Source organism: Streptomyces sp. NPDC002793 (genome assembly GCF_040295485.1).
Taxonomy (GTDB): domain Bacteria; phylum Actinomycetota; class Actinomycetes; order Streptomycetales; family Streptomycetaceae; genus Streptomyces.
This window is the reverse complement of the sequence record NZ_JBEOVL010000025.1, coordinates 1-109,838: the sequence shown is the minus strand read 5'-3', so window position 1 is coordinate 109,838 and position 109,838 is coordinate 1. Positions and strand designations below refer to the sequence as shown.

88 protein-coding genes and 8 pseudogenes are annotated in these 109,838 nt (G+C 69.7%); 56 read left to right on the top strand and 40 right to left on the bottom strand.

Features of this window, described 5'->3' with window-relative positions:
- The first annotated feature begins 324 nt into the window (after positions 1 to 324).
- Genes ABT001_RS23700 through mnhG form a run of 6 tightly spaced genes read left to right on the top strand, consistent with a single transcriptional unit; the run spans position 325 to position 6,817 of the window.
- A complete protein-coding gene (locus tag ABT001_RS23700) occupies positions 325 to 3,228 on the top strand; it encodes a Na+/H+ antiporter subunit A (RefSeq protein ID WP_351280835.1) in 2,904 nt (967 codons plus the stop codon).
- A complete protein-coding gene (locus tag ABT001_RS23695; protein ID WP_351280833.1) occupies positions 3,225 to 3,818 on the top strand; it encodes a Na(+)/H(+) antiporter subunit C in 594 nt (197 codons plus the stop codon). The genes ABT001_RS23700 and ABT001_RS23695 overlap by 4 nt, the downstream gene beginning before the upstream one ends.
- Positions 3,815 to 5,470 carry a Na+/H+ antiporter subunit D gene (locus tag ABT001_RS23690; RefSeq protein WP_351280832.1) on the top strand — a complete coding sequence of 552 codons (1,656 nt, stop codon included), beginning with the start codon at positions 3,815 to 3,817 and terminating at the stop codon, positions 5,468 to 5,470. The genes ABT001_RS23695 and ABT001_RS23690 overlap by 4 nt, the downstream gene beginning before the upstream one ends.
- The gene (locus ABT001_RS23685) at positions 5,467 to 6,099 is read left to right on the top strand and encodes a Na+/H+ antiporter subunit E (protein WP_351280829.1); all 633 of its coding nucleotides are present in this window, start codon (positions 5,467 to 5,469) and stop codon (positions 6,097 to 6,099) included. The genes ABT001_RS23690 and ABT001_RS23685 overlap by 4 nt, the downstream gene beginning before the upstream one ends.
- Entirely contained in the window at positions 6,096 to 6,419 is a 324-nt protein-coding gene (locus ABT001_RS23680) for an MrpF/PhaF family protein (RefSeq protein WP_351280827.1), read from the top strand. Before ABT001_RS23685 ends, ABT001_RS23680 begins: the two co-directional genes overlap by 4 nt.
- Complete coding sequence (gene mnhG / locus ABT001_RS23675; protein ID WP_351280824.1) at positions 6,416 to 6,817, top strand: monovalent cation/H(+) antiporter subunit G; 402 nt, start codon at positions 6,416 to 6,418, stop codon at positions 6,815 to 6,817. Before ABT001_RS23680 ends, mnhG begins: the two co-directional genes overlap by 4 nt.
- Positions 6,818 to 6,864: 47 nt before the next feature.
- Here the strand turns inward: mnhG and ABT001_RS23670 are convergent, their stop codons facing one another.
- Positions 6,865 to 7,707, bottom strand: coding sequence for an NAD(P)H-binding protein (locus ABT001_RS23670; RefSeq protein ID WP_351280822.1), 843 nt, complete (start codon positions 7,705 to 7,707; stop codon positions 6,865 to 6,867).
- Positions 7,707 to 8,114: a nuclear transport factor 2 family protein gene (locus ABT001_RS23665; RefSeq protein ID WP_351280856.1), complete on the bottom strand. Its 408-nt coding sequence runs from the start codon at positions 8,112 to 8,114 to the stop codon at positions 7,707 to 7,709. The genes ABT001_RS23670 and ABT001_RS23665 overlap by 1 nt, the downstream gene beginning before the upstream one ends.
- A gap of 162 nt (positions 8,115 to 8,276) precedes the next feature.
- On the opposite strand from ABT001_RS23665, the gene ABT001_RS23660 reads away from it, so the two are divergent.
- Positions 8,277 to 9,104 (top strand): helix-turn-helix transcriptional regulator, encoded by an 828-nt coding sequence (locus tag ABT001_RS23660; RefSeq protein ID WP_351280819.1) that lies wholly within the window; start codon positions 8,277 to 8,279, stop codon positions 9,102 to 9,104.
- Between the two features lie 103 nt (positions 9,105 to 9,207).
- The gene (locus ABT001_RS23655; protein ID WP_351280817.1) at positions 9,208 to 9,939 is read left to right on the top strand and encodes a CDP-alcohol phosphatidyltransferase family protein; all 732 of its coding nucleotides are present in this window, start codon (positions 9,208 to 9,210) and stop codon (positions 9,937 to 9,939) included.
- Here the strand turns inward: ABT001_RS23655 and ABT001_RS23650 are convergent.
- The gene (locus tag ABT001_RS23650) at positions 9,908 to 10,357 is read right to left on the bottom strand and encodes an FAD synthase family protein (protein ID WP_351280815.1); all 450 of its coding nucleotides are present in this window, start codon (positions 10,355 to 10,357) and stop codon (positions 9,908 to 9,910) included. The two genes, ABT001_RS23655 and ABT001_RS23650, sit on opposite strands and share 32 nt — an antisense overlap.
- Positions 10,358 to 10,474: 117 nt before the next feature.
- On the opposite strand from ABT001_RS23650, the gene ABT001_RS23645 reads away from it, so the two are divergent.
- From ABT001_RS23645 to ABT001_RS23635, 3 genes are read left to right on the top strand one after another with little or no spacing between them, the layout of a single operon-like run.
- Positions 10,475 to 11,767, top strand: a complete 1,293-nt coding sequence (locus ABT001_RS23645) for a glycosyltransferase (protein ID WP_351280812.1) — start codon at positions 10,475 to 10,477, stop codon at positions 11,765 to 11,767.
- On the top strand, positions 11,764 to 13,452 hold the full coding sequence (locus ABT001_RS23640; RefSeq protein WP_351280810.1) for a lipopolysaccharide biosynthesis protein: 1,689 nt from the start codon (positions 11,764 to 11,766) through the stop codon (positions 13,450 to 13,452). Before ABT001_RS23645 ends, ABT001_RS23640 begins: the two co-directional genes overlap by 4 nt.
- Positions 13,449 to 14,690, top strand: a complete 1,242-nt coding sequence (locus ABT001_RS23635; protein ID WP_351280807.1) for an MATE family efflux transporter — start codon at positions 13,449 to 13,451, stop codon at positions 14,688 to 14,690. Before ABT001_RS23640 ends, ABT001_RS23635 begins: the two co-directional genes overlap by 4 nt.
- On the opposite strand, the gene ABT001_RS23630 is transcribed toward ABT001_RS23635, so the two are convergent.
- The gene (locus ABT001_RS23630; protein ID WP_502967514.1) at positions 14,659 to 16,179 is read right to left on the bottom strand and encodes a hypothetical protein; all 1,521 of its coding nucleotides are present in this window, start codon (positions 16,177 to 16,179) and stop codon (positions 14,659 to 14,661) included. The genes ABT001_RS23635 and ABT001_RS23630 overlap by 32 nt on opposite strands.
- Positions 16,180 to 16,289: 110 nt before the next feature.
- On the opposite strand from ABT001_RS23630, the gene ABT001_RS23625 reads away from it, so the two are divergent.
- Positions 16,290 to 17,447, top strand: coding sequence for a glycosyltransferase (locus ABT001_RS23625; RefSeq protein WP_351280805.1), 1,158 nt, complete (start codon positions 16,290 to 16,292; stop codon positions 17,445 to 17,447).
- Positions 17,448 to 17,451: 4 nt separating this feature from the next.
- Here the strand turns inward: ABT001_RS23625 and ABT001_RS23620 are convergent, their stop codons facing one another.
- Genes ABT001_RS23620 through gmd form a run of 5 tightly spaced genes read right to left on the bottom strand, consistent with a single transcriptional unit; the run spans position 17,452 to position 22,487 of the window.
- On the bottom strand, positions 17,452 to 18,279 hold the full coding sequence (locus ABT001_RS23620) for a glycosyltransferase family 2 protein (protein ID WP_351280802.1): 828 nt from the start codon (positions 18,277 to 18,279) through the stop codon (positions 17,452 to 17,454).
- A complete protein-coding gene (locus tag ABT001_RS23615; RefSeq protein ID WP_351280799.1) occupies positions 18,276 to 18,977 on the bottom strand; it encodes a hypothetical protein in 702 nt (233 codons plus the stop codon). Before ABT001_RS23615 ends, ABT001_RS23620 begins: the two co-directional genes overlap by 4 nt.
- Positions 18,974 to 21,229, bottom strand: coding sequence for a LamG-like jellyroll fold domain-containing protein (locus tag ABT001_RS23610; protein ID WP_351280797.1), 2,256 nt, complete (start codon positions 21,227 to 21,229; stop codon positions 18,974 to 18,976). The genes ABT001_RS23615 and ABT001_RS23610 overlap by 4 nt, the downstream gene beginning before the upstream one ends.
- Entirely contained in the window at positions 21,226 to 21,477 is a 252-nt protein-coding gene (locus ABT001_RS23605; protein ID WP_351280794.1) for a hypothetical protein, read from the bottom strand. Before ABT001_RS23605 ends, ABT001_RS23610 begins: the two co-directional genes overlap by 4 nt.
- Positions 21,474 to 22,487, bottom strand: a complete 1,014-nt coding sequence (gmd, locus tag ABT001_RS23600; protein ID WP_351280792.1) for a GDP-mannose 4,6-dehydratase — start codon at positions 22,485 to 22,487, stop codon at positions 21,474 to 21,476. Before gmd ends, ABT001_RS23605 begins: the two co-directional genes overlap by 4 nt.
- Before the next feature lie 117 nt (positions 22,488 to 22,604).
- Between gmd and ABT001_RS23595 the strand changes: the two genes are divergently transcribed.
- Complete coding sequence (locus tag ABT001_RS23595; protein ID WP_351280790.1) at positions 22,605 to 23,588, top strand: GDP-L-fucose synthase family protein; 984 nt, start codon at positions 22,605 to 22,607, stop codon at positions 23,586 to 23,588.
- A 96-nt stretch (positions 23,589 to 23,684) separates the two neighbouring features.
- Here ABT001_RS23595 and ABT001_RS23590 read toward each other — a convergent pair whose 3' ends face one another.
- Complete coding sequence (locus tag ABT001_RS23590; protein WP_351280787.1) at positions 23,685 to 25,238, bottom strand: sugar transferase; 1,554 nt, start codon at positions 25,236 to 25,238, stop codon at positions 23,685 to 23,687.
- Between the two features lie 202 nt (positions 25,239 to 25,440).
- Here ABT001_RS23590 and ABT001_RS23585 point away from each other — a divergent pair, with 202 nt between their 5' ends.
- A complete protein-coding gene (locus ABT001_RS23585) occupies positions 25,441 to 25,818 on the top strand; it encodes an ankyrin repeat domain-containing protein (protein WP_351280784.1) in 378 nt (125 codons plus the stop codon).
- Between the two features lie 81 nt (positions 25,819 to 25,899).
- On the opposite strand, the gene ABT001_RS23580 is transcribed toward ABT001_RS23585, so the two are convergent.
- Together ABT001_RS23580 and ABT001_RS23575 are read right to left on the bottom strand one after the other, a co-directional pair.
- Entirely contained in the window at positions 25,900 to 27,372 is a 1,473-nt protein-coding gene (locus ABT001_RS23580; protein WP_351280851.1) for a catalase, read from the bottom strand.
- A complete protein-coding gene (locus tag ABT001_RS23575) occupies positions 27,365 to 27,859 on the bottom strand; it encodes a Fur family transcriptional regulator (protein ID WP_351280782.1) in 495 nt (164 codons plus the stop codon). The genes ABT001_RS23580 and ABT001_RS23575 overlap by 8 nt, the downstream gene beginning before the upstream one ends.
- Positions 27,860 to 27,993: 134 nt before the next feature.
- Here ABT001_RS23575 and ABT001_RS23570 point away from each other — a divergent pair, with 134 nt between their 5' ends.
- From ABT001_RS23570 to ABT001_RS23535, 8 genes are all read left to right on the top strand, one after another.
- Positions 27,994 to 29,481 (top strand): AlkA N-terminal domain-containing protein, encoded by a 1,488-nt coding sequence (locus ABT001_RS23570; protein WP_351280779.1) that lies wholly within the window; start codon positions 27,994 to 27,996, stop codon positions 29,479 to 29,481.
- Between the two features lie 80 nt (positions 29,482 to 29,561).
- Positions 29,562 to 30,071 (top strand): methylated-DNA--[protein]-cysteine S-methyltransferase, encoded by a 510-nt coding sequence (locus tag ABT001_RS23565; protein WP_351280777.1) that lies wholly within the window; start codon positions 29,562 to 29,564, stop codon positions 30,069 to 30,071.
- Positions 30,072 to 30,078: 7 nt separating this feature from the next.
- Positions 30,079 to 30,735, top strand: coding sequence for an alpha-ketoglutarate-dependent dioxygenase AlkB family protein (locus tag ABT001_RS23560; protein ID WP_351280774.1), 657 nt, complete (start codon positions 30,079 to 30,081; stop codon positions 30,733 to 30,735).
- Between the two features lie 101 nt (positions 30,736 to 30,836).
- Entirely contained in the window at positions 30,837 to 31,340 is a 504-nt protein-coding gene (locus ABT001_RS23555) for a hypothetical protein (protein WP_351280772.1), read from the top strand.
- Positions 31,340 to 32,734 (top strand): hypothetical protein, encoded by a 1,395-nt coding sequence (locus ABT001_RS23550; RefSeq protein WP_351280769.1) that lies wholly within the window; start codon positions 31,340 to 31,342, stop codon positions 32,732 to 32,734. The genes ABT001_RS23555 and ABT001_RS23550 overlap by 1 nt, the downstream gene beginning before the upstream one ends.
- Positions 32,735 to 32,799: 65 nt before the next feature.
- Positions 32,800 to 34,161 carry a vWA domain-containing protein gene (locus tag ABT001_RS23545; protein ID WP_351280849.1) on the top strand — a complete coding sequence of 454 codons (1,362 nt, stop codon included), beginning with the start codon at positions 32,800 to 32,802 and terminating at the stop codon, positions 34,159 to 34,161.
- A 56-nt stretch (positions 34,162 to 34,217) separates the two neighbouring features.
- On the top strand, positions 34,218 to 35,330 hold the full coding sequence (locus tag ABT001_RS23540; RefSeq protein WP_351280766.1) for an ATP-binding protein: 1,113 nt from the start codon (positions 34,218 to 34,220) through the stop codon (positions 35,328 to 35,330).
- Positions 35,327 to 38,131, top strand: coding sequence for a DUF5682 family protein (locus ABT001_RS23535; protein ID WP_351280764.1), 2,805 nt, complete (start codon positions 35,327 to 35,329; stop codon positions 38,129 to 38,131). Before ABT001_RS23540 ends, ABT001_RS23535 begins: the two co-directional genes overlap by 4 nt.
- A gap of 8 nt (positions 38,132 to 38,139) precedes the next feature.
- Here ABT001_RS23535 and ABT001_RS23530 read toward each other — a convergent pair whose 3' ends face one another.
- The gene (locus ABT001_RS23530) at positions 38,140 to 38,724 is read right to left on the bottom strand and encodes an imine reductase family protein (protein ID WP_351280761.1); all 585 of its coding nucleotides are present in this window, start codon (positions 38,722 to 38,724) and stop codon (positions 38,140 to 38,142) included.
- A 3-nt stretch (positions 38,725 to 38,727) separates the two neighbouring features.
- On the opposite strand from ABT001_RS23530, the pseudogene ABT001_RS23525 reads away from it, so the two are divergent.
- From ABT001_RS23525 to ABT001_RS23515, 3 pseudogenes are all read left to right on the top strand, one after another.
- Positions 38,728 to 39,203: pseudogene (locus tag ABT001_RS23525) on the top strand (IS5 family transposase); the annotation flags it as partial.
- A 2,068-nt stretch (positions 39,204 to 41,271) separates the two neighbouring features.
- A pseudogene (locus ABT001_RS23520) lies at positions 41,272 to 42,070 on the top strand (IS5 family transposase).
- A 323-nt stretch (positions 42,071 to 42,393) separates the two neighbouring features.
- Positions 42,394 to 42,576: pseudogene (locus tag ABT001_RS23515) on the top strand (winged helix-turn-helix transcriptional regulator); the annotation flags it as partial.
- A 355-nt stretch (positions 42,577 to 42,931) separates the two neighbouring features.
- Here the strand turns inward: ABT001_RS23515 and ABT001_RS23510 are convergent.
- The gene (locus tag ABT001_RS23510; protein ID WP_351280759.1) at positions 42,932 to 43,288 is read right to left on the bottom strand and encodes a beta/gamma crystallin domain-containing protein; all 357 of its coding nucleotides are present in this window, start codon (positions 43,286 to 43,288) and stop codon (positions 42,932 to 42,934) included.
- Between ABT001_RS23510 and ABT001_RS23505 the strand changes: the two genes are divergently transcribed.
- The gene (locus ABT001_RS23505; RefSeq protein ID WP_351280859.1) at positions 43,212 to 43,442 is read left to right on the top strand and encodes a hypothetical protein; all 231 of its coding nucleotides are present in this window, start codon (positions 43,212 to 43,214) and stop codon (positions 43,440 to 43,442) included. The two genes, ABT001_RS23510 and ABT001_RS23505, sit on opposite strands and share 77 nt — an antisense overlap.
- A gap of 46 nt (positions 43,443 to 43,488) precedes the next feature.
- Here the strand turns inward: ABT001_RS23505 and ABT001_RS23500 are convergent, their stop codons facing one another.
- Positions 43,489 to 45,603 (bottom strand): acyltransferase family protein, encoded by a 2,115-nt coding sequence (locus tag ABT001_RS23500; protein WP_351280756.1) that lies wholly within the window; start codon positions 45,601 to 45,603, stop codon positions 43,489 to 43,491.
- Positions 45,604 to 45,920: 317 nt separating this feature from the next.
- Between ABT001_RS23500 and ABT001_RS23495 the strand changes: the two genes are divergently transcribed.
- Together ABT001_RS23495 and ABT001_RS23490 are read left to right on the top strand one after the other, a co-directional pair.
- Positions 45,921 to 48,110 (top strand): pectate lyase-like domain-containing protein, encoded by a 2,190-nt coding sequence (locus tag ABT001_RS23495; RefSeq protein ID WP_351280753.1) that lies wholly within the window; start codon positions 45,921 to 45,923, stop codon positions 48,108 to 48,110.
- Between the two features lie 224 nt (positions 48,111 to 48,334).
- A complete protein-coding gene (locus ABT001_RS23490; RefSeq protein WP_351280750.1) occupies positions 48,335 to 50,503 on the top strand; it encodes a discoidin domain-containing protein in 2,169 nt (722 codons plus the stop codon).
- Positions 50,504 to 50,587: 84 nt separating this feature from the next.
- Here ABT001_RS23490 and ABT001_RS23485 read toward each other — a convergent pair whose 3' ends face one another.
- A complete protein-coding gene (locus ABT001_RS23485) occupies positions 50,588 to 51,913 on the bottom strand; it encodes an ROK family protein (RefSeq protein WP_351280748.1) in 1,326 nt (441 codons plus the stop codon).
- 211 nt (positions 51,914 to 52,124) lie between these two features.
- Between ABT001_RS23485 and ABT001_RS23480 the strand changes: the two genes are divergently transcribed.
- The 10 genes and pseudogenes from ABT001_RS23480 (at position 52,125) to ABT001_RS23435 (ending at position 62,663) form a co-directional block, all read left to right on the top strand.
- Complete coding sequence (locus tag ABT001_RS23480; protein WP_351280746.1) at positions 52,125 to 53,441, top strand: ABC transporter substrate-binding protein; 1,317 nt, start codon at positions 52,125 to 52,127, stop codon at positions 53,439 to 53,441.
- Positions 53,442 to 53,455: 14 nt separating this feature from the next.
- On the top strand, positions 53,456 to 54,451 hold the full coding sequence (locus ABT001_RS23475) for a carbohydrate ABC transporter permease (RefSeq protein WP_351280743.1): 996 nt from the start codon (positions 53,456 to 53,458) through the stop codon (positions 54,449 to 54,451).
- Positions 54,452 to 54,479: 28 nt separating this feature from the next.
- Positions 54,480 to 55,319 (top strand): carbohydrate ABC transporter permease, encoded by an 840-nt coding sequence (locus ABT001_RS23470; protein ID WP_351280847.1) that lies wholly within the window; start codon positions 54,480 to 54,482, stop codon positions 55,317 to 55,319.
- Between the two features lie 55 nt (positions 55,320 to 55,374).
- Positions 55,375 to 56,730: a GH1 family beta-glucosidase gene (locus ABT001_RS23465; protein ID WP_351280741.1), complete on the top strand. Its 1,356-nt coding sequence runs from the start codon at positions 55,375 to 55,377 to the stop codon at positions 56,728 to 56,730.
- 53 nt (positions 56,731 to 56,783) lie between these two features.
- A pseudogene (locus ABT001_RS23460) lies at positions 56,784 to 57,272 on the top strand (MFS transporter); the annotation flags it as partial.
- 79 nt (positions 57,273 to 57,351) lie between these two features.
- Positions 57,352 to 57,909, top strand: coding sequence for a hypothetical protein (locus tag ABT001_RS36120; RefSeq protein WP_502967513.1), 558 nt, complete (start codon positions 57,352 to 57,354; stop codon positions 57,907 to 57,909).
- A 494-nt stretch (positions 57,910 to 58,403) separates the two neighbouring features.
- Positions 58,404 to 59,159 (top strand): (5-formylfuran-3-yl)methyl phosphate synthase, encoded by a 756-nt coding sequence (locus ABT001_RS23450; protein ID WP_351280738.1) that lies wholly within the window; start codon positions 58,404 to 58,406, stop codon positions 59,157 to 59,159.
- An 8-nt stretch (positions 59,160 to 59,167) separates the two neighbouring features.
- Positions 59,168 to 60,574 carry an aldehyde dehydrogenase family protein gene (locus tag ABT001_RS23445; protein WP_351280736.1) on the top strand — a complete coding sequence of 469 codons (1,407 nt, stop codon included), beginning with the start codon at positions 59,168 to 59,170 and terminating at the stop codon, positions 60,572 to 60,574.
- Complete coding sequence (locus tag ABT001_RS23440; protein ID WP_351280733.1) at positions 60,574 to 61,680, top strand: NAD(P)-dependent alcohol dehydrogenase; 1,107 nt, start codon at positions 60,574 to 60,576, stop codon at positions 61,678 to 61,680. Before ABT001_RS23445 ends, ABT001_RS23440 begins: the two co-directional genes overlap by 1 nt.
- 77 nt (positions 61,681 to 61,757) lie before the next feature.
- Entirely contained in the window at positions 61,758 to 62,663 is a 906-nt protein-coding gene (locus ABT001_RS23435; protein WP_351280844.1) for a class I SAM-dependent methyltransferase, read from the top strand.
- A gap of 136 nt (positions 62,664 to 62,799) precedes the next feature.
- Here the strand turns inward: ABT001_RS23435 and ABT001_RS23430 are convergent, their stop codons facing one another.
- On the bottom strand, positions 62,800 to 63,333 hold the full coding sequence (locus ABT001_RS23430) for an EF-hand domain-containing protein (RefSeq protein ID WP_351280841.1): 534 nt from the start codon (positions 63,331 to 63,333) through the stop codon (positions 62,800 to 62,802).
- Positions 63,334 to 63,564: 231 nt separating this feature from the next.
- A complete protein-coding gene (locus tag ABT001_RS23425; RefSeq protein ID WP_351280730.1) occupies positions 63,565 to 64,593 on the bottom strand; it encodes a LacI family DNA-binding transcriptional regulator in 1,029 nt (342 codons plus the stop codon).
- Between the two features lie 504 nt (positions 64,594 to 65,097).
- Between ABT001_RS23425 and ABT001_RS23420 the strand changes: the two genes are divergently transcribed.
- The 4 genes from ABT001_RS23420 to ABT001_RS23405 all read left to right on the top strand — a co-directional run bounded on the left by ABT001_RS23420 (position 65,098) and on the right by ABT001_RS23405 (position 70,713).
- Positions 65,098 to 66,414, top strand: a complete 1,317-nt coding sequence (locus ABT001_RS23420; RefSeq protein ID WP_351280727.1) for an extracellular solute-binding protein — start codon at positions 65,098 to 65,100, stop codon at positions 66,412 to 66,414.
- The gene (locus ABT001_RS23415; protein WP_351280725.1) at positions 66,411 to 67,313 is read left to right on the top strand and encodes a carbohydrate ABC transporter permease; all 903 of its coding nucleotides are present in this window, start codon (positions 66,411 to 66,413) and stop codon (positions 67,311 to 67,313) included. The genes ABT001_RS23420 and ABT001_RS23415 overlap by 4 nt, the downstream gene beginning before the upstream one ends.
- Before the next feature lies 1 nt (position 67,314).
- Complete coding sequence (locus tag ABT001_RS23410; protein ID WP_351280724.1) at positions 67,315 to 68,199, top strand: carbohydrate ABC transporter permease; 885 nt, start codon at positions 67,315 to 67,317, stop codon at positions 68,197 to 68,199.
- Between the two features lie 132 nt (positions 68,200 to 68,331).
- On the top strand, positions 68,332 to 70,713 hold the full coding sequence (locus tag ABT001_RS23405) for a beta-xylosidase/alpha-l-arabinosidase (protein ID WP_351280722.1): 2,382 nt from the start codon (positions 68,332 to 68,334) through the stop codon (positions 70,711 to 70,713).
- A 109-nt stretch (positions 70,714 to 70,822) separates the two neighbouring features.
- Here the strand turns inward: ABT001_RS23405 and ABT001_RS23400 are convergent, their stop codons facing one another.
- Positions 70,823 to 71,980 carry a fumarylacetoacetate hydrolase family protein gene (locus ABT001_RS23400; RefSeq protein WP_351280719.1) on the bottom strand — a complete coding sequence of 386 codons (1,158 nt, stop codon included), beginning with the start codon at positions 71,978 to 71,980 and terminating at the stop codon, positions 70,823 to 70,825.
- Positions 71,981 to 72,057: 77 nt separating this feature from the next.
- Positions 72,058 to 73,791, bottom strand: a complete 1,734-nt coding sequence (locus ABT001_RS23395; RefSeq protein WP_351280717.1) for an IlvD/Edd family dehydratase — start codon at positions 73,789 to 73,791, stop codon at positions 72,058 to 72,060.
- Positions 73,792 to 73,897: 106 nt separating this feature from the next.
- Here ABT001_RS23395 and ABT001_RS23390 point away from each other — a divergent pair, with 106 nt between their 5' ends.
- Positions 73,898 to 74,752 carry a FadR/GntR family transcriptional regulator gene (locus ABT001_RS23390; RefSeq protein WP_351280715.1) on the top strand — a complete coding sequence of 285 codons (855 nt, stop codon included), beginning with the start codon at positions 73,898 to 73,900 and terminating at the stop codon, positions 74,750 to 74,752.
- An 87-nt stretch (positions 74,753 to 74,839) separates the two neighbouring features.
- On the opposite strand, the gene ABT001_RS23385 is transcribed toward ABT001_RS23390, so the two are convergent.
- The gene (locus ABT001_RS23385) at positions 74,840 to 75,097 is read right to left on the bottom strand and encodes a hypothetical protein (protein ID WP_351280713.1); all 258 of its coding nucleotides are present in this window, start codon (positions 75,095 to 75,097) and stop codon (positions 74,840 to 74,842) included.
- 493 nt (positions 75,098 to 75,590) lie between these two features.
- The gene (locus ABT001_RS23380) at positions 75,591 to 76,229 is read right to left on the bottom strand and encodes a TetR/AcrR family transcriptional regulator C-terminal domain-containing protein (protein WP_351280711.1); all 639 of its coding nucleotides are present in this window, start codon (positions 76,227 to 76,229) and stop codon (positions 75,591 to 75,593) included.
- Between the two features lie 63 nt (positions 76,230 to 76,292).
- On the opposite strand from ABT001_RS23380, the gene ABT001_RS23375 reads away from it, so the two are divergent.
- The 5 genes from ABT001_RS23375 (at position 76,293) to ABT001_RS23355 (ending at position 81,308) form a co-directional block, all read left to right on the top strand.
- Positions 76,293 to 77,255 (top strand): zinc-binding dehydrogenase, encoded by a 963-nt coding sequence (locus tag ABT001_RS23375; protein ID WP_351280708.1) that lies wholly within the window; start codon positions 76,293 to 76,295, stop codon positions 77,253 to 77,255.
- A 39-nt stretch (positions 77,256 to 77,294) separates the two neighbouring features.
- A complete protein-coding gene (locus ABT001_RS23370; protein ID WP_351280706.1) occupies positions 77,295 to 78,506 on the top strand; it encodes an FAD-dependent monooxygenase in 1,212 nt (403 codons plus the stop codon).
- A gap of 5 nt (positions 78,507 to 78,511) precedes the next feature.
- Positions 78,512 to 79,873, top strand: a complete 1,362-nt coding sequence (locus ABT001_RS23365) for an FAD-dependent monooxygenase (RefSeq protein ID WP_351280704.1) — start codon at positions 78,512 to 78,514, stop codon at positions 79,871 to 79,873.
- A gap of 441 nt (positions 79,874 to 80,314) precedes the next feature.
- Positions 80,315 to 80,680 (top strand): beta/gamma crystallin domain-containing protein, encoded by a 366-nt coding sequence (locus tag ABT001_RS23360; protein ID WP_351280702.1) that lies wholly within the window; start codon positions 80,315 to 80,317, stop codon positions 80,678 to 80,680.
- Positions 80,681 to 80,945: 265 nt separating this feature from the next.
- Positions 80,946 to 81,308 carry a hypothetical protein gene (locus ABT001_RS23355; protein WP_351280699.1) on the top strand — a complete coding sequence of 121 codons (363 nt, stop codon included), beginning with the start codon at positions 80,946 to 80,948 and terminating at the stop codon, positions 81,306 to 81,308.
- 70 nt (positions 81,309 to 81,378) lie between these two features.
- On the opposite strand, the pseudogene ABT001_RS23350 reads toward ABT001_RS23355, so the two are convergent.
- Both ABT001_RS23350 and ABT001_RS23345 read right to left on the bottom strand, forming a co-directional pair.
- Positions 81,379 to 81,468, bottom strand: a pseudogene (locus ABT001_RS23350) (IS5/IS1182 family transposase); the annotation flags it as partial.
- A gap of 685 nt (positions 81,469 to 82,153) precedes the next feature.
- Positions 82,154 to 82,828: a lytic polysaccharide monooxygenase auxiliary activity family 9 protein gene (locus ABT001_RS23345; RefSeq protein WP_502967512.1), complete on the bottom strand. Its 675-nt coding sequence runs from the start codon at positions 82,826 to 82,828 to the stop codon at positions 82,154 to 82,156.
- 334 nt (positions 82,829 to 83,162) lie between these two features.
- Between ABT001_RS23345 and ABT001_RS23340 the strand changes: the two genes are divergently transcribed.
- The 4 genes from ABT001_RS23340 to ABT001_RS23325 all read left to right on the top strand — a co-directional run bounded on the left by ABT001_RS23340 (position 83,163) and on the right by ABT001_RS23325 (position 85,446).
- On the top strand, positions 83,163 to 83,930 hold the full coding sequence (locus ABT001_RS23340) for a calcium-binding protein (RefSeq protein WP_351280694.1): 768 nt from the start codon (positions 83,163 to 83,165) through the stop codon (positions 83,928 to 83,930).
- 298 nt (positions 83,931 to 84,228) lie between these two features.
- Positions 84,229 to 84,408, top strand: coding sequence for a hypothetical protein (locus ABT001_RS23335; protein ID WP_351280692.1), 180 nt, complete (start codon positions 84,229 to 84,231; stop codon positions 84,406 to 84,408).
- A gap of 236 nt (positions 84,409 to 84,644) precedes the next feature.
- The gene (locus ABT001_RS23330) at positions 84,645 to 84,899 is read left to right on the top strand and encodes a hypothetical protein (protein WP_351280689.1); all 255 of its coding nucleotides are present in this window, start codon (positions 84,645 to 84,647) and stop codon (positions 84,897 to 84,899) included.
- A gap of 373 nt (positions 84,900 to 85,272) precedes the next feature.
- A complete protein-coding gene (locus ABT001_RS23325; protein WP_351280687.1) occupies positions 85,273 to 85,446 on the top strand; it encodes a hypothetical protein in 174 nt (57 codons plus the stop codon).
- Positions 85,447 to 85,590: 144 nt separating this feature from the next.
- Here the strand turns inward: ABT001_RS23325 and ABT001_RS23320 are convergent.
- A pseudogene (locus tag ABT001_RS23320) lies at positions 85,591 to 85,770 on the bottom strand (hypothetical protein); the annotation flags it as partial.
- 580 nt (positions 85,771 to 86,350) lie between these two features.
- On the opposite strand from ABT001_RS23320, the pseudogene ABT001_RS23315 reads away from it, so the two are divergent.
- Positions 86,351 to 86,749: pseudogene (locus ABT001_RS23315) on the top strand (DNA methyltransferase); the annotation flags it as partial.
- Between the two features lie 50 nt (positions 86,750 to 86,799).
- Here ABT001_RS23315 and ABT001_RS36115 read toward each other — a convergent pair.
- The 11 genes and pseudogenes from ABT001_RS36115 to ABT001_RS23265 form a co-directional block, all read right to left on the bottom strand.
- A complete protein-coding gene (locus ABT001_RS36115; protein ID WP_502967511.1) occupies positions 86,800 to 87,168 on the bottom strand; it encodes a hypothetical protein in 369 nt (122 codons plus the stop codon).
- An 8-nt stretch (positions 87,169 to 87,176) separates the two neighbouring features.
- On the bottom strand, positions 87,177 to 87,482 hold the full coding sequence (locus tag ABT001_RS36110; protein ID WP_502967510.1) for a hypothetical protein: 306 nt from the start codon (positions 87,480 to 87,482) through the stop codon (positions 87,177 to 87,179).
- Between the two features lie 217 nt (positions 87,483 to 87,699).
- Positions 87,700 to 88,278, bottom strand: coding sequence for a dienelactone hydrolase family protein (locus ABT001_RS23305; RefSeq protein WP_351280683.1), 579 nt, complete (start codon positions 88,276 to 88,278; stop codon positions 87,700 to 87,702).
- A 90-nt stretch (positions 88,279 to 88,368) separates the two neighbouring features.
- Positions 88,369 to 88,740, bottom strand: coding sequence for a hypothetical protein (locus tag ABT001_RS23300; RefSeq protein WP_351280680.1), 372 nt, complete (start codon positions 88,738 to 88,740; stop codon positions 88,369 to 88,371).
- A 41-nt stretch (positions 88,741 to 88,781) separates the two neighbouring features.
- Positions 88,782 to 89,093: an integrase core domain-containing protein gene (locus ABT001_RS23295; RefSeq protein WP_351280677.1), complete on the bottom strand. Its 312-nt coding sequence runs from the start codon at positions 89,091 to 89,093 to the stop codon at positions 88,782 to 88,784.
- Positions 89,077 to 90,481 (bottom strand): annotated as a pseudogene (locus ABT001_RS23290) (IS30 family transposase). The gene ABT001_RS23295 and the pseudogene ABT001_RS23290 overlap by 17 nt, the downstream one beginning before the upstream one ends.
- Before the next feature lie 91 nt (positions 90,482 to 90,572).
- Entirely contained in the window at positions 90,573 to 90,977 is a 405-nt protein-coding gene (locus ABT001_RS23285; RefSeq protein ID WP_056791702.1) for a hypothetical protein, read from the bottom strand.
- A gap of 128 nt (positions 90,978 to 91,105) precedes the next feature.
- Positions 91,106 to 96,271, bottom strand: coding sequence for a DUF6531 domain-containing protein (locus tag ABT001_RS23280; RefSeq protein WP_351280675.1), 5,166 nt, complete (start codon positions 96,269 to 96,271; stop codon positions 91,106 to 91,108).
- A gap of 1,235 nt (positions 96,272 to 97,506) precedes the next feature.
- On the bottom strand, positions 97,507 to 99,036 hold the full coding sequence (locus ABT001_RS23275) for a helix-turn-helix domain-containing protein (RefSeq protein ID WP_351280673.1): 1,530 nt from the start codon (positions 99,034 to 99,036) through the stop codon (positions 97,507 to 97,509).
- A gap of 151 nt (positions 99,037 to 99,187) precedes the next feature.
- Positions 99,188 to 99,403 carry a DUF4236 domain-containing protein gene (locus ABT001_RS23270; RefSeq protein ID WP_351280838.1) on the bottom strand — a complete coding sequence of 72 codons (216 nt, stop codon included), beginning with the start codon at positions 99,401 to 99,403 and terminating at the stop codon, positions 99,188 to 99,190.
- Positions 99,400 to 100,137 (bottom strand): GNAT family N-acetyltransferase, encoded by a 738-nt coding sequence (locus ABT001_RS23265; protein ID WP_351280670.1) that lies wholly within the window; start codon positions 100,135 to 100,137, stop codon positions 99,400 to 99,402. The genes ABT001_RS23270 and ABT001_RS23265 overlap by 4 nt, the downstream gene beginning before the upstream one ends.
- A 302-nt stretch (positions 100,138 to 100,439) precedes the next feature.
- Between ABT001_RS23265 and acnA the strand changes: the two genes are divergently transcribed.
- From acnA to ABT001_RS23250, 3 genes are all read left to right on the top strand, one after another.
- Positions 100,440 to 103,154 carry an aconitate hydratase AcnA gene (gene acnA, locus ABT001_RS23260; protein ID WP_351280667.1) on the top strand — a complete coding sequence of 905 codons (2,715 nt, stop codon included), beginning with the start codon at positions 100,440 to 100,442 and terminating at the stop codon, positions 103,152 to 103,154.
- A 110-nt stretch (positions 103,155 to 103,264) separates the two neighbouring features.
- Entirely contained in the window at positions 103,265 to 103,681 is a 417-nt protein-coding gene (locus ABT001_RS23255; protein WP_351280664.1) for a DUF6336 family protein, read from the top strand.
- Between the two features lie 72 nt (positions 103,682 to 103,753).
- A complete protein-coding gene (locus ABT001_RS23250; RefSeq protein WP_351280662.1) occupies positions 103,754 to 104,983 on the top strand; it encodes an ROK family protein in 1,230 nt (409 codons plus the stop codon).
- Positions 104,984 to 105,115: 132 nt separating this feature from the next.
- Here the strand turns inward: ABT001_RS23250 and ABT001_RS23245 are convergent, their stop codons facing one another.
- The 4 genes from ABT001_RS23245 to ABT001_RS23230 are packed head-to-tail and all read right to left on the bottom strand — an operon-like array spanning position 105,116 to position 109,609.
- Positions 105,116 to 106,495, bottom strand: a complete 1,380-nt coding sequence (locus tag ABT001_RS23245; RefSeq protein ID WP_351280659.1) for a GH1 family beta-glucosidase — start codon at positions 106,493 to 106,495, stop codon at positions 105,116 to 105,118.
- Between the two features lie 8 nt (positions 106,496 to 106,503).
- Positions 106,504 to 107,358: a carbohydrate ABC transporter permease gene (locus tag ABT001_RS23240; RefSeq protein WP_351280656.1), complete on the bottom strand. Its 855-nt coding sequence runs from the start codon at positions 107,356 to 107,358 to the stop codon at positions 106,504 to 106,506.
- 5 nt (positions 107,359 to 107,363) lie between these two features.
- Entirely contained in the window at positions 107,364 to 108,335 is a 972-nt protein-coding gene (locus tag ABT001_RS23235; RefSeq protein ID WP_351280653.1) for a carbohydrate ABC transporter permease, read from the bottom strand.
- A gap of 11 nt (positions 108,336 to 108,346) precedes the next feature.
- A complete protein-coding gene (locus ABT001_RS23230; protein WP_351280651.1) occupies positions 108,347 to 109,609 on the bottom strand; it encodes an ABC transporter substrate-binding protein in 1,263 nt (420 codons plus the stop codon).
- Between the last annotated feature and the right edge of the window lie 229 nt (positions 109,610 to 109,838).

Below are 109,838 nucleotides of genomic sequence, written 5' to 3'. Positions count from 1 at the left end.
CACAGCCGCAATCTCATCCGGAGTCACACCCTGTCAACGCAACACCGACCGAAAGGACACGCTCACCCATGTCCGACCTGACCAAGCCCTACTAGGAGCCCCGGCGGCGTGTTCGGGGCGGCCGTGCGGGACGTGCTCCACGTCATGCCGTGTGACCGCCGACGCAGCGGGCAGGCGCCGTTCCGTGACCACAGCGGGACGAGCGACGACGACCACCGACCCCGACCGGAACCAGCGGGCCCGCCCTCTCGCGGCGCGCCGGACGGGTGAACCGAGTCAGGGGATATATCTGTATTCGGTGCCCTTCGTTCCGGAACTCCCGTCGTGATCGCACTCATCCTCAGCCACTTCGTCCTGGCGGCGTGCGCGACCCCGCTGGTGCGGCGGCTCGGCAGGTACGCCTTCGTCGTGCTCGCCCTGCCACCGGCCGCCACCACGGTGTGGGCGGTCACCGAGTGGGGCGGCGCGGAGGCCGGCCGGGCGGTCACCTGGTCGTGGGAGTGGATCGGTACGTACGACGTGTCGGTCGCCCTGCGCCTGGACGCGCTCGCCGAACTGATGGTGCTGCTCGCGGCCGGCGTGGGCGCGCTCGTCCTGCTGTACTGCGCGTCCTACTTCACCGACGACTCGCCCCGGCTGGCCTCCTTCGCGGGGAACCTGCTGGCCTTCGCCGGTGCGATGCTCGCCCTCGTCCTCGCGGACGACCTGATCTCCCTCTACGTGTTCTGGGAACTGACCACCGTCTTCTCGTACCTGCTGATCGGTCACGGCAGCGAGGTCAAGAAGAACCGCCGCTCGGCCCTCCAGGCCCTCACGGTCACCACGCTGGGCGGCCTCGCCATGCTGGTCGGCTTCCTGATCCTCGGTGAGGCGGCGGGTACCTACCGGATCTCCGCGATCGTGGCCGACCCGCCGGAGCCGACCCTCGCCGTGTCCGTCGCCGTCGTCCTCGTGCTGTGCGGGGCGCTGTCCAAGTCGGCGATCTGGCCGTTCAGCCTGTGGCTGCCGAACGCCATGGCCGCACCCACCCCCGTCAGCGCCTACCTGCACGCCGCGGCCATGGTCAAGGCCGGTGTCTACCTGGTGGCGCGGCTCGCCCCCGCCTTCGCGGACGTACCCGTCTGGCGGCCGGTCGTCCTGGTCCTGGGGGGAGCGACCATGCTCCTCGGAGCCTGGCGGGCCCTGCGCCTGCACGACCTGAAGCTCGTCCTCGCCTACGGCACCGTCAGCCAGCTCGGCTTCCTCACCGTGCTCGCCGGGGCGGGGAACCGGGACGCCGCGCTCGCCGCCGCCGCCCTGATCCTGGGACACGCCCTGTTCAAGGCCGCGCTGTTCCTCGTCACGGGCGTCGTGGACCACGCGACCGGCACCAGGGACCTGCGGCAGCTCTCCGGGCTCGGCCGCACCATGCCGTACGTCTGCGCGGTCGCGGTGCTCGCCGCCGCGTCCATGGCCGCACTGCCGCCGTTCCTCGGGTTCGCGGCGAAGGAGGCCGCCTTCGAGGCCCTGCTGCACGGTGACACCGCGGACCGGTGGGTGCTGGCCGTCACCGTCGTCGGTTCCGTGCTGACCGTGGCGTACACCCTCCGCTTCGTGTGGGGGGCGTTCGCCCGCAAGCCCGGTGTCGCGGACACCCCCGCCCACCGCGTCGCCCCCGGCCTCCTGGCCCCGCCCGCCGTGCTCGCCGTCGCCGGACTCGTGCTCGGCCCCGGCGTCGGCTGGACGGACCGTCTGTTCGCCGCGTACGCCGACGCGTTCCCCACCCCCGCCCACCCCTACCACCTCGCGCTCTGGCACGGCTTCGGCACGGCCCTGCTGCTGTCCGCCCTGACCTGGGCGGGCGGCGCCGTGCTCTTCTCGGGGCGTACGGCGGTCACCCGGATCTCCCGGCGCGTCGCCTGGCCGACCGCGGACAGCGTCTTCGGACACCTCCTGCTCGGCCTGGAACGGGTCGCCCTCCAGGTCACCGGCTTCGTCCAGCGCGGCTCCCTCTCCGGCTACCTGGCCATCACCCTGATGGTGATGCTGGCCGGACAACTCGCGGTCCTGGTCACGGACCGGCCCTGGGAGGGCGCGGTGGCCCCCCGGGTGTGGGACGTCCCGCTCCAGGGGGCGGTGGCCCTGCTGACCTGCGCTGCCGCACTCTCCTGCCTGACCGTCAGCCGCCGGATGAAGGCCGTCGTCCTGGCGGGGCTGACCGGCTACGGGACCGCGCTGCTCTTCGTCGTGCAGGGAGCGCCCGACCTGGCCCTCACCCAGTTCTGCGTCGAGACGGTGTCGATGATCGTGTTCGTGCTGGTCCTGCGCCGGATGCCGGTGCGTTTCGAGGAGTCGATCGGCACCTGGCGACGGGCGTTCCGGATCCCGGTGGCCCTGGGCGCAGCGGCCACGGTCGGGGTGGCCGTCTGGGCGGCCGGCGCCGCGCGCGTCGCCGAGCCGGCGGGCGCCGCGATGATCGAGGAGGTGGCCCACCACGGCCTCAAGGACGTGGTGGCCACCATCCTGGTCGATCTCCGGGCCTGGGACACGATGGGCGAGTCAGCCGTCCTCGCGGCGGCGGCGATCGGGGTGACCAGCCTCATCTATCTGCACCGCCGAGGCGAGACACCCATGAACCGGCAGGAACTGCGGGGCGAGACCGCCTGGACACTCTCGACCGGGCGGCTGACCGGTCTGCCGCAGGGCGACGACAACGCACCCGAGCGCAGATGGCTCGCCGCCGGAGCCACCCTGGCGCCCGAACACCGGTCGGTCGTCTTCGAGGTGATCGCCCGGCTGCTCTTCCACCCCATCCTGGTGCTCTCCCTGTACCTGCTGTTCTGCGCGGAGAACATGCCGGGCGGCGGCTTCGTCGCCGGACTCGTGGCGGGGCTCGCCCTCATCACCCGCTACCTGGCGGGCGGCCGGTTCGAGCTCGCGGAGGCCGCGCCGCTGCAGCCCGGACTCTTCACCGGCTTCGGACTGTTCGTGTCCACCGCGGTCGCCCTGGGCGGCCTCGCGGAGGGGACGGTGCTGCACGCCTGGACCCACCACGGACACCTGCCGGTGTTCGGCGACTACCACCTGAGCACCTCGGTCCTCTTCGACTTCGGTGTCTACCTGCTGGTACTCGGCGTCGTCCTGGACATCGTGCGAGCCTTGGGCGCCAAGGTCGACCGCCAGATCGAACGGGCGGCGGGCGCACTGACACCCGCGCCCGGCACCGGGCCGGGGGGGACCGACCGATGATCATGAGCGTTTCGCTCCTCGCCACGGCCGTCGTCCTCTGCGCGGTCGGCGGCATGCTCATGCTGACCCGACCGCTCACCCGCATCCTGCTCGGCGCGGTGATCGCGGGCAACGGCATCAACCTGCTGGTCCTCTCTGCCACCGGCGCGGCGGGCGCGGCGCCCCTGCTCTACGGCGTCCCGCACCGCCGGATCACCGACCCGCTGCCCCAGGCCATCGCACTCACCGCCATCGTCATCACCCTCGCCACCACGGCCTTCCTGCTCGCCATGGCCTACCGCAGCTATCAGCTGACCGGGACGGACGAGGTCCACGACGACCTGGAGGACCGCCGCGTCTTCCTGCGCGCCGAGGTGATGGGGCAGCGTGCCGAACTCCGCGAGGAGTACCGGGCGGAGCCCGGCCGCAGCCGACAGGAGCGCGCTCGCTACCGCGAGGAACACCGCCGGCTGCGCGCCCGGCTGCGTGCCGACCGCGCCCTGCAGGCCCGGGGGAGGGACGCCGGCGGTGACCTCTGGCACGACGTGCTGGGAGCCGATCCGGAGGACTACGTGAACGACGGGCACGACGACCGAGGAGCCACCCGATGAACGCGCTCGTCCCGCTGCCGGTGCTGCTGCCGCTCTGCGCCACCGGGCTGAGCCTCGCCTTCGGTACCCGGCTCGCGCGCTTCCAGCGCTTCATCAGCGTCGCCGTGCTCAGCGCGGTCCTCTGCCTCTCGCTGGCCCTGATGATCGCCACCGACCGGCAGGGGCCGCTCTCCGTCCACCTCGGCGACTTCGCCCCGCCGCTCGGCATCACGCTGGTCGCCGACCGGCTGTCCGGGCTGATGCTGACCGTCTCCTCGGCGGTCACCCTCGCCGTCCTCGTCTACTCGCTCGGCCAGGGCATGGCGGACCGGGACAAGGAGACGCCCGTCGCCGTCTTCCACCCCGCCTACCTCATCCTGGTCGCCGGGGTCTCCCTCACCTTCGTCGCGGGCGACCTCGTCAACCTCTACGTCGGCTTCGAGATGATGCTGGTCGCCAGCTTCGTCCTGCTCACGCTCGGCGGGACCGGCCCCCGCATCCGGGCCGGCTCCACCTACGTGATCATCTCGCTCTTCTCCTCGATGCTCTTCCTGACGGCGATCGCGATGGCGTACGCAGCCTCGGGCACGGTCAACCTCGCCCAGCTGGCGGTCCGGCTGCCCGACCTCCCCCTCGGCGTGCAGACCCTGGTCCAGGCCATGCTGCTCACCGTCTTCGCCATCAAGGCCGCCGTCTTCCCCCTGGCCGCCTGGCTCCCCGACTCCTACCCGACCGCGCCCGCGCCCGTCACCGCCGTCTTCGCGGGCCTGCTGACGAAGGTGGGCATCTACTGCATGCTGCGGGTCGAGACCCTGCTCTTCCCCGGTAACCGGCTCGGCGATCTGCTCATGGTCGTCGCCCTCGCCTCGATGATCGTGGGCATCCTCGGGGCTGTTGCCCAGACCGACCTGAAGCGGCTGTTCTCCTTCACCCTCATCAGCCACATCGGCTACATGGTCTTCGGAATCGGACTCGCCAGCCGCGAGGCGTACGGCGGTGCGGTCTTCTACGTCGCCCACCACATCACCGTCCAGACCACCCTCTTCCTCGTCGCGGGACTCATCGAGCGCCGGGGCGGCACCAACGAGCTCACCCGGCTCGGCGGGCTGGCCAGGGCGGCTCCGCTGCTCGCGGTCCTCTTCTTCGTCCCCGCGATGAACTTCGCGGGGATCCCCCCGCTCTCCGGCTTCATCGGGAAGCTCGGACTCATGCGGGCCGGTGTCGCCGACGGCGGTGTCCTGGCCTGGATCCTCGTCGCCGGCGCCACCGTGACGAGCCTGCTCACCCTGTACGTGATGGCCAAGATCTGGAACCTCGCGTTCTGGCGTACGGAGCCTCCCGGCCAGACCGCCTACGGCACCGTCCTGGAGACCGCCGACGACAGTGACGACGACGACGCCGACACCGGGCCCGACCGCGTCCCGGGCACCGGCGACGAAGGGATCGGACCGCCCCGGGCCCCGGCCGGCCAGGCCGTGGCCGCCACCTTGCAGGGGCGTGCCGTCACCACCACGATCCGCCCGCCCGCGGCGATGACGGCGGCGACCGCGGCCGCCGTCGTGCTCGGTCTCGCCTTCACCGTCCTGGCCGGTCCGCTGACGGCCTTCACCGACCGCTCGGCGGCCGAACTCATCGCGCGCCGCCCCTATGTGGAGGAGGTGCTCGGCCGGTGAGGCGCCTGATCACCCTGTCGTACCGCAACCCCGACCTGCCCCCCTTCAGCGTCGAGTTCGCCGGTCGCAGGCGCCGGGTGCTCGACCTTCCTCTGATCGCCTGGCTCACCGTGATCTGGGTGCTGCTGTGGTCCACCCTGACCTGGGCCAACGTCGTCACCGGCGCGGTCGTCGCGATCGTCGTCTGCCTGGCGTTCCCGCTGCCGCAGGTCGACCTGGGCCTGCGTTTGCACCCCTGGGGGATCCTCCGGCTCGCCACCTATCTGCTCTACGACATGTACACCTCGGGGGTACAGGTCACCCGGCAGATCTTCGCCGACCGGCCGCACCGGCCCGCCGTCATCGGCGTACCGCTGCGCTGCCGCAGCGATCTGATGCTCGCCGCGACCGCCGTGACCGTGTCCAACGTGCCGGGCGGCTCCGTCGTCGAGGTGCGCAGGGCCACGGCCACGCTCTTCCTGCACGTGCTGGACGCGGACCGGCCGGAGCAGCTGGAGGCGGCCCGGCGTTCCGTCTGGAAACTGGAGGACCTGACGGTACGGGCGTTCGGCACCCGGGACGAGATCCGCCGGGTGTCCGGGCCGCCCCCGCCGGTCCCCGGATCCGACATCGGAGAGGAGGGATCATGAGTGGTCCCGAGACGGTCGACCGGGTGCTCATGACCGCCGCTGTGGTTCTCGTCGTGGTCGCGGGCGCACTGCTGCTCGTCCGGATCAGCCGTGGGCCGTCCATGCTGGACCGGGCCCTCTCCCTCGATGTCCTCGCCGCGGTGATCATCGCCGGCCTCGGCGTCAAGTCCGCCTTCGCCCGGGACCCGTTCTACTTCCCGATCATGCTGGTGCTCGCGTTTCTCGGCTTCACCGGATCGGTGGGCATCGCCCGCTTCATCGCCGTACGCGACAAGCCGCTGTCGCGCCGGAAACCCGCCGCGAAGGAGTCACAGGAGTGAACGTCTGGCTGCAGATCACGGACACGGCCGGGGCGGTGCTCGTGTTCGTCGGCGCCGCGATCTGTCTCCTCGGGGTGGTCGGCATGCTGAAGCTGTCCGACGTCCTGTCGCGCAGCCACGCGGCGACCAAACCGCAGAGCCTCGGTCTGCTGCTGGTGCTGGCCGGGGTCGCACTGAGACTGCGCGGCGGCATGGACCTGGCGACGCTGGCCCTCATCGGCTTCTTCCAGCTGATGACCGGCCCGGTGGCCGCACACCTGGTGGCGCGGTCGGCGTACCGCACCGGGCAGATCGAGCGCGGCGAGCTGCTCTTCGACGACCTGGACGCGCAGCTCACCGAGCCGGGGCCGGAACCCGGTGCGGAACACGAACCGGGCACGGACCCCGGGCGGAGTTGAGAACGGTCAGCCGCTGAGCCGCCGGTCACCCAAGCCCCTGCCTGGCACTACCGCGTCCACTCGTACATGTGATCAGCGACGAACTCGGCAAAGGCGCGCGGCGGACGGCCGGTCAGTTCGAGCACCGCGGTGCTGACGTGGTCTTCGCGTCCCTCCTCGATGCCGCGCTCGACGGCGGCGAGGGCGGTGGCGAACCCGGTCGGCATCCCGGCGCCACGGTATGCGGCAGCCTGTTCCTCCTCCGTAACGCGCTCCACTCGAACCTGCCGGCCGGTCCGTGCGGTGATGATCTGCGCGGCCTGTGGGTAGCTCATCCCGTGCGGCCCGGTGATCAGGTAGTCGCTTCGCGCGTCCACCCCCAGGTCGGCCAGGAGCGCGGCGGCACCGGCCGCGACGTCCCGCACATCGACCCACCCCACCCTGCCGTCACCGGCTGCGCTGCGGATCTCACCGTGTCGGTGGATTCGCTCGGCCAGGGGGTGCGGGCGCAGGAAGTTCTGCATGAAGCCGGATGCGCGGAGCACGACACCTCCGGGCTGAGCCTGAACCTGAGCGGCCATCTCCACAGCGCTGGGTGCGTTGGGCAGCACGATGGCGGAGCCGAGCATCACGAGGCGCTGGACACCGGCCCGCTGCGCTTGACGCAGGAAGGGCTCGACCAGCGGCATCGGGTCCACGCTCTCCACCGGCGGGAGCAGGAAGACCCGGTCCATCCCGTCGAGCGCAGGTCCGTATGTGGCCGGGTCGCTCCAGTCGAAGCGGATCGCATCAGGATCGGCTGCGGCCGGGGTCCGGCCGGCCGGCCGGGTCGGCACACCGGCGTCGCGGAGCTCCTGCACCAGCGCCTTCCCGGTCTTGCCGGTGCCTCCGGTCACCAGCACTCCGGACATCAGGCGTCCTTCCTCTCCAGCGAGTCGATCAGCCCGGCGAGCTTCCCGGCAGCGGCGGCCGCCGACAGCGGGTTCCAGTAGTCCCGGAACCGGGCGATGAGCCCGTCGCGGGCCGTGAGAACCACGATGTAGTCCAGGCGGTAGGGCCGGCCGGTGGCCACGGTGCGGCCGGTGGCCGTCCACTCCACCACGACGGTGTCCGCCTGATCGGTGGGTCGCACGGAAAGCGCGGCCACCTCCCGCATGTCCATCAGCTCCGGATAGCGGGCGAGGTAGGCGCGTACCTCCTCACGTCCGCGGAGAATGCGTGGGGAGCTCCCGGCCGCGAAGGGGAATTCCGCAGTTCCGTCAGGTGCCCACAGGTCTGCCACGGCATTCATGTCCTTGACCAGCATCAGGTCGACCATGCGGCGAAAAATTTCCTCAGGGGTCCTGGACACCGTTTCTCCTCGTAGTCGACGGACCAGCCAGGCAACCGTGCACGGCGGATGTGTGGGCGCGGAACGGACAGTTGATCCCCGGACCGGCAGTGCGAGGCTCAGCTGTCCCTCCTGTGCCAGGATGAAAAGGTGAGCAGCCAGGAACTCGCAGACTTTCTCCGCCGCCGCCGCGAGGAACTGCGACCGGAGGACGTGCCGGCCGAAGTGACGCATCCACCAGGTCGGCGTGCCCGTCGGACACCCGGACTGCGCCGCGAGGAAGTAGCCGCCCTGGCGCAGGTGTCGGTGAGCTACTACGAGCGACTGGAGCGGGCACGGGCACCCCGGCCCTCACCGCAGGTGCTGGTCGCGCTGGCGGCGGCTCTCCGGCTCACCGGAGCAGAGCGTGACCATCTGGCCCGCCTGGCCGGACAGGTGCTGCCGGCGGAGAGCGACGGCACGTCGGAGCACGTACCCGAGGATGCTCAGCAACTGCTCGACAGACTTGACGGCATCCCCGCCTACATCGTCAACGACCGGCAGGACATCGTCGCTTGGAACGCAGCGGCCGTGAATCTGATCACGGATTTCTCCCGTCTCACACCTGGCGAGCGGAACCTGACGCGCATGTCGACGAGATTCCGTGACACCCTCTGCACCGGCGCGCCCGGATCGGAGGCCGATTTCTCCCGACAGGTGGCCGCTCAACTGCGCGCCGCCAGCGTTCGGCATCCCACAGATGACGTACTCGCAGAGCTGATCGACGAGTTCGCGACCCACGATCCGGAATTCTCGAGGAGCTGGTCCGATCACGCTGTGCGCCCCGTGCCCAGCGTGCGAAAAAATCTGCGCCATCCCACATGGGGCGAGCTGGAACTGGACCGCCACACCCTCGGCCTGCCCGGTTCGAGCTTTTCCTTGGCGGTGTACACGGCAGAAGTCGGCAGTCCCAGCGCCGCCGCGCTGAAGAGCCTCTGACCGCTGCGACTGTCGAAGCGCACCCGGCGACAGGAGAATCCCCATCCCTCCCGCCCCGCTTCTGCGATGATGCGGCGGGGAACCACCGGGCGCTGGGGGGCGTATGGCAGGCACGGGTACGGTGCTGCGCGAGTTGCGCGGCGCACAGAAGTCGTCCAAGGGCGTCTCGCTCTACTCGCGGTACGTGAACCGGCCGGCCGGACGGCTGCTCGCGGCGGGGGCGCATCGCGCCGGCCTGACGCCTAATCAGGTAACGCTGGTCAGCGCGGTGTTCACCTTCGTCTCGATCGCGGCCGTGGCGCTCGCGGAGCCGTCCTGGTGGCTCGGCGTGCTCGTCTGGGCCGGGCTGGCCGTGGGCTTCGCCTTCGACTCCGCCGACGGGCAGCTCGCGCGGCTGACAGGGCGGGGCGGGCCGGACGGCGAGTGGCTCGACCATGTCGTGGACTGCGCCAAGATGATCCTCGTCCACACCGCCGTCCTGATCTCGTTCCACCGCCACGGCGACCTGCCCGGTGAGGGATGGCTCCTGCTGCCGCTCGGCTTCCTGTTCGTCGCCGTGCTCACCTTCTGCGCGGGGCTGCTGCGGGAGCAGCTCGGCAAGGCTGCGGTCCTCACCGCACCGGCCGCCGCGGGCCCTGCCGCCCCCGTCTCCCGGATCCGGGCGGTGGCGCTGCTGCCTGCGGACTACGGGATCTTCTGCCTGGTCTTCCTGCTGCTCGGCGCACCCGGAGCCTTCCGAGCCGGGTACGCCGTGCTCGCAGCGGTGCACGCCCTGTTCCTCGTGGCGTTCCTGGGCAAGTGGTTCAGGGAGCTGAAAGCGCTCCGGGCCGGTTGACGAGCACGTCCAGTGCCCGGCGCAGCTGGGTGCTGGACGTGTGCACCGTGTACGGGAAGTAGACGACCTCCACCCCGACCTCGGCGAAGTCCCGCTCCAGGCGCTCGCCCTTCTCCGTGCCCCGCCAGTCGTCGCCCTTGAACAGGACGTCGAAGCGGACCTGCTGCCAGGTCTCGACCTTGTCCGGCACCGTCTCGACGAACGCCGCGTCCACGTAACGCACACTGCGCACGATCTCCAGCCGTTCGGGCAGCGGGATCACCGGTCTGTGGCCCTTGGCCAGGGCGGCCATCTCGTCGGAGACGACCCCGGCCACCAGGTAGTCGCACTGGCTGCGGGCGTGTCGCAGGATGTTCAGGTGGCCGACGTGGAACAGGTCGTACACCCCTGGCGCGTAGCCGACTCTGTGCTGCACCATCCGTTCTCTCCCCCCACGGTGGAACTGGTCCAACGACCTTACTGTGAAGAACACTTGTGCATCGCGTGAACGGATAAGCTCAAAGGAGAGGCTGTTCCGGGGGGAAGGCGATCATCCGTGTCCGCTGCTGAGCATCACAGACCGTTCGCACACCGCAGACTTCTGGTGGTCTCCACCAACTACGCCCCTGAGCTGACGGGCATCGGCCCGTACGCCACGCAGCTCGCCGAGCACTGGGCGGCGTCGGGGGCCAGGACCGAGGTCCTGACCGGTATGCCGCACTATCCCGCCTGGCGCGTGGACGAGCGGTACCGGGGGGCGTGGCGGAGGGAGGAGGACCGTGAGGGGGTGCGTGTGCACCGGCGACGGCACTACGTGCCACCCCGTCAGACCGCGCTGCGCCGCGCCGCCTTCGAGGCATCCGTGCTCGTCCACGGAATCCTGGCCCCGCCGGCCGGCCGTTTCGACGCGGTGGTCTCCCAGATGCCGAGCCTCGCGGGCGGTGTGATCGCGGCCCGGCTGGCACGCCGCCACCGAGTCCCGCACATACCCGTCGTCCAGGACCTGATGGGCGCGGCCGCCGCGCAGAGCGGTATCCGCGGGGGAGACGGAGCCGCGGCCGTCGCCGCGAAGGCCGAGCGCTACGCACTGCGCGGCGCGGCGCTCGTCGGTGTCATCCACGAGAGCTTCGTGGCGGGCGTCACCGCCCTCGGCGTGGATCCCGGACGCATCCGCGTGGTCCCCAACTGGACTCATGTGCGCAGCCCTTCGGGCGACCGTGCCGCCACCCGCGCCCGGCTCGGCTGGGCCGAGAACACGCCCGTGCTGCTGCACTCCGGGAACATGGGCCTCAAACAGGGTCTCGACGTCCTGGTCGGCCTGGCCCGGCTGGCCCCGGACATCCGGGTCGTCCTGATGGGTGACGGCAACCAGCGCGACGGGCTGCGCGAGCGGGCCGAGGGCCTGTCCAACCTCGACTTCCTCCCGCCGGCCTCGGCGGACGACTTCACCGATGTGCTCGCCGCCGCCGATGTGCTCGCGGTGACCCAACGCGCCTCGGTGCTCGACATGAGCGTCCCCTCCAAACTCACCTCGTACTTCGTCTCAGGGCGTCCCGTCGCCGCCTCCGTGGCCGGCGAGGGCGGCACGGCGGAGGAGGTGCGCCGTTCCGGCGCGGGGGTCCTGGTGCCCCCCGAGGACCCGGCCGCGCTCCTCACCGCCGTACGCCGTCTGGCCTCCGACCCGGCGACGGCGGACGCGCTGGGGAAGCACGGGCCGGAGTACGTCGCACGGCACCTGAGCCGGGAGGCGGGCCTCGCCCGCTTCGATGCCCTGCTCACCGAAGCGCTCCAGGACGTGCGAGGCGGGGACACGCGAGCACGGGACACCCGAGGGGGAGCACGCCGATGACGCATCAGACCCGTCCCCCGGACGACCAGGACGAACCGGCGCTGCTGCGCGACCAGTTCCGGCAGCTCCTGCGCTACCGCCTGCTGCTCGCCGGAGGCGTCGTCGCCGGCCTCCTCGGCGGCGCCGTCCTCGCCCTGAACGGCGACGACACCTACACGGCCACCGGCGAGGTCCAGGTGCGCTCCGCGACCGCCGACCCCTTCGCCACCGGCGCGTCCGCCGACAAGGGCATCAACATCGGCTCCGAACGGCAGACCGCGGTCAGCGACACCGTAGGCGAACTGGCCGCCGGAACGCTGCTGAAGCAGGGCGACGACGTCACCGCCAGGAAGCTGCTCGCCGGCCTCCAGGTCACCAACCCGCCGAACACCCTCACCCTCCGCTTCTCCTACACCGGGGCCGCCCCCGAGGAGGCCAGGTCCCGCGCCGAAGCCCTGGCCAACGCCTACCTCGCGCACCGTAAGGCGCGCACCGAGGAGAGCATCGACACCATGGCGAACGGCTACCGCGCCCAGCTCGACCCGCTGGAGGAGAAGCGCGATCTGCTGGAGGAGAGCACCGGGGTCGAGGCCGCCGACGACGTCAGCAGCGCCCGCGCCAACATCATCGTCTCCATCTCCGAGCTGAGCAGGAAGATCTCCGAGCTCCAGGCACTCGACACCACCCCCGGCTACCTCAACAAGAAGCCCGTCGCGCCCACCGAGCCCGCCGGCGCCGGTCTGCCCCTGCTCCTCGGACTCGGGGCGGTCGTCGGCCTCGCACTCGGACTGCTGCTCTCCTGGGTACGCCTCGTCTTCGACCCCGCCGTACGCTCCCCCCGCGAGCTCGTCCGTTCCCTCGGGGCCCCGCTGCTCGGCACGCTGCCCCGGGAACGCGCGGCCGCGGACAGCCTGCTCGCGATCGGGCGCAGCGGTTCGAGGCTCGCCGAGGAGTACCGTGCCGTCGCCTTCAGGCTCGCCTACGACCCGTCGTTCGCCGAGCGGCGCCGGCTCCTGGTCACCGCCCCGCGCGGGGACAACACCGCGGCGGCCGCGGCGGCGGCCAACCTGGCGGCCGCCTTCGCCGAGATGGGGCGTGACGTCCTGCTCGTGGAAGCCGATCTGCGTACCCCGTCCCTCGCCCGCGATCTGGGGCCGGCCGCCCACGAGGTCCGGCCGCCACGCTGGGCGGCCGAGGAGGGGGACCGCAGCTGGCCGGCCGGCGGCCGCTCCAACGTGGACGTGCCGGGCTCCGGGGCGTTCGCCCTGGTGGCCGGGGTCACCGCCGACAACGTGCCGCGCGCCCTGACCTCCGCGTCCGTCGCACGGATCGTCGCCGAGGCCGACCGCCCCGGCGCCGTCGTCATCGTCCTCGCGCCGCCCGTGCTGTCGTACGCCGACGCCGTCGCCCTCGTCGACCGGGTCGAGGGCGTCATGGTCGTCTGCGATCCGCGCGAGGTGCACCGCAGCGACCTGGAACGCATCCGCGAGATCATCGGGGCCTCCGGCGGCTCGGTGCTAGGAGCCCTCCTCCACCCCGGCCGGGGCCGGCTGCGCCGCGCCGACCGGCGTCCCGGGTCCGGCCGGCGCCGCTCCGGCCGCGGGCCGGGCGGGCCGTCCCTCGGGGCCGACGCCCCGGAGCTCACCGGGAACCCCGACGAGACCATGGGGCTGCGCTCCTTCACCCTCCCGGGGGCGCGCCGGTGAGAGCCCGCACCGCGATCCTCTGTTCGGTCGCGGACCAGGGCGTGGCGGCGCTCACCAACATCCTGGTGCTCGTGGCCGCCGCCCGGCTCTCCACCGTGGCCGACTTCGCCCGCTTCTCCGCGGTCTACCTGGTCTTCACCGTGCTGCTGGGCGTCTCCGGCGCGTACACCGGGCAGCCCCTGGTCCTACGGCGCGGCGGGGGCGCGGACACCCGGGGGGCCTGCCGCTCGGCCGTCGTGTTCACCCTCGGCGCGTCGGCCGCCCTCGGCGCGCTGCTGGCCGGCGTCTGCCTGCTGGTCCAGGGGGGCACCGCACGCGCCCTGCTGATGCTGGGCCTCGTCCTGCCGGTGGTGCTGGGGCAGGACGCCGTGCGCTACGCCTTCTCCACCCTGCACCGCCCCCACCTCGCCCTCGTCGCCGACCTCGTGCGGCTGGTGTGCGTGCTCGGCGCCCTGTCCGCCCAGGAGTACGGGGCCGCCCCCGCCCGGCTGATCGTGGTCTGGGGACTGTCCGCACTGCCCGCTCTCCTGCTGTCCGCCGCGCTGCTGCACCGCTCGACCGCCGGAACCCCGCTGCGCATACGTCCGATGCTGGGGCGCGGGCACCTCGGGCAGCGTTTCGCCGTCGAGTTCGGTGTCGGCAACGCGACCGGCCAGCTCTCCGTCCTCGGCCTCGGCGCCGCCGCCGACCCGCTCCTGGTCGGCGCACTGCGCGGGGCCACGACCGTGTTCGGGCCGCTCAACGTGCTGTTCACCTCCGCCACGTCCTTCGGACCGCCGCTGCTCGGCCGCATCGGAGACGAACGGCGCCGGGTCCGTGCCACCGCCGGTCTCGCCGCCGTCCTCGCCGCGACCGCCGCCCTCTGGGCCACCGCGCTGGCCCTGCTGCCCGAGCGGGCGGGACGTGAGCTGCTCGGCGACACCTGGCCGACGGCCGCCGCCCTGCTCCCCGCGACCGGAAGCCAGTACGCGGCGATGGCAGTCGGCACCTGCGGTCTGCTCGCCCTGCGCATGCTCGACCCACGTACGACGCTCAGCATCCAGGTGGTCTTCTCGCTCACCGCCGTGGCCTTCATGGCCGGTGGCTACGCCCTCGGCGGTGTCCTGGGGGCCGCCTGGGGACTCTGCCTCGGCTCGCTCTGCAAGGCCGTCGCCACCTGGACCCGGGTGGCCGGGCTGCGCCGCCGGGGCCGGGCCGGGGAGACCGTCAGCGCCGACGTGCTGCCCTCTGCTCCCTGAACGTGGTGATCAGCACGAGGCAGAGGGCGCCGATCGCCAGCTTCCCCGCCGCCTGGAGCAGCGGACCGCGCAGCAGGATGAAGGTGTACCCGGCGATCAACGGCGCCGCGATCGCCAGTACGCTGCCCGGCCCGGGACCCGCCCGGGTGACGGCCAGCGCGTACCTGCGGTCCGTGCGGGCCGCCGCGTAGCCGATCAGCGCCAGGCCGCCGATCATGCCGGGGGCCCCGAAGTCGACCCAGAACTCGGTCCACAGCGGGGCCGACAGGTTGGTCATGTTCATCCCCATCCACTCGCCGACCCGGACCCCGGTGTCCTCCGGTTTGCCGCTCCACACCGCCCGGGGGACGAAGAAGAGAGCGGAGCCCGCGAGTTGACGGCCGTAGGTGTGTCCCCTGGTCTCCACCCAGGAGATGGTGTTGGCGAACATCACCGTCTGGTCGTAGTCCTTGGTGGCCAGCGGTTCGAAGACGGAGGCCGACTGGACGGGCCGGTACCCCTCGTCGTCGTAACGGAAGCGGTCGGCGTACGGGAACAGGACCAGGGCGCCCACCACCCCCATGGTCAGCACCGTGCGGTACATCGCCGCACTGCTCGGGAACGCGGTGAACAGCAGCGACACCAGCACCGTCAGGAACCAGTAACGCGCGTTGGAGATCGGGTTGTTCACGACCAGGTTGACCGCCGCGAGCGCGACCCACACCAGCACCGTGGAGGGGGAGCGCCGCGCGCGGCGCGACGTCACCAGGCGCCGGGTGAGGAAGAGGAACGCCAGCAGAGCCGGGACGGTGCCGAAACCCTTCAGGAACGCGGAGCCGACATTCGACTCCGTCGAGGCCACGCCGCTCTGCGCCACCGTGTCGCTGATCTCCTGGCGGCTGGAGAAGAAGACGGCGGGTCCGCCGAGCTTCATCACGTAGTACCCGCTCGCCAGCAGCGCGAGCAGCACCAGCAGGCGCAGCCTGACCGGGTGTGCCACGGCCGGCCCGCCGGTGGCCGCCGCCGCCGCGGCGGCGCGTCGCCGCAGCGGTCGGCGCGAGGCCAGCAGCGCCCCCAGGTCGAAGGCCGCACAACCCACCAGGATCATCGCGATCGCCGTCACCAGGTCCGAGCGCGGGCCCACCATCGGCGTCGGGGTCTGCCCGATCACCACCTGGGCGAACGGAGCGACGCCCATGGCGATGTACACGAACATCCAGAACACGCCCTGGAGCAGCCGCCGTCGGGCGGAGAGGATCATCGTGGCGAGCCGGGCGCCCGCGTAACACGTCAGGACGAGCTGCAGCCAGTACGCGGTGTCCCGGACCCCCGAACCCGGCTGGGCGGCGATGACCGCGGGCAGGAAGCAGACCAGGCCCAGGATGAGCGGCACGGACACCGCCCGGGAGAGCATCGCCCACGTCAGGGGCCTCGCCGGGGGCTCGGTCGACGGCTTCGCAGCACCCTCCCGGGCGGGAGCGCTCCCCACCGACTCGTGCACGGTCGTCATGACCCCCCGATCACCGGCCCCATGGCCACGAACACTCTAGCGAACAGCGCCATTTGAGGAGACCGGATGACTAGTCTGTGAACAGTCGGCCGAGGGCGAGGGGAACCCTGGTGAAGATCCTGCACATCGTCACACTGCACACGCCGGACCACGCGTTCGGCGGTCCGACACGGGTCGCGCTCAACCTGTCCAAGGTGCAGCGCGCGGACGGCGACGACGCCCGCGTGATGGCTCTCGGCGACGGCTTCGACGGCGCGCTGCCGCGCGAGGTCGAAGGCGTCCCCGTCCGCCTCTTCCAGGCCCGCCACCTGCTCCCGGTGTTCGAGGTCAGCGGCATCACCTCCGGTGCCCTGCTGCGTACCGCACGCCGCATGATGCGCGGCGCCGACCTCGTCCACGTCCACCTGATGCGCGACCTGGTGACGCTGCCCGCCGCGCTCCTCGCCCTGGCCACCCGCACCCCGCTCGTCGTCCAGACGCACGGCATGGTCGACCCGACCGAGAAGCGGGTGGCCCAGCTCACCGATCTGCTGGGCGTCCGCACGGTGCTGCGCCGCGCCGACGCCGTGCTCCACCTCACCGAGGCCGAGCGCCTCGATGTGAACGCGGTCGTCGCGCCGACCGCCCTCACGAACACCGTCCGGCTCGTCAACGGCGTACGTCCGCAGGAGCGCAAGCCCGCCCGTGACCCCGGCCGGCCGCCGACCGTGCTCTTCCTGGCCCGTGTCCAGGAGCGCAAGCGCCCCCAGGACTTCGTGGCGGCGATGCCGGCCGTCCTGGCCAGGCACCCCGACGCCCGCTTCGTCCTCGCGGGACCGGACACCGGCGCACTGCCCGGCACGCTCGCGCTCGCCCGTCAACTCGGTGTCATGGGCTCCCTCGACCACGTGGGGCCCCTCGGTCACGAAGAGGTGCTGGCCGCGGGGCGGCAGGCCGATGTGTACGTCCTGCCGTCGATCGAGGAGCCGCTCGGTGTCTCGGTCCTGGAGGCCATGTCCGTCGGGACGCCCGCCGTCATCACCAGGACCTGCGGGCTCGGCCCCGACGTGGCCGCAGCCGGGGCGGGCCGGGTGATCGACAGCAGGGTCGGTGAGGACGGCGCGAACGCCCGCAAGGTCGCCGACGCCGTCCTGGAACTGCTCGATCCGGCGGCCAACGACCGCGCGGGCAAAGCCGCCTGGGACCTGGTCAACGAGCACTTCACCATCGAGGTCGTCACCCGGACCCTCCGGCGGACCTACGAGGACGTGGTCCGCCGGAGGGTGTGACTCATCAACCTGTCTTTCCCTCACGGGACTTGAGGGCTATCTGCCAGCGGTAGAAGCTCATCGCGAGCGCGAAGTCCAGGCCCGCGCGCCCGTCGAGGAAGCCCCGCCGGTAGACGTACATGTAGGCGAAGGACACCAGCGGTTTGAGCGGCGCCTTGTGGAAGAGCTGCCCCTGACGGGACTTCACCTTCCGTACCTGCTCCTTGACCTCGGGGTGGTGCTCCAGCCACGCCTCCCAGTCCGAGTAGCGGTTGTGCCGTTCGAACCAGGCGGTGACCGGGTCCAGGTCCTGGTGCTCGATGGGGTTGCTCAGCGCCTCGGCCGTCGCCGCGACCGGCTGGTAGTGCCCCTCGACCTCTCCGATCCCCGGCGCCGCGAGGTCTCCGACCTCGGGGTAGTAGCACTTCGTCCGGTCGGTCAGGGACCGCTTGCGGATGGTGTAGCCGTGCCGCAGCCGTTTACCCGAGAACCAGTAGCCCAACGGGATGTCGTACGCCGCCGGCTTCGGGCTGTCCCGGTCGGCGAAGATCCGCCGCAGCTCCGCCAGCAGCCCGGGGCTGAGCCGCTCGTCGCCGTCGAGCAGCAGGATCCAGTCCAGATCCGTGCGGACGTTCTCCAGGCACCACTGTTTCTTGCGCGGATGCCCTCCGTCCCAGGTGTACGTGACCACTTCGGCCCCGCACTCCTCGGCGATCTTCGCCGTGTCGTCGGTGCTGTGGGAGTCCACCACGACGACCGCCTCGAAGTGGCCCAGGACCGACTTCACCGCCTCGGCGATGTTCAGGCCCTCGTTCTTCGTGGGGATCGCCACGGCGATGGGCAGTTTGCTCATCGGTTCTCTCCTTGCGGCAGCCAGGCGTAGCAGCCTGTGGAGGTGAAGGCGCGGGCGGCTCCGGGGACGGTGATGTCCACCGCCGCACCGGTGTCGGAGGAGCCGGAATCGAGCTCCTGGCCGCTCGCCCCGGTCACCTGCCAGCTGCAGGTCTTCGTGGGGGAGGGGGCCCGGTAGCCGCCCGGTCTGAGCCGCTTGCCGGTGTGGGTGCCGTCGGCGTAACCGCGTGCGGCCTCGTCGACGAGGGCCTGGTGCTGCGGGCACAGATGCGTCACGGCCGCATCCGCGTCCGCGACCTCGCCGGAGACGATCGCGCCCACCGCGACGGCCCTGTCCGCCTTGACCAGGAAGCGCAGCCTGTCGCACGTCTCCTGGCCCGTCTGGAGCACCGCGGCCGGGTCCGTACCCCGGGGTACGCGGTCGGTGAGGTACTCCTTCTGCTTCTTCGTGAAGGATCCGGTGGCCGGGGTGATGTCCCCGGCGGGCGCCTCAGGCGTCGCACCCGGTTCCGTGGCCCGCGTGCCGGGCGGGGAGACAGCGGGACCGGCCACGGAGGGCGCGGGGGAGGCCGCGGCGGACGGTGTGCCGCCCGCCGCCGACGTCCCGCCTCCGCCGCCGGATCCGTCGGACGAGCCGCAGGCGGCCAGCACCGCCGTCGCGAGGGCGACGGCGGTGCCGGCCAGGAAGGGATACCTCATTCACCCGTCCTCAGTGCGTAGTGCTCGCTGACCTGGGAAGCGCTCAGCGCGGTCGGGTACACGGCGGTCTCGTCGATCTGGCCGGCGAAGAAGTTGCTGGTCGGACGGTTGGCCCAGTTGTTCAGGTTGTCCCCGCCGACCCGCCAGTAGCCCGGGTAGTTCTCGTTGCCGGTGTAGAGGATGCTCGACGCCCGCAACTGCCCGTCGACATAGAGCCTCATACCGCCGGGGCCCTGGGTGGCGACGACGTGGTGCCAGTCGCCGTCGTTGTAGGACCCGGCGGTGGTCACCGTGCGGCGGCCGCCGTTGTGGACGCCGAAGACCAGCCGCCCGTCGTTGGCCATGTACACGTGTTTGTCGAAGCGCGTGCTGTTCTGCATGCTCAGATTGCCGAAGCCGATGATCTTGCCGCCCCGTGCGGTGGTGGTCTTGATCCAGGTCTCCACCGAGAAGCGGGTGGGCTGCGGGTGGCGTTTGTTGCTGTACGCGTACTCGCTCGTCCCGTCGAAGCCGATGGCGGTCGAACCACCCGCGATCGCGGCAGGGGTCTGCCGGTAGGAGGGCGCGTTGCGCAGGAAGCCGTTGTTCAGCCCGCCCGTGGTGTCCGCCGCGAAGGTGGAGGCGCCCTCGTCGTAGCGCCAGTACAGTGAGGCGCCGTCCGCCAGCACCCGCGCCGGATAACTCTGGGCCGACGCGGCGACGGTCGCGGACTGCGCCGGGGACCTGGCGCTGGTGTTGGTGCCGTCGCTCGCCGTGACGCGGTACGAGTGCGTCTCACCCACCGCCACATCGGTGTCCGTCCACGTCAGCTGCGGGCGGTCCCAGAAGAGCGAGTACCCCGTGACGGTGTGCACGGGCTCGGTCGCGCCGTCCTTGTAGATCCGGTAGGTCAGCTCCCCGTCGTCGGTGTCGAAGCTGGTCTGCCAGTTGACGTCGATCCGCCCCGGGGTGACCGTGGAGAGACTGACGTTGGGCACCCAGGGCGTCCCGGTGTCCGGACCGTCGGCGAACCGGGTCAGGCCCTGCTGCCCCGCGCCGTTGACGGTGGTGAACTCCCCTCCGACCCACAGGTAGTGGTGTCCGCCCTTGTCCGTCTGCGCCATCACCCGGGGCCCGACCGGCTCACCGATGCCGTCGTTCGTGTCGGGGAACCACGGCAGCAGCGTCGGGTCGTCGACGGACTGGGCGAGCAGATGCTTGCGCGGCTGGTCGGCGAAGCCGCCCATGCTGGCGCAGTCATGGGCGTGACTCCCGCTGTACAGCACGCCCGAATGGACCAGGACCGCCTGGGTGGCGCCCAGGCAGGTGTCCCGCCAGCGCTGCTGGTAGTCGTCGAGGTCGATGGCGATCCGGCCGTCGAACACCCCGCCACCCGTGCCCTCGTTGGCGGTGTACAGGCCGGTCGCGTCGGTCGTGAGGTCCTGCACCGTCGAGGTGTTGGGGATGAAGCCCGGGTAGCTCTTGGTGAGCGCGCCCGTCGTGGCGTCGACGACGGCCAGGGCGTGCGAGGTGGTGCCGTTGACGGTGAAGAAGTCGCCGCCGAGCGCCACGTGCTGCCCGTCGGGTGTCACCTGCACGGCGCGGGCCACCTCGTCGGCGTTCGCCGTCCACGGCAGCAGGTCCGCGCCGGTGGTCACGGCGGCGAACTTGTTCCTGGTCCGGCCGCCCACGTTGTTGAAGTCGCCGGCCAGGTAGACGGTGTCCGCCGTGACGTCCAGGGCCCGTACCGTCGCGGAGACGGAGATCTTGAAGTCCTGGCGGGGCGAGCACGTCGCCGTGTCGACGGCGACGATGTTGCTGACGCCAACCCCGTTCACCGCCCCGAACTGGCCACCCGCGTACAGGGTTTCACCGTCGGGGGAGAGGGCGAGCGCCCGTACGGTGGCCGTCCCGGAGGACAGGGTGAACGAGAGGCTGCACCCCGTCGGCGCGCCCGTCGCCGCGTCGAACGCCGCGAAGTTGACCGCGGGTCGCTCCGAGGTGCCCGCCGCCGCGTCCGGCGGCCTGATGGTGGAGAAGGTGCCGCCCGCGTAGACGGTCCCCTCCGCCGCGGCCATCGACCAGACGATGCCGTTGGTCTGCCAGGTGCTGAGGTCGTCCGCGGTGAGGGCCACCGGCGGTGTGAGCGCCCCCGCCGGGGAGGTCCCGGCGGTTGTCGCGGTCAGGGCTCCGGCGAACAGGAGGAACGCGGTGGAAGCGGCCCGCAGACGGATGCTTCCCCCGGGTCTCCGCCCCGTGCGTGTGTTCATCATTCATCTCCGAAGGTGAGGACCATCTGCGGCCGGTGGGCCGCGGTTGCTGTGCTCGACCAGACGCGGAGGCGGTCCGTCCCGCTGCTGGTCAGGGCGAGTGAGGTGGCGGAGCCGAGCGCCCCGCCCGGTGCGGAGGCTTCCGGTTCCGCAGAGTGGTCGGTGGAGACCGGGGCCGTGCCCGTGGCGAGGCCCGGTACGGCGGTGACCACCCCGTCCCCGGGCCGTCCGGAACGTCCGGCCCCTCTCATCTGTCCACCCGGACAGCGGACCCGGCGAGCTGGTCGCCCAACTGCCGGATGTCGGCGTCCACCATGATCCGCGCCAGCTCGCGCGACTTCACCTCCGGCTTCCAGCCGAGGAGTTCCTCCGCCTTGGACGCGTCACCGATCAGCGCGTCGACCTCACTGGGGCGCTCGTACTTCGGGTCGTAGCGCACGTGCTCCGCCCAGTCGAGGCCCGCGTGCTCGAAGGCGTACTCCAGGAACTGCCGGACACTGACCCCCTCGCCGGTCGCCACCACGTAGTCGTCGGGGGTGTCGCGCTGGAGCATCCGCCACATCGCCTCCACGTACTCGGGGGCGTACCCCCAGTCGCGTACGGCGTCGAGGTTGCCCAGATGCAGCCGGTCCTGCAGTCCGGCCTTGATCCTTGCCACCCCGCGGGTGATCTTGCGGGTCACGAAGGTCTCGCCGCGGCGCGGGGACTCATGGTTGAACAGGATGCCGTTGGTGGCGAACATGCCGTACGCCTCGCGGTAGTTGACCGTCGCCCAGTACGAGTAGACCTTGGCCACGCTGTACGGGCTGCGCGGGTGGAACGCCGTCGTCTCGTTCTGCGGGGGAGGGCTCGCGCCGAACATCTCCGACGACGACGCCTGGTAGACCCGGGTGTCGATGCCGCTGGCACGGACCGCCTCCAGCAGTCGCACGGTGCCGAGCCCGGTGACGTCACCGGTGTAGAGCGGGGCGTCGAAGGACACCCGGACATGGGACTGGGCGCCCAGGTTGTAGACCTCGTCGGGCCGTATGTCCCGCAGCAGGTTCACCAGGGCGACGCCGTCGGAGAGATCCGCGTGATGGAGCACGAAGGAACGGTTCGCTTCCTCGGGCCCCTGGTAGATGTGGTCGATCCGCTCGGTGTTGAAACTCGACGAACGGCGGATCAGGCCGTGGACCGTGTACCCCTTCTCCAACAGCAGCTCCGACAGGTACGAACCGTCCTGTCCGGTCACACCCGTGATGAAAGCGGTCTTCGCCATGGACTCCCCCCTCTGTGTGTCGCCCCTGCGGGCGATGTGGTTCCCCGACATATCTGGATCTGAGTGGAATGCGGCAAAGGGTCACCGGGGTGGCGCGCTGCTGGCACAATCCGTGCCATGACGACTGATGTCCCCGGCTCGCCCCAGGAATCCGTCCGCCCCCTGCTGCGCCCCGGCGCCCGCATATTCGTCGCGGGTCACCGAGGCCTCGTCGGATCGGCGCTGGCGCGCCGCCTCACCGCCGACGGCCACGAGGTGATCACCCGCGGCCGTGACGCCCTCGATCTGCGCGAGGCCGCGCCGACCGAGGCCTTCCTGCGTGACGTCCGCCCGGACGCGGTCGTGCTCGCCGCCGCCAAGGTGGGCGGGATCATGGCCAACAGCACCCGTCCGGTGCAGTTCCTGGAGGACAACCTCCGGATCCAGCTCGCCGTGATCGCGGGCGCTCACGCCGCCGGGATCCAGCGGTTGCTCTTCCTCGGCTCCTCGTGCATCTATCCCAAGCACGCCCCGCAGCCGATCCCCGAGGACGCCCTGCTCACGGGCCCCCTGGAGCCCACCAACGAGGCGTACGCGCTGGCCAAGATCGCCGGAATCGTGCAGATCCAGTCCCACCGACGCCAGTACGGCGCCTCGTACATCAGCGCCATGCCGACCAATCTCTACGGCCCGGGCGACAACTTCGACCTGGAGACCTCGCACGTGCTGCCCGCCCTGATCCGCCGGTTCCACGAGGCGAAGCGGGACGGCGCGGGCGAGGTGACGCTCTGGGGATCCGGCAGCCCCCGCCGCGAGTTCCTCCACGTCGACGACCTCGCCGCCGCCTGCGTGCGGCTCCTGGAGGTGTACGACGGAGCGGAACCCGTCAACATCGGATGCGGCGAGGACCTCACGATCCGCGAACTGGCAGAAACGGTAAGGGAGGTGACGGGATTTCAGGGGCGCGTCGTCTGGGACACCTCGAAACCCGACGGCACTCCCCGCAAGCTCCTCGACGTGTCCCGGCTCTCCTCCCTCGGCTTCCAGCCGCAGATCCCCCTGCGGGACGGCATCGCCCGCACCTACGCCTGGTGGCTCGGCACGCAGACACCTCGGGGCTGACCGTCCGGACGGACGGCCGCCGCGCGTCCTGAGCCCGTGCACGCGACCCCCCGCGCGCTCTTCCTCGCGAATCCCCACGTGTCCCCCCACGGCGTCTCAGTACGCCCCGCGGCCGTCGGTGACGGCGCGCACCGTACGGGCCAGAAGTCCCACGTCCGTGGCCACCGACCAGTTGTCGACGTACCAGAGGTCCAGCGAGACCGTCTCCTGCCAGGAGAGGTCCGACCGGCCGCTGACCTGCCACAGGCCGGTCAGTCCCGGGCGGACCGCCAGGCGTCGCAGCTCGCGTTCGTCGTAGCGCGACACCTCCTCCGGCAGCGGAGGGCGCGGACCTACCAGGGACATGTCACCTCGTAAGACGTTGAGGAGCTGTGGCAGCTCGTCCACGGAGGTCCGGCGCAGGGCGTGGCCGATCCGGGTCACCCGCGGATCGCGGCGCATCTTGAACATCGGCCCCTCGCTCTCGTTCGCCGGCGAGAGCTGCTCCCTGCGGGACTCCGCGTCCGCCACCATCGTGCGGAACTTCCACATGGTGAAAGGCCTGTTGTGCCGGCCCTGGCGGGTCTGGCGATGGAACACCGGGCCGGGTGACGTGAGCCGCACCGCCAGGGCCACCCCGAGGAGCAGGGGTGCGAGCACCAGCAGTCCGAGCGCCGCACCGGTCCGGTCCACGACGGTCTTGAGCAGGCTCTGCGGGCCGCCTCGTAACGGTGGTGCGACGTGCAGCAGCGTCAGCCCGGCCGCGGAGGCCGGCCGCACCCGGTTCGCCGCGACCCCCGACAGGTCGGAGAGCACGCAGAGGGCGAGCCCGCCGTCGTGCAGGCCCCACGCAAGCCGGCGCAGCCGGTTGTCGTCGAGCTGTGGTCCCGGGGCGACGAGCACCAGATCCGCGTCATGGGCGAAGGCGCCGCCGAGCACGGTGGACACGTCGTCGTCGGCCGGTTCCGGTGCCAGCCGCCCCGGCACCGGCACCGGCGCCCCGCAGTCCGGGGCCGCGGGCCCCACCGGAACCGCGGCCACCGCCGTGTACGGATGATCCGCACGGGAGTTGAGCAGACGCACCGCACGGTCCAGGCCCGCCGCCTCACCGACCACGAGAACCCGGCGCGTCCCACGGTGCCCCGTGGCCCGCAGCCGGCCGACGGCCCCGGTGAGGACGGCCAGGGCCAGCCCGGGTACCAGCGCGGCGACGGCGGTCGCCGGGTCGAGGCCCCCGCCCGTCACGGCCAGCAGCACGGTCAGCACCCCGGTGAGGGCGAGCCAGTCGCCGAACGGGGCGTAGGCCGTCCCTCCGGCTGCCCCCGGAAGTCGCTTCGCGTACCGGCCGCGCGCCGCGCGCACACCGACCCATACGACGCCGGCCGACGCCCCGGCGGCCAGCGGCCCCGGCTGGTCCCCGGCACGCAGCACGAGCCAGGCGGGAACCCCCAGCCCCAGCAGATCGGTCAGGAAGAGGCAGGGCACACGTGGACCGGGCAGCTTCTTCGCCCGCGGTCTCTCCACGCGATCGCGCTCGACGGCCGTCCGGGCTCTCCACGATTGCCCGGGAGCCACCCTGCGGTCCCGGGACCCGGCGGTACGCGGTCGTGGTGCTCCCGCAAGCCCGACGGGACCGGATATATCCGATTCAGGTATTTCGACATGCCCCATGAACCCCCCAGCCACAGTCGCATCCCCACAAACGGGGCGCATCCGCCGATCCCATGGACTGACGGATGCGCCCTCGCTCGGTGCACGATATCCACACACGTGCTATTTCGCTGCAGTTCTCGTGAAGTTCAGACAGGACGGGCGCTGTGATCCCCGTCGCGCTGCCCGGCCCGGCCGGCGGGCGCCCGCCTAAAATGAGGACATGGAACCGCTTTCCGAAGAACAGACCGGCCAACTCGTCGCGATCGTCATGGATCTGGCCCGTGAGGGCCGTGCGGAGGAGCTCCTGGAGTTCTTCGACCACGGGCTGCCGGTCGACGTCCAGGACCAGGAGGGCAACACGGCCCTCATGCTCGCCGCGTACCACGGGCGGACCGAAACGGTGCGGGCGCTCATCGGGCGCGGCGCCGATGTCGACCGGCGCAACGCCCGGGACCAGTCACCCGTCGCGGGGGCCCTGTTCAAGGGCGAGGACGCGATCGTCGAGGCGCTGGTGGCCGCGGGCGCCGACCTGGACGCGGGCACCCCCAGCGCCCGGGCGACGGCGGAGATGTTCGGCAGGACGGCTCTGCTGGGGTAACCGGCCAGGAGCGGAGGCCGTCACCGCACGAGGGCCCCGGGCGACGTCGTCGCCCGGGGCCCTCGCGTTCACGGCTGCCGGTCAGGCCTGCTTGCCGGCCTGCAGCGCCTCGATCGCCTTGCGGACACCCTCACCGTAGGCCGGGTCGGCCTGCGTGCAGTGGTGGATGTGACGCTCGACGGTGGCCTTCGAGGCACCGTCGATGGCCCGGGCGGTGTTGCCGAACAGGGCGTCCTGCTCGTCCGGGGTCATCTGCCGGAAGAGGTTCCCCGGCTGCTCGAAGTAGTTGTCGTCGTCCTCGCGGTAGTCGAACCGGTCGGCCGCCGCGCCGTCGAGCGCCAGACCCGGCTCGGCGAACTGCGGCTGCTCCGCCCAGCGGCCGTAGCTGTTCGGCGTGTAGCCGGGCACGGCGCCCTGGTTGCCGTCCACCCGCAACTGGCCGTCACGGTGGTAGGTGTTGACGTTCTTCGCGCCGCGCGGCTGGTTCACCGGGATCTGGTGGTGGTTGACGCCGACGCGGTAGCGGGCCGCGTCACCGTACGAGAACAGCCGGCCCTGCAGCATGCGGTCGGGCGAGGCGCCCACGCCGGGCACGAGGTTGGCCGGCGTGAAGGCGGCCTGCTCGACGTCGGCGAAGTAGTTCTCCGGGTTCCGGTTCAGTTCCAGCTCGCCGACCTCGATGAGCGGGTAGTCCTTCTTGGACCAGACCTTGGTGAGGTCGAACGGGTGGTAGCGGTACGTCGCGGCGTCCGCCTCGGGCATCACCTGGATGTAGAAGGTCCACTTCGGGTGGTCGCCGCGCTCGATCGCGTCGAACAGGTCCGCCTGCGAGGACTCACGGTCGTCTGCGACGACCGCGGCGGCCTCCGCGTCGGTCAGGTTCTTGATGCCCTGCTGCGTACGGAAGTGGAACTTCACCCAGAAGCGCTCGTTGCTCTCGTTGATGAACGAGTAGGTGTGCGAGCCGAAACCGTGCATGTGGCGGTAACCGTCGGGGATACCGCGGTCCGACATCACGATGGTGATCTGGTGAAGGGCCTCGGGGAGGTTGGTCCAGAAGTCCCAGTTGTTCTCCGCCGACCGAAGGTTGGTGCGCGGGTCGCGCTTCACGGCGCGGTTCAGGTCGGGGAAGTGGTGGGGGTCGCGGTGGAAGAAGACCGGCGTGTTGTTGCCGACGACGTCCCAGTTGCCCTCCTCGGTGTAGAAACGGAGGGCGAATCCGCGGATGTCGCGCTCCGCGTCGGCCGCGCCGCGCTCACCGGCGACGGTCGAGAAGCGCGCGAAGAGCTCCGTCTGCTTGCCGACCTCGGAGAAGAGCGCCGCCCTGGAGTACCGGGTGATGTCCTGCGTCACCGTGAAGGTGCCGAAGGCGCCGGAGCCCTTGGCGTGCATGCGGCGCTCCGGTATGACCTCACGGCTGAAGTGGGCCAGCTTCTCCAGGAACCAGACGTCCTGGAGAAGCATCGGACCGCGCGGACCGGCGGTGACGGCGTTCTCGTTGTTCGCGACCGGCGCGCCGGCGGCAGTGGTCAGCGGCTTCGTGTTGTCAGAAATTTTCCTGCTCCTCCGTGTGAAGACTTCGGTGCACCGACTCCGGATCCCGCTGACCACGCGCGGTGCGGCAGCCGGGGCACAGGCCCCAGTACGTCACCTCTACGCGGTCGATGGTGAACCCGTGTTCCTGGGGCGCTGCTTTCGGAACAGGCCCTGGGCGCGGAGAGCCCCGGGGGACATCGACGTCCGCGATCGTGCCGCAGGCGCGGCAGACCACGTGCTGATGGTTGTCCCAGGACTGCCCTTCGTACCGTGCCGGAGAGTTCGGCAGGTCGATCCGCCGCGCCAGTCCGGCGTCGACGAGCGTCTTGAGTACGTCGTAGACGGCTTGGGTCGAGACCGTGCCGATGCGTGTACGAACCAGGGTGAGGAGGGTACTGACATCGGCGTGCGGGGCCTCGTGGACCGCCGAGAGCACGGCGACCCTGGGGCGGGTCACACGCAATGACGCTCCGCGCAGGAGTGTCGTGGCCTCGGTTTCGATCACCTACGCAGTGAACCACTTTTCTGGAATGATTCCAATGAAAGAATGAAACCAGTCCTGGAGCCGCCTACCCGGAGGCGGGCGCGGCGTCCGATTCCCGCCAGCACCCCGGGTGCGCGATGCCGCACCCTTGGAGCATGACCAGTGACGACAGCAGATACGAGGCGGTGACCAGCCGCGACGCCCGGTTCGACGGCGAGTTCTTCTTCGCCGTGTCCACGACCGGGATCTACTGCCGCCCGAGCTGTCCGGCCACCACGCCCAAGCGCGCGAACGTGACGTTCTTCCCCACCGCGGCAGCCGCCCAGGGCGGCGGATTCCGCGCCTGCCGGCGCTGCCGCCCGGACGCGGTCCCCGGGTCCGCCGACTGGAACGCGCGCGCCGACCTGGTGGGCCGGGCCATGCGGCTCATCGGCTACGGAGTCGTCGACCGCGAAGGTGTGGCCGGACTGGCCGCGCGCCTCGGTTACAGTGCCCGCCAGGTCCAGCGCCAGCTGAACGCCGAGGTCGGCGCCGGGCCCATCGCGCTCGCCCGCGCCCAGCGGGCCCACACCGCGCGGGTCCTGCTGCAGACCACGACCCTGCAGGCCGCCGACGTGGCTTTCGCCGCCGGTTTCAGCAGCGTCAGGCAGTTCAACGACACGGTCCGGGAGATCTACGCCCTCACCCCGGGCGAACTGCGCACCACCCGCCCGGGACCCTCCTCCCGCTTCGGATCCGTCGGCACCGCCGACGGGGCCGGGGGAGTGCCGCTGCGCCTCGCCCACCGGGGGCCGTACGCCGCGGCCGAGATCTTCGACCACCTCGCGGCCCGTGCCCTCAACGGCATCGAGGAGATGGCCGGTGAGCGCGGCGACCGCACCTACCGGCGCACCCTGCGCCTGCCGCACGGCATTGGCATCGCCGAGGTCCGCGAGAGGACGGGCGACGGGTGGCTGGACTGCCGGCTGCACCTGGGTGATCTGCGCGACCTCACGACCGCCACCCAGCGGATGCGCCGCCTGTTCGACCTGGACGCCGACCCCTACGCGGTCACCGAGCGTCTCGGCGCGGTCCCCGCACTGGCCCCGCTCGTCGCCCGTACACCCGGACTACGGGCCCCCGGGACCGCCGACGTCCATGAACTGACCGTCCGGGCGGTCCTCGGCCAGCAGGTCTCCGAGGCAGCCGGACGCAGGCTCGGCAACGCGCTGGTGACGGCCTACGGCGCGCCGCTCCAGGTGCCCAGCGGCGCCCTCACCCATACGTTCCCCGATCCCGGGGACCTCGCCGGAGCCGGCCTCGAGGAACTGGGGGCGCCCGCGTCGCGGCGCGCCACCCTGCGTACCGTCGCCGCGGCCCTGGCCGAGGGGCGGATCGGGCTCGACCCGGGCGCCGACCGCGACCAGGCCGAGAAGGAACTCCTGAGCCTGCGGGGCGTCGGCCCCCGGACCGCCGGCTACATCCGCATGAGAGCGCTCGGCGACCCCGATGTGCTGCTGACCGGCGACGTGGCCGTCCGAACCGGAATGCGGCACACGGGCGCCGACGCCATGGACGCCGAGGCCTGGCGGCCCTGGCGTACGTACGCCATGCACCACCTCTGGAAGGCCGCCGCCGACCGGCCCCGCGCAGTGACAGCGTGACGTCCGGATCCCGCCGGCCGCATCCCCGCGGATCCCGCACAGTTGACGTGTACGACGAAGAACCCGGAAGGACCGCGACCATGACGCTCTACACCACGACCGACAGCCCGCTCGGGGAGCTGCTCCTGGTGGGCGAGGAGTCGGCCACCGCACAGGGCGGCACCGCCCTCGCCTCGCTCTCCGTACCCGGTCAGAAGGGCGGGGCGACGGTCCAGGACGGCTGGACGGAGAACGCGGCGGCCTTCACCGGGATCACATCCGAACTGCGCGCCTACTTCGAGGGCAGCCGGACCGGCTTCGGCATCGAGTACGCCGTCGGCCGCGGCACCGAGTTCCAGCGGCGCGTGTGGAAGGCCCTGGACGACATCCCGTACGGCACCACGCTCAGCTACGGCGAGATCGCCGCACGGATCGGCGCTCCGCGTGCGGCGGTGCGCTCGGTCGGCACCGCGATCGGCGCCAATCCGCTGCTCGTCGTGCGCCCCTGCCACCGCGTGATCGGCGCGACCGGCGCCCTGACCGGCTACGCGGGCGGCCTCGACCGCAAGCGGCGGCTCCTGGACCTGGAGAGCCACCACCGGACGGGCTGACCGCGTCATGAGCGCACTGATCCCCCGTCCCGCCATGGAGGTCGCCCCGGGCGCCTGGCACGTACCCGGCTGGCTCACTCCCGCACGACAGCGCGAACTGGTGACGGCGTGCCGCGCCTGGGCCACCGGGCCCGTCCCCATACGGCACACCCGGCTGCCGCGCGGCGGAGTCATGTCGGTCAGGACCGTCTGCGTCGGGTGGCACTGGCAGCCGTACGGATACACGCGCACGGCGGACGACGTGAACGGCCGCCGGGTCGCCCCGTTCCCCGACTGGATGGTCCGGCTGGGCCGCGACGCCCTGCTGGAGGCGTACGGCGACGAGGCGGCCGCCCACGGCTACACCCCGGACACCGCGCTGATCAACTTCTATGACGGCCGGGCCAGGATGGGCATGCACCAGGACAAGGACGAACGGTCGTCGGCCCCCGTCGTCTCCCTGTCCATCGGCGACACCTGCGTCTTCCGCGTCGGCAACACCCGGACCCGCACCAAGCCCTACACCGACATCGAACTCTCCTCGGGTGACCTGTTCGTCCTCGGCGGCCCCTCACGCTTCGCCTACCACGGCGTTCCGAAGGTCCACGAGGGCACCGGAGACCCGGCCACCGGGCTCGGATCGGGCCGCCTGAACATCACGATGCGCGTCACCGGGCTCACGTAGAAGCCTCTCCGGGAACCGCTGTCAGTGCCCGCCGGTAGGTTCAGTCGTGTTCCGCCGGTCCGGCGGAAACAACCCCTCAGCTGTGCATTGGAGATGGCGCGTTGTCGGATTGGGAGAGGTCGAGCACGGCACGGGTGATACCACCCGCGCGACCGCGCAAGCTCGCCAAGGTTCCGTTCGTCGAGCTGGCCGACGGACGCCTGCAGGGCGTGGTGTCCAGCGGCTCGGACATCGGGCGGGTCTACGTCTCGTCCGTCGCCGCGGGCACGTACGCGTTCGCCTGCAGCACCAACAACAACAGGCCCTGCGGCGGCGCGCACGGATCGTTCTGCAAGCACATCGCCGCGCTCATCGGTGAGGCGGTCCTGCAGTACGGTACCGAACGCGTCGTCCGGTACCTGAAGATCGAGGTCCCGGAGGGGGAGGCGGACGGCGCCACGCTGACCACGGTCATGCGCGGCACCCGCCCGCCGGCGGACACCACGAAGGCCGCCGCATCCGTCTTCAGCCGGTTCCTGCGCCACCTCGCGTATCTCGAACACCCCCCGGTCACCACGCCGTTGCCCGAGATGCAGTTCTTCCCGCCGACCAGGGCGGTGGCCTGATGCGCGCCGACCTGCTCGCCGAACCCGTGGACGGACTGGACGAGGCGCTGGAAGCCGTCGAGGCCTTCGACCGCGCGCTCGTCGCCGGCCTGCTCCGTCCGCAGACCGCAGGCACCGCCGGCCCGACGCGCCTCGCCGACGCCGTGACGGGGACGCCGCTGGCCGCCAGGGTGGCCGAGGCAGCCGCCAAGGCATCGGCCGGGGCGGCGGACGAGGACCACTTCGTGGCCCTGGCCGCCGCGCGGACCGCACTGCTCGGCTCCGTCCACGACGCGCTCCTGACCCTCGTCGAGGACGCGGCGGGGCGGGAGCGCGGAGCGGCGGAGCCGGCACCGGTCGCCGCCGCACCGCCTGCGGTGAATCTGCTGAACGCCGCCCGCGCCTGGCTCTCCGAACCGGCGCGCTCCGGATGGCAGGGCCTCGACCACGACGTGGTGTCCGGGGCGGCGGAGCTCGTCTCCGCGATGCTTCCCGACCCGTCCCTGCGCCGCCTCGCGGCCCTCCTCGACGGCTTCGCCGCCGAACTCGCCGCGTCCTGCCCCGGCGCTTCGGCTGAGCGCTTCCCCGTACGCCGCTGGGCCGACCTCTGGTCGCGCGGGATGCTGCTGACCGTGCCCGGTGCGGCCGCCACACCCGCGACCGGAACCGCCGACGGACGTCTGCTGCCCCTCGGGATCGACCTGCAGGAGCACGCGACGGCCGCACAGGCACAGGTGCACGCCGTGTTCGAACCCGCGGACGGCTCGCCGTCCCGCCTCGTGCGCGCCGGCGTGTCGGTGACCAAGCCCGACACGGTCGTCGGAGCAGGGATCTGGCAGCTGCTGCGCCCGCACATGTCGCTCCTCGCGGCCGCCGGCGAAGGCCGTTCCATGGAGCTCACCGGAATGCCGGTCACTGCCGGGGGCGACCTCGTCTGGAACGACGAACACGCCCGCCTCGGCGAACCCGCCGAGGCGTTCGCCACCGCCCGCGTGGCACTGCCCACGGCGACCGCCCCGGTGACCGCCCCCCTGGACCGGCATCCGGCGTGCATCGCCGTGCCCGTCTTCCTGGACGGCTACACCGCTCGGACCGATGACGACGGCGTACTGACCTTCACCGTCGCCGGGTTCGACCTGGTCGTCGACACCGACCGCATCCCGGCCGCCGGGCCGCTCACCCCCGAGGCCGTCGCCAGGTCCGGCGCGTGCATCGCTCTGATCCGCTGGGACGCCGGGACGTTCACCGTGCAGCCGCTCGCCGTCGAGACCACGGTGCGGAAGAAGGTGACCTCGGTGCACGCGGGGGCATGGGCCGGAGGCACGGCCGACAAGGCCGGGGTGCGGGCCGAGAAGGCCGCCACCGACGCCGCGCAGGTGCTGAGCGAGCGAGCGGGAAGGCTGCTGCGGAAGTGACCGGACAGCAGAACGCACCCACCGGGGCACCCGCGGAGGCCTCGCACGACAACCGCCGCCAGGTCATGTACTGGCGCCTCCTCGCCCGGCTCTTCGACCCCGAGGAACAGGCCACCCTGGAGTCGGCGAGCCTCGGCGTGGTGGAGGACATCGGCCTGCCCGCCACGCTGCTGGATCCGCAGGCGTCGGTCGACTCCGTGGTGCAGCGCCACCCCGAACTGGCAGCGGAGTTCGACGGCCTGATGGTCCCGGAGGAGGCCGCCGGGGGAGAAGGAACGGCTGACGACGCCCGAGACGGGGCCGCCGAGGTGCGGCGCGCCGCGCTCGTGTCGAAAGTCCTGCTGAACGTCTTCCGGACCCCTCCCGGCACCGTCACCGCCGGACAGCTGTCCCGGTGGCAGTCCGACGCGGGCTGGCTGGAGCGCGCACTCGGCTGCACACCGGGCGAGCTGCGCGGTGGACGCGCCGGAGGCACGGGTGTCAGCCCGACCGGCACGGGCGGTGGCGGCAGGACCCCCGACCTCAGCCGCCTCATCCCGGAGATCGGCCCGGCGCTCGGCTCCATCGAGGCCGGCCTCGTCAAGCGGATGAGGCTCCGCGAGGTGCTCGCCGATCCCCAGCTGGCCGGCCAGCTGACCCCGAGCATGTCACTGATCGAACAGCTGCTGCGCGACAAGGACAACCTCTCCGGCGTGGCCCTGGCCAACGCCAAGGCCCTGATCCGCCGCTTCGTCGACGACGTGGCCGAGGTACTGCGGACGCAGGTGGAGAAGTCGACCGTCGGCGCCCTGGACCGCTCGGTCCCGCCCAAGCGGGTGTTCCGCAACCTGGACCTCGACCGCACGATCTGGAAGAACCTCACCAACTGGAGCCCCGAAGAGGAACGGCTCTACGTCGACAGGCTCTTCTACCGCCACACCGCGCGCAAGACGACGCCCCAGCGCCTGATCGTGGTCGTCGACCAGTCGGGCTCGATGGTGGACTCGATGGTCAACTGCACCATCCTCGCCTCGATCTTCGCGGGCCTGCCCAAGGTGGACGTCCACCTCATCGCCTACGACACCCAGGCACTCGACCTGACCCCCTGGGTGCACGACCCGTTCGAGACCCTGCTGCGCACCAACCTCGGCGGCGGCACCGACGGGACGGTCGCCATGGCACTGGCCCAGCCGAAGATCGCCGAACCCCGCAACACGGTCGTGGTGTGGATCTCCGACTTCTACGAATGGCAGACCGAGCCACTGTTCGAAAGCATGGCCGCCATCCACCGCTCCGGGGCCAAATTCATCCCGGTCGGCTCGGTGACCAGCTCCGGCCGCGCCAGCGTCAACCCGTGGTTCCGGGAGCGCTTCAAGGACCAGGGGACGCCGGTGCTCTCCGGCCACATCCGCAAGCTCGTACACGAGCTCAAGACCTTCCTCACATAGGGCCTATCCGCCCACCCGGTGCAGACGAACCCGAAACCTCAGAGAGGCCTCCACACATGTCCGACCTGTTGCGCGCCCCCGCCGAGATCAAGTACGCCGAAGAGCTCGACTGGCTGGAGTCGGTCGACGACGGTCCCAAGCCGTTCTCCTGGCGGCTGTCGCCGAAGATGGTCCGTCTGTTCATCCTGGGATCCGAGCGCTCCGACGGCCTCGACCGGGAGATCTCCCAGAAGTGGTACGGCGACCGCAGCTTCGTCGAGCGCTCCATCGTCACGCTGGCCTCAGACCGCGGCCTGCTGCTCATCGGCGACCCGGGAACGGGCAAGAGCTGGCTGGCCGAGCTGCTCTCCGCCGCCATCTCCCGCAACTCCACCCTGGTGGTCCAGGGCACGGCAGGCACCACCGAGGACCACATCAAGTACTCCTGGAACGTGTCCATGGTCATCTCCAAGGGCCAGTCACGGGAGTCGATGATCCCCTCGCCGATCATGACCGCGATGGAGACGGGCGCGATCGGCCGCTTCGAGGAGCTCACACGCTCCACCAGCGACGTCCAGGACGCCCTGATCTCGATCCTGTCGGAGAAGTACATCTCGGTCCCGGAGATGGACAGCGACAACATCGTCTTCGCCAAGCCGGGCTTCTCCGTCATCGCCACGGCCAACAGCCGTGACCGGGGAGTCAACGACCTGTCCTCCGCGCTCAAGCGCCGCTTCAACTTCGTCCGCATCCCGGTGGTGACGAACAAGAAGAGCGAGGCCGAGATCGTCCGCTTCCGCACCGAGGAACTGCTGCGCCGCCACCGGATCGAGCTGGACGTGCCGCCGACCCTGCTCGACGTGCTGCTGCAGAGCTTCGCCGACCTCCGGGCCTCCGCCGCCGCGGCGGGCAGCGACGACGAGAAGCTGGAGTCCGCCCTGTCGAGCGCCGAGCAGATCGGCGTACTGGAGGACGCGATCCTGCACAGCAACTTCTTCGGCGAGCGCGCGCTGACCGCCCGCACCCTCGCCTCCTCGCTCGTCGGTTCGCTGGCACGGCGCGAACCGGAGGACCTGGCCATCCTCAACAAGTACCTGCACGGTGTTGTCGAGCCGCGCAGCAAGGAACAGGGCGGTTCCTGGCCGGAGTTCCTGGAGGGCGGCCGCGACGCGATCGCCACCCTGTCATGACCGCCCTGAACGGAGCGGCGCCCTTCGAGGCGCTGCGCGGACAACTCCAGGACGCGGCATCGGAGTTCGCGGACGGACCGGACGCGCTCCAGGGCATCCTCCTGGGCATCGTCGACGACGTCGACCGCGCCGTGCGCGAGCCGCTGGAGATCTTCCCCGTCTGCCACCACTCGCCCGCCTCGGCGGTCGCGATGGCACGGCGGCTCCGGGAGAAGCAGCCGAAGGTGGTGTATCTGGAGCTGTGCGAGGACATGGCCCCCCTCCTGGCGGAGCTGAAGAACTGCCGGCTCCCGGTGGCCGTCCAGGCGTTCGCGAGTGAGGTCAAGGGCTTCCCCGCGGAGTGGGCACCGCTGTCGGTCGTCGCTCCGATCACCGAGGCCTCGGCCGAGTACCAGGCCATCGCCTACGCCCTGGACACCCCGGGCGTCGAGCTGGTCCTCGTCGACCGGTCCTCGGACCACGTGTTCCAGTGGCAGGCCGGCGCGACGGAGCCCACCGACCCCGACGCGCCGCCCGCCGAGGAGGAGGCGGCGCTGCACGGCGACGCCGTCGGGGTGGAGATCGGCGACCTGCGGCCCCGGTTCGCGGAACTGGAGGAGCACCTCCTGCACCACGGCCGTGTGCGGCACTGGTCGGAATGGTGGCACCAGTACGTCGAACTGCCGCTCGGCGACAGCGACCACGACACCTACCGTCAGGTCATGCTGCTGATCGGCAGCCTGTTCCGCAGGCTGGCCCCCGGGGACCCGGACCGGGTCCGCGTCGACGAGGACCGCGAGCGCTACATGTGGACCCGCATGCGCGAACACCTCGCCGCGACGGGCACGGCCCCCGAGGACTGCCTCTACGTCTGCGGCGCCTTCCACGCGTCCAGCCGCGTCGAGGAGTTCGGTGTGCACGGCAGCGACACCTTCGAGATCAGCCCGCCGAGCGAGAGCACCTGGCAGTACGGCCTGATCCCGTCCAGCCACGCGGCCATCGAGGCGCAGTTCGGTCTGGCCGCCGGATCCGTGTCGATCGCCGCCACCCAGTGGGCGAAGAACCTCAAGCGGACCCGGGTACAGCCGTTCCGGCTCGCGGGCCAGGCGGGCGCGAAGAAGACGGCGAAGCAGAGGAAGTCCGCCGCTCCGGCCGTCCCCGTGGCCCCGGATCCACCCACCGACAAGCTCTCCGGCTTCCTGCAGAGCCCGCCGGCCCTCGACCGGCTCGACGAGGCCGAACTCCTCGGCTGGTCGGTGGAGATCGTGCGCTCCGCCCGCCGCAACGGCTACCTCGCCTCCACCGCGGACGCCATAGCCGTGTTCGAGACGTCGATCCTGCTCGCCGGCATGCGGGACCGGGCCCGGCCCACCCCGTACGACTTCCAGGACGCGGCGGTCACCTGCATCGAGAAGGAGACCGTACCGGGCCGCCGCGATGTCCGCCGCCTCGTCGAGATCCTGATGGGCGGCGACCGGATCGGCCGGGTCGGCTACGACGCGCTGCCCCCGCTGGCCCGCGACGTGCACGACCGCCTCGCCCCGCTGAACCTCAAGCTCCAGCAGCGTGGCGTGCAACGGGCCCTGCTGGACATGACCTCCCGGCCGGAGCTACGGGGATGCTCCGACGTGCTGTGGATGCTGCGCCACCTGATGCCCCACGGCGCCGCCCGGCCGATCATGGGTGAGCGGGAGCTCGGCAAGCAGTCGGTCCAGGAGTCCTGGGACCTGGCGCTGGGCACCCATCAGCGGGCCCTCATCGAGCTCGGTTACGAGGGCGTCAGCATCGAACAGGTCCTGGAGCAGCGCCTGCGCCGCGCGGCCTACGCCCCGAACGCCACCACGGCGCAGGTCCTCGCGGCCGTCGAGGACGCCGTGCTGCATCTGCGCAGTGGCCGCCTCGCCGACGAGCTGGGCACCCGCGCCCTGGAGGTGCTGGCCACCGAACGCAGTGTCGACGGCGCGCCGGAGGTCCTGCGCAGGGTGCGCCGGCTCCTGGCGTACTACCGGATCAGTCGGCCGGCGCTGCCGTCGTGGATCGAGTCCTTCGCCACGACGGGATACGCGCACTACTGCACGCTCCTGCCGACGGCGTTCACCGACGAGGACGCGACCGTGCGCCAGGTCGCCGCGATGCTGGGGTTCCTCTTCAGCATGGAGAGCCTGGCCCTGTCGCTCGGCTGCGACCGGACCCAGCTGGAACTGGCCTTCGCCCAGTCGCATCCGCGGGATCCCTCCAGGACGGCGCTGCTGTGGGCGGCCCAGGTGCAGCTCGGGCAGCTCTCCCGCGCCGAGCTGAGGGAGCGGTGCGACGAACTGCTCGCGGACCCACTGGTGTTGTCCTCCTACCCGAGCTATCTCAGTGGGTTCCTGCACGCCCTGGAGCCGGTGCCCCAGCTGGCCGACTTCGTCGTGGAGGCGGTTTCGAACGCCTTCGCACGGCTGCCGGACCCGGTGCTGCTGCCCTGGCTGCCGACACTGATCACCACCCTGCGGTCCGAGGGCGCCGACCTGGCCCCCCTGCTGATCCGCGAAGCCGGTCGTGTCTTCCCCGGCCGCCTCGCGGCGCTGGACGCGTGGGTCCCGCCGTGGCAGGCGGCCCCCGAAGTGGCCGCCGCCCCGGCGGCGGCCGGCGGTGGCACGGCCCGTCGAGCCGTACTGCTCGCCGCCCACCCGGGGACCTGCGACAGCGTGGCCGAACTGCTGGGCTACGAGGGCACCTGGGAGACGGACGGGGAGGCGCCGACGCCCTCGGGCGCGGGTCTCGTCGGCCGCCACCCGGAGACGGCGTCGGCACTGGAGGCGCTGCTGGCGGGAGTCTGAGCCCTGCTTCAGCGACGCGGTTCCCGGATGCCGTCGATGATGCGGGTCCAGTTGTCGCCCCCGTGCCCGTCCTCGATCGCGCGCCGGTAGTGGGCCCGCACGGCCAGGGGGAGCGCGAGGTCGAGGCCGAGCGACGAGCTGGTCTCGACGATGTGATCGGACGTCGCACCCATCATGGTGACCGTGCTGAGGTCGCCGGGGTGCGCTCCGGCGTCCAGAGCGGCGCCGGGGGCCTCCTCACCGGCTCTGAGGATGGCGCTCAGCGAATCAGCGGCGGAGAGCAGCTCCGGCAGTGTTTCCTGCGCCTTCATTCCTGCCGTGCCCAGCATCGCGGTGGCGTGCATCAGGGCGGACAGGGTGGTGAGGAAGAGTGTGAGCTGGGCCTGGTACATCAGCTGGGCGAGACCTGGGTCCTCTCCGTCGTACATCGCCGGGTAGTCGGTGAGGCTGAGGATCACGAGGTCACTCGCGTCGACCGCCTCGCCCGGAGTGGCCGCGAGCGTCGCTCCGTCGGCGACGACGCCGTCGGCACGGCCGGCGGTGCGGTTCCAGACGGTGACAGGGTGACCGGCGGCGAGGAGGGTGCGGGTCATGGCGGGTGTGCTGGGCGGGCCTTGCCGCCGTGCTTCGGTGCGTCGAAGTCGACCGTGCACCGCCGGTTCGTCATCTGGTTGAGAGCCGGGGTGTGGGGTCGGCTGCATCAGAGGATTCTGCAGCTCCTGGATGAACGGGACTTGACCGATCTGTCCCGGGCGGTCCTGGACTCCGCGCACGTGCGCGCTAAAAGGGGGGCGAACTCACAGGTCCGAGCCCGTGGACCGGGGTAAGCCGGGTTCCAAGATGCACGTCCTGTCCGACGGACGGACTGCCTCTACGCGTCGGGCTCTCCGCGGCCAACACCCACGACAGCCTCGCGCTGAAGCCCATGTTGTCCCATTTCCACATGGGACACGAATCCCACGCGACGGAATCGAAGCCCCGCCGCCTTCACGCCGATAAGGCGTACGACGTCCCCCACCTGCGGCGATGGCTCTGGGGCAGGCACATCGGAGTCCGCATCGCCCGCAAAGGACACGGTCAAGATCCCATCCGGGTCCGGGCCCCCGTAGGTCGCCGATGCCTCGAACAACGGCCTCACGCTCTCCCAGCCAGATCACGGGGTGAAGCGCGCCAGGAAGAACGGCTGATCACAAGCCGTACTCACTGAGCTCACCGACCAGGACATCTCCCTGCAAGAGCTGCCACCGCGTCATCTGCTGTCCCCGTCCCCCACCGCCCAATCGAGTTCGCATCATCGCAACCCGGAACTCTCTGGCCAAGCGCTTCATTCTGAAACGATCAGTTAAGGACTTGCGAGCGAGCGCCCTGCGGCATACTCCAGTCCCTCGCGTACCACCGCTCCCGATTCCCGCTCCGGACCCCGGCGGCCCACGCAACAATGTATCGAGCGAGTGTTGCATGCGGAAAGCTTAATTCGTCACCCCTCTCACCTCGGGGGGAAGTTTTCACCAATGAGATATTGAGCGGTCACTCGATCAGTGCACAAAGAGCCGTGTGGGACAAACTGGTGAACGACCGGGCCCGCGCCCGTGATCCGGGGCTTTGGATAAGGCCCCTCGGCGACGGAACGGGCCTCGCACGTTGCCGCGTCCACCCCCGCGTTACCTGGTCAGACTGCACGGAGGTAGCGCACTGACGTGGTGCGACGGGGCAGTTCACCGGTTCGCCCCAACCAGGAAATCGAAAGCATGACGGGTAAACAAATGACGGGTCAACAACAGGGGGACTAGTGACAGGGAAGACTGGAACGCCTTCGCTAAATACTACTTTTTTCGCCTCCCCTGAACAGGTTACTTCTATCGGCGTGCGGGGATATCAGAAGGAGGGCACAGAAAGCGTTCGTCCTGCCGAATGGGGAATTCGACAGGATGAACGCATTGCCCACTTATCCGGAGCCGTTCCGTGGTGACGCGCGTGGCGAGAGTCTTTCGTCCGGTTGTGCGATCACTCGTTGAGGTACGGCTCCCCCGTACCGCGTGTTTCCCACACGCCGGGAGGTTCCATGGCTTCACCACCGACGACTCAGACGACCACTTCTGTCGACCAGGCGCCCAGCACCCCAGACACCAACTCGTGCGGTCCCGCCCACTCGTGCGAACCTCCTCCGGACCGACCGCCGGAACAGCCTTGCGGTCCGCAGGGGCCTCCCGGCCCGCAGGGACCTCCCGGTTGCCCGGGGTGCGTCGGGCCCGCGGGCCCCACCGGGCCGGCCGGCGCTGCCGGGCCGGCCGGACCGACCGGCGTACCGGGGCCTGAAGGTTCGGCTGGCCCGCAAGGATCGCGGGGCCTGGAAGGGCCACAGGGGCCTGAGGGATCTTGTGGCCCTCCTGGCCCAGAAGGGCCACAGGGGCCGGAGGGCTGCGAGGGACCGGCCGGCAGAGACGGCAGGGACGGACAGCCCGGCGCGCACGGTCAAGCCGGTGCGGACGGCCGCGAAGGGCCTCACGGACCCAGGGGGCCCCAAGGACCTCAAGGCGATCCCGGGCCCGTCGGCCGCGCCGGTCCTCGGGGGCCCCGTGGCCCCCAGGGCGACCCTGGTGCTCCGCCCAGCCAGGAGTACCTGCGCCAGCTCATTAGGGAACATCTCGCGGAGTTCGGCTTCTGCACTCCGGCCTGACTCCTCCGCGGCCCGGTCGGCGCCGCAGCCCGGATTCGCGTGACACGGGAGCGGGTGTCGACCTCGCCGAGCGGCGCTGACGCGCGGGTCGTGCCGATCCCTCGATCGGCTCGCCCGCCCGTCGGCATCCGTCAGAGTGCCCCCACGCACGACGCCGAGGGCGGCACCTCCACCCCGATGCTGCTGGCCCGCTCCCGCCACGCCTCCGTCCGCTCCTTGGAGCGGTAAGCCCGCCTCGGTATCGACGCGGTCGCACGGCACGTCGCCGAGCGCGACCCCGCCGCACGTCGCCGTCGCTGAACATCCGAAACCTATCAGCGGGTTACTTGCTTCCTGGTGTCCGAGCCGGGATTGCAGAGCCCGTCCCCTAGAGCTCGTAACGCGATCTTGTTGAAGTGTGCTGGTGAGGCGTAACGGGTGCGACGATTCGGCTGTTCGAGAGGGTGTGGGTACTCGACCGCGGATCGTGAATGATGTGTTGTGGGCGCTGTGGGCGCTGGTCGGGCCCCTGTTGCCGCCATGGCCGGAGCGGGCGCCCGGGCCACGGCCAGTGCCGGACCGGCTCTGCCTCCAGGGCATTCTGTTCGTCCTCTACAACGACGTAGCCTGGCAACTCCTGCCTCTGGAGCTGGGGTTCGGATCGGGTCGGACATGCTGGCGTCGCTTGGACCGGTGGCAGAAGGCAGGGGTCTTCGACCGGCTGCACCGGCTCCTGCTCGCCGAGCTGAACGCGGTCGGCGAGCTCGACTGGTCACGGGCGTGCGTGGATGGTCCATACATCCGCGCGAAAAAGGGGGCCCCGACACCGGTCCGTCGCCGGTCGACCGGCGGAAAACGGGCAGCAAACACCACCTGATCTGCGACGGACGCGGCACCCCGCTCAAAGTCATCACCACCGCGGCCAACGTCAACGACGTCACCCAGACCCTCGCCCTGGTCGACGGCATCCCGCCCGGCGCAGGACGCCTCGGCCAGCCCCGCCGCAGACCCGACGCCCTGCTCGGCAACAAGGGCTACGATTCCAACTCGAACCGAGACGCGCTGCGCAAGCGCCGGATCCTGCCCGTCATCTCCCGCAAGGGCTGCCCGAACATCAAGGGCCTGGGCAATCTCCGCTATGTCGTCGAGCAGACCTTCGCCCTGCTTCACCACTTCAAACGCCTCGCCATCCGCTGGGAACGTCGCACCGACTCCATGACGCCTTCGTCTCCCTCGCCTGCAGCCTCATCTGCTGGCGGCGGCTCAAGAAGACAACTGAGTGAGCACCACGATGGGAAGAAATTGACCAAGATCGTGCATGCCGACCTACTCAGCGTTGCGCCTGTGGCTCCGGTCCCGCTCTCCCAGTCGCCTGATCCGCCAGGCAGGCAGCGGGTGGCGGGCCTCTATGACGATGAAGTGCGCCATGTCGACCAGCATGCGTCGAACAACCGAGATAGGGACGACCAGATCGTCCCATTGGTTGTAGTTGGGGTGAAGGCGAATCTGATCGTCGGAGACGCGCTCCAGGACACAGCTCTCCACGCCCAGTAGCAGCTCGTCGCCGGCCTCGATCTTGAGCCATTGCAGAAGGACAGACGAGGCTGAGGACGGCCTCGTGCACCGGAAGGTCTACGCCGAAGTACCGCCGCGGGTGGAGTACTCCCTGACCGAGCACGGACGCACACTCAACCAGGCTCTCGGGCCGCTCGGCGCCTGGGGGCTCGAGCGCATACGCCGCGAGCGTTCCGACAGGGTCGATGTGGCCGAGCCCGCCTCGCACCGCTGAGCGTCACCACCGGCGACCCGGCGCAGCCGCCGGCGCTGCCCGCCGGTCCACACGCCCCTTCTCCGTGGCGGACCGGTCGAGAACGGAAGACCCGGGGCGAACACGCGCCTGCTCATCATGCTCTGATGTCCGGCAAGTGGGACGACCTCCTCGGGAAAGACGCCTCCCCTGTCGGGTTCACGTGCCAGGGCTCCTGTGACGCGATGCTGTCGGTAGGACCATCAGCCGCGACACACAGGAGCCCTGCCGTGAAAGGGGCCTCGACCGTCGGCCGCCGTCGCCTATCGGTATGTACGGCTGCCAGGAACGGAATAAGGGCGGAATGCGTGACCGTCCCGGGGCGTCGGCCCGCCGGTCACAGGATTTCGATGGCGTTGATCTTCGGCGGGTTGTTCGGGAAGGTGACCACCCTGTGCCGCGCGATCGACACCACGGCACCATTGGCGTCGTGGAGCCTCACGTCGTTGTTCCCCGTCGAGATCTTGTCGATCCACCATCCCCCGAAGTCGAGCTTCCCGCGGTTCGCGTAGCAGTCCTCGCTCTTGATCCCGGTGCTGTGGTGCGACATGATCCTCAGGAAGTCCCCCTGCTCGGCGCAGCTGACTTCGTTGATGGCGTAAGCAGTTCCGGTCGGCATGACCATGGTGAAGGCGGCAGTTGCCGCGAGCGCCGTGACCATGGTGCGTGCGGCCCTCTTCGTTTTCGAGATCATGATTTCTCCTCGGGTAGATGTCGAACCGATGTCCCGCACCGTGATTATGGAGATGCGCGGCACGACCCGTGTATGTGCCACGCTCGTCGAAGGTGAACATTTCTCTTTTCGGTACGGCCCGCCCGTGTATGACAATGAGAATTTCTTCTTTTGAAGTCGGTGGGGGAACTGTTGGACAGTGCGGGGGAAGCCGCCGAGGGTTACTTCGTCCGACTCAGGAGGCCTTCCAGGGACGGTGCCAGCACCGGGGCGAGCGCCTCGGCGTACGCCTCGGAGAGGTGGCTTTCGTCGCGGTAGACGGAGGTGTCGGCGACGACCACGGGGCAGAGTCCGGGGCGGGGTGCGCAGAGCCAGGGAGTGGGGTCGATGACCGTGGTGGCCGTGGTGGAGGAGGCGGCGCGGATGGCGGTGGAGCGGTCCGGGTCGCGGGTGGCGTCGGGCAAGTGGTTTGCGCAGGCGTGCAGTTGCAGTGAGTTCCTGGCGGCGCAGTCGACGGGGTCGCCCTTGGGCCACGGGGTGTCGAGCAGTGCGGCGACGCGGGCGCCCGACGCGCCGAGGTCACGGAAGGTGCTCTCGAAGCCGGTGATCCACTGCTGGAGGGGGTCGGCGCCGGGACGGGCCGGGGAGCCGGCGTCCGAGGAGGAGGCGAGGACCAGGTCGGGGCGCAGACTCCTGATCCTCGCCACGGCGTCCGCGCGCCAGGTGTCGCAGGCGGTGTACGGCTTCCGGCCGTTGACGACCGTCAGGTCGGCGACCTTGCAGGAGGCCTTCGTGAAGGAGGCCACCTTCCAGCCGCGTGCGGTCGCCACGCGGTGCAGTGCGGGGAACCACTGGGCCGCGTGGGAGTCGCCGAAGAGGACGACCGTACGGGAGGACGTGGGGTCGCCGTAGACGCAGGGCCGGGTGCGGGTGGCGGCGAAGTTGACGTGGCAGCCGTCCCGGTACACGGCGGAGCGGGCGGACTTGACCGTCGGCAGGGGTGTGGCGAGGTTGCTCGGCAGGGCGGTGGGCGGCGACGTCAGGAACTCGGCGAGACGCGCCTGCGGGGCCGGTGCGGCGGAGAGGGCCTGGGCCAGCGCGGGCGCGGGGCCGCCCGTCTCGATCGTCGGCGGGACGGCCACCGCGGTCAGGGACAGCGCCGAAGCGCCCGCGGTGAGCGCGGCCCCGAGTGCCAGGGCGCGGCCGGGGCGTCTACGGAAGGCCCGGTGGAAGCGGGCCGGGTTCTCGACGAGGCGCAGGGTCAGCCACGCCAGGCCCAGGGCGATCGCGGACAGCCCGAGCGCGAGAGGCACTCCGGCGGTGCCGTCGGGGCGGCCCAGCGCCGCCGGGGCTATGACCAGCAGCGGCCAGTGCCACAGGTACCAGCCGTACGAGAGCCCGCCGAGCCGTACAAGCGGCCGCCGCCCCAGCAGCCACCCCGCACCGTGTGCCGTGGGCACGCTGCCTCCGGCCAGGACGAGTACGGTGCCGATGACCGGCAGGAGGGCGTGGTGGCCGGGGAACGGTGTGCCTGCGTCGTACAGGACCGCTGCCAGGGTGACGCAGGCCAGGCCGATCCAGCTCAGCGGGGCCGCGAGGGCGGCGGGCAGTCGTTCCAGCCGCCCGGTGGTCAGCGCCAGGAGTGCGCCGGCGCCCAGTTCCCAGATCCGGGTGAGGGAGCCGAAGTACGCCCAGGACACCGAGGAGTTCGTCATGAGGACACTGGCCGCGAACGACCCCGCGCACAGGAGGGCGAGCGGCACGGCGACCATCCGGAGCCGACCGCGGGCGGCCCGCCAGGAGAGCAGCAGGACCAGGGGCCACACCAGGTAGAACTGCTCCTCCACGGAGAGTGACCAGAAGTGCTGGAACGGCGACGGCGGGCTGTTCTGGGCGAGATAGTCCGTACCGGCCGCCGCAAGCCGGAAGTTGACGGCGTACAGGACGCTGGAGAGGCCGTCGCCCGCGTACTCGGCGAGCCGCGCCTTGGAGAGGAACAGCCACGCCCCGACCAGCGTGACGACGACCACCAGGGATGACGCGGGCAGCAGACGCAGTGCGCGGCGGGCATAGAAGGAACGGAGCGACACCCGTCCGGTGGCGGCGAGTTCGCGCAGCAGCAGCGACGTGATGAGGAATCCGGAGATCACGAAGAAGACGTCGACGCCGATGTAGCCACCGCTCACCTGGGACACGCCGGCGTGGGAGAGCACCACCAGCCCGACGGCCACCGCGCGCAGCCCCTGGATGTCGAGCCGGAGGCCATGGCCTCCGGGCGGTGCGGATCCGCCGCTCGCCGGGGCCTCGCTCATCTCGGCGGACGGGGTGCTCGGCATCAGGGGTGACTCCTCGGGGAGGGTTCGGCCGGGAAGGACGCTTCAGCTGAGTAGATCCGCCCGCCGCCCCGAGGGGTTCCGCTCCGGTGGCACCGAGTCGCCTCGGGCGCGAAGGTTCAACCGCGGGAAACCACCGATTCACCTCATGGCCCGGCGGCACCGGCCCGGAAGGGTCCGGACTGCGCGCCCCCCGATGTCCATCAGGCTTAATAGAAGGCGAAAGAAAAGGGTGTCCGGGTTATTGACCGGACGGATGGGGCGCGGCACAGTTCCGGAGAGCGCTCTCCTGTCAGTCCCGCCTCTCAAGGAGCTCCCGCATGCGCGTAGTTGGCACATCTCCCCCGTCGGCACCCCCGCCCGGAGCAGCCCGCAAGGGGCTCGTCGGTGCCGTGGTCACGGCACTGGCTGCCGCGCTGCTCGCCCTGACACCCGCCCCTGAGGCCGAGGCGGCGCCGGTGCTGCTGTCCCAGGGCGGTCAGGCGACCGCATCCAGTCAGGAGCACCACGGCACTCCGGCCGGCAGCGCCGTCGACGGTGACCCCGGCACCCGCTGGTCGAGCGCGGCCTCGGACCCCCAGTGGCTGAGCGTCGACCTCGGTGCCCCCGCCGCTCTCGACCGGGTCGAGCTGAGCTGGGAAGCCGCTCACGCGAAGACCTACCGCATCGAACTGTCGGCCAACGGCACCGACTGGTCGACCGCCTACTCCACCACCGCCGGAGCCGGCGGCACCGAGGTCGTCGACGTCTCGGGGACCGCGCGTCACGTCCGTGTGCTCGGTACCGCCCGAGCCACCGGATACGGCTACTCACTGTGGGAGTTCAAGGTCTTCGGCACCAGGGACGGTGGCACGGGACCGGTCATCCCCGGTGGGGGAGACCTCGGCCCGAACGTGCACGTCTTCGACCCGTCCACACCCGGCATCCAGGCCGAGCTCGACCGGGTCTTCAGGGAGCAGGAGTCGGCACAGTTCGGCAGCGGGCGCCACGCCTTCTTCTTCAAGCCGGGCACGTACGACGACATCAACGCGCAGATCGGCTTCTACACCTCCATTGCGGGCCTCGGCCTGAAGCCGGACGACACCACGTTCAACGGTGATGTCACCGTGGACGCGGGCTGGTTCAACGGAAACGCCACCCAGAACTTCTGGCGTTCGGCCGAGAACCTGGCTCTGAACCCCGTCAGCGGCACCAACCGCTGGGCGGTCTCCCAGGCGGCCTCGTTCCGTCGTATGCACGTCAAGGGCGGACTGAACCTCGCCCCGAACGGCTACGGCTGGGCCAGCGGCGGCTACATCGCCGACAGCAAGATCGACGGCCAGGTCGGCCCCTACTCCCAGCAGCAGTGGTACACGCGCGACAGCACCGTCGGCGGCTGGACCAACGGCGTGTGGAACATGACCTTCTCCGGCGTCGAGGGCGCACCCGCGAACAGCTTCCCCCAGCCCCCGTACACCACGCTCGACACCACCCCCGTGTCGCGCGAGAAGCCCTTCCTCCACCTGGACGGCGACGAGTTCAAGGTCTTCACGCCGGCCAAGCGCACCGCCGCACGCGGCACCACCTGGGCCGGCGCCACCCCGCAGGGGACGTCCATCCCGCTGAGCGAGTTCTATGTCGTCAAGCCCGGCGCCACCGCCACGACGATCAACGCCGCCCTGGAGCAGGGCCTGCACCTGCTCTTCACCCCGGGCATCTATCACGTCGACCGGACCATCGAGGTGAAGCGGGCCGACACCGTCGTCCTGGGCCTCGGGCTCGCCACGATCATCCCCGACAACGGCGTGACCGCCATGAAGGTCGCCGACGTCGACGGGGTGAAGCTCGCAGGCTTCCTCATCGACGCCGGACCGGTCAACTCCCCGACGCTGCTGGAGATCGGCGGCCAGGGCGCCTCCGCCGACCACGCCGCAAACCCCGCCACCGTCCAGGACGTCTACGTCCGCGTCGGAGGCGCCGGTCCCGGAAAGGCCACGACCGGCATCGTCGTGCACAGCGACGACGTGATCATCGACCACACCTGGGTGTGGCGCGCCGACCACGGTGAGGGCGTGGGCTGGGAGACCAACCGCGCCGACTACGGGGTGCGCGTCAACGGTGACGACGTGCTGGCGACGGGCCTGTTCGTCGAGCACTTCAACAAGTACGACGTCGAGTGGTACGGGGAGAGGGGCAGGACGATCTTCTACCAGAACGAGAAGGCGTACGACGCGCCGAACCAGGCCGCCATCCAGAACGGGGACACGAAGGGCTACGCCGCCTACCGGGTCGACGACTCCGTGAACACCCACGAGGGCTGGGGCATGGGGAGTTACTCCAACTACAACGTCGACCCGACGATCCGCCAGGACCACGGCTTCAAGGCCCCGGTGAAGCCCGGCGTCAGATTCCACAGCCTCCTGGTGGTCTCCCTCGGCGGCAACGGTCACTACAACCACGTCATCAACGACACCGGTTCGCCCACCTCCGGTACCTCGACGATCCCGTCGACCGTGGTGTCCTACCCCTGATGAACCACCGGCCCGCCCGGCTCCCAGGAGCGGACCGGGCACGACGCCCTCCGGGCGGGGCCACAACCCCGCTTCCCCGCCCGGAAGGGCCCCACCGGACACGCGCACAGAACCCGGACGCCCCACCCCGCCCGACGGGCGGGCCGTCCTCCCCACACGCCTGCCGGCGCGGGGATCCCGTACGCACGCCCCGCCGCCCGGCACCCGACCTGCCAGGAGCAGATGTGTCGAAACCTCTCGCGCACCCCACGCCGGCACGCAGACGCGTCGGCGTGCCCCTCCTCGCCCTCGGCGCGCTGATCGCGTCGTCACTCACCCTCACCGCATCCCCTCCGGCCCTGGCCGCCGAGACCCTGCTGTCCCAGGGGAAGGCCGCCACGGCCTCGTCCCACGAAGGCGAGGCGTTCGCGGCCTCCGCCGCGGTGGACGGCGATCTCACGGGCACCCGCTGGGCCAGCGGGTGGAGCGACCCGCAGTGGATCCAGGTGGACCTCGGCGGCAAGCAGGACCTGAGCCGGGTCGTACTCACCTGGGAAGCGGCACACGCCAAGGACTACGAACTCCAGGTGTCCGACAACGGCACCGACTGGCGCGCGCTGAAGGCCGTCACCGGAAGTGACGGTGGCACGGACGACATCGCCGTGACCGGCTCCGGCCGGTACGTCCGGATGCTCGGAACCACCCGCTCCGGCGGCTACGGATACTCGCTGTGGGAGTTCCAGGTCTACGGCGACGGTCAGCCGCCCGCCGCCGGGGGCACGGTCGCCGTCACCGGCTCGCAGGGCGACTGGCAGCTCACCGTCGGCGGGAAGCCCTACCAGGTCAAGGGCCTCACCTGGGGCCCCTCCGTCGCCGACGCGGCGCGTCACATGCCCGACCTGAGGTCGATGGGCGTGAACACCATCAGGACCTGGGGCACCGACGGCACCAGCGGACCCCTGCTCGACGAGGCGGCAGCCAACGGCATCCGGGTCATCAGCGGCTTCTGGCTCCAGCCCGGCGGCGGCCCCGGCAGCGGCGGCTGCGTCAACTACGTCACGGACACCGCGTACAAGAACACCTCGCTCACCGAGTTCGCCAAGTGGGTCGACACCTACAGGAGCCACCCCGGCGTCCTGATGTGGAACGTCGGCAACGAATCGGTGCTCGGCCTCCAGAACTGCTACAGCGGTACCGAGTTGGAGAACCAGCGCAACGCCTACACGTCCTTCGTCAACGACGTCGCCAAGAAGATCCACTCGATAGACCCGGACCACCCGGTCACCTCCACCGACGCGTGGACCGGCGCCTGGCCCTACTACAAGCGCAACGCCCCCGACCTCGACCTCTACTCGATGAACTCCTACGGCGACGTCTGCAACGTGCGCGGCGCCTGGGAGCAGGGCGGCTACACCAAGCCCTACATCATCACCGAGGGCGGACCGGCCGGTGAGTGGGAGGTCCCGGACGACGCCAACGGCGTACCCGACGAGCCCACCGACGTGCAGAAGGCCGACGGCTACACCGAGGCGTGGGGCTGTGTCACCGGGCACCAGGGCGTCGCGCTCGGTGCCACGCTGTTCCACTACGGGCTGGAACACGACTTCGGCGGTGTCTGGTTCAACCTGCTGCCCGACGGGCTGAAGCGCCTGTCGTACTACGCGGTGAAGAAGGCCTACGCCGGATCGACGAGCGGCGACAACACACCGCCCGTCATCACGGACATGGGCGTCACCCCGGCGTCCGCGGCCCCCGCGGGCCGGGAGTTCACGGTCCGCGCGGACGTGCGGGACCCGGACGGCGACCCGGTGACGTACAAGATCTTCCTCAGCGGCAACTACGCGAGCGGCGACAAGGGGCTCGTCGAGGCCCGGTGGCGGTCCACCGGCGACGGCACCTTCGCCGTCACCGCGCCCGAGAGGCTCGGGGTGTGGAAGGTGTACATCCAGGCCGAGGACGGACGCGGCAACGCCGGGATCGAGACGAAGTCGGTCAAGGTCGTCGCACCCCCCGTCGAGGGCACCAACGTCGCGCTGAACAGGCCCACCACCGCCTCGTCGTTCCAGGCGTCCTACGGCGACTGCCCGTGCCCGGCAGCCCTCGCCACGGACGGGAGGACGGAGACGCGCTGGGCCAGCGACTGGAGCGACCCCCAGTCGATCCAGGTCGATCTCGGGGCGCCGACCGCGTTCCGCACGATCCAGCTGGTCTGGGACCCGGCCTACGCCTCGTCCTACGAGGTCCAGGTCTCCGACGACGGCGCCGGATGGCGCACGATCCACACGAACGCGTCGGGCAACGGGGACGTCGACACGATCGACGTCTCCGCCACCGCTCGGCACGTACGCCTCCAGCTGAAGGCCCGGGGCACGGGCTGGGGCTACTCGCTGCACGAGTTCGGCGTCCACCGCTGATCGGAGCGGCGCGTGCCGCGTCTCCGGCAGGGCCCGGCCGTCGCCGCGAGGGGGCGGCCGGGCCCTGCCCCGCGGCACCTCACCTCAACTGGGCGCGGCCCGGTCCCGCAGGGTCGTCCGCCACATCGGGGTCTGCTCCTGGGCGGCCGTCTCGTCCTGTCGTCCGCCGCGTTCGAAGAATTCGGCGAGCGGCAGGGCGGCCGCCCCCACGGTGACCGCGTCCGGCCCCAGCGTGCTGAGGTCGATGCGCACATGAGCGGCCGGATACGCGAGGGCGTACGAGGTCGCGTAGGCCCGCACCGAGTCCAGGAAACGAGTGCCGAGCTGGAGCCCCGCCCAGCCCCCGACGAGGATGCGCTCAGGCTGGAAGAGGTTGATCAGATCGGAGAAACCGGCGCCGAGGTACTCCGCGGTCTCCTCCAGGACGGCCAGGGCGGTGGCGTCGGAACCGGGTCCGGCGGCTTCCCCCTGGCCGGGCGGATACGCGGCGGCCAGCATGGCGGTGAGCGCGGTTTCCTCGTCGACGTCCACAAGGGGCTGCCCGCCCGCCTCGCGCCACCGCTCCAGCAGCGCCTCGGCGCCCGCATAGGCCTCCAGGCAGCCGAGCGCACCGCAGCGGCAGCGTCGGCCGCGCACACGTACGGTCAGGTGCCCCCACTCGACCGCCCGGCCCGGGCGCATGTCGTCGGTGACCACACAGGCGCCCACACCGGAGCCGAAGAGCACGACCACGGCGCTCTGCGCCCCCCGCCCGGCACCGAACCACATCTCGGCCTGGCCGAGCGTCTTGGCGCCGTTGTCGATGTAGTACGTCACGTTCGCGGGGAGCGGCACGGACTCCCGCAGGAGACGCTCCAGCGGCACCGCGTCCCAGCCGATGGTCTGGCCGTGCACGACGGCACCGTCCTCGGGTGTCCTGGAGACGATGCCCGGTACGCCGACGCCCACGCCGAGGAGCCGGTCGGCCTCGATCCCCGCGCGGTCGAGGACCTCGGTGATGCCCGCGCTCACGTGCCCCACCACGACACCGACGTCGTAGCGGTCGACGCGGCGGGGCCCGTCCAGTGCCAGGGGCGTCTCGACGCGGGCGAGTTCGGTGAGGGCGAGGTCGAAGAGTTCGACCCTCACCCGGGTCTCGCCGATGTCGACACCGATCATGTACCTGCTCTGCGGACGGATACGCAGAAGGGTGCGAGGGCGCCCGCCCGCGGAGTCGACGCTGCCGGCCTCCTCGACCAGCCCCTCGGCGACCAGTTCACCCACCACGTTGCTCACGGATCCGGAGCTCAGCCCGGTGGGCGGGCCGAGCGAAAATCTGCTCAACGGACCATCGAAATACAGATGTTGCAAAACGGCGGTGCGGTTCTCGCGCCGCAGGTCACGCACGGTTCGGCCGCTGCGTACTTTCACCCTGCCCCCTTTTCTCGAAGCTCACCTCCGCAACATACCGTCGCGGCCCCCCTTGACGCGTCCTTCGCTTGGGGTTTAACTCACACCATAAATTAAGCCGTGTGGGTTTGAGGTCGAACGTGGACGGGGCGTCGGACCAACGAGACGTCGACCGCGAACGGAACGTCGGCCCGCAGTGGGCATCCGTCACTTCTGAAAGGCCCCTGGAGTCATGCGCAGAATCCGAGCCGCGGCCGTCGGAGCCGTCACCCTCTCGCTCGTACTCACCGCGGCTGCCTGCGGCGGCGGATCGTCCGGGGCGGGCGGATCCAACGAACAGCCGAAGAAGCTCACGTACTGGGCCTCGAACCAGGGCGCCGGCATCGAGGTGGACAAGCAGGTCCTTCAGCCCGAGCTCGACAAGTTCGAGAAGGAGACCGGCATCAAGGTCGAGCTGGAGGTGGTGCCCTGGGGAGACCTGCTCAACCGCATCCTCACCGCCACCACCTCCGGGCAGGGGCCGGACGTGCTGAACATCGGGAACACCTGGAGCGCCTCGCTGCAGGCCACCGGTGCGCTGCTGCCCTGGGACGAGAAAAACTTCGAGGCGATAGGCGGCAAGGACCGCTTCGTCGAGTCCGCCCTCGCCTCGACCGGAGTCCAGGGCGAGGACCCGGCCGCCGTGCCGCTGTACTCCATGGCCTACGCGCTCTACTACAACAAGAAGATGTTCGCCGACGCCGGCATCCAGAAGCCGCCCACGACGTGGGACGAGGTGACCGAGGCCGGGAAGAAGCTGTCCGAGGACGGCAAGTGGGGGCTCGGCGCGGAAGGCTCCAACCTCTCCAACAACATCCACCAGGTCTTCGTGCTCGCGAAGCAGCACGGGGCCGACTTCTTCACCGCCGAGGGCAAGGCGGACTTCACGTCCGACGGAGCGGTGGCTGCCGTCAAGCAGTACGTCGATCTCATGGCCAAGGACAAGATCATCGCGCCCGGCAACGCCGAGTACGCCCAGAACCAGTCCCTGAGCGACTTCGCCAAGGACAAGACCGCCATGGTGCTGTGGCAGACCGCGGCCGCCACCTTCGAATCCCAGGGCATGGACAAGGAGGAATGGGGTGTCGCGCCCGCCCCGGTCCAGTCGGGGAAGCCCGGCACGGGCAGGAACACGAACTCCATGGTCGCCGGCATCAACATGGCCGTCTTCAACAACACCAAGAACATCGACGGCGCCAAGAAGTTCGTGAAGTTCATGACCAGCGACGCGGAGCAGACGGTCCTGAACAAGGCCTACGGCTCGGTCCCGCCGGTCAAGGCCGCCCAGGAGGACGGCGCGTTCAACACCTTCGCGATGTCGCCCCTGAGGGAGGCGCTCGCCACCAGCGCCGCCGCCCTGCCCCAGGTCCCCGAGGAGTCGCAGTTCGAGACCGTCGTCGGCACGGCGGTCAAGGAACTCTTCGCCGACGCGGCCGCCGGCCGCCCGGTGACGACCGGATCGGTCAAGGCGAAGCTCGAGAAGGCCCAGCAGCAGATGCCCGAGAAGTGAGCACGGACACCACCATGACCACAACCGCCGCCCCCGTCCCCGGCGAGCGGACAGCAGAGAAGAGGAACCCCGGAGCGGCGCCACGCAGACGCCGCTCCGGGCGGCTGCGCAAACTCGGCCTGCCCTACCTGCTGCTGCTCCCCGCCCTGCTCCTCGAACTGCTGGTCCACCTGGTGCCCATGATCATCGGCATCGTCGTCAGCTTCCGGCAGCTCACCCAGTTCTACATCCGGGACTGGGCCACCGCGCCGTGGGCCGGTTTCGACAACTACGCCGTCTCGGTCGACTTCGACGCCCCGGTGGGCGAGGCGCTCGTGCGGTCGTTCCTGACGACGTGCCTGTTCACCCTGCTGTCCGTGGGACTGTGCTGGTTCCTCGGAACAGCGGCCGCGGTCTTCATGCAGGAGACCTTCCGCGGCAGGGGCTTCCTGCGCACGCTCTTCCTCGTGCCGTACGCCCTGCCCGTGTACGCCGCGGTCATCACATGGGCGTTCATGTTCCAGCGCGACAACGGCATCGTCAACCACGTCATCCACGACCAACTCGGTCTCACCGACAGCCCGCCGTTCTGGCTCATCGGCGACAACGCCTTCGTCACCCTGCTCGTCGTCTCGGTGTGGAAGGGCTGGCCCTTCGCCTTCCTCATCATGATGGCCGGCCTGCAGAACATCCCCCGGGACATCTACGAAGCGGCGGCGCTCGACGGCGCCGGGGTCTGGCAGCAGATCCGCTGCATCACCCTGCCGTCACTGCGTCCGGTCAACCAGGTCCTCGTACTCGTGCTGTTCCTCTGGACCTTCAACGACTTCAACACGCCGTTCGTCCTGTTCGGCAAGGCGGCACCGGCCTCCGCGGACCTGATCTCCATCCACATCTACCAGTCGTCCTTCCAGACCTGGAACTTCGGCACGGGCTCCGCGATGTCGGTCCTGCTGCTGCTGTTCCTGCTCGTCGTGACCGGCCTCTACCTCCTGTTCACGTCCCGAGGAAAGCAGGCCACCGATGCCTAGGACCGCACAGCGCACACCCCCTTCCCCGATGGCGCCCCCGCGGTCGTTCCTGTGGGTGCGGCGGATCTTCCTGACGTTCCTCACCGTCTTCGTGGTCCTGCCGGTGTTCGTCATGATCACCAGCTCCCTCAAGCCGCTGGAGGACGTGAGCGGGAAGTTCCAGTGGATTCCCTCGGGCCTGACCGTCAGCCCCTACTTCGACATCTGGGACACGGTCCCCCTCGCCGACTACTTCATGAACTCCCTGATCGTCGCCGGGGCGGCGACCGTCTGTTCCGTGGTGATCGCGGTGTTCGCGGCCTACGCCGTCAGCCGCTACCACTTCCGCGGCAAACGCGTGTTCACGGTGACCGTCCTGTCCACGCAGATGTTCCCCGGCATCCTCTTCCTCCTGCCCCTGTTCCTCATCTACGTGAACATCGGCAACGCCACCGGCATCGCCCTGTTCGGGTCGCGGGCCGGCCTCATCATCACGTACCTCACCTTCTCCCTCCCGTTCTCCATCTGGATGCTGATCGGATACTTCGAGTCGGTGCCCAAGGACCTGGACGAGGCGGCCGAGGTGGACGGCTGCGGCCCGCTCGGCGCGCTGTTCCGGGTCATCGTCCCCGCAGCGATCCCCGGCATCGTCGCCGTCGCCGTGTACGCGTTCATGACGGCCTGGGGCGAAGTGCTCTTCGCCTCCGTCATGACCAACGACACCACCCGCACCCTCGCCGTCGGCCTGCAGGGCTACTCCACGCAGAACGACGTGTACTGGAACCAGATCATGGCCGCCTCCCTGGTGGTGAGCCTCCCCGTCGTCGCCGGGTTCCTGCTCCTCCAGCGCTACCTCGTCACCGGCCTCACCGCCGGCGCCGTCAAGTAGCTCCCGGTCCACCCGCCCCTCCACCCCCTGATCGCTCGACGTCTGCGAGGTACCTGTGTCCGAACCGATAGATCTCGCCGCCTTCCCCCGTGATTTCGTCTGGGGCACGGCCACCGCCGCCTACCAGATCGAAGGCGGCGTCGCCGAGGACGGCCGGTCCCCCTCGATCTGGGACACCTTCTCCCACACCCCGGGAAAGGTCGCCAACGGTGACCACGGCGACGAGGCCTGCGACCACTACCACCGGTGGCCCGAGGACATCGCCCTGATGAAGCGGCTCGGCGTCGACTCCTATCGCATGTCGACGGCCTGGCCGCGCATCGTGCCGGGCGGCGACGGACCGGTCAACGCGCCGGGGCTCGACTTCTACGACCGGCTGGTCGACGGCCTCCTGGACGCCGGCATCACCCCCAACATCACCCTCTACCACTGGGACCTGCCCCAGGCCCTCCAGGACAGGGGCGGGTGGACGGCACGGGACACGGCCGGACACCTCGCGGCCTACGCGGCCGTCGTGGCCGAACGCCTGGGGGACCGGGTCACCCGGTGGGCCACCCTGAACGAACCGCTGTGCTCAGGATGGATCGGGCACCTGGAAGGCCGGATGGCCCCCGGCCTGACCGACCTGACCGCGGCGGTCCGCGCCTCCTACCACCTGCTGCTCGGCCATGGGCTGGCCACACAGGCGATCCGCGCCGCCGCACCCGGAGCCCAGGTCGGGCTCGTGACCAACCACTCCACGGTGACGGCCGCCTCCTCCGGCCCCGAGGACCTCGCGGCAGCGGTCCGCATGGACGGCCACACCAACCGCTGGTGGCTCGACCCCGTCTACGGCCGCGGCTTCCCCACGGACATGCGGGAACTCTACGGAGTCGAACTGCCCGAACGCGCGGGTGACCTGGAGACCATCGCCACCCCCCTTGACTGGCACGGCCTCAACTACTACTTCCCGGTCACCGTCGCCGACGACCCCGAAGGCCCGGTCCCGTACGCCCGGGAGGTCCGGCTCCCCGACGTGCCACGCACCGGCATGGACTGGCAGATCGACGCCGACGGCCTCGAAGCGCTGCTCATGCGTCTGACCGACGACTACGGCGCGGGCCGCCTGTACGTCACCGAGAACGGCTCCGCCTTCCCCGACACCGTCGGACCCGACGGCAGGGTGGACGACCCCGAGCGGACCCATTACCTGGAGCAGCACGTGGCGGCGTGCGCGAGGGCCGTCCGCAAGGGAGCACCCCTGGCCGGGTACTACGCCTGGTCGCTGCTGGACAACTTCGAGTGGGCCTACGGCTACGACAAGCGCTTCGGCCTCGTCCACGTCGACTACCCGACGCAGACGCGCACGGTCAAGAGCAGCGGTCACCGGTACGCGGACATCATCCGCGCCCACCGCCGGGCACACTCCTGACAACGGCGCGCGCCTCACGACCGGCGCGTACACGCCGGTCGTGAGGCCTCTTCCTGATCCCGGGCGGGGCGGCGATCTCGATCGTGGCGGCCCTGAGCGGCCGGTTCTACGACCGTTTCGGCCCGCGCCCGCTGGTGATTCCCGGTGCGCTCGTCTGGCTGGCAGTCCTGTGGTTCCTCAGCCGGGTGGACGAGAACACGAGCGTGATCACGCTGATCTTCGCGTGGCTGGTGTTCACCAGCGCGATGGCCGCGATGTGGGCGCCGCTCACGACCAGTGCGATGGGCGCCCTGAGGACCGAGCTCTACCCGCACGGCACCGCGGCCTTCGCCACCGTCCAGCAGCTCGCCGGTGCAGGTTTCGGTGCGGTGTTCATCTCGGCCTACACCATCGGCTCCGGCGCCCGGGACGCCGGTGTGCTCACCATGGCGCAGGCCGAGTCCGCCGGACAGGCCGCCTTCATGACCGCATGGGTCATCGGCCTGCTCGTGCTGGTGGGCGCCCTCTTCGTCGGTCGGACACCGGGTCCGGCCCCCGACGGGACGTCCGCCGATGCCGCCGACGGGACATCCGCCGACGGCGTGTCGGCCACCGACGAAGCGATCTGCAAGGCGGGGGCCGGTGACCACGGACAAGAAGCTCGTCCTCGGGATGGGACTGATCGACGGATACGGTGGTCTGCACGGCGCCTGGCGTGCCCCACACGTGGACCCCGGGACCTACGCCGACGTCAATGCCACCGTGCGTCATGCGAGAGCCGCCGAGCACGGGAAGTTCGCATTCCTCTTCACTCCCGACTGCCCCGCCGTACGAGGCGACGTCGAGCACTCCACGATCAGCAACCTCATGGGCCCGGCGGCCCCAGCCCGCACCTCCTGTCGATCGCGGGCCGCTGCGCGAGCGGCTTCATCGCCGAGGTGTGGACGATCGAGGAGGCGCGCCCAGCGCGAGCTCGTGCGGAACGCCGCACGCGAAGCCGGTCGCGACTCCGACGAGATCAAGTACATCGCCGGCATCATGCCACCGGACGGCGTCGACGCATTCGTCGACGAGGTGGTGCCGATCCTGCAGGAACGCGGCATCTATCCCACCGAGTACCCGGGCACGACCCTGCGCGCGAACCTCGGCGTTCCGCACCGGTACGGACTCGACCCGCGCGTCACCGGAGCCGAACAGTGATCACGGTGGGTGCCACAGACGCTCCGGTGGCCCGTCCGTGGACGGCGCAGCCTCGATCTCTCCGCCGCCGATGTCCGCATCGTCACAGGGACTTCAGACGCGAACTGCCCGGCACCTCCGCCTGGCCCAGCCGGGCCTCCGTCCGCACCCCGATCTCCGGTTTCGTCGAAGGCCGTTGCAACTTCCGACCGCACAGCAGCCTCGGCCACCTCACCCCCTCCGAGTACGAGACCGCACTCGCAACCTGACGGTGCTGGGCGGTGCGCGTGATGCCCGGCGGATGCGCCTCGGCGTTTCGGCGCGCCCGAACAGGATCTGGTCCGCGCCGGTGCACGCGGAGTCGTATGTGTGCGTACACGCGCCGCCCGAGGAACCCCGCACGCCCTACCGGTGCGCGAGGGCAGCAGAAATGATGAGCGCACCGCACATGAACCAGGTGATCCGCAGTTCCCCGTCCCTCCGGCCGGGCGGACTCGCGGCGGAAGGAGTTCACGGTGTTGCTTCTCATCTCCCCTGACGGCATCGAGGAAGCGCTCGCCTGCGCGAAGGCGGCGGATCACCTCGACATCGTCGACGTCAAGAAGCCCGATGAGGGCTCTCTCGGCGCCAACTTCCCTTGGGTCATCAGGGAGATACGCGACGCGGTACCGGCGGACAAGCCGGTGTCCGCCACCGTGGGCGACGTTCCGTACAAGCCCGGCACCGTGGCGCAGGCCGCGCTCGGTGCGGCCGTCTCCGGCGCCACGTACATCAAGGTGGGTCTGTACGGGTGCACGACTCCCGAGCAGGGCGTCGAGGTCATGCGGGCGGTTGTCCGGGCGGTGAAGGACCACCGCCCGGACGCGCTGGTCGTCGCCTCGGGCTACGCCGACGCCCATCGCGTCGGCTGCGTAAATCCGCTTGCCCTGCCCGACATCGCGGCCCGCGCCGGCGCCGACGCGGCCATGCTGGACACCGCGATCAAGGACGGGACGCGGTTGTTCGACCACGTTCCGCCGGACGTCTGCGAAGAGTTCGTCCGCCGCGCCCACGCGTTCGGTCTGCTCGCTGCCCTCGCGGGAAGCGTCAAGCAGGCCGACCTCGGTCCGCTGACCCGTATCGGCACGGACATCGTGGGCGTGCGGGGAGCGGTCTGCTCGGGCGGTGACCGGAATGCCGGAAGGATCCAGCCAGACCTGGTCGCCGCCTTCCGGGCGGAGATGGACCGGCAGGCCCGGGAGCACGCCACCGACGCCCCGGCCCTGAACTGACCACCGGGATGCCGAGACCGGAAGCCGGCCGCGTCTCCGGACACCGAGACCCAGGCCTCCCTGTCATCGACCCGGCCTCCGGGGAGACCTTCGACGAAACCCCCGACCAGCAGCCGCACGAGCTGGACGACGCGATCGACCGGGCCCGGCGCGCCTGGATCGGATGGCGCGCCGACCCGGCCACTCGCACCGCCCGGCTGCATGCCGCCGCGGACGCGGTGGACGCCGCCGGGGACGACCTCGCTCCGTTGCTCACCCGGGAACAGGGCAAGCCTCTGGCCGAGTCGTACGCCGAGGTCGCCCGTACGGCGGCCCGGCTGAGGTACTTCGCCGCTCTGACCCCCCGCACCCGCCGGATCGACGACGGCAGACCCGTGCACAGCGAGATCCGCTGGCAGTCTCTCGGGCCCGTTGCCGCGATTGTGCCGTGGAACTTCCCCCTTCAGCTCGCGTCGGCGAAGTTCGCTCCCGCACTGGCCGCCGGCAACACCGTGGTCCTCAAACCGTCCCCGTACACCCCCCTTGCCACCCGGCTGCTCGGTGCCGTCCTCGCCACAGCCCTGCCCGAGGATGTCCTGACCGTCATCACCGGCCGGGAACCCCTCGGTGCGCACCTCGCCGCCCACCCGGGTATCCGCCACGTCACCTTCACCGGCTCGGTCCCGACCGGGCGGGCCGTTGCCACGGCTGCGGCGGCCTCACTCGCCCGCGTCACCCTGGAACTGGGCGGCAACGACGCGGCCGTCCTGTTGGACGACGTCGACGTGGACCGGGTCGCGGACCGGCTGTTCTGGGCCGCCTTCCGGAACTGCGGGCAGGTCTGCATGGCGGTCAAGCGCGTCTACGCACCGGCCCGGCTCCACGCCGAGGTCGTCGAGGCCCTCGCACACCGTGCGAAGACCGTCGTCGTCGGATCCGGCCTGGACTCGGAGACACGGCTCGGGCCGGTCAACAACGCCCCCCAACTGGCCCGCGTCGAGCGGGTCACGCGACGGGCCCTGGCGGCCGGCGCCAGGGCGGCGGCCGGTGGTCACCGGCTCGACGGACCGGGTTACTTCTTCGCTCCCACGATCCTCACGGACGTCCCTCCCGACGATCCGGTGGTGACCGGGGAACAGTTCGGGCCGGTCCTGCCGGTGCTGCCGTACCGAAACCTCGACGAAGCCGTCGAAGCGGCCAACGACACCGGCTTCGGGCTGGGCGGTTCGGTGTGGGGCACCGACCTCGACCGGGCGGAGGCGACAGCCGAGCGGCTCGAATGCGGCACGGTCTGGATCAACCACCACGCCGAACTCTCCCTTGCTCAGCCCTTCGCAGGCGTCAAGGACAGCGGGGTCGGTGTCGCGGGCGGGCCGTGGGGCCTCTACGGCAACCTCCGTCCCTTCGTCGTGCACCGGCCGAAGGGGGAGGGGTGATGAGATTCAGAGCCGCCGTGCTGCGCTCCTACGAGACCCCGTTCGCGGTCGAGGAGGTCGTCCTGAGCACCGGCCCGGCCGCCGGTGAGATCCTCGTCGAGATCGCGGGATGCGGAATGTGCCGGACCGATCTCGCGGTCCGGCGATCAGCCGGCCGCACCCCGCTGCCGGCGGTCCTCGGCCACGAGGGGAGCGGAGTTGTGGTGGCGTCCGGCGACGGCCCGGACAGTGCGATCGGCGTCGGTGACCACGTCGTGCTGAGCTTCGACTCCTGCGGAGACTGCCGGAACTGCCGCAGCGCTGCCCCCGCCTACTGCGACTCCTTCGCCTCACTCAACCTCTTCGGGGGACGCGAGGAGGACCCGTCACGACGCACCGACGCAGTCGGGGGAACGCTGGCCCCCCGGTGGTTCGGCCAGTCCTCCTTCGCCGAATACGCCCTCGTTCCCGCGCGCAACGCCGTCAGGGTCGACGCCGCCCTGCCGCTCGAACTGCTGGGTCCGCTCGGCTGCGGCACCCTCACCGGTGCCGGAGCCGTGCTGAACACCTTCCGTGCCGGCCCCGGTGACACCCTCGTCGTACTCGGCGCGGGAGCGGTGGGCCTGGCCGCAGTCATGGCGGCCACCGCCGCCGGCGTACGGACCGTGGCAGTCGACCGGCATCCGGGGCACCTGGAACTGGCCGAACGGTTCGGCGCGCTCCCGCTGCCCGCCGTAACGGCCGGACTGGCCGAACGCATCCGTCGGCACACCGACGGCGGCGCGCAGTACGCCCTGGACACCACGGCCTCCGCCCCGCTGATCAACGACGCGCTCCGCGCGCTGCGCCCCACCGGCACCCTCGGTCTCGTGGCACGCCTCCACACCGCGCTGCCGCTCGAACCGGGCACGCTCGACGGGGGCCGCAGCATCCGGCACATCTGCGAGGGGGACGCCGTACCCGCACTGCTGATACCCCGGCTGATCAGTCTGTGGCAGGCCGGCCGTTTCCCCTTCGACCAACTGATCCGCACCTATCCCTTGGCCGACATCAACGAGGCCGAACGCGACTGTGACGCCGGACGCGTGATCAAACCCGTCCTGCTGCCGGAAGGAAGAGACCGATGAGTGAAACCTCCACCACCGGAGACCCTCGCCGTCCCACCAGCGACCCTTCCGTGTCCTTCGCTCCCGGCGAGGGGGACATGACCACCACGGCGACGAGGCGGACCGGCGCGGAAGGCGTGGACGCAGGCGTGGGACTGACAGCCCTCCTGGTCGCCGCCGCACGGGCGATCGAGACCCACCGTCACGACAGCCTGGCCAGGGACGTCTACGCGGAGCACTTCGTCCGTGCGGCCCCCGCCTGCGCGGACTGGCCGGTGAGCATCCAAGAGGTCCCGGAAGGGGACGACAACCCGTTGTGGGGGCGGTTCGCCCGTTACTTCGGTCTGCGGACCGGAGTCCTCGACGACTTCGTCCACCGGTCGGTCGGTACGGGCGTACGCCAAGTGGTGCTGCTGGGGGCGGGATTGGACACCCGCGCCTTCCGGCTGGACCTGCCGCCCGACTGCGTCGTCTTCGAGATCGACAGGGCGGGCGTGCTGGCCTTCAAGGAACGGGTGCTTACGGAGCTGTCGGCCGCCCCGAAGGCGAAGCGGATCCCGGTCCCGGCCGACCTGCGCTCCGACTGGGTCACCGCACTGACCTCTGTCGGCTTCGACCCGGCCGTTCCAAGTGTCTGGCTGGCCGAAGGACTGCTCTTCTACCTACCGGGACCCGCCGAGACGTACCTCATCGACATGGTGGACCGGCTCACCGCCAAGGGCAGCGCCCTGGCCTTCGAGGCCAAGCTGGAGAAGGACCTGCTCGCGTACCGCGACAGTGCGATCTACACGGCGACGCGAGAGCAGATCGGCATCGATCTTCTCGACCTCTTCGACAGGGGGCCGCGCCCCGACTCCGCGGGTGACCTGGCGGCCAAGGGCTGGTCCATCTCGGTGCACACGCCCTTCGACTTCACCCGTCAGAAGGGACGTGGTCCCCTCCCCGAGCCGAACGACGCGCTGGAGGGGAACCGTTGGGTCTTCGCGCACAGGCCCCGATCCTGACGTCCGCTCACGGAGACGTCCGCTCACGGAGACGTCCGCCCGGGGCCGGCGCCCGCGCGTGCGGGGAGATCCGGGGCCCGACCCGCGGCGTCCCGGTACGGCCCGCGCCGCCACGGAACGCCATGCCCAGGCCGTGTCAGACGGCCCGGACAGCCACCAGTTGGTCAGCCGGAATTCCACCCAAGTCCGGTGCGTAGTAGTCCTCGATGCCCCTGGCCCACGTGGTCACGGTGATGCGGTTTTCGGCGTCCGGGCCGAAGGCGTCGAAGAGCGCATGGATGTTCGCCTCCGCGAAGCCGATTGCCCTCATCAGGGACACGAAGAGCGGGCGCTCGATCAGGCCGTCACCGTCGGGATCGCCGAGTGCGGCGAGCGCCTCGGCGAACTCGGTGATCGTGGGACCGAAGCGCTCGGGGTCGAGCACGAACGGACGGAACTCGTCGACGGAGATCACACCATCGCCGTTGGCGTCCAGCTCGGTGGCCAGTGTGGTCCAGTAGCGGCGGAACGCGGCCCGGATGGCCTCCCTGGCGCGGTCGTCCGATGCGACCGCCACCTCCAGAACACGTCCCGTCATGAGGTCGAAGTCCTCGGAGTCGAGGACCCCGTTGCCGTTGGCGTCGAACAGGGAGAAGACCAGCTCGGCCCTCTCGGTGGCCTCGGTTCGCATGTCCATCACTTCTCTCCTACGGTCCTACGATCCCGGACCTGGCTCGATGAGTGTTCCTGTGTAACCGCGTAGGGGGAGAAACGTGACGGTGAGGAGACCTCGGCTACCGGAAGGAGTGAGTGTGCCGACAGCCAGTTCGTACGGTCGGTCGTTCGCGGCGTGCGGGGGCCGGTCGCCCGCTCACCGGCCGGACCGATTCGCCGACGCCGTCCGGCACCCCCTCGCCTGCGACTACCTACGCGCCGAACCATCCTCGCCGGGCGGCGCCGTCGAGGCGCGTACCACGAGTTCGGTGGCGAGCTCGACGTGGTGGGACCCGACCTTCTCGCCGTTGGACAGGCGGAGGGCGGTGCGCAGCGCAGCGCCGCCCATCTCCCTCAGTGGTTGGCGCACGGTGGTCAGTGGTGGCGAGGCCATCTGGGCGAGGCTCGTGTCGTCGAAGCCGACCACGCTCAGATCTTCAGGGATGCGCAGACCGCGGGTACGGGCGGCCTCGATGACACCGACGGCGATCTCGTCGTTGCCTGCGAAGACCGCCGTCGGTGGCTCATGCAGGCTCAGCAGTGCTGTGGCGCCGAGCAACCCGGTCTCGTACGTGAAGTCTCCGCACCGGACATAGTCGTCCGGCACCCGCAATCCCTCCGCCTCCATGGCGGCGCGGTAGCCGTGCGTGCGCGCCTGGTTGCATACGGCCATGACCGGTCCGCCGAGATAGGCGATGCGGCGGTGGCCCAGGGAGAGCAGGTGCTGGGTCGCCGTCAGGCCGCCGGTGAAGTTGGTCGCCCCGATGCTGTTGACCCGGCTGTCCGGCAGGTGCAGTGGGTCCAGTACGACCAGGGGCAGCCCGCACCGGGCCAGTTCGTTCAGGTGCGCTGTGGAGTACACGCTGGTGACCGCGATGACGGCTCGGCGCCCGGCCGAGACCAGATCCCTGGCCCAGTGTGGGGCGCGGGCAGCCTTGCTGATCACCACCGAGGCCCCCAACTCGGCCGCGGAGTCGACGATGCCTTCCAGGGTCTCGGCCACGTACGACTTGAGGCCGCCCTTGAACTGCACCTCTATCGTCGGGACTTCGGCGGCCTCGGTGTGGCGGAACACGGGCGCGAGGTAGTGGTACTGATGCAGTAGTTCCTGCACCCGGGCACGGGTGTGCGGTGCCACGTCACCGCGACCGTTGACCACTTTGGACACGGTCGCGACGGAGACCCCAGCCACTTGGGCGATGTCCGCCAAGGTGGTGCGCCTGGCGTTCGGTCGCATCGGTTCCTCTCGGTTGTACGTCCACCAGTGCGGTGAGCCGCCGTTCGGGCCGGCAACACGTCTGGAACCGGTCAACTCTACGGCAACCCGGCACCGAGCCCGTCCGGGGAGGCGCCGACGAGCCCCGGCCCCGACGCGTCCGACGATGTCCGTGAGTTCGGTGGGCGAGCGAGGGCGTCGGACCCGTCCGGAAGGTTCGGCGCCGAGTCCCTCCGACGCGGGGTGACCTGCACCGACAGTGCGACGGCTGCGGTCTGCACGTCGTCCTTCGTCCTCGACTGGCATTTTTCGAAATAGTTTCGGTCCCTGTCGAAGCCTGTTGAAGGTCGTTGTCACTCGCCTCTCCCCAGCTGTAGCAGTACCGGTGGCACATTCCTGCACTTGTATTGACAGGGCGTCAGCCCGAAACCTAACTTGCATGAACAGGGCTCGGAGAAGACTGTTTTCGAAAACTTTCACCATGACTCACGAGAAGCCGGTGGCTCTCGAGTGCGGAGGAAAGACATGGCGCTCTCCAGACGTACCCTCCTCGGCCTGGCAGCCGGCGTGCCGGTCTCCGCGGCGCTGACGGCCTGCGGTTCGTCCGGTCCCAGCGGCAGCGGCAGCGGCGGTGGGGCCACGTACTGGTACCTGAACGGTCAGCCGCAGGAAGGTGTCAGAGCCGGCGCGGTGGACGCCTTCAACAAGGCCCACCCGAGGGAACAGATCAAGGACACCACCTTCCAGAACGACGCGTACAAAACGAAGATCAAGACCGCTATCGGTGCCGGGCAGGCGCCCACCATCATCTGGGGCTGGGGTGGCGGGACGCTGCGCACCTATGCGGAAGCGGGCCAGGTCGAGGACCTCACCTCGTGGTTCGGCGAGCACTCCGAAGTCAAGAAGGGGCTGTTCCCGTCCTCGTTCGGCGCGGCAACCGTCGACGGCAAGATCTACGCGATGCCGTGCGAGGTCGTGCAGCCGATCGTCCTCTACTACAACAAGAGGGTCTTCGACCAGGTCGGCGTGGAACCTCCTCAGTCCTGGGACGATGTCATGGCACTGGTGCCCCGGTTCAACGCGAAGGGCATAGCGCCGTTCTCACTCGGTGGCCAGTCCCGGTGGACGAACATGATGTGGTTGGAGTTCCTGTTCGACCGCATCGGCGGTCCCGAGCTGTTCCAGGCCGTCATGGAGGGCGAGAAGAACGCCTGGTCCAACCCGGACGCCATCACCGCGCTGACGAAGACGCAGGAGCTGGTCGAGGCCGACGGGTTCGTCAAGGGCTTCTCCTCGATCACCGCGGACTCCAACGCCGACCAGGCACTGCTGTACCGCGGCAAGGCCGCGATGATGCTGCACGGAGCCTGGTCGTACGGCATCCAGCAGGCCGACGGCGGGGACTTCGTCTCGAGCGGCGCGCTGGACTACATGAACTTCCCGCCCGTCGAAGGCGGCAAGGGTGATCCGGGCAACACCGTCGGCAACCCGGCCCAGTACCTGTCCATCTCCTCGAAGGCCAGCGCCGAGGAGAAGAAGATCGCCAAAGAGTTCTTCGCCTCAGGCGTCCTCCAGGACGAGGAGGCGAAGAAGTGGATCGACAACGGGTCGGTCCCGATCCGGCTCGGCACGGAGAAGCTGCTGGCCGCCTCCAAGAACGCCGATTTCCTGCAGTTCACCTACGACATCGCCAGCAAGACCAAGGTGTTCGGTCAGTCCTGGGACCAGGCGCTCACTCCGGCGGCCGCCGAGACACTGCTGGACAACATCGCCAAGTTGTTCCAACTGTCGATCAGTCCGCAGCAGTTCGCCGCCAACCTCAACGCGGCCACCGCCAAATGACCTACCTCGCCGACCATCCACCGCGCCGCGAACCGCGCAGCATCCTGCCGTGGCTGGCGACGCCGGCGCTGGTGGTCTTCGTCGGCTTCGCCGTGATCCCACTCGTCGGTGTCTTCGCTCTGAGCTTCACCACGTGGGACGGGATCGGCGCCATCAACCCGTCGGGGCTCACCAGCTGGCGTGCGGTGCTCACCGACCCCGGGCTGCCGCACGCCCTCTGGGTGACGTTTCTGGTAATGGCCGTGTCCTGGGCCGTTCAGACGCCGCTGAGTGTTCTGCTCGGCACGTTCATGGCAGGCCGCCAGCGTTATCGTGCTGTGCTGGGCGTGGTGTACTTCGTTCCGCTGATGCTCAGCTCGGCGGCGATCGCGATCGCGTACAAGGCACTGCTGGACCCCAACTTCGGGCTCGGAGCCGGGCTGAAGATCCCGGTGCTCAGCCAGGACTGGCTGGGGCGGCCCGGGCTCGCGTTCGGGGTCGTCATCTTCGTCGTCTCCTGGCAGTTCGTCCCGTTCCACTCCCTGATCTACCAGGGTGGTGTCCAGCAGATTCCGAAGTCACTCTACGAAGCGGCGCAGTTGGACGGAGCCGGGCGGATCCGGCAGTTCTTCAGCATCACTCTGCCCCAGCTGAAATACACCATCATCACCTCGTCCACGCTGATGGTGGTCGGTTCGCTGACCTTCTTCGACCTCATCTACGTCCTGACCGAGGGCGGCCCCGGCGACGCGACCCGGGTCCTGGCACTGGACATGTACAAGCGGGGATTCCAGGCCAGCCTGATGGGACCGGCCAGCGCCATCGCGGTCATCCTGGTCCTGGTGGGTCTGGCCCTCGCCCTGCTGCTGCGTCGGCTCGGCGGCCGGGACGCCGGCGCGAGCCAACTCGAGGGGGCCTGACGTGACCATCACGCCGACCGAGCCGCGACAACGGCAGAAGACCACCCGCCGCACACGGCAACGCCACTCCCGCCGGCGTAACTGGGCCGGCGGCCTGGCCGGATGGGTCTGGCTCGTCATCGTCGCCGTACCCCTGTACTGGACCCTCATCACCAGCCTCAAGGCCCAGAGCCGCTACTACGCGAGCAATCCGCTGGTACCTTCGGCCGACCCGACACTCGACAACTACCGGCTGGTCATCGAGTCCGACTTCCTTCGCTACTTCGTCAACAGCCTGGTCGTCACCGCCGGCGCCGTGGTGCCGGCGGTCGTGTTCTCCTTCATGGCCGCTTACGCGATCGTTCGCGGCTGGCACATGCGGGGTCTTCGCGCGATCAACGGGCTGTTCCTCATGGGCCTGGCCATCCCGCTTCAGGCGACGGTGATCCCGGTCTACCTGATCATCATCAAACTACATCTGTACGACAGTCTGCTGGCGCTGATCCTTCCGTCGATCGCCTTCGCCGTACCACTGTCCGTGCTGGTGCTCGGGAACTTCATCCGCGACGTGCCCAAAGAGCTGTTCGACTCGATGCGGGTCGACGGCGCCACCGAATGGACGACGCTGTGGCGGCTCGCGGCACCGCTCACCCGACCGGCCATCCTCACCGTGACCATCTTCAACGCGCTGACCATCTGGAACGGATTCCTGCTGCCTCTGATCCTCACCCAGAGCCCTGACCGTCGGACCCTGCCGCTCGCGCTGTGGACCTTCCAGGGCCAGTACGGGGTCAACGTCCCTGCCGTTCTCGCCGCCGTCGTCCTCACCACACTGCCCCTCCTGGTGCTGTACGCGTTCGGCCGTCGCCAGCTGCTGAGCGGCCTGACCGCCGGATTCAGCCGGTGAGCGACACGGGGGCCGGCCGCCGGGCCGGTGACGGACCCCCGGTCCCAGACGTTCCGTGAGCTCCTGATCCCCGCACGTCCGACTGCCCGCCGATCGCGCCCCCGCCGAGGGCCTGGCGGGCATGGGAGGAAAATGAACATCAACGTGGCCGCAGAGAGCACCCCCGACATCGCCCCGTGGAGCGACCCCACCCTTTCCGTCACCGCGAGAGTCGACGCCCTGATCGACGCGATGACCCTGCAGGAGAAGACCGCCCAACTGTACGGAGTGTGGGTGGGCGCCTCCGATGAGGGCGGTGAGGTGGCCCCTCATCAGCACGACATGGAGGAGGCCGTCGATCTCGACGCACTCCTGCCCTCCGGACTTGGCCAGCTGACCCGTCCGTTCGGCACGGTCCCGGTCGACCCCGCCCTGGGCGCACTCTCCCTGGCCCGCACACAGACCCGTATCGCCGCCACGAACCGGTTCGGCATCCCCGCCCTCGCGCATGACGAGTGTCTCGCCGGCTTCGCCGCCTGGGGGGCGACGGCCTACCCCGTTCCGCTGTCCTGGGGCGCCACCTTCGATCCGGAAACGGTGCGGCGCATGGCCACCGCCATCGGCCGCGACATGCGTTCCGTCGGCGTCCACCAGGGACTCGCGCCCGTCCTGGACGTTGTGCGCGATGCCCGCTGGGGCCGGGTCGAGGAGACCATCGGCGAAGACCCGTACCTTGTCGGCACCATCGGGACGGCATACGTGCAGGGTCTCGAGTCGGCCGGGATCGCCGCCACCCTCAAACACTTCGTCGGCTACTCGGCCTCCCGAGCCGGCCGTAACCTCGCTCCCGCTTCCGTGGGCCCGCGTGAGCGCGCCGACGTGCTGCTGCCTCCCTTCGAGATGGCTGTCCGTGAAGGCCGGGCCCGGTCGGTGATGAACGCGTACACCGACACAGACGGCATGCCCTCCGCGGCCGACGAGGATCTGCTCACCGGGCTGCTGCGCGACACGTGGGGCTTCGACGGCACCGTCGTCGCCGACTACTTCGCCATCGCCTTCCTGAAGACCCTGCACGGCGTCGCAGCCGACTGGGCGGACGCCGCCGGCACGGCGCTGCACGCGGGCATCGACGTCGAACTGCCCAATGTCAAGACATACGGTGCGCCCCTGACCGAGGCCGTCGCGGACGGCCGCATTCCGGAGGCGTTGGTCGATCGCGCCCTGCGCCGGATTCTCACCCAGAAGGCGACACTCGGTCTGCTCGACCCGGACTGGAACCCTTTGCCGGCCGCGCTCCACGGAGCAGACCTGAACGATCCGGCCGCCGTGCGCGGCCGTATCGACCTGGACGGTCCGGAGAACCGCGCGCTGGCCCGCACGGTCGCCGAGAAAGCGGTGGTGCTGCTGAGCAACGACGGCACCCTGCCGCTCGCGAGGCCGCGCCGCATCGCCCTGCTCGGCCCCAACGCCGACGAGCCCGTCGCCGTACTGGGCTGTTACTCCTTCCCCCAGCACATCGGCGTCCGCCACCCCGGGACACCACTCGGGATCGAACTGCCCACGCTGCGCGACACTCTCGCCACCGAGTTCCCCGACGCAGAGATCACGTTCGCCCGCGGCACCGGAATCGACGACGGAGATCTCTCCGGCATCCGCGAGGCCTCCCGTGTGGCACGCGAGGCCGACATCGCCCTGGTGGTGCTCGGCGACCGCGCCGGGCTCTTCGGACGGGGCACCAGCGGCGAGGGATGTGACGTCGAGACGCTGGTGCTGCCCGGCGCGCAGCAGCAACTGCTCGACACCCTGCTCGATCTGGAGACACCCGTGGTCACCGTGCTGCTCGCCGGCCGGCCGTACGCCCTCGGCCGTGCCGTGGAGGAGTCCGCCGCGATCGTGCAGTCCTTCTTCCCGGGTGAGGAGGGCACTCACGCGATCGCCGGAGTGCTCAGCGGCCGTACCGAGCCCTCCGGACGCCTTCCGGTCAGCGTGCCGCGCGGGCCGGGCTCCCAGCCGGCCACGTACCTCGGGGCGCGGCTCGCTCACGCCAGCGAGGTGTCCAGCAGCGACCCGACCCCCGCGTTCGCCTTCGGACACGGCCTGTCCTATACGCGGTTCGACTGGACAGATCTGACCGTGGACGTCGAGGAGGCCCCGACGGACGGCGAGTTCACCCTCACCTTCACCGTCCGCAACACAGGTGGCCGGTCCGGAACCGAGATCGTCCAGGTCTATCTGCACGACCCGGTCGCCTCCGTCGTCCAGCCGGTGCAGCGCCTCGTCGGCTACGCCCGGGTCGAACTGAAACGGGGCGAGGCCCGGCGCCTCCGTGTCACGGTCCCGGCCGACGTCGCGTCCTTCACCGGACGCGGCAATCGGCGCGTCGTCGAACCGGGCGAGCTGGAAGTGCGACTGGCCGCCTCCAGCGCGGATCCACGCCTGACGGCCAGGGTCACGTTGACCGGAGCCGAGCGCCACGTGGATCACACCCGACGCCTGCACGCCACGGTCGGGCAGGAGGCGGTTGATCAGGCCTGAACCGGGCGGGCGCAGCGCACGTCGCAGCAGCGGTGGCGCTGCGCACACGGGTACATGACCAATACCGCTCGTTGCCGATGCCCGAGTCCACCGACCCGGTGACGTCAGCTCACAGCACGCCCCGCCGTGAGAGGCTGCGCATCAGCGCTCGTACGCCGAACGTCCAGGGCGCGGCCAGCTCGCTGGGAACGACGGTGTTGACCAGAGTGCCGAGTCGCGGGCTGGAGATCCGCACGACATCGCCGTACTCGTGGGTGAAGCCCGCGCCGGGTGCCTGTCGGTCCTCGGTGGGGGCGAACAGCGTTCCGGTGAACAGGACGGAGCCGTCCGGGTACTGATGGTGCGGCCCGTGGGTGGCGGCCACCAGGTCCAGTACGTCGCGGCTGATCTCACGCATGGAACTGCTGCCGTGCAGTACGTAGCCGTCCGGGCCGTCGATCCGCAGGCCGATGTCGAGTCCGCGCACGGTGTCGAGGTCGAAGCCCTCGTCGAGCAGGCGGATGAACGGGCCGATCGCGCACGAGGCGTTGTTGTCCTTCGCCCGGGACAGCAGAAGGGCGCTGCGCCCCTCGATGTCGCGGAGGTTGACGTCGTTGCCGAGCGTCGCGCCGCGTACCCGGCCGCGCGAGTCCACGACGAGGACGACCTCGGGCTCGGGGTTGTTCCACACCGAGGCACCGAGCACTCCGATGTCGGCGCCGGTGCCGACCGCGGACAGTACCGGGGCCTTGGTGAACACTTCCGGGTCGGGCCCGATCCCGACCTCCAGGTACTGCGACCACAGCCCTTCGGCGACGAGCAGTTCCTTGGCCCTGTCGGCTTCCGGCGATCCGGGACGGATGCCGTCGATCGTGCCGCCCACCACCTGCCCGATGCGGGCCCGCACCCGTGCCGCCCGCGCCGGATCGCCGCCCGTGCGCTCTTCGATGACGCGTTCCAGCAGACTACGGGCGAAGGTGACGCCGGCGGCCTTGATCACCTGCAGGTCGATGGGGGCGAGCAGATGCGGGACGTCACGGCGGTCGGTCGGTGCCTCGACCAGTTCGTCCAGGCGCCAGACGTGTCCGCCGTCGGCCTCGCGGACGACTGCCGCCGCGTCGTGGCGTTCCATGAGGTCGGAGACGGTGGGCGCGATGGCCGTCAGGTCGACGACGTGCTCTCCGCGGACAGCGGCCACACACGGCCCGCCCCACTCCGGGCTGTGGACGCGCGCGACGAGGGCGGCTCGGTCGGCGTCCTCCGGCAGGACGGAGCCGGTTGTGAGCATCGGACGGGGGCGCGTTGTTTCCGGTTCCACGGTCAGTGCTCTCCAGGTTCCGAGGGGTGAGGTCGCCCGGGGCGGGCTCAGTGCGAGTCGCGGGGGACCTCGTGACCACGGCTTCCTCGCAGGAAACCGAAGTCGGCTCCTCGGTCCGCTTGTTCCACGTTCTGGGTGTAGAGCCAGGCGTAGCCGCTGGAATACCGCTCAGCGGGTGCCCTCCACGTCTGCCGACGTCGCGTGAGCTCGGCGTCGTCCACGTCCAGATCCAGGGTGCGGTTCGGTACGTCGAGGACGACGGGGTCCCCGTCGCGCACCAGGGCGAGAGGGCCACCGACGGCGGCCTCGGGCGCTACGTGCAGGATCACCGTCCCGTACCCGGTGCCACTCATCCGACCGTCGCAGACGCGCACCATGTCCTTGATGCCGGCCTTCAGCAGCTTGGCCGGCAGCGGGACGTTGGAGACCTCGGGCATACCGGGATAGCCCTTGGGGCCGGCGTTGCGGATGACGATGACGGTGTTCTCGTCGACGTCGAGTTCAGGGTCGTCGGCCACCGCGTGATAGGCCTCGGGGGAGTCGAAGACGCGCGCGGGACCTCGGTGGGTGAGCAGGTGCGGTGACGCGGCGGACTGCTTGATCACAGCGCCGTCGGGGCACAGGTTGCCGCGCAGGACGGCGATCCCGGTGCCCGCAGGCTGGAAGGGGGCGTCGAGACCGGTGATGACGTCGGAGACGATGCGTTCGGCGTTCTCGGTGTTCTCGGCGATGGTGTGTCCGGTGACCGTGATCTCTCCGCCGTGCAGCAGCTCGCCACCGATCAGCTCGGCCATGACGGCCGGCAGGCCACCCGCGTAGCAGAAGTCCTCCATGAGGTATTTGCCACTGGGCATCAGGTTGACCAGGGTAGGAACCGGGCGTACCAGGTCGTCGAAGTCCTGCAGGCTCAACTCGACGCCGACCCGTCCGGCGATGGCGGTGAGATGGATGATGGCATTCGTGGAACCGCCGATGGCCGCGTTGACCCGGATGGCGTTCTCGAACGCCGCCCGGGTCAGGATCTGCGAGGGGCGCAGATCCTCCCCCACCATCCGTACGATGCGCTGTCCGGCCGCCTGCGCCGTTTCCATCCGCCGGGAGTCGACCGCGGGCCAAGCCGCCGAGCCCGGCAGCTGCATGCCGAGCGCCTCGGCCACGCAGGCCATGGTCGAGGCGGTACCCATCGTCATGCAGTGCCCGTTGGAACGGGCCATGCACCCCTCCGCGAAGAAGCACTCCTCCTCGGTCATCCGGCCGGTCTTCAGGTCCTCCTCGAACTTCCACACGTGGGTGCCGGACCCCACGTCCTGGCCCCGGTACTTGCCGTTGAGCATCGGCCCGCCAGTGACCATGACGGCGGGCAGGTCGACGCTGGCAGCGCCCATGAGCATGGCGGGGGTCGTCTTGTCGCAGCCGGACAGGAGCACGACACCGTCGAGCGGATTGGCCCGGATCAGCTCCTCGACCTCCATGGCCATGAGGTTGCGGTACAGCATGGCGGTGGGGCGCATAAGGGTCTCGCCGGTGGCCATGGTGGGGAACTGAAGCGGTAGGCCGCCCGCCTGCCACACGCCGCGTTTGACGGCTTCGGCGACGTGTGTCAGATGGGCGTTGCACGGGGCGAGTTCGGATGCGCTGGTCGCGATGCCGATGACGGGACGCCCGTCGAACACCTCGTGCCCGAGCCCCTGGTTGCGCATCCAGGAGCGGTACAGCATCCCGCTGCGCCCCTGTGCGCCGAACCAGGCCTGGCTGCGACTCGTCTTGCGGCCGTCGGTCATGTAGGCACTCCCGTGGCTTCGGTATCGTCCGCTGCGCGATGGGCGTTTTCGGGGTGAGGGCCCACAGGCCTTACCCTGGTAAGGCAATCATTAAATGATTCGATGAATGGTGTCCAGGGGGCGAGCAGAGATCGTGGTGCACTTCCTGACCATGCATCAGCGGGTGGTCGACGAACTCGGGCGGCGCATCGTGGGTGGCGCGTGGTCGCCGGAGGATCCGCTGCCGGTCGAGGACGCGCTCGCGGCCGAGACCGGCGTCAGCCGAGGGGTGTTGCGGGAAGCGGTCAAGTCACTGGTGGCCAAGGGGATGCTGCGCGTGCGCCCCCGCACCGGCACGCGCGTACTGCCCCCGGAGCACTGGAACCACCTGGACCGTGACGTGCTGCGCTGGAAACAGGCCGGGGACGCCACGGCTCTGCTGCGCGACACGGGTGAACTGCGCCGGATCGTCGAGCCCGAGGCCGCCAGGCTTGCTGCCGGCCGGGCCGATCCCGACGAAGTGCGGGTCCTGTACGACTGCCTGGCGGCCATGGAGGCCGCTGCGGCCGAATCCGACCGCGGCGGCTACGTAGAGGCCGACATCAGCTTCCACCGGGCCCTGCTCGATGCCAGCGGCAACCTTCTTCTCGGCTCGCTGGGCCGCGCCATCGACATCGCGCTGGAACACAGCTTCCTCGTCAGCACCCAGACCCCGGGCGCGGTGGAAGCCTCACTGCCGGGCCACCGCGCCATCGTGCGTGCCGTCGAGGCCCGCGACCCCTCGGCCGCGGCCGCCGCCGTACTGGCCGTCATCGAAGCCGCCGAAGAAGAGATCGCCCAGTCCCCCGGGAAGCCGAGCGACGCGACACGGAAGCCGTCGCACCCCCGGCTCGGCCCGGATGATGCCCCCTCGGTCCCCGAAGCCGTGGGCGATCGAGCGGACCCACGGCCGGCTGATGCTCCTCCGACGCCTCGATCATGACCGGTGCACATGGGGTTCTGTCGGCGCAGGCGACACGCCCCGCATACCCCAACCGGTCACACCGCGATCCCGCCGGTGGACCCGGGGTCAGCCCTGCGTGCGGAGCGATTCGAAGAAATCATCGATCTCCAAAATTTCCGCATCGCTGAGAGCGGGAACGCTCCACTGCATCCGCGCACCGTGCTCCATGAATCCAGAAGGGAGTCCCGTCCTGTAGTTCTCCACATACTCGGCGGTGTCGCGACGCCAGTAGTAGGTTCCGTCACTGTAAATGGCGGATCCACCCATCACGCCGAACTTTTTGCCCACGACGTCCTCCGTATATCCCATGAGGGCGATGATCACGGGGGCTCTCCTCAGGTATTCCGCCACGCGAGTGCAGTCGTGTACGGGCATCTGTCCGGAGAGTTCCTTGATCTCCTCCGCATGGGCGCTGAAGCGGGACTGGCCGGAGATGCTGCTGAAAAGTCCGAACGCTGCGTGTGCCGGTCCACCGGAGCGCCCATGCCCTCCATCGCTCGGGGACCGGCCGGCAACCCGGCGTCCGGCACGTCCTCGACCGCCTCTCCACACCCCTCGACAACTGAAGGCAGTCCTGACTTCGCTGATCATGCGACAGGGAGTGTGCGGCGTGCTCGCTGCTGAGTGAGGCTGCCGCGGATGCTCTCGGTGAGCACCTCGGTCGGCAACTACCGACGCGGGCGGGGCGGCCGGATGGCTGAGGGGACGCCAGTCGGTTCCTGCAGCGTCGGAGACGTTGCGAGGGTCCTGAGGTGTTAGCCGGCGCTCGTCGCGGCCGCGGTGCTCGCGACGGTGCTGGTGCGCAGGCGCCGGCGAGTCACGCGTCCAGCCGGGCGGCGATCCCGTCGAGGACCATGCCGAGGTGCCGTTCGAACCGCCGGTTGCCGTCGTCGTGGAGGTGCCCGGCCTCCTTGACCAGTGACGCACCTTCGCCGAGCCAGGCGTCGCGCTGGTCGATCGAGTAGCGCGACGGATCGGTCCCGGCGGCCTGGCGCCTCTCCTGCTCCTCGATGACGAAGCCGACGACGAACGCGGTGACCAGGTCGATGGCGTCGTCCGCTTCGGCGGGCTTCCAGCCGGACGCGGTCCAGCGTTCGAACAACGGCTCCTTCATGCGGACCACGTCCGGATCGGTGATCCGGGTGCCGCTGAAGATGCGGGCCCCGTCGCGGTGGAGCAGGTACTCCGAGCGCAGCACGCGGCCGAAGGCGGCGAGGTCGTCGCGCCACCCGTCGCCCGGCGGGACCGCGGCGAAGGCGCCGGCCACGCGGCGCATGACCTCGGTGGCCATCTCGTCGAGCAACTCCTGCTTGTTGCGCACGTGCCAGTAGAGGGCGGAGGCGCGGACGTCCAGCCGGGAGGCGAGCGCGCGGACGGTGAGGGCCTCCATGCCCTGGTCGTCGAGGAGTTCGAGCGCCGCCGTGACGATCCGCTCCTGGGTGATGCCCTTGGTCATGGTTGACACCTTAACGGTGTTCAGGCAGGCTGGCTACAGCATTGAACTTAGTTAAGGAGAGTCATGATGCGTGCTGCAGTCGTCACCTCCCCCGCTACGTCGCCCGTCTGCGCCGACTTCCCCGAGCCGACAGTCCCGCCCGGTTCCGAGCCCCTGCACCTCGTCGGAGCCGGCCTGCACAACATCGTGCGCGGGCTGGCCACCGGGCAGCACTACGGCCGCGGTCGGATGAGGTACCCGCTGGTGCTGGGCATCGACGCGGTCGCCCGCACCGACGACGGGCAACTGGTCTACACCGGGTACGCGCGTCCGCCCTTCGGGACGATGGCCGAGCGGCTGGTCGCACCCTTACAGGCGGAGGTTCCGGCGGGGGCGGATCCGCTCGCGATCGCCGCGGGCATGAACCCCGCCCTGTCCGGCTGGATGGTCCTGACCGCGAGGCGCAGGGAATTGGGGGCGTTGGGCACCGTGCTGGTGCTCGGCGCCACGGGGATGTCGGGCAGCCTCGCCGTGCAGGGGGCGCTGGCGCTCGGGGCGGAGCGGGTCATCGCCGCCGGGCGCGATCCGGAGGCGTTGGAGCGGCTGCGCGGCGCGGGAGCGACGACCGTGTCGCTGGCCCACGACGGGCCCGACGGCCTGGAGCAGGCTCTGGCTGATGCCGTGTCCGAGACGTCGCCCGGTCTCGTGCTGGACTACCTGTGGGGCCCCGTCGCCGAGGCGGCCTTCGCCGCGTTGGGCCGCAGCGGCGAGGACGCCGAGGCGAACACGTCCTACGTGCAGATCGGTTCGCTCGCGGGCGCGGAGGCATCGCTGCCCGCGGACCTGCTGCGCAGCCGGCGGATCCGGATCACCGGCAGCGGCGCCGGATCGGTGTCCCACGAGGAGATGCTCGCCGAGGCGCCCGAGGTCATGGCCCGGTTCGCCGACGGGTCCCTGCACCTGCCCTACACCGAGTTCCCGCTGAGCCGGGTCGGTGAGGCATGGGCGCACACCGGCCGCAGCCGCGTCGTCGTCGTGCCGGACTGAGCCGTCCACCAGTCGATCGTGATCAGAGAGGGGAGAGGCATGCAGAAGAGGGCTTTGGTAGTCGGGCTCGGGATCGCGGGGATGTCCGCGGCGATCGGGCTGCGCCAGGCGGGATGGACGCCCGTGATCGTCGAACGGGCACCCGAGCGTCGAACCTGGGGCTACTACATCTTCATGTTCCACGAGGGTTTACAGGCTGCGGCCGACCTGGGTATCGCCGACCACCTGCACACCCGCAACCCGGAATGGAGACCGGGCGGGAACTCGTGGTCGGTGGATCGCCGGGGCAGGCGCAAGCCGGCTCTGGGACTGCTGGACGCGCCCAGCGGACTGGCATCGGTGCTGCGCAGCGATATCGAGGCCGCGCTGTGGCAGGGCATCGCCGCGAACGGAACCGAGGACGCGGTCGAGGTGCGGTTCGCGACCACTCCGGTCGAGATCACCGAGGGCGCCCGCGGGGTGCAGGTCCTGCTCGAGGACGCCGGCGCCGGGAAGCAGTACCGCGAGGACTTCGATCTGGTGGTCGGCGCGGACGGGATGCGCTCGAGCGTGCGCCGGATGGTGTTCGGCCCCGACGAGGACTACATGGTCAACTGGAAGGCGATGATCTGCGCGTTCCAGCTGAAGGAGCAGGTGCCCTCCTACGAGGCCGGCGACAGCATCCTCGTCGCGCGCCCCAAGCGCGCGGTGTGGGTGTTCGGACTCGCTGACCACGCGCCCTGCGCTTGGCTGACCTACCGCACCGAGGACATCCCGGACCGGTTCACCGGGTCGGCGATCGAGCAACTGCGCACGGTCTTCTCCGGGATGGACGACGACCCCGTGGTGCGCCACGTCCTGGACTCCCTGGAGGAGGCCCCTGACCACGTGTTCGACTCGATACACCAGGTGAAGATGGACCGGTGGAGCGCGGGGCGGGTCGTGCTGGTGGGGGACGCGGCCTGGTGCATGAACACCTACTCAGCGATGGGCTCCTCGTCCTCGCTGCGCGGCGGCGCCGCACTGGGCGTGGCCCTGCAGGAGCACCCCGACGACCTCGCCGCCGCTCTGGCGGCCTATGAGACCGGCCTGCGTCCCTACATCACCCGGCAGCAGCGCTCCGCACGGGCCAAGCAGCAGAGGTTCGTCCCGTCCAGCCGGCCGGTCGAGTTGCTGAGTTCGTTCGTCCTCGAACGGATCCGCAAGGTCGTCCACCGTCGGATGACGGCGGAGTACACCGCATCGTCGGCCCTGTCCGGCACGGCGCGGTGACGGCCATGCGGAAGAGGGCGTTGGTGGTGGGGCTCGGAATCGCGGGAATGTCCGCGGCGATCGGGCTGAGCCGGGCCGGTTGGACGCCGGTGATCGTCGAACGGGCGCCGGAGCGGCGTACCGGGGGCTACTTCGTCGGACTGTTCCCGGAGGGCCGGCAGGCCGCGGTCGACCTGGGGATCGCCGACCACCTGCACACCCGCAACCCGGAACGGGAGGCGGGCGCGAACTCGTGGTCGGTCGACCGTCGGGGTAAGCGCAGGCCGGCTCTGGGGTTCCTGGACCAGCCCGGAGGGCCGGCAGCGGTGCTGCGCGGCGACATCGAGGCCGCGCTGTGGCAGAGCATCACGGGCATCGAGGTGCGATTCGCGACCACTCCGGTCGCGATCACCGAGGGTTCTGCCGAGGTGCAGGTCCTGCTTGAGAACGCCGACACCGGTGCCCTGTACCGCGAGAGCTTCGACCTGGTGGTCGGCGCGGATGGGATGCGCTCGAGCGTGCGCCGGATCGTGTTCGGTCCGCACGAGGACCACCTGACCACGTGGAACGCGATGATCTGCGCCTTCCAGCTGAAGGAGCAGGTGCCCGCGTACGAGGCGAGCGACAGCATCATCATCGCGCGCGACAAGCGGGCGGTGTGGGTGTTCGGGCTCGCCGACCACGCGCCCACCGCGCTGCTGACCTACCGGACAAGGGACATCCAGGAGCAGTTCAGCGGGTCGCGGGTCGAGCGGCTGCGCGCGGTCTTCTCCACGATGGACGACCCCGTGGTGCGCCACGTCCTGGACTCCCTGGACGAGGCCCCTGACCACCTGTTCGACTCGGTGCACCAGGTGCGGATGCCGCGGTGGAGTACGAGGCGGGTCGTGCTGGTGGGGGACGCGGCCTGGTGCATGAACCTCTACTCGGGCATGGGCGCCACGTCCTCGCTGCGCGGCGGCGCCGCACTGGGCGCGGCCCTGCAGGAGCACCCCGACGACCTCGACGCCGCCCTGGAGGACTGGGAGGCCGGGCTGCGTCCGTTCATCACCAAGCACCAGCGCACCGCGCGGCTCAAGCAGCAGATGTTCGTCCCGTCCAGCCGTCGGGCCGAGGTGCTGCGCTCGGTCCTCGTCGGTCTGGCCCGCAGGATCCGCGGCCGCCAGCCGGCGACGGAGGCGGACGGGCCGCAGGTCTTGGCGCCGTCCGGCACGTCGCGCCGACGAGGGACGATCCGTGACGCCGGATCCTGGTGCGCCGCGGGCATCGTGGTGGCCCGAGGGTTTGCGCCCCCGCTCGTGACGGATTCGGCCCTGCCGATGATGCTGGGAACGCTCGGTCTGAACCTCTTCCTGCTCGTGCACGGCAGCCTGACCCCGGCCCGCTGAAATCGGACCAGCATAACGAGGAGACATCCCTATTGGCGTCAACAGTCATGGTCTCGCACCTCATGCCTGCTCGCCCTTGTTTTCTGTCCCCCCGGTCATTCCCCCGAGAGAAGAGGGTATTTCCTGGGGCGATGCGTATCGAGAAGTGAAGACAACAAGCCAAGCGTAGGTCGCCGGGTGGCATCATTTTCACTCGGCGTGCATCGGTCGGCCGCATCGCGCCCCGACGCGCCAAATGCCGAAGCCAGCACAGGCCACCGGCGGCTCCAACACGACCTCAGCGCAACCCCAATACCATTGCGAGAAACCGCCGTTGACAATCAAAGGGTCATGCTTTTAGCGTGGAAATCACATACCGGCAGGCGAAACGCCCGTCAATTGTGTTGCGCCACGACAAGCTCTCGCCGGACGGTCGGTACCCCAAAAAATAGGAGTCAGAGGATGTACAGGAAACTGCGTCTCGCCCTTCCAGTAGCCGCGGCTGCCGTCATGGCCGTCGTCATGCCGGCCGGAACAGCACACGCCATCGACAGGGTCAACTGCGGCCCGTCCGACTATCTGCGAGCCGATGTGCACGGCCAGGACTACATCGGCTCTTTCGAATTGAGCTTCTGCTTCGCCAACAAGGGCACCTACAACTTCGCAGCGAGCGGGCCGGGCACCGCCGTGTGGGTCGACAAGATCTCCACCGGAAACAACAGGGTCAAGTACCACGACGTGAACGGGACAACCGTCACCTACCCCAAGCACTACATCATCACCTTCCCCAACAGGCCGCCCCACGTCGACTGGATCGAAATCCTGTAACGGAGTGGCGTGCCGCTGCCGGCTTCGCTCACCCCGCTGCCCGGCAGCGGTACCCCTTCAGCGTGAAGTCGTGCGGCACCGGGCCGCCTTGGCCTCGCGCCTTCGCGAGAGTGCCTTCACGGAAGGCGCGCGCCGTCGATGGGTGCTGAAGAACCCCTGATTGTCGGAAAGGGCGAGGAACGTCCTCCTGTCCATGCCCAGTCGGCATGGACAGGAGTGCTCGCATCACCGGCCGGACCGATCCACCGCGGGCAAGGAGCAGGGCTTGTCGCTGACCGGCCCGGGCGATCTGCCGGCAACGTCCGTAACAGAACGCGACGCAAGGCCGTGCTCACCGAGTATTGATCGACCCGAACTGATGACAACAACCCAGGTGTGCCGTCAAATTGAGGACGATACTGCGGCGCACTCGTCGAGAAACGAGGAGAAATTGCTGAAATCGCTGGTGCGCAAGAACCTGGTCATTGGGCTAGTGATCACGGTCGTCATCACGACGCTGTCGGTGGTTGTGGCGGACGACGGCAGCAAGATGGAGGAATTCAAAATGTCGCTGATGGTGGGCTTTTTGGTGACGGGAGTGGTGACAGGGGGGACCTGGTTACTGCAGCGGAAACGTTCGGCACCGTGACAGGCGTTGGAGCACGGGCCCTGCAGTTACCGGCGTTACAACGGCATCACCTTGTCAGTGAGCACTCTCAGCGTTGCCTCTCTGTACGGGTGACGATGAGCGTGGTTACCCACTCGACCAGGGCGTGAGGCAGGTCGAGTACGGCAGGATACGCAGCCAACGAGGCCGGCGATGCTGGAAGCGTGGGGGGCCACTCCGTATCCGACGGCTGATGTCCGCAAGAACGGGGTGGAAGAGGCGAGGGTGCGCGAAGCGCTGTCCGGCCGCGGAGCCTACGTGGTGAGGTCCTGGCCCGACGGGCCGGAGCGACGTGGGTCGACTTCGACGCCGACCAGCGGTCCTACCTCGGGGACGCCGACCGGGGTACGACGCATGCGGACGGCCGGGTGTGGAACTCCTTGGGCAAGGTCCGCAACTGTTTCGCGGTGGGAAGCTCCCAGGAATCGCTCCACACGTTTTTTCTGACCCGGCATGACGGGGTTCCGGGGCCAGTGGCCTGACATCGAGAGGAGCGCCGGTGCTCTGCCCGTGCCCGACACGTGCAGCGCCGGGCATTCCGTCCTCAGCCTCTGAAGCCGACAGTCTCCCGGCTCGACCCAAGAGTCCCTGAGAAGGTCCCCAGACCGCGCCGAACCCCCTCCTGGCTTGCATAAGTGCTGGTCAGGAGGGGGCTCGTGCTGTCTTTGCCTAGAGATTTCAAGTGTCGCGGAAGAGGCCAGTCAGCTCGGTGACCTGCAACGATGAGAGGGAATCGGCAGCTGAACTGCGCGAATTCCCTTTCAGTCGGCCGGACGGCGCTTCGAGGGCGCCGCCCGGGACCGGTGTCATGTGTGGCGCTCCTGAGCTCAGCCGAAGGTCACGTCGCTGCACCACATGTAGGCCTGGTCGAGATGTGAAGCCTGCCAGATCACGAACACGATGTGGTGTCCGGTGTAGCCGGAGGTCTGGACGGGGAACGTGATGTCGTTCGCCGGCGCGTAGCCGCCGGTCTGCGTGATGAAGTCCAGGTTGCCCCAGCCCAGGGTCTGGGTCTTGGGGTCGAAGCCCTGCTTGCTCACGTAGACCTTGAAGTAGTCGGCACCGTGGGACGCCTGGTCGTGCAGGTGCACCGAGAAGTTGTTGCCGACCGTCGTGGTCTTCCACGCCCCGGGCTTGTCCAGGCTGGCGTTCCGGGACAGGTTGTTGCTGCAGAGCGCCCCGTCGGGGGTCTTCGCCTGGAACTGGCCGCCGAGGCCGTCACGCAGAGCGCTCATCCAATTCCACATGGTGTCGGTATTGGTCTGCCAGGCCTGCCAGCACATGGGGTCCTGCGTTTGCATGGCTGGGTCCATGTGGTTGCTGCCCCACGTCTTCCAGCACTGGTAGGCACGGGTGGCGGGGCCGACGATCGTGCCGTGAGCCTGCGCGGGGGTCGACCAGGCCAGCGCGCCGGCGAGGACGGCGAACAGCATGACGAATGCTTGGAGGGGGCGGCGGAGGTACGACCTCGAACGCCCGGCTAACGGAATCCTGCGGTGCATGTGGGGGGAACTCCTTCCAGTGGCAAGGCTGTGATGGGAGCGCTCCCAACGGTACGACGTTCGCGTGAAGTGTCAATAAAACCAACCAAGTTGATCACAAATCGGGTGGGCAGGGAGTGTGTGCCGTGAGCCGGATGGCGGTCCTCACCGTCATGTCGGGAGGGAGACCGGCTTGCCATGACACCGCGTCGGTTTGCGCTCTTGCAGATCCGGACCAACCGAGGAGACTGCCTCTATTCCCCGGTCCACTCCGTACCCGGCAGCACCACGCCGAACAGGTCGGAGCGGCCCCGGGCAGATCGGTCCACCGTCACTCCCCCCGGGATGAGGTCTCATGAACCGGAACCGAGCCGTCGTCAGCGCCGTCACCGTGACCCTGCTATCAGCGGGCCTCGCCGTCGGCCCTGCAGCCGCTTACGCCTCCGAGGCGAAGGCGCGCGTCGAGGGCGACTGGGAGACCCAGACGATCGTCTTCACCGCCGCTGCGGGCCAGACCAACGACCTCAGCATCTACCCGATGTACACCAGCGACGGGATTCGCCGGATCGGCTTCAGGGACGTGGTCCCGCTGGAACCGGGCGAGCACTGCGCGTACTCCAGCGCCGAGGACACCACCGCCGTCGTCTGTGAACTCCCCGCCGACAGCGCACGGCCCGACGGGATCGACGTCTTTCTCGGCGACGGCGACGACACGATCGCCGCCTTCACGCCCGGAATGAACACGGTCAGCGGCGGCGCAGGCGACGACGAACTGCACGCCCACACCGCCCGCACGGTACTGGGCGACGCGGGGGACGACATGGTCATGGGGCCCGCGGCCCTGCACGGCGGGGATGGCATGGATCACCTGATGGGCGACAGCGAGAACCAGCGGATGTGGGGCGGCCGAGGCGACGACATGATCGAGGGCTATGGCGGTGACGACACCGTGTACGCCGGCTCCGGCGACGACCACGTCACGGGCGGGGACGGCCGGGACATCCTGCTCGGCGGCTCCGGCGACGACATGGTGCACGGGGAAGGCGGCGACGACTTCGTCTGTGGTGGCACCGGGAAGGACACCCTCGACGGCGGGGACGGTCGCGACATCGTCCTGCCGTAACCGCCGCTCTCTGCCCGAACGCTCCGAGGCACCGAAATTCGCGAAGGCTCCGGCCTGTGGCGCGAACAGCGACACGGGCGCTGAATCACCGCATGGTGACCCCGACTCGCAAAGACCCACCCGCTTCCTCTCGACAATGCCGCGACGGACTACCGGGACGTCGACGCATGGTCCTTCACCCACCAGTTCCTGGACGACGGTGACGACTCCAAGACCCTGTGGCTGTCGAAGGTCGTCCACGAGGGCCGGGTGGGTACCGCGGTCAAGGTGCCTCTCGTCGGAACTCTTCGGCGAGCAGATGGACAACCGGGCCGATGCGGTCGGCGACAACAGCGCGTCCTTCGAGCGGTCCCGGCTCGCCGCGGTGCTGAGTGAGACGGGCGCGCAGCTGGACGTCCATTACGCTCCGGTCGAGTGCACCGTGCCGACCCTGCCCGAGCCGGGCCCGTCGACCAAGCGCTGCTACCCGGTCAAGTGAGCCGCGCCGGCAGCGGCGACAAGATGGTCAGTGACCTGATACCGCAAGGGAAAAGGGTGGGGCACCCGTTTGAGTGAGGCACAGAATCCCAGGAAGAACGTCCTCTGGTCGAGCCCGCTGACCTTCCAGCTCTGGCTCTACGGCATCGGGCACTCCCAACTGTTCGTCCGTAGCCTGTCGGGCCAGGGGGGCAGGACGCGGAGCCGATCGGTATCCGGTTCGAGGCGGTGGAGAGGATGAACATCGGCCGCACGTTTCGTGGTCTCGACTTGGAGTCGGCCGACGACGCCCTTCTGGAGAAGATCGCGGCCACGGGTTGTCTCAGGCCGCGCCCGAATCCTCTGCTGGTGCTCGGACTGCGCAGTGAGGTTGCCGTGAGCTGGGTCGTCTGCTCGAAGGTGGCGGTCGGGGTGTCCCAAGCCCTCGACCGGCAAGCCGGATCCTCCCTCGAACCGGTCCACTTCGCCGCGCGGGCGAGGAGACCGGACTGAACTGATCCACCTGATGCGACCCTGGAGGACCGCCTTTTGCGAGGCGGTCCTCTTCGGTTTGGAGGCCGTCTCGGCATGGATGCCTGGGATGCCGACCGCGTTCCTTCTGGACTCCTTCGGCAGTGGGCCTTGGCTGTGGGACACGCCTGACGAGCTCCGGTTCGACCGGGAGAACCAGGAGCTGGTCGGTGCCGAGTTTCAGGTCGCCGGTGAGGCTGCCGACCCCGAGGACTCCGCCCGCCTTTCTGCGACCCCCACTGTCCGTCCGGGAGGTCTTCGCGCGGATCGACCGACCCCGCCCGTTACGTGACCACCGGGTTCGCCGCCCCCGGCTCCACCCGCCCCGTCCACCCGGCTCCTGTTCACCGCGTGTATGGATCTCGTGACCACGCCGTGGCTGGACGCGGTGCGGCGCCGTGATCCGGTCGCCGTGTCCGACCTGTGGGAGCTTGACCGCAGGCTGCGCGACCAGCGTGAGGACCGGAACCGGGCTGATGCTCTCCTCGCTTTGATCGGCGAACTGGTCGAGGACTACGGGACCCGGTGACGGTCGGCCTGTTCGACGTTCGGAAGCCGTCGCTCCTGGTTCAAAGTCCCAGAGAAGTTTCAGGGACTCCGTCACACCCGCCTCGACTCGCATTTGTGCAGGTCAGATGGGGCGTGACGATGCCATTAAGGCAACATCTCAAATGTCGCCGCTGTCCAGGATGGCCTTCACCTGCTTGGCGACGGCGGAGGCGTCCACACCTTGTGCACCGTCGGTCGAGCACGATGCCGAGGAGGTCCCGGCACCGATGCCGAGGATCGGCAGTGCCAGCAGGAGTGGTCCGGTGGCGCACAGACCGACGAGGGCTCCCGTCGTCTTCTTCACGGCCGCCGCCGTTCAGCGCGACGGCGGTGCGGACCATGCGACGGAGGTGGGTCGGGGCGCGGGTGTGTCAGGGCATGCTGCATCGCAGCGGCTCCTCGGTGTTCGAAGGAGACGCGGTGCCGACTTCTCGTGCAAAGCCGTCGGCACCGCGCCGATGTGCATCCGCCTCTCAGCGGGCCCGGGTCAGAGGAGTTGGTAGCTCCCGGACGCCGGTTTCAGGTCACGCGCGGCAGCCAGCCGCGCTCGTAATCTCAGGCAGTGCACGTGGGCCTCCTCATGGCGCTCGCGGGCAGATGGGCAACATGCCTCCGACGCTGCTCGATTGGACGGGACAGCACGGATAGGCACAGCTCAACGGGGGTGGAGCAAGGCTCCTTCCCGGTGGCACTGCGAGACGGTAGACCGGGATTCCGGCCGCGCCAAACGACTGCCATCCGGGGGCTTGAAGCAGGGAGCCACCTCGTTAGGTGCGGCCGAAATTCGCCGTTAACCTCCCCTGCAACCTCCCACCGGACGCGCGCCGTTGAGCGCTGCCCGGAGCAGGTCCAGACTCCGCCGCGCCCGAAGAGAGGCCCTCCCCATGAGCTACACGCTGCACCGAGGCGACGCCCTGACCGTCCTGAAGTCCCTCCCGAACGAGAGTGTCCAGGCGGTGATCACCGACCCGCCGTACAACTCCGGAGGTCGCACCAGCTCCGATCGAACCGGCCGTACCGCCCGTGCCAAGTACGTCACGAGTAACTCGGCGCACGACCTCGCCAACTTCCCGGGAGAGAACCGCGACCAGCGCTCCTACCGCTCCTGGCTCACCGAACTGCTCACCGAGGCGTACCGGGTCTCGACCGAGCACGCGGTCGCGATGGTCTTCACCGACACGCGACAGGAGCCGACCACCTCCGACGCACTGCAGATGGCGGGATGGACCTGGAGCGGCACGATTCCGTGGATCAAGCCGTCCAGCCGGCCCCGCAAGGAGGGCGGCTGGAGCCATCTCGTCTAACCGATGCACCAGCCGCCCCTCCTGTTACGTCAGGCCGCCTCGAACGCCCGCCGGATCAGCGGCGACGCCTTCTCCAAGTCCGCTGCCGAGACGACGCGGACCTCCAGGTCGCCGGTCCCGAGGTGTCCGATACCGCGCATGTCCCGGGTGAAGCCCTCCTCCAACTCGACCGTCTCCGGGTCGAGTCTGAGGTACACCAGGATCGCCTCGTGCTTCGGGCGGAAGATCACCGACGCCACGTTCACCAACCGCCGGTAGGCGATGTGGTGCCGCAGAGACGCCACCTCCACCTCGCCCCACGCCGTGTGCGCCTCGTCCAACTCCGCGTATAGGTCCCGCAGGCACTCCGGCACCGCTCCGCCACCCGCAGACGGAGAGACCACCGAAGCCGTGGGCACGCTGTCCACTACGGCGGCCCGCTCCCGACCCGGCGAGACGAGGCAGCACTCGGGAAGCCGGACGCGGAGTCCACGAGCAGCAGCCCCAGCAGGCCACCGTCGAAGATCCGGTAGCGCACCAGGTCGATCCGCTCGGGCAACCTCTGCACCGCCACCCGGTCGTGGTGCGAGAAGCCCGCTGCGATGCAGATCATCCGCGGACGACGCCAGTTGACGGACTCGGCGGCCTCTGCCCCCAGCACCTTCAGCACGAGCGCCTCGAACTCGTGGTGCGCCGACTCCAGCCAGGACAGGTAGGAGACGGCTTGCGACATCACCCCGCTGTCCGAGCCCTTTTTGAACTCGACTTTACCGACCGCAGGAGCTCGTGAACCGGCTCTGAACTGCGACGACTCATAGACTACATGTCCGCGACGGTGAGTTGGGGTTGTTGCTGTACCTCGCCTGGGTGGTCTCATGGGACGGCCCGTCCACCGGGACGGTGGACGGGCCGCGAGGTCGTCAGCCGGACAGGATCGGGTTGTTGGTCCCCTACTTGATGCGGTCGAGGAAGCCGAGCACCCGATGGTTGACCTGCTTTGCGGCCTGTTCGTCGTAGGACGGGAGGCTGCTGTCGGTGAACAGGTGCCTGTCGCCGGGGTAGAGGAACAACTCGGCATCCGTTGCCGTCTCGACGAGCGCGCGGGCGGCGTCCACGTCGCCCTCCCCGGCGAAGAACGGATCTGCGTCCATGCCGTGGATCTGGACCGCAACGTCCTGGGGCCAGGCGCTGCCGAACTCCGAGATCGGGACGCATGCCTCGAGCAGCAGTGCGCCCTTTGCGCCGGGGCGGGTCTGGGCCAGCTTCTGCGCTGGCAGGACGCCGAGCGAGAACCCGATGTAGACGAGCTCTGCAGGCAGTCCCTCGGCTGCGGCGGTTCCGCGCGCGGTGATCGTGTCGAGCCCGGTGTTCTCGGCGTAGCCGGCGCCCTCTTCGAGGCTGTCGAATACCTGCCCCTCGTATAGGTCTGGGGCGTGGGCGGTGTGTCCGGCCCGTCGCAGCTGCTCGGCGAACTCGCGAACGCCAGCGGTCAGCCCGTGTCCATGGTGGAAGACCAGCACCTCAGCCATATTGCTCCCCTCGTGCTGCGGTGCCCGGGTGGCGCCGCGGCACGAGTATGGCCCGCAGCGCTGACATCCGCGGGCTGCGGCCGGGCAGGATCAGGTCGGTGATCCCGGTTCGGTGAGGCGGGCTTCGAGGTAGGCGACTCGCCGGTCTTGGAAGCGCAGGTTCGAGCGGGCGGCCTTCAGTCGCTCGTCGAGGGTGCGGTTGTCGGTGGTGAGTTGCCGGACGCGTTGCTTGAGTGTGGTGTTCTCGGTGGTGATCCGGTGAATGGCCTCTTGGGTCCATTCTGCTTCCAAGTCGTGGATCTGGCCGAAGAGTGCACCAATGCGGTTGCGTTGGGTGAAGATCTCGGTGTGGGCGGCCTTGAGGGCGTCCTCGGCGTTCAGGGAACGTTCGCGCCAGGTCGCCTCGCGTCCGTCGTCCTGTTCAGCGAGTGTGCGGGGTTGGTGTTCGCTGGCCTGCGTCATCGCTGCGGTGAAGTTTCCCCGTGATCCTGGACACTCGTTCGTTATGCCGCGAGGGCATGTTGATGCCGTTGCCTGGTCTCGGCCGGGGTGAGGTAGCCGAAGATCTTGTGCTTGCGCAGGCGGCGGCGGTTGTAGAAGGTCTCGATGAAGTTGAAGACTTCGGCGCGGGCGGTGGCCCGGTCGGGCCAGGTCCGGGTTCCGATCTCTTCCTTGAGCAGAGCCCAAAATCTCTCTGCTGCGGCGTTGTCGAAACACGAACCGGTGCGTCCACAGCTCTGCCGTAGCCCCAACTCTATTATTTGTGCGCGGAATTGAGCCGAGGTGTACTCCTTGGACTCAACCGGTCGTCGCAACACCGGCTTCCTGGAGGGATAGTAGGTGCTCGTTGAGGGCTTCGGCTGGGGTCTTCCAGGCGGGGGTCTTGCGGGGGCGGTTGTTGAGGGTGAAGGCGACGGCCTGGAGCTCGTCGATGCCCCAGCGCGACAGGTCCGTGCCCTTCGGGAAGTACTGCCGCAGCAGACCGTTCGTGTTCTCGTTGGTGCCGCGCTGCCAGGGACTGTGGGGGTCGGCGAAGTAGACCTGGAGTCCGGCATCGGCGCGGAGCTGGGCGTGCTGGGCCAGTTCCGTGCCCCGGTCCCACGTCAGTGACCTGCGTAGTTGCTCGGGCAAGGTCGTGATGGTGGCGGTGATCGCGTCTTTCACGGCCTCGGCGCCGCGGCCGGCCAGCGCGGGCCCGTTCTTGGTGCGTGGTTCGGTGCCGAAGCCTTCCATCCGGGGCAGGTGCAGCAGCATGGTGAACCGCGTACTGCGCTCGACCAGCGTGCCGATCGCGGACCGGCCGGTGCCGATGATGAGGCCGCCCTCCCAGTGGCCTGGAACGGCACGGTCCTCGGCCTCGGCCGGCCGCTCGCTGATCAGCACGTCAGCGGTCACGTGGCCGCGGACGCTCTGCCTGGTGCGCTCCCGCGGGACACGCAGCGACCGTCCGGTGCGCAGGCAGGCGACGAGCTCACGCCTGAGGGCTCCGCGTCCCTGGACGTAAAGGGCCTGGTAGATCGCTTCCGGGGAGATGCGCATGGACACATCTTCGGGGAAGTCCACCGTGAGCCGCTTTGATATCTGTTCCGGGCTCCAGCAGGTCGCCCAGCGGCGGTCCTGACGGCGGGGCTTGTTCCTTCCCTGCCAGGGCGGCACCTGGGGACCCTCGACGACCCGGCCGTCCAGGGCGTGGACGACGTTCCCGGCCAGCCGGTCCTGCACATACGCGCGCAGTCGCCCATCGGCCACCAGCTTCGCCGGCTTCGGCCGCTGAGCCCGCCGCTCGGCATGCCATTGCGCCAGCGAGGCCCGGTACTCCGGGTGGTAACTCCGTGTGGAGGCGTTGCGCCTCAGCTCCCTCGAGATCGTGGACGGCGAACGCCCAAGACACCGCGCGATCGCACGGACCCCGAAGTCCCGCGCACGCAGCAAAGCAATCTCCTCCCGCTCAGCGAACGAGAGGTAACGGCCGGAGGCGGTCGGGGCGAGGCACGGATTCACCCCGACCAGCATGACGAAACCACCGCGACCCCACCGCAGGCGAGACCTCGATGACGGCGGCGGCATCCACCGAACTCAGCCCCCGCGCGATCGCCTTCCAGAACCTGACCCGGTCCTCACGCCAGGCAACGCTCGGCCGCCCTGGCGAGGGCATCTCCCCGCGATACTCACGCACCGCCCGCTGCCGATTCCCCACACCCATCACAAACCCCCAGCTCACGAAGGTGTTGCGACGACCGATTGAATCCGCCAGGTGCCCGTGGGGGTGGCAGATGGAACAGGCTCGTTCCCACTCAGCCCTGCGTACGAAGCGATTCGAAGAAATCATCGATCTCCAAAATTTCCGCATCGCTGAGATGGGGGACGCTCCACTGCATCCTCGCACCGTGCTCCATGAATCCAGAAGGGAGCCCCGTCCTGTAGGTCTCCACGTACTCGGCAGTGTCGCGACGCCAGTAGTAGGTGCCGTCACTGTGAAGGGCGGACCCACCCATCACGCCGAACTTTTTGCCCACGACATCCTCCGTATATCCCATGAGGGCGATGATCACGGGAGCTCTTCTCAGGTATTCCGCTACGCGCGAGCAGTCGTGTACGGGCATCTGTCCGGAGAGTTTCTTGATGCCCTCCGCATTAACGCTGAAGCGGGACTGGCTGGAGATACTGCTGAAAAACCCGAGAGGGGTGACCTGGCGCATGTGACGGCTTCCTGAGCAGGACCGCCTGAGGCGGTGATAGGTTTACTTATGCTGGTGCGTAAGAGTGCGCACGGCGTTTCGTTCCGGACGCACCCTTACGGATAATCCTGAGCTGTTTTCGGAGAATTCTACCTCGGGTCGCCCTGGCTCCCCTCAGGCCACTCGCGAACCTTTCCGGTCCGAGGGTGGAGATCTACCTGATGACCGCTCGCGTTTCTCACTTCCACGCCACCCAGAGCCTTGGAGAGTTCACCGGCCGCCTTGCAAGCGCCGTGACAGGTGACCAACTGAATGGGGCCTCCGTTGTAATGCGGATTTTCTCTGACCAGTTCGGCGATCTGCTGCGGGTGGGTTATCTTGCCGTCAACGATGAATTCTCCCTGTTCGTTGCCGTGCACAATGACGTCGTGCCCGTAGTCGCCCTTGGACCGCAGCAGATTCTGAATCGTGTTCGTATCGTCTCCGATTGCCGTGGCGGTCCTTGTGTAGCGGACGCTTCCGCCGGCCCAGGTGAACGACGAGGCAGGTGGAACCCCCATCACGGTGGCTCCAGCCGCACCACGAGGCGATGCCGCCGCCTTGCGCCACCCGGTCAGTCCTCCGAGTCCCGTGACGGCGAGCTGTTGGGTCAGCTCTTCGGCTGCTTCGGCGTAGAGGTCGGCGAGTGCGTCGCAGCCTTGTTGGCGGAGCATGTATTCGGCGCGGTAGAGGCGGTAGGCGGGGCGTACGGGGAGGTACTTGTCGAGGAAGGCGCCGGCGCCGCCGTTCTCGCCGGTGAAGGCGTCCTGCGCGTCACCGAGGAACACGAACGGTGACTTGACGACGTCGACGAAGGCGTCACCGAAGATGCCCAGCACGTCGCCGATGCCGTCGACGCTGTCGTTCGGGTCTTCGGGGGTCCGGCCGCTGGGGTCGGTGAGCAGGGTGGGCTTGTTGTCGGCGTAGGCGTACGGGGACACGCGGGGAGTCGAGGCACTGCGCGCAGCTGGGTCGGTGCTGGTGAAGCGGCCGGTGGCGGGGTTGTACTGGCGGGCGTGGAGGTCGATGTTGCCGGTGGTGGCCTCGTAGCGGGCGCCGGTGTAGGTGGGCGTGCTCGCGGGGGCGCCTCCGGTGACGGTGCCCAGGACGCGGGTGCCGTATGGGTCGTAGGCCCAGCGCTGGTGGAGGGTGCCGGTGCTACTGGTGACGTCGAGCGGGGAGCCCTGGGTGTCGTGGTGGTAGTAGAACACCGCACCCGCGCCGGTCTTGGTGGCTGCGGGCTGGCCGAGGGGGTCGTAGCGGTACGACTGCTTGACAGTCCAGGCGCTGTCGTACTCGGTAGCGAGGATCGGCAGGGGTGCGTTGGGGTCCCACTGGGTCCGGCTGGTGACCGCGCCGTCCTTGAGCGTGGCGACCTGGTTGCCGCTGGCGTCATGGTCGTAGGCGTAGTTGGCACCTGCGACGGTGGCGGCGGAGATCTGTCCGGCCAGGTCGTAGATGAAGGTGTCGGCGCCGGCCTTTGTCTGGTTGCCTTCCGCGTCGTACTCGTACGCGGTGGTGGTGGCCCCGGCGGTGGTGGAGGTGAGCTGGTCGGCAGCATCGTAGGCGTAGCTGGTGGACGTGGCGCCGAGGGTGGAGGTCAGACGGTTGCCGACCTTGTCATAGGTGTAGGACGTGGTGCGGGTCGCGGCGCAGCCGGTGACCCAGGGCTGGGGGTAGCAGCCGGCGGTGATGCGGCCCGCGGTGTCGTAGGTCTGGTCGTAGCCGCCGGTGCCGACTCCGGCCCGCGTGACGTCGACGCGGGTGGGCAGGCCGGCCGCCGAGAGGGTCAGGGCGGTCTTGGTGACTGTCGTGCCCGCCTTGGCGGAGGTGACGGCGGTGACGCGGCCCGCCCGGTCGTAGGTGCGTTCCTCGGTCTCCGTGTTGGGCAGTGCCGTCTTGGTGAGGTTGCCCGCCGCGTCGGAGGTGTAGGTGGTGGTGGCGCCGTCGGCCGTCATCGTGGCGGTGCGGCCGTCGTTGTCGTAGGTGTAGCCGACGGTGTTGCCGTCGGAGTACTTGCGGGTGAGCATCTGCCCGGCGGCGTCGTAGGTGTAGGCGAAACCGCGGGTCTTGGTGAGGTCGCCGACCGCGTTGTAGACGAAGTCCTCGGAGATCTTCGCGTTGGCGCGGGCGGTCATCTGCCCGGCGTCGTCGTAGCCGAGGGTGACGTCCGGCGTGGAGTCCGAGTAGTCGATCTTGGTGACCAGGCCGCGGACGTCATACGTCCGGGTGGTTGAGCCGCGGGGCGTCGTCACCTTTACCGGATTGCTGTCCGCGTCGTACGCGTACGTCGTCGCCCTGTCCAGGGGGTCGGTGACCGACGTCAGGCGGTGCGCGGCGTCATGACCGTAGGTGGTGACGTGGTTGTTGGCGTCGGTGCGACCGGTCATATTGCCGACCGCGTCGTAGCCGTAGGTGGTGGCCGCGCCGCCGGGGGCGGTGACGGTGGTCAGTTGGTCGAGCTTGTTGTAGCTGTAGGTGGTGGCGCGCTGGTCGGCGTCCGTGCTTCGGGTGACGTTGCCCGCGGCGTCGTACTCGGTTCTGGTCACGTTGCCGAGGGGGTCGGTGACGGTGGTCGGGTTGCCCGACGGGTCGTAGTCGTAGGTGGTGGTGTACTGGGCGGGGGAGGCGCCGGTGACGTTGCCTCGCGGGTCGACGGCGGTGGCCTGGCGGCCGTCGTCGTCGTAGGTCCAGCTTTCCTTGTTGCCCAGGGGCGAGGTGCTGCTGAGCAGGTTCCCGTCGGCGTCGTAGGTGTAGGTGCTGGTCTTGCTCAGCTGGTTGGTGCTGCTGGTCAGCCGATTGTTCTTGTCGTAGACCGAAAGGGTGGTCTTGCCTGCGGCGTCGGTGACCTTGGTGACGTTGTCGTTGGCGTCGTACGTGTAGGCGGTGGTGTGGCCCAGCTGGTTGGTGTTCACCAGCGGCCGGTTGATCGCGTCGTAGGTCGTGGTGGTGAACGCGCCGGTGGGGCCGGTGACCTTGGTGCTGTTGCCTGTGGCGTCGTAGGCGTAGTTGGTGGTGTGGGCGGCCGGGTCGTTGCCTGTGGCGTTGCCGCGCGGGGAGACGCTGGTGAGCAGGCGGCCCACCTTGTCGTAGGTGTAGGTGGTCTTGTTGCCGGCGGCGTCCGTCTCGGAGGCGAGGTGTCCGGCGGCGCTGTAGGTGCGGGTGACGAACTTGCCCGCCGGGTCTGTCGTTCGCGTCAGGTGCCCGACATCGTCGTAGGCGAATGCCGTGGTGTCGCCCTCAGGGTTCTTCGCGGTGAGGAGCTGCTCCGCGCCGTTGTACGTGTAGGCCGTGGTACGGCCCAGTGGGTCGGTGGCCGAGCTGAGTAGACCTCGCCCGTCGTAGGCGTACGTCGTCGTGAAGGCGGCGGGGTCAGCGCCGGTGACGTTGCCGCGCGGGTCCGTCTTGGTCAGGATCCGCCCGGCCGCGTCGTAGGTGAACGTCGCCTTCTCACCCAGGGGCGTGGTCACCGACGTGCGGTTCCCGGCCGTGTCGTAGCCGTAGGTGGTGACCTTGCCCCGTGGCGTCTTTACGGTCTGGATGGCGCCGAGCGTCGTGTACGTGTAGACGGTGGTGCCGCCGAGCGGGTCGGTGGTTGTCGTCAGCTGGTTGGACGTGTTGTACGCGTACGTGGTCTTGTTGCTGCGGCCGTCGGTGTGGCTGGTGATGTTGCCCGACGCGTCGTACGTCCAGATCTCCTTGTAGCCGAGCCCTGAGGGCGAACTGCGCGTCAGCATCCGGCCGGCGCTGTCGTACGTCATCGACGTGGTGTGGCCGCGTTGGTCGGTGATGCCCACGGGCCGCAGATTGCGGTCGTAGTCGTAGGTGATGCTCTTGCCGTACGGGTCGATGGTCGACATGAGGACGTTGCCGGAGTACACGTCGGTCCACACGCCGCCGTCGGGCGCCGTGGTGTGCGACTCGCGACGGCCGTCCCAGGTGAAGGTGGTCGTCTTGGTGTTCTGGTCGGTCTGGGAAGTGATCCGGCCTGCGGTGTCGTAGGTGTTGCTGACCTTGCCGCCTGCGGGGTCGGTGTAGGACGACAGCCGCTCGTTCGCGTCATACGTGTAGGAAGAGGTCTTTCCGGCGGGGTCGGTCACCGAGGTCAGCAGACCACCGGTGTAGCCGTAGGACACCGAGGTCGTGTCCGGCAGGGCCACCTTGGTCAGCAGCCCGTCCGCGCCGACCGTGAGGGTCGTCGTGCGTCCGGCGGCGTCCTTGACGGAGGCGAGCTTGCCGGACACGTACGTCAGGTTCAGCCCCTTCCCTGCCTTGTCCACGACGGAAACGAGCTGACCACCGCTGGTGAAGGTCCGCTTGGTGTGGTCGGGCGTGGTCAGCATGTAGTCGCTAGTGCCTTTGACCAGCTTGGCTGCCGACCCGGCCGGGGCTTTGTACGTCCCGTCGCCGTTCTGCGTGAACACGAACGACGCCCCGTCGTCCGCCCGGTAGGTGACCTTTCCCGTCGCAACCGTGAGCTTCGAGTCGAACGGTGTCGCCCAGCCGCCTCCCAGCAGGCCCGCTGCGGTCGAGTCGGAACGGTAGGTGCGTTCCAGGGCGAGGGGCACACCTGGGCCGACCAGGGAGGCGTCGGTGAGCTGTTCGAAGAACATGCCGGTCGCCGTGTTGACCGGGTCGGCACGGTGGGCTTGGGCGTAGCAGGTGCAGATGCCCGCCTGCGCTCCGGGAATGTCGGGCGTGTAGAAGGCTTCCACCAGGGGAGAGGTGGTTCCGCCCGGACTCGACGACCCGTCCGTGCCGGTGAGGAAGATCCAGGCGTAGTACTTCTTGCCGTCCTCGAGATGCCCCCCGAGCGTGCTGCCGCTCCACCAGAAGCACTGGTCGGCGGGGTAGGAGTTGCCCGACCACCATCCGTAGCACCAGGCACCGTTGTCGAGGTAGCGGCCCGAAGGGTCACCTGTGGAGCGCTTGATCTCCTGCTGGAGGACGAAGTTCCCGGCCTCGTCGCGGACGTAGAGCCACATCCCGGATACCGAGGAAGCCGTCGTGCCCGTTGGTAGCTGCAGTTGCCCGCCGATCGACAACATCGCCGGGTAAGCAGTGGCGTACGCGCTGACCCATGGGGGATTCCCTGTTGCCTGTGTGCCGAACGGAGTTGCCGATCTGTTTGCGGCCGGGCCTCGGTCGGCTGGTTCGGTGGGGCGGGGGTGCGGTGTGCCGGACGGCTTTTCTGCGCGCGGGGCGATGTAGTTGTGCATGGGCGACAGCTCGCCCCGGTCCCGCTTCACCTGCTGGCGTCTCTCGGCCAGCGTCATGGCCTTGGGCGGCTTCGGGAGGTCCGAAGCGGTTCTCGCCGCGGCCGTCCGTATGGCAGCCGATGGGGGTATGGAGGTCTGTTGGCCTCCGGGAGATGCCCAGGAGGGGATGACCCCTGCGACAGCCAGGAGAGCCAGAGCCAGGAGTGTCGTGAGGAGTCTTCGCGCTTGTGTGCGCACAGTGCATCACCCGTGAGTAAGTCGTGAAAAGAGTCTGGGTGATGCTTGATCCAAAAGTGGATCGAACTAACGCACGGCGGCGGATGGGGCTGGATCCAGACGTGTCGCGCCGAACGGTGCCCGGAGTGTCCCCTGGTCGCGCGGTCGGCCAGTCGCCTCGGGATGGGCGATTGGCGTGAACACGCCGCCCTGCCCTGGAGGCGGTAGTTGAACACCCGGAGGGCAGTCGGCCAAGCCTTGGTTTCTGTTTGGAGGCCAGCGTGATTGTGGCGACTGTGGGGGAGTGAAGGTGCGCCTCGTTCGCGGACCTTGCTTGCTGTCGACGTGCGGGAGTGGAGCCTTCAGTGGCGCTGTTGGCTTCGCGGACCATGATCGGCCGGGTGCTGGCCACTGTCGTCGGTGACGCCCTCGACCGAGGGTCGGCGCCTACCTCGCGGCCCGGCGGGAGGCGGCCGAGGACAGGGCCGGACCGCACCGAACCATGGCCTTTGACGGCAGGCGCTGAAGGGGTCGGCCTATCTGGCCGCTACCCACAGGCGCCTGCTTTCCGCGGTCACCCACCATCGCGTCGTAACCTCGCCCAGGCGGAGGCCGGGCCGGGAATGGGGTTCTCCCGGTACGGCGCGAAGTCGTTGGCGTCCGTGCCAGAGAAGTTCCTCCGCGCGGGTGCGGAGTGTCGTCGGCCGGCGGGCATGGCCCATGACGTTGTCCGGACAGATGGCGGGGCATGACAGATGAGCTGGCGTCCGGAGCCGACGGGGGCGGACCCGATGGGTGACATGGCTTTGGCAGCCTGTTCGCCGGCTGTCGGTGTCGACGCTCCAGGTAGCCACACGTAGGACGGCGAGCTGAGAAATGGACTCTGACCTGGGCTTTTCCATCAAGCGCTCAGGCCGACATGTTTGCGATGGCTCATCGCGTGAAGAGCCCGGTGCGCGGAGGCCATCGCTCCTGGTTCAAAGTCCCAGAAAAGTCCCAGGGACTCCGTCACACCCCGCCTCGACTCGCATTTGTGCAGGTCAGAAGGGGTGTGGCGGTGCCATTTTTGCAGGCTTTCAGATGTCCCGGAAGATCTCGATCTGCGCCCCCACCGAGTTCAGCCGCTCCGCCAGCTCCTCGTACCCCCGGTTGATCACGTACACGTTCCGCAGGACCGACGTGCCCTCGGCCGCCATCATCGCGAGCAGTACCACCACTGCGGGACGCAACGCCGGCGGGCACATCATCTCGGCGGCGCGCCAGCGGGTGGGGCCCTCGACCAGGACGCGGTGCGGGTCGAGGAGCTGGAGCCTGCCGCCGAGGCGGTTGAGGTCGGTGAGGTAGATCGCGCGGTTGTCGTAGACCCAGTCGTGGATCAGGGTCTTGCCGTGCGCGGCGGCAGCGATGGCCGCGAAGAACGGCACGTTGTCGATGTTCAGCCCGGGGAAGGGCATCGGGTGGATCTTGTCGATGGGTGCCTCCAGCTTGGAGGGGCGGACCGTCAGGTCCACCAGCCGGGTACGGCCGTTGTCGGCGGGGTACTCCGACGTGCGGTCGCAGTCGACACCCATCTCCTCCAGGACCGCGAGCTCGATCTCCAGGAACTCGATCGGGACGCGTCGGATCGTCAGTTCGGACTCCGTCACCACTGCGGCGGCCAGCAGGCTCATCGCCTCGACCGGGTCCTCGGAGGGGGAGTAGTCGACGTCCACGTCGATCTCCGGCACCCCGTGCACCGTGAGGGTCGTCGTCCCGACGCCGTCGACGCGCACGCCGAGCGCCTCCAGGAAGAAGCACAGGTCCTGGACCATGTAGTTGGAGGACGCGTTACGGATGACCGTCGTGCCGTCGTGCCGGGCCGCGGCCAGCAGGGCGTTCTCGGTCACCGTGTCGCCGCGCTCGGTCAGGACGATGGGGCGGTCCGGCCGCACCTCGTGGTCGACCTGGGCATGATAGAGCCCGTCGGTCGCCGCGATCTCCAGGCCGAAGCGGCGCAGCGCGATCATGTGCGGCTCGATCGTGCGCGTGCCGAGGTCGCAGCCGCCGGCGTACGGCAGCGTGAAGCGGTCCGTGCGGTGCAGCAGCGGGCCGAGGAACATGATGATGGAGCGGGTCCGGCGGGCGGCGTCCGCGTCGATGGCCTCCAGCTCGAGCCGGTCGGGCGGCAGGATCTCGAGGTCGACACCCTCGTTGATCCAACGGGTGCGCACGCCGATGGAGTTGAGGACCTCCAGGAGCCGGAAGACCTCCTCGATGCGGGCCACCCGGCGCAGCACCGTGCGGCCCTTGTTGAGCAGCGAGCCGCAGAGCAGGGCCACGCAGGCGTTCTTGCTCGTCTTGACGTCGATGGAGCCCGAGAGCCGACGGCCGCCGACCACACGCAGATGCATGGGTCCGGCGTAGCCGAGCGATACGATCTCGCTGTCGAGCGCTTCGCCGATGCGGGCGATCATCTCAAGGCTGATGTTCTGGTTGCCGCGCTCGATGCGATTGACGGCGCTCTGACTCGTGGCGAGCGCCTCGGCGAGCTGGCTCTGTGTCCAGCCACGATGCTGACGGGCGTCACGGATGAGCTTGCCGATGCGGGCGAGGTAGTCGTCTTCCATGCGTGAAAGCTATCTCAGATATGAGATGAACAACGAGCCGGGGGTGTGGGGTTCGGGTGACGTTTCGGGTGCCCGGCCGTAGGTGGGCCCTGTCTGAAGGGTCAGGCGTGCCCGACGGCCCGGCGTGCGGAGTTCCGCCGAACGGGTGAGGTCAGCCGCGACGGCGACGCGTCGTCCTGCGCCAGCCGAAGGGGCCCGGCAGGTCCATCGACGTCGTGCGCCGGCCCGTGCTGCTCGTGGTGCGCTTCGGGCCGCGCGGTCCGCCGGTCGTGACGGACCATGAACGGCGGTTGATGTTCAACCGGACGCCCGGAAGGATCCGGAAGCTCTTGCGGAAGGTGAGCGGCGTCTGTGCCTCCTCTGTCAGGGGTACGCGTATCCCGAAGAGGCCGGGTCATGCGTGCAGGCGTACACCCGCACTGCCGCGGGTGAGATCGCCGCGTGGCGCCGGGACCGGCCCCCGCAGGGCGTTGGCGAGGGGGGCCGACACGACCCATCCCGTGGCCTCGTACAGGGCCCGCCCCTCCGCCGTCGAGGCCAGCAGGCCGACTGTCGCGCCCTGTCGGCGGCCGCGTCGGTGAGCGTACGCATGATCAGACGGCCGAGACCGCGGCGCCGGTGGGCGGGGTGGGTCCTCACCCGGTCGACGACGGCGGTGGCGCCGGTGACGGCCGTCTGGCCGCGTGCGGCAGGGGTGCCGTCGGCGCCGCTCACCCGGGCGTGGGTGACGCCGTCGCGGGTCCAGGTGCGGAGCCGGTAGTCGTCGGGGAGTGGGGTCACCAGGGCGCGCGTGGGGTGGAGCGGGGTGGACATCAGGTGGCCGGGTTCGCCGGGGAGGGTCCAGCCGGGCGCGATCCAGGACGCGAGCGACTCCGCCCGCACGAAGGCCTTCAGCCAGACGCCGGACCCGGTGGCGCTTCCCGTGATCTCCCGCACGGTCGCCGCGTCGGCGGTGGGCAGGACGTGGCTCATGACGTGTCCGGGGAGGCCGATGTGCACGGTGAAGCCCCAGGGCGCGGAGTCCGGTTCGGCTGCTCCTCGCGAGAGGGCCCAGCCGTGGACCCACGCCCGTACGGCCTCGGTGGTGTCGGTGAAGTGCACGGCGCCTTCCCGGGCGGGTGGTCGTCATCGATCTGTGCTGTCCCGGGCACGCCGGGGGCGGGTCGCGGTCATGCGCCGTCGTCGTGCGGCACAGGAACACGGGCGCCCGGGCATGACCGCGCGGCGGTGATGTACTAGAGTTATCTCGACATCGAGATATCTGCCGAGGCGCACCGCAGCCGCCGCTCGGTAAGGGTTACCTAACTAATCCTTACCTTAGCGGATGGTGGGGGCCGCAGGCGGCGCCGGCCGCACATGAGGCGCGGCGCGGTTGAACGCGCACATTGAAGAAGGAGACTGTCGTGTCGGCGAACAGCTTCGACGCCCGCAGCACGCTGCGCGTGGGCGACGAGTCGTACGAGATCTTCAAGCTGGACAAGGTCGAGGGCTCCGCGCGCCTCCCTTACAGCCTGAAGGTGCTGCTGGAGAACCTGCTCCGAACCGAGGACGGCGCGAACATCACCGCCGACCACATCCGGGCGCTGGGCGGATGGAACTCCCAGGCCCAGCCCAGCCAGGAGATCCAGTTCACGCCGGCTCGCGTGATCATGCAGGACTTCACGGGCGTCCCCTGTGTCGTGGACCTCGCCACCATGCGTGAGGCCGTCAAGGAGCTCGGCGGCGACGCCACGAAGATCAACCCGCTGGCCCCGGCCGAGCTGGTCATCGACCACTCCGTCATCGCCGACAAGTTCGGCACCAACGACGCGTTCGCGCAGAACGTCGAGCTGGAGTACGGCCGCAACAAGGAGCGCTACCAGTTCCTGCGCTGGGGCCAGACCGCCTTCGACGAGTTCAAGGTCGTCCCCCCGGGCACCGGCATCGTCCACCAGGTCAACATCGAGCACCTGGCCCGCACCGTCATGGTCCGTAACGGCCAGGCGTACCCCGACACCCTCGTCGGCACCGACTCGCACACCACCATGGTCAACGGCCTCGGCGTGCTGGGCTGGGGCGTCGGCGGCATCGAGGCCGAGGCCGCGATGCTCGGCCAGCCGGTCTCCATGCTCATCCCGCGCGTCGTCGGCTTCAAGCTGACCGGCGAGCTCCCGGCCGGCACCACCGCCACCGACCTCGTGCTGACCATCACCGAGATGCTCCGCAAGCACGGCGTCGTCGGCAAGTTCGTCGAGTTCTACGGTGAGGGCGTCGCCGCCACCTCCCTCGCGAACCGCGCCACCATCGGCAACATGTCGCCGGAGTTCGGCTCCACCGCCGCGATCTTCCCGATCGACGACGAGACGCTGAAGTACCTCCGCCTGACCGGCCGCGACGCCCAGCAGGTCGCGCTCGTCGAGGCGTACGCCAAGGAGCAGGGCCTCTGGCTCGACCCGGCCGCCGAGCCGGACTTCTCCGAGAAGCTGGAGCTCGACCTCTCCACGGTCGTCCCCTCCATCGCCGGCCCGAAGCGCCCGCAGGACCGCATCGTCCTCGCGAACGCCAAGGCGCAGTTCGCCCAGGACGTACGCAACTACGTCGCCGACGACGAGGAGGCGGGCAAGGAGTCCTTCCCGGCCTCCGACTCCCCGGCCGCCGCCAACGGCGTCCCGTCGAACCCGGTCACCGTGACCGCCCCCGACGGCACGACGTACGAGCTCGACCACGGCGCCGTCACCGTCGCCGCGATCACCTCCTGCACCAACACCTCGAACCCGTACGTCATGGTCGCCGCGGCGCTCGTGGCGAAGAAGGCGGTCGAGAGGGGCCTGACCCGCAAGCCGTGGGTCAAGACCACCCTCGCCCCGGGCTCCAAGGTCGTCACCGACTACTTCGACAAGGCGGGCCTGACCCCCTACCTCGACAAGGTCGGCTTCAACCTCGTCGGCTACGGCTGCACCACCTGCATCGGCAACTCCGGCCCGCTGCCGGAAGAGGTCTCCAAGGCGGTCAACGACCACGACCTGGCCGTCACCTCGGTGCTCTCCGGCAACCGTAACTTCGAGGGCCGGATCAACCCCGACGTCAAGATGAACTACCTGGCGTCCCCGCCGCTGGTCGTCGCGTACGCCATCGCCGGTTCGATGAAGGTCGACATCACCAAGGACGCCCTCGGCGTCGACCAGGACGGCAAGCCCGTCTTCCTCCAGGACATCTGGCCCTCCGAGGCCGAGGTCAACGATGTCGTCGCCAACTCCATCGGCGAGGACATGTTCAACAAGTCCTACCAGGACGTCTTCGCGGGCGACGCCCAGTGGCAGGCCCTGTCGATCCCCACCGGCAACACCTTCGAGTGGGACTCCGAGTCCACCTACGTGCGCAAGCCCCCGTACTTCGAGGGCATGACGATGGAGACGACCCCGGTCGAGGACATCACCGGCGCCCGGGTGCTCGCCAAGCTCGGCGACTCGGTCACCACCGACCACATCTCCCCGGCCGGTGCGATCAAGGCCGACACCCCGGCCGGCAAGTACCTCACGGAGCACGGCATCGAGCGCCGTGACTTCAACTCCTACGGCTCGCGCCGTGGTAACCACGAGGTCATGATCCGCGGCACGTTCGCCAACATCCGCCTGCGCAACCAGATCGCGCCGGGCACCGAGGGCGGCTTCACCCGCGACTTCACGCAGGCCGACGCCCCCGTGTCGTTCATCTACGACGCCTCGCAGAACTACCAGGCCGCGGGCACCCCGCTCGTCATCCTGGCGGGCAAGGAGTACGGCTCCGGCTCGTCCCGTGACTGGGCGGCCAAGGGCACCGCGCTCCTGGGCGTCAAGGCCGTCATCGCCGAGTCCTACGAGCGCATCCACCGCTCGAACCTCATCGGCATGGGCGTCCTCCCGCTCCAGTTCCCGGAGGGCCACACCGCCGAGTCCCTCGGCCTGACCGGCGAGGAGTCCTTCTCCTTCACCGGCGTGACCGAGCTGAACAACGGCACCACCCCCACCACCGTCAAGGTCACCACCGACACCGGCGTGGAGTTCGACGGCGTCGTCCGCATCGACACGCCCGGTGAGGCGGACTACTACCGCAACGGCGGCATCCTGCAGTACGTGCTCCGCAGCCTGATCCGCAAGTAGAGCAAGCAGGGCAAGTAGAGGCACCGCGAAGTGAGCGAGGGCCGCACCCCTGGGTGCGGCCCTTCGCCTTTGCCCCGCTGCTACGGTCGACGGTGGAGCGGGGGGCGACCATGGGCAGTGTGGGCAGGGGCGAGGACGGGGTGCTCGAACCGCGTCTACGGCTGGGCGAGGTCGTGGTGCGCGGGGCGGGGTACGGACTGGGGGCGGCGGCCTGCCCGGTCGTCGCCGCGTTCGTCCTCCGGGAACACGACGACCGTGTCGACCTCCTGGAGGCGACCACCTTCCTGGGCTTCCTGGCCGGCACGGTCCTCCTGCTGACCGGGCTCTTCCTCTGGGCGTGCGGCTCCGGGGAGGTCCTGCGATGGCGCGACTTCCCCACCACCGGCTCCCGCTACGACGCGGTTTCCGTCGTCGCGCCGTTCCTGGTGCGCACGGGCGTCTTCCTGCTGGTGCCCGTTCCGGTGGCCTTCGGTCTGGGCGAGCTCGTCGCGTCGGCCGCCGAAGGCTCCTGGCTGTGGGGTGCCTGACCTGTCCGAACCCGGTCCTGACCGGCGTTCCCACCGCTGGTGGGGGCGCACATCGCTTAGGCTCGTAGCCTCATGAAGAACACCCTCACCTCGCCGGCCGCCAAGGCCGGACACGAGTCAGTGCGGCGCCACAACCTGAGCCTGGTCCTGCGGACCGTCCGCGACGAGGGCGAGGTCACCCGGGCCCGGGTGGCGAGCCTCGTGGGGCTGACCAGGGCTGCCGTCTCCTCGCTCGTCGAGGAGCTGCTCGCGCTGAACTGTCTGAGCGAGTCGGGGAAGACCTCCGGCGGCGGTGCCGGGCGCCCCGGCACCGTGCTGAAGCTCTCCCGGACCGGCCCGGCGGGGCTCGGGGTGGAGATCAACATCGACTACGTCTCCGTGTGCGCCGTGGACCTCACCGGCACCGACCGGGTCCGGGTCACCGAGCACACCGACCACCGGAACATTCCGCCCGCTGAGGTCCTGGCGCACGCCGCCCGGCTCACCAACCGGGTCATCGCCTCGACCGCGGAGCAGGAACTGCGTGTGGTCGGCGTGGAGTTGGCCCTGCCCGGCCTGGTCTCCGGCGGTGTCGTCCGGCAGGCCCCCAACCTCGGCTGGAGCAGGGTCGCCGCCGAGGGCATCTTCGGGCAGGCACTCAGCACCCTGCGCCCGGCCGGGCGGGCCCTGGCCGTCGGCTCCGACAACGAGGCCAACCTGGCGGCCCTGGCCGAGCTGTTGTTCGGCGGCCTCGGCGGCGTACGCACCTTCCTCTATCTCACCGGTGAGATCGGCGTGGGCGGCGCGCTCGTGGTGAACGGTGAGATGCACCGGGGAGCCCACGGGTTCGCCGGAGAGATCGGGCACGTCGTCGTCGACCCGCAGGGACCGCTCTGCCGGTGCGGCGCGCACGGCTGCCTGGAGCAGTACGCCGGCCGGGCCGCCCTGCTGAGGGCAGCCGGGATCGATCCGGACACCGGCGTACGCGGGATAGGGGAGCTGGAGCAGCGGGCCGCGGCGGGGGAGGAGCGGGCCGTCACCGCGTTGAGCGAAGCCGGGGACCGGATGGGCGTGGTCCTGGCCGGAGCGGTGAACCTCTTCGACCCCGAGGCCGTCGTCCTCGGCGGGATCTACCGCAACCTCATGCCCTGGCTGGAGAGGTCGGCGGACGCCCAGCTCACCGCCCGGGTGGTGTCGGGCCGCTGGCACGAGAACGGCAGCCGGCTGCGGGCCTCGTCCGTCTCGGGTGACGCGGCGCGGGGAGCGGCGGCCCGGGTCGTGCACGAAGTGCTGGAGAACCCGGGGGCGTACGCCCTGCGGTGACCGTCCGGCTCCGCGTCCGGGGCGCACGGAGGGTTCGCACGCCGAGTGTCGCTGCCTCGCCCGTCCCCCGAACGCACGCGGGGGCGTACGCGTCGTGGTGCACGCGTACGCCCCCGGTCCGCAAACAGGCGATCAGGCCTTGTGGGCCGCGATCAGCTGCTGATACCAGCGGTAGCTGTCCTTCGGGGTGCGCTCCAGGGTGTCGTAGTCGACCCGGATGATCCCGAACCGCTTCGCATAGCCCAGCGCCCACTCGAAGTTGTCCAGCAGCGACCACACGTAGTAGCCGCGCACGTCGACCCCGGCGTCCATCGCCGCCCGGAGCGCGGTCAGGTGGGTGCGCAGGTACTCCACCCGGTCGGCGTCGTGCACGGAGCCGTCGGCCTCGACGCTGTCGAACTCCGCCGAGCCGTTCTCCGTGATGTGCACCGGCGGCAGGGCGTCGCCGTACGTCTGCTTCAGCACGGTCAGCAGGTCGGTGAAGGACTCCGGGACGACCGGCCAGCCCATGGCCGTCCTGCGGACGTCCGGGTAGCTGCCCTCCGCGTACCGGTTGTCCGTGGCCACCCGCAGCGCCGGGTCCGCCTCGCGGTGCGGGGCGGCGGCGACGACGATCGGCCGGTAGTAGTTGATGCCCAGGAAGTCCATCGGCTGGGAGATCAGCTCCAGGTCGCCCTCGCGGCGGAAGTCCTGGCCGGTGATGAGCTCGCCCCAGGTCTCCTCCTCGGTGGCCGGGTAGCGGCCCGCGAGGAGCGGCTCGGTCCACACCAGGTTGTGCTGGGTGTCCGCGCGGACGACCGCGGCGAGGTCGGCGTCCGACTCCGTGGCCGGGACGTTGCGGTCCAGGTTCAGCGTGATGCCCGCCTCGCGGACGCCCGCCGCGCGCAGCGCGTTCATCGCGTGGCCGTGGCCGACCAGCAGGTGGTGAGCGGCGGCCAGCGCCCCACGGCCCTCCTTGGCGCCCGGCGCGTGCCGGCCCACGGAGTAGCCGAGGAAAGCGCTGCACCAGGGCTCGTTGAGGGTGATCCAGCGCGGCACCCGGTCGCCGAGGTGCTCGGCCATGATCGCGGTGTACTCGCCGAAGCGCTCGGCGGTCTCGCGCACCCGCCAGCCGCCCTTGTCCTCCAGGGCCTGCGGCAGGTCCCAGTGGTAGAGGGTGGCGGCCGGCTCGATGCCCGCCTCCAGGAGCGAGTCGACGAGCCGGGAGTAGAAGTCCAGCCCCTTCGGGTTGACCGCACCGCTGCCGGTGGCCTGGATCCGGGACCAGGCGATGGAGAAGCGGTACGACTCCACGCCCAGGTCGCGCAGCAGGGCCACGTCCTCCGGGTAGCGGTGGTAGTGGTCGCAGGCCACGTCACCCGTGTCGCCGCCGTCCGTCCTGCCGGGCGTGTGGCTGTAGGTGTCCCAGATGGACGGCCCGCGGCCGTCTTCATCCACGGCGCCCTCGATCTGGTACGAGGCCGTGGCCGCGCCGAAGACGAAACCGGGCGGGAAGACCGGGAAGTCACTCATGAAAACCCTTACTTGACCGAGCCGCCGGTGATCCCGGCGGCGATGTACTTCTGGGACAGGACGAGGAGAACGGCCGCGGGCACGGCCGAGAGCACGGAGGCGGCCATCACGGAACCCCAGTCGCCGACGTGCGCGCCGATGTACTGGTAGATGCCCAGCGTGATCGGCTTGACGGCGTCCGTGGTGTTCAGCGTGAGCGCGAACATGAAGTCGCTCCACGCGTAGAGGAAGGAGAACAGCCCCGCCGTGATCAGCGAGTTGCGGCTCATCGGCAGGACGACCTGGATGAACGTACGGATGCGGCCGGCGCCGTCGACCTCTGCGGCCTCGATGACCTCGCGCGGGATGGACACCATGAACGAGCGCATCAGCACGATCGCGAAGGGGATGCCCAGGGAGGCGTCCGCCAGCATCAGGCCGAAGTAGGAGTTGACCAGGCCGAGGTCCACGTACGCGCTGTACAGGGCGTTCGCGATGACGATGCCCGGAACCATCTGCGTGATGAGCGTGCCGAAGACGATCGTCTTGCCGCCGCGCAGATTGAACTGCGCCAGGCCGTACGCCGCCGGAGCGGAGATCGCCAGACAGATGGCCACCGCGCCGAGCGCCACGGCCAGCGAGGTCAGCAGGTTGCCGCCCTGCTCGGTGATGGCGGAGGTGAAGCCGGAGAAGTCGATGCCTGTCGGGACGGGGCCCACGTCGACCAGGCTCGCGTCCGGCTGCAGCGCGGTGTTGATCATCCAGTACAGCGGGAACAGCATCACCGCGAGGACGACGACGCCGAAGACGGTCGCACCCCAGCGGCGCTTCGGCCGGTGGAGGGCGGGAGCCGGGGCGGCGGGGATCTGGGTGGTGGTCGCCATGCCGGTCACTTCCCCTCGTTGCGGTTGACCCGCAGGTAGAACACCGCGAAGACGGCGGAGATCAGGATCAGGATGTTGCCGACCACGGCACCGGCCCCGAAGTCCATCTGGACGAAGGAGTTCTGGTACGTGAGCGTGCCGAGCGTCTGGGTGGAGTCGGCGGGCCCGCCGTCGGTGAGGGCGAGGACCAGGTCGAGGATCTTCACCGTGGACATGAAGCCGAGCACCAGCACGACGGTGATGACGGGCTTGAGCATCGGCAGGGTGACCGACCGGAACGTACGCCAGGCGGACGCGCCGTCGAGCGCGGCGGCCTCGTTCAGCTCCTTGGGGACCTCCTGGAGGCCACCGTAGAGGATCACCATGTTGAAGGGGATGCCGATCCAGATGTTCACCAGGATCACCGAGACCAGGGCCATGCTGGTGCTCGTCAGCCACGGGGTGTCACCGGGGAGGCCGACGGTGCCCAGGAAGGAGTTGAGGACACCGGTGTCCTGGTCGAAGATGCGCCGCCACACGATGCCGGAGACGACCATCGGGACGAGCCACGGCAGCAGGATCAGGGAGCGCAGGATCCCGTTCAGCGGGAAGCGGCGGGTGAAGAAGACGGCGAGGGCCAGGCCGATGCAGAACTGCCCGACGAGCGATCCGATCGTGAAGAGGATCGTCTGCCACAGGGCCTTGCCGAACAGCCCGTCGCTGAAGACGTTGCTCCAGTTGTCGAAGCCGTTGAACGGGGCCTCGCCGGTGAAGAAGGTGGACGGCGAGTAGTCCTGGAAGCTCATCACGATGTTGCGGACGAGCGGGTAGCCGAAGAACAGCGCCATGAAGATCACGGCGGGGGCGATGAACCCCCACTGGGCGAGCGACTTGCGCCGCTTGGCGCTCCGCGGGTTCACGGGCTTCTTGGCCGCACCGGCCGCGGGGGCCTTCGGGTCGGCCGGCGGCGCGGCGGCTGAGGCTGTGGTGGATGACATGGTTCGTTACCTCAGTTCCCGCTCGTGACCTGCTGCTGGGCACGCTTCAGTGCGGCCTCGCTGGACGCGCCGGTGAGCGCGGACTGGAAGGCGCTCTGCAGGGCCAGCGACACGGACGACCACTGGGCGCCGACCTTCGCGGTGCGCGAACGGGCCGTGGAGACCTGTCCGGCCAGGGCCGCCAGCTCCGGGGCCTTCTTACGCCACTCGGCGGCGGCCTTCGTGTTGGCCGGGACCATCCAGCTGTTCAGGGCGTAGGTGATCTGCTCCTGCTCGCCCGACATGCAGCCGATGATCTTGGAGGCCGTCTTCTCGCGCTCGGTGTCACCGGTGTTGGGCACGGTGAGCACACCGCCGCCCAGCGGACCGACCGAGTCGTCGCCCGCCTCGGGGACGGGGATCTCGGCGATGCCCCAGTTGAGCCCCTTCTTCGCGTTCAGGGTCTCGACCTGCCACGGGCCGTTGATCATCATGGCCGCGTTGCCCGCCATGAACTGGTCGTTCACATCGGCCTGGGTCCAGTTGACCGTGGACTTGGAGAGCGAGCCGTCCTTCAGGAGGGCCTTCCAGTAGTCCAGGGCCTCGGCGACCTCCGGGGTGTCGAGCTTCGACTCGTCACCGCCGTTGGACCACATGAATGGCGTGAACTGGAAGACGCCGTCCTCCGCGCCGCCCGCGCTGAGTGCCAGACCGTACCGCTTGCCCTGGGTCAGCTTCTCGGCCGTCGACCGCATCTCGGCCCAGGTGGTGGGCACCTCGAGGCCGGCCTTGTCGAGGGTGTCCTTGTTGTAGAACAGCGCCAGGGTGTTCACCGTGCGCGCGGCCCCGTAGTACTCCCCGTCGAACGAACCGAAGTCGACGATCCCCTCGGGGATGTCCTTCGTGGTCAGCCCGAGGTCCTTCAGCGGGATCAGCCCGTCCGCCTCGGCGAACGTCGGCATCTCGGAGGCGTCCAGCTGGAGGACGTCCGGCAGCGACTTCGAGGACGCCATGCGCAGCGCCTTGGTCATCAGCTGCGCGGCAGGCACGCTCTGCTGCTCGATGGTGACCCCGAGCTCCTTGCTGCAGCGCTTGAGCGTGTCCCCGTCCCAGCGGTGGTACGACTCGTCGGTCGAGGAGTTCATGACGGTGTAGACGTCGTCGTCACGCTGCTGGGCGCATCCGGACAGGACGCTGCCCGCGACGATCGCGGAGACGACAGTGAGGGGGACGACGATCCGCCTGGTGCGGCGGCTGCGGCGTCGGATCCGCCCGTCCGGGGAAAGTTCTGTCACGGTGGTGCCCTTGCGGTAAGAGGGTGGCCGGCGCCCATGGGAACGCTCCCACGGGGTGGTGTCAAGCCCCTGCGCGGATCCGGCGGTGTCACGGCGGGGAGGCGCCGGGGCGCCCGGTGTGGGCCGGGCGTCCCGGGGGGTGGGTCAGCGGACGTTGAGGAGGTGTTCCATGGCGAGCTGGTCGAGGGCTTCGAAGGCCATGGAGCGTTCGGCGGCGGTGGTGGCGTCG

Bases quoted from the DNA above. Each gene is read 5' to 3' on its own strand.
- ABT001_RS23695 (WP_351280833.1), top strand. From the start codon at position 3,225: ATGATCATGAGCGTTTCGCTCCTCGCCACGGCCGTCGTCCTCTGCGCG.
- ABT001_RS23690 (WP_351280832.1), top strand. From the start codon at position 3,815: ATGAACGCGCTCGTCCCGCTGCCGGTGCTGCTGCCGCTCTGCGCCACC.
- ABT001_RS23680 (WP_351280827.1), top strand. From the start codon at position 6,096: ATGAGTGGTCCCGAGACGGTCGACCGGGTGCTCATGACCGCCGCTGTG.
- ABT001_RS23670 (WP_351280822.1), bottom strand. From the start codon at position 7,707: ATGTCCGGAGTGCTGGTGACCGGAGGCACCGGCAAGACCGGGAAGGCG.
- ABT001_RS23665 (WP_351280856.1), bottom strand. From the start codon at position 8,114: ATGGTCGACCTGATGCTGGTCAAGGACATGAATGCCGTGGCAGACCTG.
- ABT001_RS23655 (WP_351280817.1), top strand. From the start codon at position 9,208: ATGGCAGGCACGGGTACGGTGCTGCGCGAGTTGCGCGGCGCACAGAAG.
- ABT001_RS23650 (WP_351280815.1), bottom strand. From the start codon at position 10,357: ATGGTGCAGCACAGAGTCGGCTACGCGCCAGGGGTGTACGACCTGTTC.
- ABT001_RS23640 (WP_351280810.1), top strand. From the start codon at position 11,764: ATGACGCATCAGACCCGTCCCCCGGACGACCAGGACGAACCGGCGCTG.
- ABT001_RS23630 (WP_502967514.1), bottom strand. From the start codon at position 16,179: ATGACGACCGTGCACGAGTCGGTGGGGAGCGCTCCCGCCCGGGAGGGT.
- ABT001_RS23620 (WP_351280802.1), bottom strand. From the start codon at position 18,279: ATGAGCAAACTGCCCATCGCCGTGGCGATCCCCACGAAGAACGAGGGC.
- ABT001_RS23615 (WP_351280799.1), bottom strand. From the start codon at position 18,977: ATGAGGTATCCCTTCCTGGCCGGCACCGCCGTCGCCCTCGCGACGGCG.
- ABT001_RS23610 (WP_351280797.1), bottom strand. From the start codon at position 21,229: ATGATGAACACACGCACGGGGCGGAGACCCGGGGGAAGCATCCGTCTG.
- ABT001_RS23605 (WP_351280794.1), bottom strand. From the start codon at position 21,477: ATGAGAGGGGCCGGACGTTCCGGACGGCCCGGGGACGGGGTGGTCACC.
- gmd (WP_351280792.1), bottom strand. From the start codon at position 22,487: ATGGCGAAGACCGCTTTCATCACGGGTGTGACCGGACAGGACGGTTCG.
- ABT001_RS23595 (WP_351280790.1), top strand. From the start codon at position 22,605: ATGACGACTGATGTCCCCGGCTCGCCCCAGGAATCCGTCCGCCCCCTG.
- ABT001_RS23590 (WP_351280787.1), bottom strand. From the start codon at position 25,238: ATGGGGCATGTCGAAATACCTGAATCGGATATATCCGGTCCCGTCGGG.
- ABT001_RS23585 (WP_351280784.1), top strand. From the start codon at position 25,441: ATGGAACCGCTTTCCGAAGAACAGACCGGCCAACTCGTCGCGATCGTC.
- ABT001_RS23570 (WP_351280779.1), top strand. From the start codon at position 27,994: ATGACCAGTGACGACAGCAGATACGAGGCGGTGACCAGCCGCGACGCC.
- ABT001_RS23565 (WP_351280777.1), top strand. From the start codon at position 29,562: ATGACGCTCTACACCACGACCGACAGCCCGCTCGGGGAGCTGCTCCTG.
- ABT001_RS23560 (WP_351280774.1), top strand. From the start codon at position 30,079: ATGAGCGCACTGATCCCCCGTCCCGCCATGGAGGTCGCCCCGGGCGCC.
- ABT001_RS23550 (WP_351280769.1), top strand. From the start codon at position 31,340: ATGCGCGCCGACCTGCTCGCCGAACCCGTGGACGGACTGGACGAGGCG.
- ABT001_RS23545 (WP_351280849.1), top strand. From the start codon at position 32,800: ATGTACTGGCGCCTCCTCGCCCGGCTCTTCGACCCCGAGGAACAGGCC.
- ABT001_RS23540 (WP_351280766.1), top strand. From the start codon at position 34,218: ATGTCCGACCTGTTGCGCGCCCCCGCCGAGATCAAGTACGCCGAAGAG.
- ABT001_RS23535 (WP_351280764.1), top strand. From the start codon at position 35,327: ATGACCGCCCTGAACGGAGCGGCGCCCTTCGAGGCGCTGCGCGGACAA.
- ABT001_RS23530 (WP_351280761.1), bottom strand. From the start codon at position 38,724: ATGACCCGCACCCTCCTCGCCGCCGGTCACCCTGTCACCGTCTGGAAC.
- ABT001_RS23505 (WP_351280859.1), top strand. From the start codon at position 43,212: ATGACCATGGTGAAGGCGGCAGTTGCCGCGAGCGCCGTGACCATGGTG.
- ABT001_RS23510 (WP_351280759.1), bottom strand. From the start codon at position 43,288: ATGATCTCGAAAACGAAGAGGGCCGCACGCACCATGGTCACGGCGCTC.
- ABT001_RS23500 (WP_351280756.1), bottom strand. From the start codon at position 45,603: ATGCCGAGCACCCCGTCCGCCGAGATGAGCGAGGCCCCGGCGAGCGGC.
- ABT001_RS23495 (WP_351280753.1), top strand. From the start codon at position 45,921: ATGCGCGTAGTTGGCACATCTCCCCCGTCGGCACCCCCGCCCGGAGCA.
- ABT001_RS23480 (WP_351280746.1), top strand. From the start codon at position 52,125: ATGCGCAGAATCCGAGCCGCGGCCGTCGGAGCCGTCACCCTCTCGCTC.
- ABT001_RS23475 (WP_351280743.1), top strand. From the start codon at position 53,456: ATGACCACAACCGCCGCCCCCGTCCCCGGCGAGCGGACAGCAGAGAAG.
- ABT001_RS23470 (WP_351280847.1), top strand. From the start codon at position 54,480: ATGGCGCCCCCGCGGTCGTTCCTGTGGGTGCGGCGGATCTTCCTGACG.
- ABT001_RS23445 (WP_351280736.1), top strand. From the start codon at position 59,168: ATGCCGAGACCGGAAGCCGGCCGCGTCTCCGGACACCGAGACCCAGGC.
- ABT001_RS23440 (WP_351280733.1), top strand. From the start codon at position 60,574: ATGAGATTCAGAGCCGCCGTGCTGCGCTCCTACGAGACCCCGTTCGCG.
- ABT001_RS23435 (WP_351280844.1), top strand. From the start codon at position 61,758: ATGACCACCACGGCGACGAGGCGGACCGGCGCGGAAGGCGTGGACGCA.
- ABT001_RS23430 (WP_351280841.1), bottom strand. From the start codon at position 63,333: ATGCGAACCGAGGCCACCGAGAGGGCCGAGCTGGTCTTCTCCCTGTTC.
- ABT001_RS23425 (WP_351280730.1), bottom strand. From the start codon at position 64,593: ATGCGACCGAACGCCAGGCGCACCACCTTGGCGGACATCGCCCAAGTG.
- ABT001_RS23420 (WP_351280727.1), top strand. From the start codon at position 65,098: ATGGCGCTCTCCAGACGTACCCTCCTCGGCCTGGCAGCCGGCGTGCCG.
- ABT001_RS23415 (WP_351280725.1), top strand. From the start codon at position 66,411: ATGACCTACCTCGCCGACCATCCACCGCGCCGCGAACCGCGCAGCATC.
- ABT001_RS23405 (WP_351280722.1), top strand. From the start codon at position 68,332: ATGAACATCAACGTGGCCGCAGAGAGCACCCCCGACATCGCCCCGTGG.
- ABT001_RS23400 (WP_351280719.1), bottom strand. From the start codon at position 71,980: ATGCTCACAACCGGCTCCGTCCTGCCGGAGGACGCCGACCGAGCCGCC.
- ABT001_RS23395 (WP_351280717.1), bottom strand. From the start codon at position 73,791: ATGACCGACGGCCGCAAGACGAGTCGCAGCCAGGCCTGGTTCGGCGCA.
- ABT001_RS23390 (WP_351280715.1), top strand. From the start codon at position 73,898: ATGGTGTCCAGGGGGCGAGCAGAGATCGTGGTGCACTTCCTGACCATG.
- ABT001_RS23380 (WP_351280711.1), bottom strand. From the start codon at position 76,229: ATGACCAAGGGCATCACCCAGGAGCGGATCGTCACGGCGGCGCTCGAA.
- ABT001_RS23375 (WP_351280708.1), top strand. From the start codon at position 76,293: ATGATGCGTGCTGCAGTCGTCACCTCCCCCGCTACGTCGCCCGTCTGC.
- ABT001_RS23370 (WP_351280706.1), top strand. From the start codon at position 77,295: ATGCAGAAGAGGGCTTTGGTAGTCGGGCTCGGGATCGCGGGGATGTCC.
- ABT001_RS23365 (WP_351280704.1), top strand. From the start codon at position 78,512: ATGCGGAAGAGGGCGTTGGTGGTGGGGCTCGGAATCGCGGGAATGTCC.
- ABT001_RS23360 (WP_351280702.1), top strand. From the start codon at position 80,315: ATGTACAGGAAACTGCGTCTCGCCCTTCCAGTAGCCGCGGCTGCCGTC.
- ABT001_RS23345 (WP_502967512.1), bottom strand. From the start codon at position 82,828: ATGCACCGCAGGATTCCGTTAGCCGGGCGTTCGAGGTCGTACCTCCGC.
- ABT001_RS23340 (WP_351280694.1), top strand. From the start codon at position 83,163: ATGAACCGGAACCGAGCCGTCGTCAGCGCCGTCACCGTGACCCTGCTA.
- ABT001_RS23335 (WP_351280692.1), top strand. From the start codon at position 84,229: ATGGACAACCGGGCCGATGCGGTCGGCGACAACAGCGCGTCCTTCGAG.
- ABT001_RS23330 (WP_351280689.1), top strand. From the start codon at position 84,645: ATGAACATCGGCCGCACGTTTCGTGGTCTCGACTTGGAGTCGGCCGAC.
- ABT001_RS23325 (WP_351280687.1), top strand. From the start codon at position 85,273: ATGGATCTCGTGACCACGCCGTGGCTGGACGCGGTGCGGCGCCGTGAT.
- ABT001_RS36110 (WP_502967510.1), bottom strand. From the start codon at position 87,482: ATGTCGCAAGCCGTCTCCTACCTGTCCTGGCTGGAGTCGGCGCACCAC.
- ABT001_RS23305 (WP_351280683.1), bottom strand. From the start codon at position 88,278: ATGGCTGAGGTGCTGGTCTTCCACCATGGACACGGGCTGACCGCTGGC.
- ABT001_RS23300 (WP_351280680.1), bottom strand. From the start codon at position 88,740: ATGACGCAGGCCAGCGAACACCAACCCCGCACACTCGCTGAACAGGAC.
- ABT001_RS23285 (WP_056791702.1), bottom strand. From the start codon at position 90,977: ATGCGCCAGGTCACCCCTCTCGGGTTTTTCAGCAGTATCTCCAGCCAG.
- ABT001_RS23280 (WP_351280675.1), bottom strand. From the start codon at position 96,271: ATGACGCTGGCCGAGAGACGCCAGCAGGTGAAGCGGGACCGGGGCGAG.
- ABT001_RS23275 (WP_351280673.1), bottom strand. From the start codon at position 99,036: ATGGAAGACGACTACCTCGCCCGCATCGGCAAGCTCATCCGTGACGCC.
- ABT001_RS23255 (WP_351280664.1), top strand. From the start codon at position 103,265: ATGGGCAGTGTGGGCAGGGGCGAGGACGGGGTGCTCGAACCGCGTCTA.
- ABT001_RS23250 (WP_351280662.1), top strand. From the start codon at position 103,754: ATGAAGAACACCCTCACCTCGCCGGCCGCCAAGGCCGGACACGAGTCA.
- ABT001_RS23245 (WP_351280659.1), bottom strand. From the start codon at position 106,495: ATGAGTGACTTCCCGGTCTTCCCGCCCGGTTTCGTCTTCGGCGCGGCC.
- ABT001_RS23240 (WP_351280656.1), bottom strand. From the start codon at position 107,358: ATGGCGACCACCACCCAGATCCCCGCCGCCCCGGCTCCCGCCCTCCAC.
- ABT001_RS23235 (WP_351280653.1), bottom strand. From the start codon at position 108,335: ATGTCATCCACCACAGCCTCAGCCGCCGCGCCGCCGGCCGACCCGAAG.